Consider the following 110,429-nt stretch of genomic DNA (forward strand, 5'->3'; position numbering starts at 1 on the left):
TACCAGCCGCCCTCGGGGTGCGGAATCAAGCCGAGGTCTGCGATGATCTTGGCTGCGTCGTCCATAGGGCAACCTTCGCGAGCAAAGAAGCACTCCCCATGAAAAAGCTCGTGGTCTTCGATCTCGATGGTACTCTTGCGCAGAGCAAGTCCGCTCTCGATGACGAGATGGCAAAATTACTGGCCGCGCTGTCCAATGTCGCCAAAGTCTCGATCATCTCAGGCGGCGATTGGCCGCAGTTCGAAAAGCAAGTCCTCGGGCGTTTACCCTCCAGCGGCAAGCTGGATAATTTCTATTTACTCCCGACATGTGGGACGAAATTCTTTGAGTACAAGAGCGGGACGTGGGAGAAGCTATACTCGGAAGATCTTTCGCCGGATCAGAAAAAGAAAATCGTTTCCTCGCTCGAGCAAGCCATTTCGGAAACGGGCTTCCAACCTAAGGAAACGTGGGGCGAGCGGATCGAAGATCGCGGCAGTCAGATTACGTACTCTGCACTCGGGCAACAAGCCCCGCTGGACGCCAAGAAAACGTGGGATCCCGATTTCGAGAAGCGCAAGAAGATCAAGCTGCTCCTCGACAAGATGATTCCGGAATTTTCGGTTGCGCTCGGCGGATCGACGTCGATTGACGTGACCTTGCCGGGAATCGACAAAGCCTACGGGATGGGCAAGCTGCGTGACGTGTTGAGCATGCCCTTTAGCGAGATGCTCTACGTCGGCGACGCGCTCTTCCCGGGCGGCAACGATTATCCGGTGCGCTCGACCGGCACCGATTGCGTGCAAGTCCGAGATCCGGAAGAAACGAAGCGCGTGATCGAGACAGTCGTCGACTGCCTGCACTAGACTTCGCGGATCAAATCCTCACGCTTGAGGTTCGTTAGCAGCAGCTGAACGTCGTTCCACGCAAACGACTGGCCGTTGCTGTTCCATCCCAGACAATCGCCGGCGGTGAATTCGCGCTCGGCAAGTATTCGCTGCACGAACCCGACGGAGGGACCGTTCAGCTCGAGCTCGCCGTTCGCGCCGACCGTTAGAAACAAACGCGTGCCGCCATCGGCCAGCATCGCGTGGACGTTGTTAACGACGCGCAGGCGCTGCGTGGGTGAAACCGGCGTCGGCGAAACAGTTGGTGGCGCAACGACCATCGCGGCCGGAATTGCGGCGCGCACCATCGATTGCCAAATGCGCACGACGGCAGCGGAATCACCGCTGAGTGATTCGAGCGCTTTTGCCGCGCGCGCCAGCTGAGCGGAAAGCGCTGCGAGGCCTTGCGCATCGGGCTCGCCGGGAGTTTCGCCTTGCAAGAGCGGCATCGGGCTGCGCCACTCGGCGCTTGGCGTGAGCAAGAGATCGAGCACGCTGCTAATCAATGCGGTATGCGAAATCGGCGTGAATGCGAGATTGAGCGCGAGCGAACCACCGGTGCCGCCGCAGGCTTCGTGCCAAATGCCTGCGGGCAGAATCAAGAGATCGCCCGGTTCGAGCAGCACTTCGGTCGTGTCTTTCTCGTCGAACGGCTCGAGGCGTTCCCACGCTTGCGCGGTGACGTTGGGATCCGCGTATTGTGCGACGCCGTCGGCGCGAATGCTGCCGTTGGCGCGCGGCCACGGCATCGCCGGCCTGTTCGAGTAGCGCCACGTCTTCGTGCCTTCGATTTGCAGCGTGCTCGCAATGCGGCTATCGAAATGCCAATTGTAGCCGGAGCCCGGCGGTGAGAGATACGCATTGAACGAAACGCGGCACGGATAGCCGAGCTGACGTTTAATTGCCGCAACGAACGGCGCGAGCGAAACGGCGCGCGTTTCGATCTGCGAGACGCACAGGGTCGCACCCGCGTCGAAGAGCGCGACGGCTTGATCGAGATTTGCGCGAAAGGCGCTCGAGCGATGTTCGGTCGGCGTGTTCGGCATCGCGGATGTGCCGGCTTCGGTTTTGCGATCGAAGCTGGCTCGCAAGAAGTCGGGCGCAACGGCTCCCGGTGCGGTCAGCGCACGGCTGAACATCGCCGCATCAAAGAAGCCTTTGTATTTGTCTTTAGAGCCTTTGACGAACAGCGGCTTCTTGCCCCAATAGTCGTGCACGAATTCTTGCGGCGTCACGGGCGCAAGCAAAGCCCGCAGCTCGTTCCCGGCCGCTTGGACGAGTGGCACTCGTTCGCTAGAAATCATGGGTCATCGAGACTTGGCCTTGTGCGGGGGCCTCTCCCGTGGCCCGCGCTTCTTAGCCCTCGCGCAACCGTAAAGCTTGTGCGATAAGGCTAGCGATATAGCCGCCGAGTGCCCCGCAGGCAACATCGAGGATGTGCAATCGCCAACCTTCGGGCGAGCCGGTGTAGGATTGCCCGATTTCGATCAGCGCGCTATATGCAGCCATTCCAAGAATCAGGATCAGCGTGACGTGACGCCGGCCTGCGAGCCACCATGCCGCGGCGAGTCCGACAACCGCAAATGCGATTACGCTTTCGACCTTACGCAACGCGGTGTGCCAATCGAGATCGGGCGGTGATGCGAGCACGTACACAAAATCGCTGAGCGCCGCAAGATAAAACGCGACGGCGAGGATCAAGAAGATGATGAATCGTGCCGAACTCCTCAGTCGCTGAAGTCCTCGACGTAGATCGTTTCCCGCGGCGCGATGTTGACGGCGGCGACGCCGACCTTTCGCGCATCCTTGCTGAGGATGTTTGCGGCGTGTTCTGGACTGTTCATCAGACCGATATCGGCGGTAATGGCATCGCGATCGAGCGCAATATTCTCGGCCACAAAATGATATTTGTATTTTGCGTCGTGCACCCGGTCGAGCAGACCTCGGCCTTCAGGATCGACGTGTCCGAAAAAATGTTGATTCGCCATATGCAGCGCCCAGTCGAGGGCCATTGCACGTAATCGCTCGTCCGTGTGCAGCGGCGGGAGATGTTGACGCTCGCGGTCGGCATTGACGGCGCGCTCAAGGTCACGCGCTTCTTGCTCGGCGACGATCGGTGCGTGCTCGTCCGGAAATGCGAGCGGAATCGGCGATGCCGGCACAGGCCAGAGCGTCAGCAAAAAAATGGCAAGCATCAACGTTTGTCAGGCTCTAAAACGTGGTGGAGGTGAGGAGACTCGAACTCCTGACCTCTTACATGCGAAGCAAGCGCTCTACCAGCTGAGCTACACCCCCACGAGGCCGACGAGGAGGATACCGGTTCTTAGCCTCCCCGTCAATGCCTTTTTTATTTAACGGCTGAAAACGCCGTCGGTGTGAGGATCATGCTCTCGAGATAGGCGACGATCGGGCCGTTCTTCTCGGTCTCCGCACGCTTCGCGATCCAATCCGGGTCGCTCATGAATGCGTCCCATTTTTTCTGGCGCTCGGCAAGCGACTCCCATTGCAAGAGATAGTACAAGTCGTGATTCGACGGTCCGATGTAGGTCGTCCAAAAACCGGCTTGCTTGATGCCGTGCTTTTCCCAAAGCGGCAGCGTGTACGTTTCAAAGCGTTTGACGAGATCGGGAAGACGCATTGGTGCGCAGTGGTAGATGCGCAGCTCGTAGAGCACTTGAAACCTCCAATTGGTGTGCGTGTCCCGCGCCTTTGAGCACTCAGGCAGGAGATGCCTGCGATGCTTCGTGATACTGGTTTTCCCGGAGGAACGAACATGGCAGACGCGCGCAAAGTCATCATCACCTGTGCGGTAACAGGCTCGATTCACACGCCCACGATGACGCCGCATCTCCCCATCACGCCCGAGCAGATCGCAAGCGATGCGATTGCTGCATCAGAGGCGGGTGCTGCGATCCTCCACTTGCACGCGCGCGATCCGCGCGACGGCCGTCCGACTCCGGATCCGGAAGTCTTCAAGCAGTTCGTCCCCAAGATCATGGACGCGACCGACGCCGTCATTAACATTACGACCGGCGGCAGCCAAACGATGACGCTCGAGGATCGGCTTGCCGGACCGCTCGCGCTCAAGCCAGAGATGTGCTCGTGCAACATGGGCTCGATGAATTTCGGACTCTATCATCTGATCCCGAAATACAAGACCTGGAAGTACGAGTGGGAGCCGCAGTATCTCGAAGCCTCGCGCGCGGGAATTTTCAAGAATACGTTCGCCGATATCGAGCGGCTACTCAAGACGCTCGGCGACGAGCATGGCGTGCGCTTCGAATTTGAATGCTACGACGTCGGTCATCTCTACAATCTCGCGCACTTCGTCGAGCGCGGTCTCGTCAAGCCACCATTCTTCGTGCAAACGATCTTCGGAATTCTCGGCGGCATCGGCGCCGATCCTGAAAATCTCGTCCACATGCGCCGCATTGCGAACAAGCTTTTCGGCAACGATTATCAGTGGTCGATTCTTGCTGCGGGACGCCATCAGATGAACATGGCGACGATGGGCGCGGTAATGGGCGGCAACGTTCGCGTCGGACTCGAGGACTCGATTTGGCTCGGGCCCGGTCAACTCGCCGAAGGCAATGCCGATCAGGTTCGCAAGATTCGCCGAATTCTCGAAGAGCAATCGCTTGAAATCGCGACGCCGGATGAAGCACGCAAGATGCTCGGCTTGCGCGGGCGCACGCGCACCGCGGTCGGAGCGCGCTAACTACTTCAGCGCGTCGTAGGCTTGCTGCCCGAGCAGCGTGCCGATACCGGTGACCGCGTCGAAGCCGCGTTTGACCTCGCAACCGCGTGGTCCGATGCCGGGACATCCGTAGACGATCGGTTCCGGCGTCGGAATGATGCCCTTGTATTTGAGCGGCAACGGTTTGGGTGGATTGCGGAGATTGTTGTCTTTAAAGCCACGGTCGTTATCGCGCGTGATGTCGCGGAACGCCTGCGGGGCCTTCGCGGCAAGCAAGTAGAGATCGGCAGGTACGATCAACTGTTTCTGGCTGATGAGTTTTGCGTTGATGGCTGCGATCTGCGCGCCCGCGATCGCTACGCTCTCGCTCGTTCCACCGATGCCGCCGCTTCCGTATTTGTGCCAGAACACGCGGATGTGACCGGATGCATCTGCCGAAATGTCAGGGACGATACGGTTCTTGACTTCTTGCGGTCCAAGCTCGAATTCGCTTTGCGCGTTCTGCCAAGCAGGACGCGGCTCGGTTGAGACGCCGCCGCCGCTCGCATGGAGCCCGTCGTTCCAGGGACCCTCATCGATCGGACCGCCCGTGCGCCGTTCACCGATTTGCGTCCCGCCGACGCAAATGACGATCGATAGGACGCAGGGATAGGTAACCGCCGGTTGCGTCTGTCCCGGAAGCTTCGTTCCGAATTGACCGTCGTCGCCGGACGGCACGAGAATGGGTACGCCGATTGCGGCGGCTTCGAGATATGGGATCGGCGTAGGTCCAAAATCGGCAGCAACATTGTCCAACACCGGCGCAATCGCAAATGGGAAGACGATTTCATTCGTCGCCGGATCATCGAGCGCGCGCTGCAGTGCGAGTGAACCGTCGTTGCCGGGCGTGCAGAGGTCGTCGTAGCGCACTTCGATGTGAGCCAGCGGCGCGATCGTAAGAACCGAGTCAATGTCGAGCGTCGCTTCCTGTCCGCGATCGTCGCGCTCGCAGACCGTATTCTCGGGTCGCTTGTTGACGACAACCGTCGTGTGAATGTTGTCCATGCTGGCGCCTTTGGGTGCGCCGTGACTCTTCAGAAAAAGCTCAACGTCTGCGGGATCATACCGATCCGCCGCCTCCTCGATCAGTACGAGGTGCGCGCCCGCGCCGTCCAGCGTATTGTACGCGCCGGCGAAACGATCAGGCTCATACCAGGCTCCGCGGAAATCGCTCGCGGCACCCGTGTTTGCCTGAGCGAGGTGCGGCGAGAAGCCGGTTACGATGCCGCGCACCATACGGATTCCCCCGACCGGGAGCGTGATCGCCGTCGTCGGCGCGACGGCAATACGTGGGCCATTCTGGAAGGTTGCGTACGTCGTGTGGAAGGCGCGTTCTGCATTCGCGATGCTCAGCGTTCCGCCGACGACGAGGCGATTCGAGGAAACATAGACGTCCTCGGCGCCGTTGTCGTTCAAAAATTTCGCGAGCGCGTCAGTCTCCGCGCTCGAGCGGCCGAACCGCAGCGTGAACTCGTTGCGGCTGAGAAAACGATGAAATTCCGGTGCGGACGGATCGCCGACGGAGACCGCAAAGGTGTCGAGCGAAGAGTCCTTAGGCGTCAGCTCGATTTCGACGTGCAACTTTGCGGCAGCGTCGAGCGTGGGAAGACGGTGCATCCCGGCAAGGCGGGCGAGCGGAGGCGTATACTGCGTCGGCGCGGCGCCGCCGCGTTGCACGAGGGCAGCCGCCATGAGTACGACGATGCTCCAGCGAATGAGAGACGCCCGCGGGGAGAAGCGATGCAACGTTCAGCCTTTCTGGGATGCCTCACATGCGCTGTTGCAGCGTCGCAATTAACGACGGCGCGGCCGGCCGAGGCATTAGACGAAGCAGAAATCGGTCGAGAAGTTTATGAAGACCTGCGAGATTCGGGTGATCTCCTCTTCGACTCGCCTTACTACGAGCATTTAAACGAAATCGGCCAAATCATCGCGGCTACCGTTGGAAAGCGGTATGAGTACCCGCTGCGCTTTTATATCGTAAAAGGCGATTCGCCCAATGCGTTTTCCGTTCCGGGCGGCATGATCTACGTCAACGAACCACTGCTCCGCTTGGCTTCAAATCGCGATGAGCTCGGCGGCGTGATCGCGCACGAATCCGGGCACATGATCGAACACCATGTCGCCAAGAACATGGCCAAGCTTCAGACGATGAGCGTCATTGCGACGATTGGGACGATCTTGACGAGCATCATCGTTCCGGGCATCGGTGGAATTCTGGCTTCGGAAGGAGCCGACTACGCGGGCCAAATGGCCATCGCCGGCGTCGACGCAAACGTTACGCGTCACATTGAGTCGCAAGCCGACATGGTCGGCTCCGAAATCGAAGCGCAGAGCGGAGTGCTCAATCCGTGGGGTATGGTCTGGTTTTTCGAAAAGATGACCCGCGAGTTTGGGCCGGGACAAACGTCCTGGCTACAAAATCATCCGCTCGATGCGACGCGCATCGCCGGTCTCAAAGAGCACTTCAAACAGAATCCGGAACTCTTCGGCAAGTTCAAAGATACGGAAGCGATCGACGAAGTCTACTGGTAGCTTAGTGACCGACTCCGAGTAGCCACAGGATGATGATGATGCCGAGTGGCATGCCGAGCAGCCATAACAGAATGAGAATCATCTAGACCGGTCTCCGTTCAATCGAAGTGCGAGTGCGATAGTGCGTGAACGTCATCGGTTCGCCGCTTGCAAGCCAGCCGCCGATGACCGATCCGATGAGTCCGATCAGAATGCTGGTCAGCGCTGCGAGCGCGCTATTGCGTACGACGTCGGGCGCTGTCGTCGCCGACGTGGCAGCTGCAACCAGCGGCGATGCACCGATCAAACCGCCGTACCAACCACCGAACGCCTGACCCGCGCCGGCCGCAAGTGCGAGCAGCATTAGCGGCAGCGCGATCAGCCAGCCGATAGCGGCGTGCAAAATCGATGGTTCGGAATGACTATATCCCGCGATCTTTCCGGCGACCCAGCCGCCGGCGAGAAACGCGAAGAATCCCGCAACGACAACGGCGATCAAATCGATGAGCGCGACCTTATGAAACGACGTAAGCGGATGAGCTGCGCTTGCGCCTATAACCGTCGCGACAAGGCCGAGCACGACGGAAACGGCAAGAGATGTGAGTGCACCGACCCAAGCGGCACTCCAATTAACGGGCCATGAATTCACTAGCATTGACGACGCTTGTTCCAAGAATCGCCAATATCAAAACGTAGTCGGCGCCTTTACGGTCCAGGCGTCGTCGCCCGAATGCTCGAGATAACCCGCCACTTCGAGTGCTTGCAAGACCTCGACAGTCAGGGCGCGTTCGTGTTTGTTCGGCATGCCCGCCCAACGCATCGCGATCTCGCCGGCTTCGAGCTGCGCGCCCGGAACGAGCAGCTCGCGAACGAATTGTATGCGAAGACCTGAGCGCTCCATGCGGCGCGCATGTGGTTCGAGTGCCGACTCGAGTGGGTCGCTGTCCCTCGACTCCGCACCCTCGCTCGGCGAGGGTGCTACGCTCGGGATGACACTAGGGGGCGGGCTCGCTTGCGGAGCGTTCTGTGTGCCGACGAGATGTGCGGTGCGAGACAAGAATGCGTCCGTGACGCGCGGGAAATGCTCGCCGAGCGCGACTGCGGCAGTCTGCCACGGAACTGCGTTGAGCTCGCGCGGGCGTTTCGCGAGTGCGCTCCAAATCTTGCGCGCTACAACTTCGGGCGAGACGCGCATCGGTTTCGGTGCGCCGGCGAGACCTGCGCGTTCCATGAACGGGGTATCGACGACACCGGGATCGACGTACGTCACGGCGACGCCGAAGCGTTGCAATTCGCGGCGCAGGAGCGAGGTCGCTGAGCGCAGCGCGGCTTTCGCCGGAGAATACGCCCCAAGTCCATCGACGGGGACACGCGCGACACCAGAGCCGACCATTACGACGTGACCGCGCGCTGCTTGCAACGCGGGAAGCGCTTCACGCACCAGCGCTATTGGCCCCGTGACATGCGTTGCAAATTGGCGTCTCAGCGCCTCATCCGTTTGCTCGACGAGCGCTCCGGCCGATGCTTCTCCGGCATTGTTGACGAGCACATCGATTCGTCCGCATTTCTCGAGCGCAAAGGAGACGATCCGTTTGGCCGCGCCGGCCTCGCCGACGTCTGCAACCAGCGTAGCGACGCCGGTGAGCTCACCGAGCCGCGTAGCATCGCGACCGACGCCGACCACGCACAATCCGGCCCGTACCGCACGCAGCGCAAGGGCACGGCCGATTCCGGAAGATGCCCCTGTTATAAGGATCGTAGTCACGTCGCACCGACCAATCTCAAGTGATTTGCATAGGCCGCCTTCACGTCCATCGGCGGTGCGTAGTAATCCGATTCAATCAGCTCCGGTTGCGGCGCGGAGGCGACGTCGGATTCGGCGCGTGCAAAACGTGCGAGCGCTTCGACGACGGGCTTCGGCGAGCCGTCCGCACGCCACGCGCCGAAGCGAAATTCGTGCGGCGCTCGATCGAAGGGCGGCGTGTCCCGTAGCCTTTGGTCGTAATCGGTGTAGCACCACCAATATGCGCCCAGCGCTCCGCGCTTTTGAAGACGTTCGATAACGGCGGTCGCATATGCCGCCATTTCCGCCTCGTTCAAGCAAGGATGTCCTGAAAGATTCGGTCCCTCGGGACATTCCGGATTTCCGAACTCGCTGACCAACACGCGCTTGTTGCTGAACGACGCCATTAGCTCGTAGTAGAACGGCATGACTTCGGGATCGAGGCGGTCACGCGCAAACGTCGCATAGGCCGAGTAGCCGTGCATCGTCGCAAAATCCCATGGCGCGCACATCGCCGACGGACGAATATTACGATCTTGCTCGACGTCTTCGCCATGGAGTCCGCCGGTCACCGGAAGTGCGGAAGCGCGCCGCAGCTCGTGCGTCAGCATGTCACTCCAGCTCAAGCCGTCGGCGATCGTCGTAGGCGTCCGAAGGTTGCTGAACTCGTTGCCGAGATCCCAAGCCTCTATCGTTTCGTTTCCGCGAAAGTGCGCGCCGATTGTGCGAACGGCGAAACGTTGCGCATCCAGCAACGGTCCGCGAGCGTACATGTCGCCGATTCCCCACGGCTCGACTTTGCCGTTCGCAATTGTGCGAAAACGCACCGACGGGCTCCCACGGTCGAGCGTCCAGCGCGGTAGCCAATTGACGCCGCTCATGTGGCCGCAAAAGAGCGTGGGCATCCCACGCAGACGGTGCGCGGCCAGAAGCTCGAGGAGCCGCTCCATCTTGGCGAGCGAGTCGCGATCTATGCGATCTTCGTCGGGTTGGAAGGTCTCCCACATCAAGAAGAAGCGCACGCTCTGTAAACCGGCGGCCGAAATGCGCGAAAAATCCTCTTCGAGCGTATCCGGATCGAAATGCGTCCACATCGACATTGCGGTGCGAGCCGGCCAATAGTTGATTCCAAGACGAAACGGCGGCATACTCCTGGGGTATGGATTCCCATCGCGATGGTCCTCCGCGCGTCGGCATCATTATGGGGAGTCGATCCGATTTGGAGACGATGCGCGCTGCAGCGACCACGCTGCAAGAACTCGGCGTCAGCTTCGAAATGAAGGTCGTCTCCGCGCACAGGACGCCGGACCTCATGTTCGAGTATGCCTCGAGTGCCGCGACGCGCGGGCTGAAGGTCATCATCGCCGGTGCGGGCGGTGCAGCGCACCTTCCGGGGATGGTCGCAACCAAGACGATATTACCGGTAATCGGCGTTCCGGTCGAATCGCGCTCGCTCAAAGGACTCGACTCGCTGCTCTCGATCGCACAAATGCCCTCCGGAGTCCCGGTTGCGACGATGGCAATCGGTGGTGCGGCGAACGCAGCCTTGTACGCTGCCCGAATTCTTGCGCTCGATGATGCCGAGCTTGCGAAGCGTATCGCAGCGCGTATCGAATCGACAAAGCGCGAAGTCGAAAACACGACGCTGTGAGCTTCGGAACGATTGGAATTCTCGGTGGCGGCCAGCTCGGCCGCATGCTGACTCTCGAAGCCAAGCGGATGGGCTATCGCGTGATCACGCTCGAGCCGCTTCCGAATTCACCGTGCGGACAAGTCGCTGACGAGCAGATCGTCGCGGCGTACGACGACCTGCGCGCAATCGGCGAGCTCGGTGCGCGATCCGATGTCATCACGTACGAATTCGAGAATATCCCGCGCGAAGCGGTTGAAGCGCTCGAAAACGATCGCCGCCTCGTGCGTCCCGATGCAAGCGTATTGCGCGCGACGCAAGATCGTATTTTGGAAAAGACGTTCTTGCGCAAGAACGGTGTCTCGACCGCCGATTTCGCACCGGTCGCGAACGAGAGCGAGCTTGCCTTCGCCGAAAAGACGATTGGGTATCCGGCAGTTCTCAAGACAACGACCGGCGGCTACGACGGGAAAGGCCAATGGGTCGCGCGTTCGAGCGAACAAGGCCGCGCCGCGCTCGTTGCTAGCAAGGGCGCGCCGCTGATTTTCGAGCGCATGATTCCCTTCGATCGCGAGCTGGCGATCATCGCGGCCCGTAACATTCGCGATGAGATCGTCACCTTTCCGGTTACCGAAAACATCCACGATCACGGCGTGCTCTCGACGACGATCGTCCCGGCACGCGTACCGGCGCGCGATGCCCAGCGCGTCCGTGAGATCGCGATTACGATCGGCCGCGCGCTCGGCATTACCGGCGCCTTTGCCGTTGAATTCTTTTGGAGCGAGAGCGGTGAGCTGCTCGTCAACGAGATTGCACCGCGCGTGCACAACAGCGGGCACTACTCGCTCGATGCAACGCAAATCTCGCAGCACGAAGCCCACATCCGCGCGATCTGCGATCTGCCGCTGGTCGAGCCGCACATGTTGGCGCCGGCTGCGGTGATGGTAAATATACTCGGCGCGGGCAGCGGCGATCAGCTGGACGGAATCGACATCGTCCTGCGCGAACGCGATCTCAAGCTGCATCTTTATGGTAAGGCTCACGCGGCGTTGCGCCGCAAGATGGGCCACTTCACGGTCCTCTCTTCCGACGTAGCAGCAGCGCTCGCCGTCGCGGAACGAGCGCGCACGCACTTGCGATGGAGCGATCGCCGTCAAGGGATCGCCGTATGATCGACTGAGCTTCGAGGACGATTACGAACGTCCGGTAATTCGAGCCGCGGCCGGCGACGTACGCGGACTCGATGTGCTCGATCTCGGCCCGGCGGGCAGCGAACACGCGCAGTGGCTCGACGAACACGGCGCGCGCATTGTCTCGGTCGATCCGAACGAACACGATCTCCGCGAGCCGCTGCCGCAACAAAAAGAATCCGTCGATCTCGTATTCTCGTCGCTCACGCTGCACTACGTGCGCGAGTGGGAGCCGCTCTTCCGTGAATTCCGGCGGGTTACGCGTCCGGGCGGATCGCTCGTGTTCTCAACGCACCATCCGTGCCGCGGCTTGCACGACGGCCTCGGGGTCGACTACTTCTCAACCGGACTCGTCGTCGATGATTCTCGCCGTTACTGGCGCCGCCCATTGCAATCGATCGTCCACGCAATCGTCGAGACGGATTGGCGCATCGTCAAAATCGTCGAGCCACGCATCGCCGAAGCGGTCGATCCGTGGTTCGTCGTCGTGAAAGCGAGCCGCTGAAGCTTTAGGGCGGGCCGAAAATCGAGAGCAGGTGTCCGTCGGGATCCGTGAACGACGTCGTCCACTCTTCGCCGCCTTTGACTTCGTGTGGTTCGTCGACGAATTTGACGCCTTGCTTCTTGAGCTTGTCGTACTCGGTTTTAACGCCTTCGACCCCGAAGACGACCTCGGTTGCTCCGATCAGCGAGGAGCTGTGTTGCGCGTGCGCGCGACTCAGCGCGAGCGTCGTCCCGCCGGCATCGAAGAACGCGAAATCTGCATTTTGCGACGTGAGCTGTAAGCCCAACTGGTCTCGGTAGAACGTTATGGATCGGTCCATATCCGATGCGCCGAGCATCACGATCGAAATGCTTAGTAACATTGCGTCCGTGGCTTGGGCGGGATGTCGGTGAAGGCCTGCGGCCGGTCCCACCAGTCATGGCTGCGTGCCGCGAGCTGCTCCGCGGAGGGCTCCGGAGGAGTCCGAAGACGCAGCGCTTCCTCATAGTAGCCGCAGTAGCGCTCGACCATACGGTCGATCGTGAACATCTCTTCGACGCGCCGGCGGCACGCGTGCCGCGAGAGTCCCGCGAGCTCCGGGACACGTGTGACGGCTGCGGGTACGGAATCGCAGAGGTAGCCGGTGACGCCGTCGACGACGATTTCGCGGGTCGATCCCATTCGTGCGCCGAGGACCGGCGTGCCGCACGCCATCGCTTCAACCATCGTGAGACCGAAGCGTTCGGGTCGCGTCGTCATGTGCACGAGTGCGAGCGCGTCACGCAAAAGCTTGTCGCGCGCTTCGCGCAGCACCGGGCCGAGATCTTGAATTTGGTCGCCATCGATGTGTGGTGCGATCATTTCTTTGAAGTAGTGCTCGTCTTGTGGAATGGCTGCCATCTTGAGGCGAACGCCGGCTTTCTTTGCAATCTCGATCGCTAGATGCGCGCCCTTTTCAGGATGCCATCGACCGAGGAAGACGAGATAGTCGCCTGGCTGGGCGACGAACGTGAACTCCCCCGGATCGATGCCGTTGTAGGCTGTACCCAAATATCCTAAACCCGGATCGCGATCCGAATCACTGATCGAACAGAAAAAGCTGCGGTGCGCGCAGCGATAGTACGCGCCGAGAATCGGCGGCGACGAGAAGCCGTGAATCGTCGTGAGCATCGGCGGCGACGTCGTTGCAAGCGCGTATGTCAGCGGCTTCCAATCGAAGTTGTTGTGAATCAGATCGAACTCGCCGGCGCGCTCGAACAATGACGCGATGTGCAGCGAGCTGTAGACCTCACCGTTGAGCGCGGGATCTTCATTCAATCCAACCGGAACGGTCGAGACCAGCTTTGCACGCGTTTGCGAGTTGCCGGTCGCAAACAACGTGACGTCGAGTCCGCGCGCCAGCATTCCCTCGGCGATGTTATACGCGATCTGTTCCCACGGACCGTAGCCCGCCGGCGGCGATGGCCACGAGATCGACCCGAGTATTGCGAGTCGAAGACCCGCCAAGCTCACGCGCGGTGGAAGACGATGTTGCCCGCTTTGATGACGGCTAGCGGGCGTTTGAGTGGAAGAGCGGTGCGCTCCAAATCATCGTCGAGCAGCAAGAGATCAGCGGGAGCACCGGCTTTGAGGACGCCTTCGCTGATGCCGAGTAAATCGCCCGAGATCTGCGTCGCCGCATTCAGTGCTTCGCGCGGCGTCATCTCGAGCATCTGCGTCATCAGCTCGATTTCGCGTCCATAGTCCTCGTGCTTGTTGCACGGCGTTCCGGCATCCGATCCTCCGGCGATGCGCACGCCGCCTTTGCGTGCACGCAGGATGTTGGCTTGCAGCTGCTCGCCGACCATTTTGGCTTTGTCGATCGCGTACTTCGGTATGTCGAAATCGCTCGCGTTCTCGATGATGCCCATGAGGGCGTTCAACGTCGGGACGAGCGTCGTGCCGTGCTGTTTCATCAGCGCGACGCCTTCCTCGTCGATGTAGCTTCCGTGCTCGATCGACGTGACACCCGCGCGAATTGCGTTCTTGATGCCGTTCGCGCCGATCGCGTGCGCGGCGACGCGCATGCCGTGTGTTTTCGCTTCCAGAATTCCGGCGCGCATCTCTTCCTCGCTGAGCTGGTCGTTGCCGACGACCGCACCGGGCGTCAAGACACCGCCGGTCGCGATCATCTTGATGCAGTCGGCGCCCGATTTGAGTTGCTCGCGAACGGCCTTGCGCACGTCCCAGGGTCCGTCGGCTTGGCGCGAATCGAACCACCAACCATGGCCGCCCGTCATACAAATCGCTTTGCCGGCGGCGACGACGGTCGGACCTTCGATGAGTCCTGCGCGAATGGCGTTGCGCACTTCGACGTTGTTGCGCGCGCTCGAACCGAGATCGCGTAGCGCGGTCACGCCGGCGCGCAGCGCCTTCTGCGCGCTCGCGACGGCGGAGAGCAGGCGCTGCTCTTCGTTTTTCACGATGAAGACCGTCAGCGTTTGCGGCTCGCCGTTCATTTCCAAGTGCGCGTGGGCGTTGATCAGCCCCGGGACGATGGCTGCGGCTTCGCGATCGGCTTTCGCACCGTCGCCGGCAGGCTCGATACTTACAACCTTCGCCTGATCGATCGTAATGATGACGTTGGTTCTCGGCGCGTCCAATGTGCCATCATAGAATTTTCCAGCTTTTATGCGCATCGGCGCCAGCGTTCGCGCCTAGGGTAACATTCCCCGCGCGAGAGTGCGATCGTTACTGACGAGGAGCAGCTCGTTGCCGGCCGGTGGACGCTCGACGAACAACGAGGCGGAACCGTCGTGTGCGACGAGCTCGCCGAGATCTCGCGGTGGAGACGAACCGGCTGCGATATAGAGATGATAGCCCGGGCGGCCGTCATCGGCGATCGCGTACATCCACGAACGGTCGCGCGCGTAAATCACTTTGACGGCCGGAGCGCCGGTGACAAGCGACGCCAGCTGTATGTGCTCGAAATGTGCATGCGTCATCGCGACTTGCGCGCGCGCGTCTTGACTGCTCGTCCCCGGCTTGACCGTCAAGAACGGGATTGTCCCGGCTGCAACGAGCAGCCCGACGACAAATGCCGCAGCGATCGCCATGCGCGCGGCAGGCATCATCCAGAAATTCCCGAGGGTGGTTCGGCGCGGTGCACCGTAGGCCGGGAGCAAGCTCGTCATCTGCGCGAGCGTTTCTTCCGCGTTGGCGAGAGCGCGAATGCATTCATCGCACGTCGCCAAATGTTGTTCGACGTTCGCGCGTTCTTCCGGTGAGAGGTCGCCGAGCGCGTATAGCTCGAGCTCGTCGCCGAGATGCGTGCTCATGAGGTTGCTCCTTGCTTGGCGCCGAGTTCGCGGGCGAGCTTGCGCAATGCGAGCGCAAGCCGGCTTTTGATTGTGCCGAGCGGTTCGCCGAGGGCGTCCGCGATCTCGCGGTGCGTCAATCCACCGAAGTATGCGAGCTCGAGCGCTCGTCGTTGTTCCGAGGAAAGCGTGTCGAGCGCGCGGCGCACACGTGCGCGCTCGACATGATCCGCAACCTCGAACTCCGTCGTCGCCTCGCCGAGAGCTTCACGTGCGTCGATTGCACGGTGACGCGCGTCGGCTCGGCGCCGCGTCAGCGCTTCATTTCGCACGCAAGCGATGAGAAACGCGCGTAGCGACCCGCGCTCCGGCGAATAGGCGTCGCGATTCTGCCAGACGCGAACGAAGACGTCGTGCACGCAGTCCTGTGCGTCGTCCGGTGCGCGCAGCAGGTGCATAGCAACGGAGAAACACACGTCGGCGTGCGACCGGTAGATCTCGTCGAGGTCCACTAGCCAAGCATCTTGTCGCTGAGCGCGATCTTCCCCCCGTTGATCGTGACTTGCCGATATGCAAGCGTGGAAAGAAGTTTGTCCGCTGGAAGATCGGCAACCGGCCCTGGCGCTGCGGCCTTCCCCGGTGCGGGTTGGGGATACGCGGTTCCCGCCGCAGTACGGAACTGAATCTTCCCTTCGGTGTGCTCGAGGATCTGGTGAATGTGTCCATTGAGCACGGTGACGTTGTCGAAGCGTTGCAGCATCGAGACGACTTGCGCGCCGTCCTCGGTGAGCCAGCCCCACGGCTGATAGACCGTGTAGAGCGGGACGTGACCGAATACGACGATCGGGGTCGACGGCTTTTGCGCAGTCAGATCTTTGCGGACCCAATCGAGCTGGTCGTTACCGATCAATCCCATTTTCTCGAAGTTGAAGACGTTTACGAGTGCAACGTAGTGGGCGCCATCCAGGTCGAACGAATACCATCCGCTGGGTGCGTCTTTGCGCGCGAAGTTTTGGAAATACGTTTTCAGGCCGTCATCGCCGATGACGTCGTGCTCGCCGGGGATCACCATTAGCGGTGCGCGCAGCGTCCCGAGGATTTGCTTGGCGGAATCGTATTGCGCCGGCTTGGAGAGATGCGTGACGTCACCGGTATGGATGACGAACTTTGGCTGCACCGGTAGCGCGTTGATCGCGTCGACGGCTATCTTCAGCGTCGCTTCGGGATTCGTGTTCGGGGCTTGGTGAAAGCCGATGTGACTGTCGCTGATCTGCACGAAGGTCAGCATATCGGCGGCCGAGGCCGGAGCGGTGACGAGACCGGACGCGCCGATCGTGTAAGCCAGGCCGAGACCCGTCCAGCCGACATGCTCGAGAAAATCGGTGCGCTTCATTGAACGATGACCGTTCCTTTCATGTAAGGATGCAGTGCGCAGAAGTATGCAAACGAGCCGGCTTTGGAAAAAACGCGAGTGTACTGCTCGTGCGTATCGAGGCCACCTGAGTCGAATAGCTTATCGGCCGAGTCGACCGTGTGTGCGTCCGTGTCGTCGTTGACCCACTCGACGGCGTCACCGGATTTGACGTGGATCGTCGCCGGAACGAAGGCAAAGTTTTTCATGTGGACGACGATCGCGGGCTTGGGGATGGGCGTAGCGGAGCTGGCCTGCGCGATGAGCGCGGCGAGCAAGAATGGCATCATGTCCTTACTACGCGCGAGGGGGCGGTAGCGGATGACTTTCTGGGTAAGAGAGTCGCGGTGACGTTCTTACGCTCGCTTCTCGTCTGCTTGCTGGTCGTAGCGCCGATTCTTGGAAACGCAACCGCGAACGCGGTTGTCCCGGCGCCGACGCTTTCACCGGCCGCGAATCCGGCCGCTCCACTGGATCGCTATTTCGGAACGATGCAGATGAGCCCGATCGGAATTCGCAACGGCGTCGACGCGCTGGCGCGCTACTATACGTGGCGCACCGAAACCGACGCGGATCTCGTGCACGATGCGGAATGGATCGAGCAAGCACTCTTTGCGTGGCAGCAGCAATATCCGCGCGACAACTGGCTTCAGCCGACGGCATTTCACTTGATGGAGCTCTACGCGGAAATCCAGACGCAAGACGCGCGCAACCACGCGATCGACATGCTGCACCACATCGTCACGAATTGGCCGGATTCGAAATACGCGCATCTCGCGCGGCTGCGTATCGAGCAAGGCTTCCCGCCGTTCCACGAAGAGCCCACGATGCGTCCGACGATCACGCCGTCACCGACGCCGACCCCATTCGGTATGACGCCGTCGCCGAGTCCAACACCGGTTCCAACCGCAACGCCGACGGAAACTCCGTCACCTACACCGACGCCGTCTCCAACTCGCCGCCCACCCCATGGGCTCTTCGGGCGCTAGTTATCCCACTGTTATCCTGAGCGTAGGCGCGAAGCGCCGTAGTCGAAGGACAGCGACAGAGGTGAAGGACGAGGTTGTCGCTGCCCTTCGACTTCGCTCCCTTCGGTCGCTACGCTCAGGGTGACACGGAAGCGCCTACACTCAGGGTGACACGGAAGCGCCTACGCTCGGGATGACAAGGAGCATTAATCGGGTGGGGCAGTTTCCGTTTTTACCCAATCGCGCCAGCCGGTCGGCAATTCGGGGACAAGCATCTCGCTCAGGCGTTCATGATCGAAGAAGTAGATGCGCATCATTTCCCGCAGCGTGAGCTTGTGATCGGGCTTGTAGATGACTTCGACAGCGTCACCGGGGCCGACGTCGCCTTCCTGCACGATGCCGAGATAGGCGCCGGGACGTAACGCGTCTGCAAAGCGCTTGACAAAGCGTTGATCGTTCATGACGAAGCCAAGTTTGTAGCACGGCACGCGCGGCGACGTCACTTGCACGACGGCGTTGCCGATGTGCCAGCGCTCGCCGATCAGCGCGCCGCTGATGTCGACGCCGCTGAGCGTGAGGTTCTCGCCGAATTTTCCGTGCGGTATCGTTCGGCCGAGACGGTCTTGCCACCACAAATAGTCTTCGAGCGCGTACGCGTACGCTGCGCGTTCGGGACCGCCGTGCACGCGACGATCGGCTTGATCGTCGCCCCGCAAATTGACGCCTTCGAGCCGCAGACGCCCGTCGTACGGCGTTTTGAGAATCGCGGTTCGAATCGGTTTCCCGCGATATTCAATCGTCTTAACTTGCCCGATGTTGATCGAGACGACTTGAGGGCTATGCTCGGGAATCACCCAGCGGCTGCAGCTTCTAGCGCTTTGTATGTCTTCGAGGTCAGCTCGTGATCGAGTGCGCCGGCGAGCGTGCGCGACGCCAGCCGCACTTTGTCGAGATCGACGCCCGTTTCGATCCCCATGCCGTGCAGAAGATAGAGCACGTCTTCGGTCGCAACATTACCTGAAGCGCCCGGTGCGTACGGACATCCACCAAGGCCACCGCTCGATGCATCGAACGTGGCGATCTGCATCTCAAGCGCCGCGACGATATTTGCAAGCGCCGTACCGCGCGTGTCGTGGAAGTGCATCGCGAGCCGTTCTACCGGCAGGTGTGTCTGCAGCGCGGCGGACAGCTCGACAACTTGATTCGGTGTTGCTACACCGATCGTGTCGCCGATCGAGATCTCGTCGATTCCCATCTCGGCGAGCGACTCGGCGACGCGCACGACGTTCTCAACCGGCACTTTGCCTTCGTAAGGGCAACCGAAGCACGTCGAGATATAACCGCGCACCCACATCCCGGCTTCACGCGCACGCCGGGTGACGGCGCCGAACACGTCGAGAGATTCCTCGATCGACATGTTGATGTTGCGCTTCGTGAACGTTTCGCTTGCGGCGGTGAAGACCGCAATCGAGCGCACACCGGCATCGATCGCGCGGTTGAGCCCTTTTTCGTTCGGAACGAGCACGAGATACGTGACGCCGTCGCGCTTCTTGATCGTGCGATAGACTTCGTCGGCGTCCGAGAGCTGTGGAATTGCTTTCGGGCTCACGAACGATGTCGCTTCGATGACCGCCAGGCCCGAATCCGTGAGCAGATCGATGTAACGGATCTTGTCGGCCGTCGGAATGTGGGCTTTTTCGTTTTGCAATCCGTCGCGGGGGCCGACTTCAACGACCTTGACCCGCGGAGGAAGGTTAGTAAGACTGAGCGCGCTCATCGGCACCTACAACACCGAACGTCAGGTGATAGTGACGAGGCGTTCGCCGGCGGCGACGAGTGCGCCCGGGGCGACGGCGATCTCACGGACGGTCCCCGCGACCGGCGCCTCAATGCGATGCTCCATCTTCATTGCTTCGAGTACGACCAGCAGCGCGCGTTCCTCGACTTCTTCGCCCTCTTGCACCGCGACCGCGACGATCTTTCCCGGCATCGGCGCGACGACGGTCCCATCGCCGCCGCCGGTTGCGTGAACGTCGACATCCGAGCGGGGCGGTGCAGCCAGCGTGTAGCGTGCACTATTCGTATCGCCGAGCGCGACTTCGCCCGAAATGTCGCCCGAAATCTTCCAGCGATCGCCTTCAATCAAACTGGCGCGCAAACGAACGGTGCGGCCGCCGACGGAAAGATCGAGCGGAATACCCGTCGACCCGACGCGCCAGGATGCGCCGTCGCGAAGCGCCGCCGCTGCCGCGCCTAGAATATCGTCGTCATCGACGTCCTCGGACGCAGCATCGAAGCCTTCGGGCAAACGTTCGTTCAAGAAATTCGTGCTGGTCGCGCCTGCGTTGAACGCTTCGTCGCGCAAGATCCATTGCAGAAGCGGAAGATTCGTGCGAACGCCGCTGATCTCGAGCTCGTCGAGCGCGCACGAAAGCCGGCGAATCGCAGCCTCACGTGAACCACCCCACGCGATGATCTTCGCGAGCATCGGGTCATACCAAACGCCCACCTCGCTTCCCGGTGCGATGCCGGAGTCGACACGAATACCCGGACCTTCGGGAGCGATCCAACGCGTCACCGTTCCGCTCGACGGTAAGAACGTCGAAGGATCCTCGGCGTACAAACGCACCTCGATCGCCCAACCGCGCGGCGAGAGATCGCGCTTGAACTCGGGGCGCATGCCATCTCCGCTCGCAAGCTCGATCTGCGCGCGAATGAGATCGACGCCGTAGGCAAGCTCCGTGACCGGATGCTCGACTTGAATGCGCGTGTTCATTTCCAGGAAATAAAACTTGCCCTCATCGACGAGAAACTCGACGGTGCCGGCGTTTTCGTAGCCGACCGAACGGGCTGCCGCGATCGCTGCCTGTCCGAGACGCGTGCGTAACGCATCGTCGATCGCGACCGAGGGCGCCTCTTCCAAAATTTTCTGATGGCGCCGCTGAATCGAACATTCGCGCTCGCCCATGTGTACGGTCGCGCCGAATTTGTCCGCGAGGACTTGCACTTCGATGTGCCGCGGCTTGCGCAGATATTTTTCGAGCAGGACGCGATCGTCGCCGAACGCGCTCTTAGCTTCACGTCGCGCTGCGTCGAGCGCTTCATCGAATTGCGCGATGTCCTCGACGATACGCATGCCGCGCCCGCCCCCGCCCGCGCTGGCCTTGATCAAGACCGGCGGCCCAATGCGTTGCGCTTCGGTGCGCAAGCGCGCGCTCGATTGATCGTCGCCGTCGTAGCCGGGAATCGTCGGAACGCCGTTTTTGCGCACGAGGCGCTTCGACTCGATCTTACTGCCCATTGCAGCGATAGCTTCCGTGGGCGGCCCAACGAACACGAGTCCGGCGTCGCGCACCGCCGACGCAAATGTCGCGCTTTCGGCGAGAAAACCATATCCCGGATGGACCGAATCCGCGTCCATCGCACGCGCCGCATCCAGGATCGCGCCGATGTTGAGATACGACTCGAGCGCGGGTGGCGGCCCGATGCGCGCGCTTTCGTTCATGACGCGACGATGGAATGCGCGCTCGTCGGCATCCGAATAGACGCCGAGCGGTACAATTTCCATCTCGCGGGCCGCGCGCGCGACGCGAACCGCGATCTCGCCGCGATTCGCGATGAGGAGGCGTCGAATCATTCGGATATCCAGCGCGGCTTGCGGCGTTCCAAAAACGCTCGCAGGCCCTCTTGGCCTTCCTCGCTGACGCGTTGCGCCGCGATTGCGCGCGCCGAAATCGCGCGCGTGTCATCATACGATGCGTCGCAAATGGCTGCCAGCGCGCGCTTCGCCGCGGTTACTGCCGTCGGACTTGCGGTCATCAATTCATCGAGCACGCGCGCAATCGTGTCGTCGAGCTCCGATTCCGGAACGACATGATGCACGAGACCGATGCTCAAAGCACGTTTGGCGTCGAAGCGCTCGCCCGTCAAGAACAATGCACGAGCCTGCGATAGTCCGATCTTGGCCACCACGAACGGAGCGATCGTTGCGGGAATGATTCCGATCTTCGTCTCGGTGAAGCCGAAGATCGATCCCTCAGCGGCTACGACGACGTCGGAGACGGCACACAAACCGGATGCGCCGGCGATGGCAGCGCCGTGGACGCGCGTGATAACCATCTTGCTGCAACGGTCGATCGCGCGATACATATCCGACATTGCCTCGGCATCGCGGCGATTCGCGTCCTCGCTGAGCTCGAGCGATGCGCGCATCCAATTGATATCGGCGCCGGCGCTGAACATCTTGCCTTCGCCGGATAAGACGACGGCCCGCAACTCCGGCCGGCGGTCGATGTCGGCAAAGGTCCGGCTGAGCTCGGCGATCAGCTCGGCATTGAATGCGTTCCGCACGTCGGGCCGGTTGAGCGTGACGCGAGCGACCGTGCCATTCCGTTCCACCGAGAGGCGTGCGAGAGGCTCCATGGGGCTGCGGCTTCTGCGCGAAGGTAAGGCGGCCTACCGCGGGCCTACCGCGAATAGCCTATCGTTGGCACTTGATGGAAACGGTTAATAAGCCGGTTTATCGCCACTCGGTCGCCGCACGTGCAACGCACTGGCTGTGGTTTGTTGCAATTCTCGTCCTTGTGACGAGCGGCTTGCAGATTTTCAACGCCGCGCCGTACCTTGACGCCTCCGATAAGAGCAATCCGGCAAGGCGCGTCCTCTCGTTCGATGCGCAGCAAGGTCCGCACGGATCGATCGGGACGACGACGATCTTCGGCCACGAGTTTCAGACGACGGGCTTGTTCGGCTACACCGATGACGGCGCGGGCGCGCAAGAAGAACGCGCTTTCCCGGGCTGGATCACGCTGCCAAATTATCAAGATCTTGCGGACGGACGCCGCTGGCATATCTTCTTTGCATGGGTGCTCGTCGTTGCGTGGTCGTCATACGTGATCTCGGCGGCGATCCGCGGCGATCTCAAAGACTTGATAGCACGTCCGTCCGATTTCAAAAAAGCGTTACCGATGCAGCTCTACTATCTCAAGCTGCGTCGCGATCCGCCCGAGCACGGCAAATACAATCCTTTGCAAAAGATCACGTACACGCTCGTGCTCTTCGTGCTCGTTCCGCTCATCATCCTCACGGGGCTTGCGCTCTCGCCGGGCGTTGATGCGATCGCCCGACCGCTTACAGCCGTGTTCGGCGGGCGTCAATTCGCCCGATTGTGGCACTTCACGTTCATGGCGCTGCTGATCATGTATTTCGGCGTGCACATGTTCTTCGTGATCACGACGCGGCCGATCGAGAATCTCAAGTCGATGATCACGGGTTGGTATCGGCTCGGCAAACACGACGGAGTCGGACCGTGAAGCGCGGCTTCTTCCTCGCATCGCTTGGGCTAACGGGATGCGGCTATCATCTCGGCAACAAGCTCAACGAAACGACGTGGATTCACAACGCGCTCGGCGTCGTTCAGCCGCTCGATCACCGCATCATCGGGACGCGCGGAATGGCTCGTCTTTATACGGACGTGGCAGTCGACCGTGATTTTCGCACGAACGGTTTCGATCCGCCGATGACGACGGAATATACGCGCTGGGCGACGGACGATTTTCGCGGCTATAAGCTGATCGTCGACGGACTGGTCGATCGGCCGCAAGCGTTCACGCTTGCGGAACTGCGCGCGATGCCGCAGCTGACGCAAATCACACGCCACGATTGCGTCGAAGGATGGAGTGCGATCGGCAAATGGTCCGGCGTCCGACTCGGCGATGCAATCGCGATGGCGATGCCGCAGCACGGCGCGCGCTACGCGGTGTTCCATTGTATGGATACGACCTCCGACATGTCGCTCTACTACGAGAGCCTCGACTTGCACGAAGCAGCGCATCCGCAGACCGTGCTTGCTCTCAAACTGAACGACGCGTCCCTCGATCCCGCGCACGGCGCACCGGTGCGGTTACGCGTTCCCACGCAACTCGGCTACAAGAGCGCGAAATGGGTGCGGCGCATCGAGCTCGTTGCGTCATTCTCCGCGATCGGCGAAGGCAAAGGCGGCTATTGGGAAGATAACGGCTACGAGTGGTACGCTGGAATTTAGGCTCCTAGATTGTGCCGAACGATTGCGCGGCTCGGCGTGGGTCGAGCCACGATTTCGAATCCCGCACGCTTGAACGTCGATAGCAATCCGACGTACACGGGTTGTCTTGTTACGTAGGGGTATGCTTCGAGCGCGGGTGCTTTTGCGCGCTTAGCTTCCTTGACCGCGGCGGCGATCAATGCCGACACGATGCCTTTACGACGGTAGCCCTTCCGCACGTAAGAGCACGAGAGTGACCAAACGGGCAAATCGTCAACTCGTGGTGAGACGCGTCGTTGATCGAGAATTGGGAGGTCGGCGCGCGGCGTCACCTGGCACCAGCCAACCGCGAGCTCACCCTCAAAGGCGAGCAATCCCGGCGGCGGACCGTGCTTGACGATGCGCCCGAACGCGCGTTTGTTCTCAGAGCGTTCGCGCTTCTTGTACTCTTTGCCGATGCGCCAGTACATGCACCAGCAGCCGTCCGTTGCGCCACGCGGGCCGAAGAGATCCTCGAGCGCCGGCCAGAGATCGGGCGTCAGAGGACGAACCCTAAGCATGGGAGGCACTACGATACGTGATGACACTCTTCCGGGTCAGCATCGAGGTCGCCGGTATCGATGAAGCGACCGCGTTCTATTCAGAGCTGCTCGACATGCCGGGGAAACGCCATCCCGGCGCGCGCCATTATTTTGATATCGGTGAGGTAACACTGTCGGTCCTCGACGTCTCGGCGGGCGGCGAAAATCCACAACCGTGCCCGACTCTCTATTTCGCGGTCGACGACGTCCATGCCGCGCACAAGCGTGCAAAGGCGCTCGACGCTCTCGCGACGTTCATGGTGCACGACGAACCGGCAAGTGAAGTACTCGAGCGTCCGTGGGGCGAGCGCTCGTTCTACGTCATCGATCCTTGGGGAAACCAGCTTTGCTTCGTCGAGCAAGGCACGCTTTATACTTAGAGCAGCGCCGGATATCCGATGAGCTCGGCCTCGCGTTCGTACTCGAGCACGACCGCGTAGGCTGATTCGTCTGCGAGCTCGACGGCGCCGAGCATCAGTGGTTCGCAGATCTCGCGACCCTGCGGATCGTGAATCACGCTTGTCAGCGTTTGGCGTAGGATGCGAAAGATGCTCGCGTCGATCCGTGCGGAGGTTGCAAAGGGTGGCGCCGGCGACGCTGGCGTCTCAGCGATCACACGCGTTTCGGCAACAGCATCAGGTCGATAGCGCTGCAAGAGTGCGTACGTAACGCAATCGACGGCTGCTGCGTCCACCTGACCGGCCGCGACGAGCTCGATGCTCGCGGCGTGACTGCCACTTACGACTCGTTCTTCGAAGAAACGCCCGTCGCGATGATATGACGCGAAGAGGCGTCGCGGCAGATTCATACCTGAATTGGAATCAGGTTCGTTGATCGCGAATGTGCCGCCACGCAGAGATTCGATATCACGCGCGTTCGAGCTCGCCCGTACGACGATGAAACTGCGATGTAAGCGGCCGTCACATCCGGGCGCCGTGTAGCATGGGATTCCCAGCACGTGAAATTGCGTACGCGCGGTCGTGAAGATCGGATAGCCGCAGGTTTGCGTGAAAAGACACTTGCTGTTCCAATCGACGCCGTACGGTACGTCGCGGTCCAGCCGCTGCGGAAGGTCTTCGATCCCGCGTTCGGCGAGCTTGGTGCGGAGCGCAGTCCAAAACGCATCCGTCGCTTCGCGAATTTCCGGCAGATCGTACCACGGCATGCTTGCAAAGAGCTGTTGCGGTACCGACCATGTCTTTTCCGGAGCGAGCGTCATGGTCGCGTTTTCAGGCGTGACGATCGCCGCGTCCTGCAAAGTTATCGCGCTCCCTCGACTACGGCGCTACGCGCCTACGCTCGGGATGACAAAAGGGCAATCGCTTTGTCGACGTCGGCATCTTGCGAGTCGCCGACGACGGTCGTGTGCAGCCTGCCGTTGCGATCGAATATCATTTGCGTAGGCCAATACTGGACGCCGTACGTGTTCCATAACTTCGAGTTGTTGTCGATTGCAACGGGCCAGGTGATGCCGAGCCGCTTGAGGTTGGCGACGACGTTCGCACGGTCGCGCTCGTAGGGCGTCTCCGGCGTGTGTACGCCGATGATGACGAGATCGGAGCTGGGCTTCGTGCGATGAAGCGTGCGCAGATTCGGCGTGACGTTCTGACAATTCCAGCACGCAAACGTGAAGACGTCGACGAGCACGACGCGGCCCTGCAACGATTCTGCGGTCGGCCGCACGTCGAGCCAGTCGCCGTAGGCTAGAATCGGATCGAGCGTTCGCGCGGCCGCGTTCGCTCCTCGCGGCCGCGCAAATGTGAGCGCTCCGGTAAGGAGCGTTGCCGCTACTAAGGCATCGCGGCGCGTCACCCTAGTGCTTTTCATGGAGCAACGTGAAGATGCCATGATCGCTGTGCAGCCGTCCGTCGCGCGACAGGTTCGCAAGTTCGACAGTCACGGTCTCGCGTGTACTTCCGATCAGCGAAGCAATATCGGCGTGCGTGAGACGAACGTCGATGCGCGTTCCCTCGGCGGTTTCGACACCGTGCTCGGCTGCGAGACGCTCGAAGAGATTGATCAAACGGTCCGCAACCTTCGCATACGCGAGATCCTCGATCGTCGCCGACGCGTCGTCGAGCCGGTCGTGTACGATCTTGGCAACGTTCAGTGCAAGTTCGGGATCGCGCGACAGCAGTTCGAACAGATCGTCGGCGCGTGCCGTACACACCAGCGCTTCGCCGATCGTCGTTGCGACGGTCGTGCGTTGACCTTTTGCGAACAATGTCTCTTCGCCGAAGATGTCGCCTGCGCCGAGGATCGCGACCGTGATCTCTTTGCCGTCGGGTGTGATCCGCGAGATGCGGATGTTACCGCGCTTGACGAGGTACACGAGCCGTGTCGGGTCGCCTTGCTCGAAGATCGCGGTCTTGGCCGGATACAGAACGGTCGTGAAGATGTGCGCCGTGTCATCGACGCGATCACCAACGCCGGAGAACAGCCGGTTGTTCTTGAGGTAGAAGACTTTGTTCTCGCTCATTTTGAAGGCAATCACCCGCTCACTCTAAGGCAGGCGAGCGCGGCGCTTCCGTAAGCCGGCTTACGGCCCCGTTCTTCTCGAGCTCGGCGACCCGCGAGCGGAGCTGCTCGTTTTCGGTCCGCAGGTTGATGAGTTCTTCGAGATGCTGCGCAAGCTCGCGGGTTCGGAGGTTAGAAAATCCAATCGCAGCGCTCGCAGCCAAACGTTCGAGCGCTCGCGTCTCGTCGGGGTCGATATCGACGCCGCTCATCTCAAGTCCGTAGATCGCGACGAACGGCGAGCCGCCGTCGACGTCGATCGGAACCGCGACGCGCGGCGCAACGGCTTTGAGGTCCGGCGACCACGGCAGGTAGTCGCGCTCCGAGAGAAATTGCGCAATGCCTTGTTGGATGACGCGCTGCAGCGCCGGGTCGTCTTGCGGAATCGAGGTTGCGCTCGGAGGCCAATGCGTGTCGGCGACGACCGTGAAATGATCGCCGCGCTGTTCGAACAGCACGGCGCAACGGAGCCGCAGCGCCTGCTGTACGGCTGAGGTCAGCGCGTATTCGATGCGATCGCGATCCAGCGCGTGCGGGATCTCGCGCGCAAGCACGTCGAGACTGTCGTGCGCAAAGAGACGGTCACGGAAGAGCATGCGGTCGACGACGAACCGGACCGTGTCGCGAATCTTTCCGAAAAATGTTCCGAAGACGAGCGTGATGGCAATGATGATCGCGTACGCGAGGTTCGTGTTCATCACGAACCAGTAGCTGAAGCCCTCTTCGGCGAGGCCGACGATGCCGACGACGGCGGCCATCATCGCCGCATAAACGAGCGCGCGATTGACGAGGAAGTCGATCCCCATCATGTGATAACGCGTCGCCCCGTAGAAGACGATTAGCGCGGGCATGACCGGCAACGCTTCCAGCGCGACGTACTCCCAATACTTGAGTGGTCCGGGATAGAAATGCTCCGCAACCAGATAACCGATGATCGCGACCATGAAAGCGCTGACCACGGCCCCGACGCGAATTTGGTCCGACCCGCGCGAGCGGATCAACGTTACGATGAAGACGAACATCGCACCGATGTAGATCGTGCTTTGAACGCCGTTGTAGATTTGGGCTTCGGCGAGCGCGGGGCGCGCAAAGTACGTCGCACCGATATCCGCGGAGAGCAGCAGCGCCGCGCTCGCGAGCCACACGAGTGCGCCGATGATGTCGACCGGGATGCGCCAACGTACCGGAATGTCACGCGGGAAGCCGAGCGCAAACATGAGGAGGCCGACGGCCGCGCCGGCAACGAGCACGTCGTTTATCCCGTCGACGATCATGCGCCACGGGTAGTCGAGCCAGATGCTCGTCATCGCGTTCGGGTAGACTTCGCCGCCGATCACGAAGTGGAAGAATCCGAGCGAGGCTCGATTGGGACGCACGATCGCGAGCAGCATTCCGATCAGGATCGTGATGAATGCGACGAGCTCGCGCAGTAAGATGACACCGCGCGTCGGTACGCCTTCGGGGACACCGTTGATCTCGTACGACATGCGCACGCCATCGCGCACGATCGTCATGTGCCGCTGCGAATTGTAAGCGCTGTATGTTTTGCCGATCAGCCCTTCTTTGCGGTCGGCTTGTGCGAAATCACGTACGTCGACGCGATCGCCGGCGCGCAGACCCACCTTTGCTGCGGGAGAATTCTTGAGGACTGAGGTGATGACTCCGGCCGAATCGGTGTAGTAGCCAAAAACCGTCAGCGGCGTAAAGACGCGGATCGCGTCCGGCAGCGTTCGCGCGAGCGCGAAGGCCCCGAGCACGAATACGAAAACGATTCGCGCAATTTGCGTGCGTGAGAGAATCGCATGCCGTTCGGGCGCGTGAAACATTTACATCCGGAAGATGCCGAAGGTCGTATCGCCGCGCGGGCCGCGTGAGGCGGCGCGCAAGCCGATGCCGAGCACACGGCGCGTGTCGAGTGGATCGATGATGCCGTCATCCCACAACCGCGCGGTGGAATAATACGGATTGCCTTCCTGTTCGTATTTCGCGAGGATCGGCGCTTTGAATTGCTCTTGCTGCTGTGCGCTGTAGGTGTTGCCGTTTCGTTCGCGATCCGCATCCATACGCACCGTTAGAAGCGTCGAGGCAGCTTGTTCGCCTCCCATCACCGAGATGCGCGCGTTCGGCCACATCCACAGCTGGCGCGGCGAATACGCGCGACCGCTCATACCGTAATTTCCGGCGCCGAAGCTCCCGCCGATTATTACCGTGAATTTCGGAACCTCGGCGCACGACACCGCGGTCACGAGCTTAGCGCCGTCTTTGGCGATGCCGCCGTTTTCGTACGCTTTTCCGATCATAAAACCGCTGATATTCTGCAGGAAAACGAGCGGCGTCCCACGCTGCGCGCACAGTTCGATAAAGTGCGCACCTTTGAGCGCGCTCTCGCTGAACAAAATTCCGTTATTGGCGAGAATGCCGACCGGGTGGCCTTCGATGCGCGCGAAGCCGCAGACGAGCGTGTTTCCGTAACGCGCCTTGAATTCGTGAAAGGCGGAAGCATCGACGAGCCGCGCGATGATTTCGTGGACGTCGTATCCGATGCGCAGGTCGCGCGGAATGATGCCGTAGATCTCACGCGGATCGCGTAGCGGAGGAACCGATTCCGCGACGTCCCAGGCCGGAGAGCGCACGGGTCCGAGATGCGCAACGATATCGCGGACGATGCCGAGCGCATGTTCGTCGTTTTCGGCGAGATGATCCGCGACGCCCGAGATGCGCGTGTGCACGTCGGCGCCGCCCAGCTCTTCGGCCGAGACGATTTCGCCGGTCGCAGCTTTGACGAGCGGCGGTCCGCCCAAGAAGATCGTTCCAGTGCCGCTCACGATCACGGTTTCATCGGACATCGCAGGGACGTACGCACCGCCTGCGGTGCACGATCCCATCACCGCGGCGATCTGCGGAATCTTTTTCGCCGACATGCGGGCTTGGTTGTAAAATATGCGTCCGAAATGTTCGCGATCGGGAAAGACGTCGGCTTGTAACGGTAAGAACGCACCGCCCGAATCGACGAGGTAGATGCATGGCAGATGGTTCTGCTCCGCGATCTCTTGCGCGCGCAGATGCTTCTTGACCGTCATCGGATAGTACGTGCCGCCTTTGACGGTCGCGTCGTTGGATACGATGATGCAGTCGCGTCCGCTCACGGTGCCGACCCCCGTCACCATCCCGGCGCTGGGCGACGCATTTTCGTACATTCCGTACGCCGCAAGCGCGGAGAGTTCGAGGAACGCACTCCCAGGATCGATGAGGCGCGCAATGCGTTCGCGCGCGGTCAGCTTGTTGCGTGAGCGATGACGCTCGGTTGCCTCGGGACCGCCGCCGGCTTGTGCTTCGTCGAGGCGCTCGCGCAGCTCGCGCACGAGCGTCGCCATCGTCGTGGCGTTCTGATCGAAGGAAGGCTCCCTGGGGTCCACGTGGGTTTGCAGCAGAGTCATTCTCATCGCTTCTTCAAGCACGAAGGCGCGGCGACCGCTACGCTCCTAAGGACGATGCTCGCCACCACTTCGGGTAGCTTTCGCCCGGCCGGCGCGCTTGATGCGCCGACGGCCCTCCTCCCTTATCGCGGCTCTTGGAATGCGCGGGGGGCAGCGCACTTGCTGCGGCGCGCCGGCTTCGGCGGTTCCCCCGCCGAGGTGACTGCGTTTGCCGCGATGTCGCTAGACGCGGCGGTCGAGCGTCTGATCCATTTCCCGGATACCTCGCAGCTCGAAGCGACGCCGCAGCTCGCGGAGGACACACCGCGCAAAGAGCTGCGCGCAATGGGGCTGAGCGCCGACCAGATCAAGATGCTTGGCCGGGCGCATTTCGAGAACGCAGTTGCGCTCATGCAATGGTGGCTCGGCCGCATGATCGCGACGCCGGCGCCGCTGCAAGAGAAGATGACGCTGTTCTGGCACGGTCACTTCACGAGCGCCTACCAAGGCAAGGGTATCACTGCGCAAGAGGTCTTGACGCAGAACCAGCTTTACCGCAGCTATGCGCTCGGCAACATTCGCAGATTGGCGCTCGCGGTTTCGCATGATCCCGCGATGCTCAAATACCTCGACAATCGCGCCAACCGCGCGCAGCACCCGAACGAGAACTACGCACGCGAGCTGATGGAGCTTTTCACGCTCGGCATCGGAAACTATACCGAGCAAGACGTTCGCGAGTCGGCGCGCGCCTTTACCGGCTACACGCTCGACGCTGACGATCAATTCGTCTTCAATCCGCGTCAACACGATAACGACTCGAAAACATTTCTCGGCCAGAACGGCAACTTCACCGGCGACGACATCGTCAACATCATTTTCCAACAGCCGGCAACGGCGCAATTCTTTGCCAAGAAACTGCTCGAGTTCTACGTCTATAGCGATCCGGAACCGGAGCTCGTCGATGCGGTCGCATATCAGCTGAAAAAAAACTACTTCGACCTGGCGCCGGTGATGTCGGTGTTGCTGCGCAGCAACGTCTTCCACTCCGATCGCGCATATCGCGCGCTCGTCAAGAGCCCGACCGAATTCGTCGTCGGCAGTTACAAGCTGTTCTCGCTGCCGTCCGCGGCAATCGAGCAACCCGTTTTGGGCGCAATGACTCGCATGGGTCAGCGTCTCTTCTATCCGCCGAACGTCAAAGGTTGGGATGGTGGTGCAGCATGGATCAACAGTGGGACGCTCTTAACGCGGGAGAATCTCGCGAGCACGTTGTGCGCGAACCCGCAAATGATGCAGACGGCGACGTGGCTCACACAGGGCGCCTCGCTGGACCCGAAAGCACTCTCGACGCACATCGTGACGCAGGTACTGCAAGGCGACATCTCGCCCGCATCGCGCGCACAGCTCGACGCTTATCTCAGTGGAGCCGGGACATCGGCCCTGGCGATGCTTAGCGGCGAGAATTTCGACGAACGCATCCGCGGCGCGATCTATCTCGCGATGGCGACGCCTGCGTACCAGCTAGCATGATAATGTTCTTACGAGCCCCCTTGGGGAATGTAAACGTTATCGCAATAGCGCCGGGCTCGGCGGAGCCTGGGGCGGAGCGCCTTTAGAATGAAAATAATGCAGACTCGCGCCGGCTTCTTACTCGGCTCACTCTCCGGTTTGGGAATCGTCGCGAAAAACGCCGACTTCTTCGGCCGTGCGCTCGCGCAGGCGCCCCTTTCGGGCGTAACCGGTCCGAGTGACGATCGCGTCCTCGTGCTGATCAACTTGCAGGGCGGCAATGACGGCCTCAATTGCGTCGTGCCGTATTCGATGCCGCAGTATTACAAATACCGCCCGATGCTCGGCGTCGCACAAGGCGACGTGCTTCGCCTCAACGATCAGGTCGGACTCAATCCGAACATGAAATCGTTCAAGGCGATGTTCGACCGCGGAGAGGTCGCCGTGATTCAAGGCGTCGGGTATCCGAAGCCCGATCACTCGCACTTCCGCTCGCAAGAAATCTGGCAGACCGCGGATCCGGAGGGATATTCGGCTACCGGCTGGATCGGGCGCTATCTGGACGCGGCGAGTCTTCCGAAAGACAATCTCTTCAACGCCGTCGCGGTCTCGCCGGTGCTTCCCGAGCTGTTTGGGTCGCGCACGATCGACGTTCCGGCACTCGATGGGAATCTGCGCGGTTACGGACTCGCGAGCGATCGCAAAGCCGGCGGGGCCGCTGCGTTCCGCTCGATGCTAAGCGACACGACGCAGCCGTTCAGCTCACCATATCTCGGCAAGGTTGCCGAGATCGAAGTCAACGCGCAACGCGGTTCCGAAGAGCTGCCGAAATTGGTCGCCAACTACAAGACCGACGCCCAATATCCGGCGACGAACATCGGACGCAGTCTTGCACTTGCCGCGCAAATGATCGGAAGCCAAATTGGTACGCGCATCATTTACGTCACGCACGGCAGCTTTGATACGCACACGAATCAAAAGGCGACGCAGGATCGGTTGCTCGAGCAATTCTCGGATGCAGTCGCTGCTTTCTACGCGGATCTTGCCTCACACGGCAACGACAAGCGTGTGCTCGCGATGACGTTCTCCGAATTCGGACGCCGCGTCGCCGAGAATGCGAGCCGCGGTACGGATCACGGCGAAGCTGCGCCCGTGTTCATGATCGGCGGCTCGATCAAGGGCGGCGTGTACGCGAATCATCCGTCGCTCGACGATCTTGATAACGGCGACGTCAAGTACACGACTGACTTCCGCAGCGTCTACGCGACGGTCATTGAGAAGTGGCTCGGCCGTTCGTCGCAAGGGATCATCGTGGGGGATTTTCCGAGGCTGCCCATCATAGCCTAGCTCCATGGAGAACGATACGAAGACGCCGCCTGACGGCCTGGATATCGACGAAGGGCTCGATGACTATGACAAAGAGGTAGCCGAGACGTTTCCCGCCTCCGATCCCCCGGCTAGCACCGAGCCGTAGCTACGCACGGCTTTCCGTGCTGCCTCGAGCGGGTGACATTGGGCATATAGTTGGGAAATGCCGAGGAGTCAAACCCGGTGGAAGGAACGCTCTTTGGTAATGGATTTCACGGAAGGCCAAAGTGCCTCGCTGACCCGGGCGGTCACGGCTGCGGACGTCGAGGGGTTTGCCGCAGTTACCGGCGATACGAACCCCGTCCATCTTGATGAAGAGTACGCGGCCGGCACGCGCTTCGGGCGGCGGATCGCACACGGTATGCTCGCCGTCTCCTATATCTCGGCGATTCTGGGAACGAAATTCCCGGGTCCCGGGACAATCTATTTGAGCCAGAGTGTCAATTTTCTGGCGCCCGTCTACCTCGGGGATACGATTACCGCGACCGTGATCGTCTCGAAATTTCGAGCCGAGAAGGGCGTCCTCACCCTGGTCACCCAGTGCACGAACCAGGACGGCGTCAAAGTCGTCGACGGCCAGGCCGTGGTGCTCGTTACCGATGTCCGCTCAGCTGCTCCGGAGCAGGACGCAAGCGCCGAAACCGCCGCCTAAAGCTCTTGACCCGGTATTGCATATAGGTGTAAAATGCCACTATCCCAAACTCAGAGATGAAGAACGATACCGACCCCGCCCGGAGTAAGGAAGCCGGGCTCCCTCCGCGAGGGACTCCCAAGAACTACCTGATGGCGTGGCTGCTGGTGATGCTCAAGGGCTATCAACTACACGGCTACGAGATCATGAAAGCTCTCAAGGAAAACTTCGCGGTCGTCTCCGATCCGGGGACGGTTTACAGGGCGCTCCGGCAACTCGAACGCGACGGCTACATCACGTCATGGTGGGACCCCAAAGAGCAGGGTCCGGCGCGACGTGTCTATACGCTCACGGACGCAGGTGCAGCGGCACTCGATATCTGGCGCTCGTCGCTCGAACAGTACCGGTCGAACTTGGACGCGTTCTTCAGTCTCTACACCGGAAAGTGGAGTAAAAAGAACGATGAGTAACGATAAAACCAAGAGCTATCTGGACCTCATGAGCGGCACGTACGGTCTCCTAATGGAAGCCGCTGCGAATGCGAACCACCGTTTCCTCGAGCACATGAAGTCGTCGTATGAGATCATGTCGCGTCCGTACACCTCGACCGCGTTCGAGGCAGCGTATCGAGAGAATCTCGAGCGCGCCGGACAGCTCGTCGAGCTGAACGTCGCAGCTGCGCAAAAGACCGGATCCGAGTCCGCTGCGCTTGCCGAGAAGCTTGCGAAGCAGGGTTCGGAGTGGCAAGAAACGGCCGTCGAAACGACGCGTGGGCTCTTTCGCACCGGAATCAGCAACATCAACTACGTCAAAGACGCCGCCGATCAAACCTACGAAGGCTTTGCCAAGCGCGTCGAAGAGATCCAGCGCCCAACGGTCTCGTCAAACTAAGCCGAAGCGCAAGAAAAAGTAGACCGGCTATCTCGGAGCGGCCCCGTAAAGGGGCCGCTTTCTTTTTAGCGCAAGAGCCGCCGCGATGAGCGCGCCGGGTCAACGTTTGCGTGATGCCTCGAACGTCACGATCGAACCGCTCGACCGGAAAGACGAATCGGAGGTCGCCGCACTGCTTCGCGCGCTTCCCGAGCGCGATCTGCTTTTCGTCGGATTCGATATCAACGATGATGCTGTAATTCAGCGCTGGACCGATCCGGCGAACAAGAGCAATGCTGTGGGCGCGGTCGCGCGCCGTAACGGTAAGATCATCGGATTCACCGTTCTGCAGCGCGATGCGGCAAAGTGGAAGCGCCATCTCGGCAGCATCCTCGTCGTCGTTTCGAACGAAGCGCGTGGATTGGGTTTGGGCACGCTGCTCGTCGATCGAACGATCCTGCTTGCGGGCGAGCTGGGGCTCGAGCGGATCGTCGCGCGCATGTTGGTGGAAGATCGTGACACCGTGCGCGTCTTTGAAAAACTCGGCTTCCGTCACGAAGGCTTGTTGATCGATCACGCCAAGGCGTCGGACGGAACGCTGTACGACATCGCATATATGGGGCTCTCGCTACGAAAAGCATCCTCTTCTTAGGAACAGGCGGCGCGCGTTTCGTTGTAGCGCGTCAGATTCGCGCCTCGGGTGGGATGTGGTGGCGTTTCGGCAACACGCAAATTCACGTCGATCCCGGTCCCGGTGCACTCGTGCGCGCGCTTTCGCACGTTCCGCCGTGCGAGCCACAGAAGCTCGACGCAATCATCCTCTCGCACAAGCATCTCGATCATTCCGCCGACGTCAACGTGATGATCGAAGCCATGTCGCAAGGCGGATGGCGGCCGCGCGGAATGGTGCTCGCTCCGCAGGATGCAGTCGAAGGCGATCCCGTGATCTTTCCGTACTTGCGGCGCTTCGTGCCGCGTTGGGACCAACTGCGCGAGCACGGCGGACCATATCAAATCGGCGAAGTCGAGATTACGGGCTCGATTCAGCACAAGCATCCGGTCGAGACGTACGGCTTACACTTACGCTATCCCAATAACGGCAGCGAGGTGCGCGTCTCATATCTTCCATGCACCCGGTTTTTCGACGGGTTGATCACCGACTACACGGCGTACAAGCCCGACGCGCTCATCGTCAACGTTCTGCGTTACGAAGACAAACTCGACGTCGACCATATGACGTTCGAGCAAGCAAAGTCGATCATCGCCGCGGTGCGTCCGCGCGTTGCAGTTCTCACGCACTTTGGGACGCGCATGCTCGAAGCCGACCCGCGCAAGCTTGCCCAATCGCTCGAAGACGAGCTTGGACTACGCGTCTATGCCGCGCGCGACGGTTGGACGCTCGATCTCGAAACCGAGCTAGTCTAAACTTTTCCGAACGTCAGGAACGCCGGCACCGTCGTACGGCGTAGGATTCCAAATGCACCCGATAAGACGCTGTCGGAGTCCGGACCACGCGTCAGGCCGGCGATGAATAGGTCGGGTTTCTGCCGGTCGATCAGCGCAACGATCTCAGTCACAGGATCGCCTTCGAGATACTCGGTCGTGACGTTGCCGACGCTTGCGAACAATTCTTTTAAACGGCTGAATTCCTTCGATGCAACTTCGGCCATCGCACGGTGCAGGTCGTCGAAGATCGGATGCTTGTCGAAGGCTTTGTCCCAGATCGGCGATTTGCGCGGAGGCCATCCAACCACCGATGCAACGATCTCGTGCTTGTTACCCGCGGCTTTCAACATGTCGACTGCGCGCTGGAGCCCCGCAAGGCCATCGTCCGAGCCATCGAAGATGACGAGAACGTTCATGCAAGCGTCGCTTTTAGCGAAATCGGTACGGCGCGCAAGGCCTTGCTCAACGGACAGTTCTCCTTGGCTTGCACTGCGAGTTTCTGAAAGTCTGCATCGGACAAGCCATCCGCACTCACGTTCGTCGTGAGTTCGATCGATGGAATTTCGTAACCGTCTCCGGCCTTCTCGAGATGGACGAGCGCGGCCGTGTTGATTGATTTCGGCGCATGTCCGGCGCGCGTCAACTCAGCGCTTAGCGCCATCGTGAAGCATGCGGCGTGCGACGCGCCGAGCAGCTCCTCCGGGTTCGTTCCTGGCTCTCCGCTGAATCGAGTTCCGAACGAATACTCAGCCGCTACCTTGCCGCTCTCGGTAGAAATCTTCCCGCGTCCGTGGGCGATGTCGCCTTCCCAATGAATGTTGGCTTTTCGCACGATCTGCGTATCGGTGGCCATAGCGCGCTCCTTTCCCAGCGAGTCGCACGACCCTGTCATCTTTCAGGAGGTTTCGGCGGACCTTGTGCCCCTATCCGTACCCATGGACAGACTCAGCTTCGCCAAAGATATCCGGCCCATGTTCACCGACATCGACGTCGCGCACATGAAACGCGCCGGCATGGATCTCTCGGATAAAGACACCGTGACGAAAAGCGCCGACGCGATCTACAAAACGGTCAGCGAAGGCACGATGCCGCCTCCGAGTACCGGCGAGCGATGGACGCCCGATATGTGCGCCAAATTCAAAGAATGGCAGAATCAAGGTTGCGCGCCCTAGATTAATCCTTGTCGGGCGAGGTCCAGACTTGTTCGGCGATCAGCCAAGAGCCGTCTTCGTAACGATAAACGGTCATATACGAGCCGCTTGATTTCTTGATCTTACCGGTTGCGCGCAGCGTCAACGTTTCGGTCCAGCGTCCGCTATCGTAAGCAAGATCGCCGTCCGCGTGCGATGCGACGCTGTGAAAGTGCAGATCGCTAACGTACGTCTTCATCGCGCCGGTGTAGAGCATTCGGATCGCCTTGCGGCCTGTGAAACGCGTGCCATCCGCGAGCACGAACGTGCCATCGGGCGCGTAGAGCGCAACACATTCATCGAGGTGCCGTGCATGGATCGTATTCTCCCAGGCGTCCCGCAATGCCGCAAAATCCGGGGGTGGAAATGCGAGCATGGCCGCGAGAAGAAGCGCCGTCATTTACGGCGGTCTTCGATAAACCGGTGGGCCGACTTCGTGTTGTTGGCGCGCGCGTTCAAGTGGTGCGCGCACTTGTCCCCAATGCGCGGGAAGCTGACGGCGCGTCATGAGCGAGCCGTCGTAGAGATAGACACGCCCCTGCCGTGTGACGACGTTGACGAGCGGGCCGCCGCCGCCGACGCGCGCGTTGGCCTCACCGTTGCGATCGTTGAATTGCGAGGGATGATCGAAGTTCTGATAGATCTGGCCGGGTTGCCCTTTGACGGCAATGTTGGCGCCGCCGTTAACGCCGAGCGCGACGTGGCCCGTGACCGTTTCGAAACGCGCGAGTCCGGGTTGAAACGAGCCGTTGTTATAGACGATCGAGCCGCGCTCGCTCGTCGCTTCGATTTGTTTGACGTCGCAACGCTGGAAGATCATGTTGTTCAATGCGGTGCGCGTGCGCAGACGATCGAACTGCGAATCGACGACGAAAATCTGGCCGCGCAGATTTTGGATGAACGCATCGCCGCTGACGTTGTGCAGCACGAGGGGTCCGGCTCGTTGCTGCGCGATCAGCTGTCCGTGATAGTTCTCGATGCGCGTGCCGCTCGTGCCGTTGATCGAGAGCACCGACGTGTCCGCGGGGACGTAAACCGTCGACTGATAGGGCGGAACTTGAATACGCAGCGTATCGTGCGAACCCGGCGGGATTTGCACCGGAAACTCTTCGGGTCCGAGTGTGACGGGCTGACCGCCGGCTGGATCCGCTATTGAGACGGCCGGGATAGGGACCGAGTAGGGGACATTCGGGGAGACTCCCGGTGCCCGGCCGCCCGGACGGCGCTGGACGATCGGGGGCTCGGCGCCCCCGTCGTCGACGCTGACTTGCGGGCGGTCCCAGGTCCGGATCGTGATCGGTGCGCTGTGCTGGATCAGGACGACGGGCTGGTTCGCGGCATCAATCAGCAGCGAGTCCGCGCTCGCTGCGCGGCCCGTCCCGAAAAGAAACAAGGCGAACAAAGCTGCTGCCGCAGCCCCTCGCGCCACGAGTCTCGGACCCACGAAGCGAGCGTACACCCCGCGATTAAGGCCGGTCATTGGGATTCGTTTAGCGTTCGCGGGGGAGGCGGACGGTGAAAATCGAGCCGCCTTCCGGGCGCCTGGCTGCCTGGACGCTCCCGGAGTGGACTCGGGCGATGCTGCGTACGATTGCAAGGCCGAGCCCTGTGCCCTCGACTGCGCGGGTCCGGGACTTGTCGGTCCGGTAGAATCGGTCGAAAACGCGGTCGATCGACTCCTCGTCGATCCCGCTTCCCGAATCGATCACCTGACCGACGACCTCATCACGGTTCGCGCTCAGACGGACGCGCACGCCGCCCTGATCCGTGAATTTGATCGCGTTGTCGATCAGGTTTCCGAAGAGCTGGCGCAAGAGCGATTCCGAGCCGTAGACGATTGCGCCGTTCGTACTCGGCTCGAAGTCGAGCGCGAGATTTTTCCCGTCGGCTTTGGCGTGCGCCGATTCGACGGTGTCGCGCAGGACGGCGTTCAAGTCGAGCGGTTCTTTCGGAATCTGTTCGCCCGAATCGGCCTTGGCCAGAAGCAACATGCCATTAACCATCCCGGCGAGTCCGGCGCTTTCGTCGATGATCGCGGTCAAGCTCTCGGCTCGGATCCGGTCGTCACGGTCCGCCCAGCGCTGCAGCATCTGCGCGTTCGCGTTGATGACGGTGAGCGGCGTCTTGAGCTCGTGCGAAGCATCCGAAATGAACTGACGCTCGCGCGCAAACGCGGCTTGCAAGCGATCGAGCATACGGTCGAAGGCTGCCGCCAAACGTCCAAGCTCGTCTTTGCGTCCGCTCCACCCGATGCGCCGTCCGAGTTGCTCGGATCCGATCTCTTCCATTGCGTCCGTCAATCGTTTGACGGGATCGAGCACCAGCGTCGCAATCGCAATCGAGGCCAGAACCACCAGAAAAAACGCCGCGATCGTTACGATCACGAGAATGTTGCGCGCGTTGGCCAGCACCTCGCGCATCGCGTCGAGGCGTTCGCCGATGTGCGCGATCGCGATGACGTGATTATTCTCGACCAGTGCCTCGTCGTGGACGAGCAGATCGCCGAGAATATACGTTTTGGTGTGGTCCTTGACGCTCAGTGTTCTGTCCGGCGGGAAGATGAACGAGCCGGTGTTGCTGCTCTTGCCGATCGGCTGGCCTTGCGGGTTGTCGATCTGTACGAGCGTCGTTGCCGACGACCAGGATTCTAAATTGCTTTGCGTCGCGACGAAAGCCGCAATAGCCTGATCCGAGCCGCTCGTCACAAGTCCGAAAGGCTCGATCGTGCGGCGAATCTGCGTGGCGACGAGCTGCGTGCGGACCTCAGCTTGATTGAGAAGAATCGTGCGGAACGCGATATTGATCGCGATGGCCGCAAGCGCGAGCGCGAGGACGAATAGCCCGGCGTATGCGAGCGCGATTCGCCACTTGAGCGAATTCACGCCGCCGGCGTTCTAGACTTTAAGCGCGTACCCCACTCCGCGCACGGTCTGGATCAGCTTGGGCTCGTAGTCCTCGTCGATCTTGCCGCGCAGATAGCGGATGTAGACGTCGATCAAGTTGGAATCGCCGAGAAAATCGCTGCCCCACACGCCGTTGAAGAGCTCGTCGCGCGTGTGCACCTTATTGCGGTGCAGCAGAAGATACTCCAGCAGTGCGTATTCTTTTGCCGTCAGCTGAATCGACTTGCCGCTGCGCGTCACTTCATGCCGGTCGCGGTCCATGACGAGATCGGCCGCTTCAAGCACGTTGGACGTCGGGTGCTTTTCGCGAAGGCGCGCACGGATGCGCGCCAGCAGTTCATCGATCGAAAACGGCTTGGTCAGATAGTCGTCGGCGCCGGTATCCAAGCCCGCGACCCGATCCGGGATGCGGTCCTTGGCCGTCAGCATGATGATCGGCACCGCACTCTTGGAACGGACGCGCGAGCAGACTTCCAGCCCGTCCATCTTCGGGAGCATCAAATCGAGAATGACGAGATCGGGCTCCTTGAGCGCTTTTTCCAGACCCGCGAGTCCGTCACGCGCGACCTCGACCTCGTAGCCTTCGTGCTCCAGCTCTAATTGCAGGACGCGCAAAATCGCCGCATCGTCCTCGACGACTAGGATCTTGAATTTGCGTTCGGTCGCAATCTCACTCACCATAGCTACCTTTCGACGGCAGTTCTACCCAGCCCGCGTAGCCATCCCAGCGGGGCGCTCTAACTTTAATGCGGTCCACATTCCAGAGCAAGTGGCAAAAAAAGATCAGAGGTGCCTTAGCACCTCTGAGATCTTTAAAGACGAATAAGAGCTTTAAATGAAGACGGCTATTTGCAAGTTACGAGCGCCATCGCCCATCCGGATTGTGTTCTCGTGCGAACGAGATAGCCCTCAGGCGTCCGGTCATAAACCTGATAGCCCGCTCTGAGCGCGTCGGCTAGGGTTTTGAAGACCACCAGACCAGCCATTCCGGGATCCTCCTTTCCGCGGGTTCCCTACCCTTATCAACGTGAGTGTACCGAAAGCGTTTCGCTTAGCGGTAGTGGGTTGGTTAGAAGATGGAGTAAAGATTGTGACAGGGGGGTGGCACTAAGGTCGGAAGAAGAGAGTTTCTTGTGACGCCAGACACGGCGCCCGTTCCTCGCGTTCACGACACAATTGTCGCGGAACGCCGGGAGCCACATCCTGGAATCGTTATCCTCAGCTTGTACGCTCCGGCACTTAGCGCGGTAGTGCGACCAGGGCAATTCGTAATGGCCATTCCGCCGCGCGGTGCACTGCCTGCAACGGCCCTTGGAATCTATGAGGCCCATGACCAACGTACCAGTGTGATGATCGTTGTCGCAGGCCCACGTACCGAAGAATTGGCATCGCTCGCCGCCGGCGATCAGCTCGATCTGCTCGGACCGCTCGGCAACGGATTCTTCCTCGATCGCGTACCGCGCAGCGTGGGAATCGTCGCCGGTGGTGTCGGGCTTGCGTCGGTACTGCTCGCGGCCGAGCGGTGTGTCGCGCAATCGGCGAAAACGACCCTATACTATGGCGCGCGCACCGCGCAAGCGCTCGTTGACGTCGAGCTTTTCGAGAGTGCAGGCTGTGAGGTGGTCGTCGCGACCGATGACGGAAGTCTTGGGCATCACGGTTTTGTTACCGACCTCGTGCGCGACGCAGCGCCCGAACTGTTGCTCGCGTGCGGTCCCGCGCCGATGTTGCGCGCGGTCGCTGCGCTCGCCGTAGACCGCAACATCCCAGCGCAGCTCTCGCTCGAAGAAACATTCGGCTGCGGCGTCGGCGCATGCTGGGGCTGCGTCGTACCGTTGGATCGCAAAAGCGCGCAAGCGCCACATTTTCCGGAAGCGAGCGTCCACGAGCCGCGTCCGTATGTCAACGCACGTGTGTGTAAGGAAGGCCCCGTGTTTTGGGCATCGGAGCTACGATGGTCGTAGAACGCGCGAAGCCGCGGATCGGGGTGAAGATCGGCACGCTCGAACTCGCCTATCCGACGCTGATGGGCAGCGGTTGCTACGGTTCGGGTGAAGAGTACTCGCCCTTCATCGACCTTGCGCGCGTCGGCGCAGTCGTGCTCAAGAGTGTGACGCGTCAACCGCGACTCGGTAACGTCGGGCCGCGCCTTGTTCCGACGCCCAGCGGCATGCTCAACGCGATCGGCTTGCAAAATCCGGGGATCGACTACTATCTCGAGCACGAAGTTCGCAAATTTTCCGATCGTCCGTGCGCCGTGATCGGGAGCGTGGCGGGATTTTCGGTCGAGGACTACGTCGAGGTCGCAGAGCGTCTCACCGCCCGCGACGAAATCGATGCGCTCGAGGTCAACATCTCGTGTCCGAACGTTGCCTCCGAAGGTGAGACGTTTGCCTGCAATCCGAATCTGACCGGGCAAGTCGTCAAAGCCGTCCGAAAAGTCGTCCGTAAACCGCTGATAGTCAAGCTCTCGCCGAACGTCACCGATATCGGATCGATCGCGCGCGAAGCCGAAGCCGCCGGCGCCGACGCGCTCGCCGTCATCAACACGGTGCGCGGGATGGCAATCGACGTCGAGCGCTGGAAGCCACGGCTCGGGAATGTGACCGGCGGGCTTTCAGGGCCGGCGATCCGTCCGATCGCAGTCCTCGCCGTCTACGAAGTCGCTCGAGCGGTACGCGTTCCGATCGTGGGACAAGGCGGGATCGAGACGACGAGCGACGCACTCGAATTCCTTCTGGCCGGCGCATCGGCGATCTCGATCGGAACTGCGAACTTCACGGATCCGCGGATTCCGTCGCGAATCGTCGCCGAGCTCGAAGATTATCTACGGGAACGCGATCTCGCCGCGCTAAGCGATATCGTCGGAAAAGCCAACGTCGGCTTCCGCAATGCTGACGAATACGAAGGAGATGCAGGATGAGCGCGCCCGAACTGATTGTCGCGCTCGACACGCCGACCTTCGCCGACGCAACAGCGGTCTTGGATAGGCTTGACGGATTGCCGTTGATGTACAAGGTCGGTATGGAAGCCTTCTTCGCGTATGGCGACGAGATTCGCGCCGAGCTGCTCCGTCGCAGCGCGACGTATTTCTTGGACTTGAAGCTGAACGATATCCCGCGAACGGTCGCGGCCGCGATTCGGCAGCTCGTACAACCGGGCGCGCGCATCATCGACGTGCATGCACTCGGGGGAAGCGAGATGATGATGGCTGCAGTTGAAGCCGCAGAGCAGCGCGCGCTCGAGCTTGGGATCGATCCGCCCGAGATCTTCGCCGTCACGGTGCTGACCAGCATCGCGCCCGAAGATCTGCGCGAGCTCGGACTCCAGGGCGGACCGGGCGAGAACGCGACGCGTCTCGCCGCGCTTGCACGCGATGCGCGTTGCGCGGGCGTGATCTGCAGTCCTCAGGAGGTTCGCGATCTCAAGAGCTTCTTCGGAACGGAATTCAAGGCGCTAACGCCGGGAATACGTCCGGCAGGCACGTCGCTTGGCGATCAAAGGCGCGTGATGACGCCGGGCGATGCGCGCGCCGCCGGCAGCGATTACATCGTGGTCGGGCGTCCGATTCTGGAAGCGAAGGACATGCGGGAAGCTGCGCAGGCGATTCTCGCGGAGCTCGTGCCGGCGTGACCGCGACCTTCGATCTGCCGCGCGCGCTCGAAGAAAACGGTGCGCTGCTGAGCGGCCATTTCAAGCTCTCGTCCGGACGGCACAGCGCGCAGTTCATCCAAAAATTCCGGATTCTCGAGCATCCTAAGCTCGTCGAGCGTATCGCCGGGGAGATGATCGCGCGTTTGCCGCAATCTCCGCGTCCAAACGTCGTCGTGAGCGCAGCGGTCGGCGGCATCGTACTCGGCTACGAAGTTGCGCGACAGCTGGGCGTGCGCGCGATTTTCGTCGAGAAAGAAGGCGGCGTGCCGACGCTGCGCCGCGGCTTTACGCTGGGTCCGCAAGACGGTGCGTTCGTGGTTGAAGATGTCGTGACCACGGGTCTTTCCGTTAAAGAAGTCCTCGACATCGTGCGCAAATCGAGCGCAAAAGCAGTCGCTCTGGGCGTGATCGTCCGGCGCGAACCGGTCGAATTCGGTTTGCCGACGATCGCGCTCGTCGATCTGCCGATCGCCTCGTTTGCACCGGAAGAATGCCCGAAATGCAAAGCCGGCGAGCCGATCACCGAACCCGGCTCGCGTTTTCTCGCATCATGAAAGAGCAGGTAGCTTCGCCTGCCGCAGGGATCGTGCGCCGCGCCGTGCGCGACGGACAATCGTATCGGCCAGGGACGACGCTCGAGCAAGCGCGCCGCGAATACGGCATCGAGCGGCTGATCAAGCTCTCGTCAAATGAGAATCCGCTGGGCTCGTCGCCCCGCGCGCTCGAGGCGCTCAAGACTCTGGGCGATCTCAACATCTACGTCGATAACCAATATCAGGAGCTGCGCGAAAAACTGGCGCGAAAACTCGGTGTTGGCCCCGAGAACGTGACGGTCGGACACGGCAGCAACGAACTCTTGGAGCTGATGTTCGAAACCTTCGTCGATCGCGGCGAGCGCGTCGTTATGGCGGCGCCCACGTTCTCGCTCTTTCCGCAGAACGCGCAGCTGCGCGAGGCCGAATCGATCCAAGTTCCGCTCAAAGACGGCGTGCACGATCTCGACGCGATGGCCGATGCGATCGACGCGAACACGAAACTCGTGCTGATCTGCGATCCGAACAATCCGACGGCGACGTCGATCGAGCCCGCGGCAATGGAGCGATTTCTGGCGCGTCTCCCGGCCGGCGTATTGCTCTCGTTCGATCAAGCCTACCGTGAATTTATGCCGAACGGCGTGGACGGTGTCGCGCTTGCAATGCGCCGGCCGAATACGCTCGTCTATCGCACGATGTCGAAAGCCTACGGTCTCGCGGCGCTGCGCATCGGCTACGTGATCGGCCAGGCAGACGCGATCGGCTACATGCAGCAGGTTCGCCTGCCGTTCAATGTGACGCGCGCATCGCTTGTCGCTGCGCTCGCGGCACTCGACGACGACGCGTTCGTGGCGCGGAGCGTCAAGATCAACGCGGAACAGCGCGAACGTCTGGAGCGCGAGTTCAAACGGCTCGGCCTTTTCGTCTATCCAAGCGCTGCGAACTTTATCGCCGTCCAGGTTCCGACTGAGGCGAACCGCGCATATGTCGATCTGCTCAAGCTCGGGATAGCCGTGCGCTCCGGCGACGCGCTGGGGTTGCCGGGTTTCCTGCGCATCACGGTCGGAACGCCCGAAGAGAACGACGCTGTACTGACCGCGTTCGAAAAATTGCTTCCCACTTGGAAGTCGTCCTGAGCGTCCGCATCCGGCCAGGTGACGAATCGGATCGCGAGTACGTGCGCGATCTGGGGATTCGCGTTGCGATGACGAGCGTGTCACCGTTCCGCCAGGTCATGGAGCCGCTTGTCGCGCTCTCGTATGAGAAGCTGCTCGAGTTTACGTTCGCGCAGTCGCATTCGATCGTGATCGCGGAGGCCGAGGGGCGGCCTCTCGGATTTCTGATCCTTCTGGACTCGCTTCCCGACGAAGTCTCGATGGCGCCGCAAGCGTTCGTCGCATACATGGCGGTCGAACCCGACGTCCAGCGCCGGGGAATCGGCCGGGCGCTCTTGAACGCAGCCGAAGCCCTCGCGCGCGAGCGCGGGTTACCTACGATTGCGATGATGGTGACGGAGAATAACGTCCCCGCTCTCGATCTTTATACAGCGAGCGGATATCGCACGGAACGAAGGCTCTTGTGCAAACCACTGGTTTGAATCCGCGGACGCTGCGCCGCATCATCGGAACGGTCTGGGGCTTGCTGCTGATCGTGCTTGCGGTCGTGCTGGCGATGCGGATTCCCAAAACCGTTGAGATCTTCGTAACGGCCGCGGTGATTGCGCTGGGCGTCCACCCGGTGACGCAATTTCTCGAACGTTGGATGAAGCGCGGCCTTGCGATAACGAGCGTCTACCTCGTCATCATGATGTTTGTGGCGCTGATCGGGCTTCTCGTCATTCCGACCGGCCTTTCCCAAACACAGGCCGTTTTGGGAGCGCTGCCCGATCAGATGACGTCGGCGGAACAGTCGCTGGTGAGCTTCCAAACGAATTTGGAGCACCACGTCGGCAAAGGGATGCTGCCGCCAAGTCTCATCGACATTCGCAGCGTGATCGATTCCAAGATATCCGAGTGGGGAACTGCTGCCGTTGCAGGACTCTATCCCGCGCTGGTCAGCACGATCGGCGTCATGTTCGTGCTGCTCTCGGCGATCATTCTTTCGATTTTCTTCTTGGCAAGCGGCGAGCGAATTCGCCAGCAACTGCTTTCGATCGTGCCGCATTCGCGCGAGCACGAGGTCGCGCAGGTGCTGGATGAGATCGTGCACATCTTCGGCGGCTTCGTCGCGGGACAATCGATCTTGTGCGCGATCGTCGGTGTTTCGACGTGGCTGATTCTGTGGGCGTTCGGATATAAGTTCGCGCTGTTGGTGGGCGTGTTGTGCGGGATCGCGTACGCCGTGCCGTTCGTCGGGATGATCGTTGCGCAAGTCATTGCGGCGGTTCTTGCCGCGCCGCAGGGCCTCGCGATGGTCTGGGAAGTGACGATCGTCGTCTTCGTGATCTCGCGCATCGCTGACAATGTGCTGGTACCGAAGATCATGGCGCCGCACGTCGGTGTCTCGCCGATCGCCGTCATGTTCGGCGTCTTCGCCGGGGGTGAGCTGCTCGGTTTGCCAGGCCTAATCCTGGGCATTCCTGCGGCGGCGATGGGCAAGGTTCTCTGGCGCATCTTCGTGCGGCCGTGGCTTTCGCGCCACGATTTCGGTCCCCGATCGGCCGAACACGAGCACGAACATCAGTTGCACAAAGGCGAGCGCGAGATCGATATCGAGATTCACGAAACGATCCGGGAACGCACATGAAGCTGCTGCGCGCAATCGCGATTTGCGCGTTGCTCTCGATGTCGGCAACGCTTGCAACATCGAGCCAGCAACTCTCGGGCGTAACCGTTTTTCGCTTCACGAAGCGTATTCCGGTCGGCGTATTCGACGGCGTTCAGTACATCCGCACGTATGGGATGCTATCGGGCGTCATCGCGCCGGGTGAAAAGATCGATGGGCTCGGCAAGAATCCGTTTGCGTACACGGCTGAATACGAGATCATCGAGCCCGCCAAGGCCGGCGTGAGCGATACCGTCGTCGTCGAGCCCGAGAATCGTGGGAACCCTCTCGTGCTCGGCCGTCTCAACAGTTTTCCGGCTTCCGGGAGTCCGTCGAAGGCCGATTATCCGATTGGTCTCGGCAACGGATGGATGTTCAAGCATCACATCGCGTACGCGCGCGTGCAGTGGCAATATCCGCTCGCGGTCGGTGTTCCGAAAACTGCGCAAGGTGTCGGCGAAGCGATCGTGCGCGATTTCGGCGCTGCGCTCGCTGCCCGGTATCACACGCGCTTGCTGGTCGGCATCTCGCAGAGCGGCTGGTTCGTCGAGACCTTCGTCGCCGAGGGCTTCAATGAGTTCCCACAAAACCACGAGGCCGTTTACGCGGGCGCGATCGCAATGGACGGCACCGGCAATTGGCTCGCGCTCAATCAGCTTGCGAAGGCGAATCACACGCCGCAGCAGCCGTACGTCGATCCGGTTAATCCGACCGTGCTCAGCGCGAAAGAACTGTTACGCAATCCTAAAACAGATCCGTTTTTCATCGACGTCGCGAACTACACGGATTTCTACCGCGTGCACGCGAGCGTCACCGACACCACCGATCTTCCGGAAAACATGCGGCGCTACGACTGGCCGAGTCCACACGCAACCGGCAACCGCGCAAGCTCGACCAACGCATTCACGAAAATGGAATGTAACGGCGGCAAACCCGTTTGGCTCAATCCGATCGCATACGATGCGTACATGCGCGCGATCGTGCTCGAGCTTGCGCACCGTTTAGGCGGCGGAGTTGGTCCGGCTCCCGAGCTGCCGCCGACTACGCTCTTCAAGCTCGGCCCGGCGCCAACGGAGACCGAGCACTTCAATCCGCTCAGGGGCTCGACGCTCGAAGTCCCGGTGGTTGATGCCGATGCGCAGCCGGAAGGTGGCGTGCGTTTTCCCGAAGTCGAGAATCCGATCGGCAAGCCGGTTCCGGTTTCGCTCAATCCGGTGATCACGACGACGATCAACAACACGTGCGGCAATCTCGGAGAGTGGCAGCCGATCTGGGGCGACGATCTCGCCAAACGCTACGGTTCGAGCGCCGGATTTCTCACACGCTACGGCGCGTCGCTGGATCGCTTGATCAAAGAAGGCTACGTGCTCGAAGAAGACCGTAAGCCGATGCTGGCGCGCGCCGCGAAGCTGTACGAAAACCCCGGCGGTTACTAGCGGACGCACGTACGGGTCCTTCGACTACGCTCGCTACGCTCAGGATGACAACGATAGTGTCGTGCGCTTACTCTTCGGTCTTTCGTCGCTCCATAAAATCGGGGGCGCTCACGCCGCAAATTGCAAGCGCGTTCGCAAGAACGGACTGCGCGGCCATCGAGAGCGCAAGACGCGCCGTGCTGGTTTCGACATCGCCGACGTTGACGATCTTACACGCCGAATAAAACTGATGGAAGTCGCTCGCAACCTCGCGCGCGTAGGCGGTGAGCAGATGCGGCGCGCGCGAACGCGCTGCGTGTGCGATCAGTCGAGGCCATTCGGCGAGACGTCGCGCTAGCGCAAGCTCCGTCGGGTCGACGAGCCGGTCGAGGTGCTTGGCACGCGAGGCTTCATCCACAAAGCGCGCCGTTTCGGGGTTCGAGCGCGCGTGCGCGATCAACGATGCGATCCGCGCATGCCCATACTGGACGTAGTAGACCGGATTCTCGTTGCTCTGCTTGACCGCGAGGTCGAGATCGAACGTGAGCGGCGATTCCGGTGCAAGCATGATGAAGAAGAAACGCGCGGCATCGACGCCGACTTCATCGAGGACCTCGTCGAGCTCGATGATATTGCCGGCCCGTTTGCTCATCGAGGCAGCCTCGCCGCCGCGCATCAGACTTACCTGTTGCGCAATGAGCACGTCAATCGAGACCTCCGCGCCCGCCCAATGCGTCGGGCCTTCGAGCTTGAGCGCGTCGATGCGATGCAAGAGTTCCATGAACTTCGGCTTGCCGTAAAGACGGCGCCAAATCTCCGCCATGGCACGCACCCGCGCGATATAGCCGTGATGATCCGGCCCCAGAATGTCGAGCACTTCGGATGCGTGCCGAAATTTCGAGAAATGATAGACGATGTCGGCGCAAAAATATGTCGGCCGCCCGTCGGTGCGCAGCAAAATGCGCGCTTTCGTCTCATCCGGATCGAGCTCCGGTGAAAGTGCGATCGCCTGGTCCTCGCGGACGGTCAATCCCTCGCCTTGAAGAAGCGTGACGATTGCGCTCGGCACGAGCCCGGCATCGTGAAATACCTTCTCGCTCTGGAAAATGAAATCGACGCCGAATCGCCGCGCAGTCGCGCGTTGTGCATCCACCATCCTGTCGTGCGCGAATTTTTCGAGGAAGCCGTTGTCTTCCGGATTTGCTCCCGGCACGGCATCGAGATCTTTGGCAAGCTCGATGACGTAATCACTGGGATATCCATCCTCCGGAAATGGAAAGTCCGGCTCGCGCAGTTGGCGCCAGCGCGCATAAAGCGAGCGAATCAGCGTGTCGAGCTGGTTGCCCGCATCGTTGATGATCCAATCGTTCGTAACTTCATTGCCGAGGAATCGCATTGCGTTGGCAAGCGTCGAGCCGATCGCGAGGCTGCGGCCTTGCACGACGACGAGTGGTCCCGTTGGGTTTGCGCTGCCGAATTCGAGCGACAACCGCGTCCCGGTCGAAGCGCCGCGGCCATAGTCGGCGCCGCGCTCGAGAATTTCGTGCACGACCTGCTGCCAAAATGCCGGCTGCATCCGCAAATTGACGAAGCCCGCAACCGGCTTGATCTCGAGCAGCGTCGTCGCCATGCTTTCATCGCTCAGGACTTTGTCGGCGATCTCCGTTGCGATTGCTTGTGGCGCTTTGCGTGCCGACTTCGCCAATTTGAACGCGATGTTCGTTGCGAAGTCGCCGAAGTCGACGTTGCGTGGCGTCTCGAACGTGACGTCGATTGAGACATCGTCACCATAGAGGGCGCGCGCCGTGCGATCGAAAGCGGTCGCGACGCCGTCCAGATCGAGAAGCTTCATGCCGGCGAACGCGCTGCGCGCCGGCGTCCGAGCTCGGCGCGATACTCGGCTTCGAGCTGATCGGGCCGTTCGCGATACTTCGCCCACAGCGCCGGCATGTGCGCGATATCGGAGAGCACGCGCGCAAAGACGGCATTGACCGGCGTCGGAATGCCGAGTCGATGGCCGGCGTCTGCGACGGCGCCGTTGAGGACGCTGACCTCGGTCTGATTCTTACCCGCGCGCAGATCGAGCAACAACGAAGGCGGCTTGCGTCCGCGTGCGCCGGCGATCCGGTTTGCGAGCACGAGCCGCGAGATCGGAGAAGGCAGCGTCGCGATGCCTTGGAGCGCACGCAGGGGATAGCGCGGAAGATCGATCGGTGTGATGTTTTGCGCAAGCATCACGGCGCGCACTTCGCGGATCGCCCGAATCTCGAGCGTGAAAGCCTCATCGAAATGGACGAGCCGTTCAGGCAAGACGTTGAGAATTGCACACGACGCGTTGGCGACGATGTTGAGCGCGAGCTTCGACCATTTGAGCGCGCGATAGTCCTCGACGGCTTTGGTCGGCAAACCGGTTTGCCCGAACGTCGCAAGAACCCAGTTGTGCGCCTCGCTTCCAACCGGCGAGAACGCAATGCCGCCGGAGTTCGTCGCGTGACCCGTGCCGTTACGATCGCGTTCAACCGGGATCGTCAGCGCGCACGCTACGACGGGATCGGGGCCGAATGCACTCGCAAGCTTCTCTTCGTTTCCGACCCCGTTCTGCGGACACAAGATCGTAGTCTCTGCGGGATTCGTAAGCGCGCGTTTGAGCGTTTCGATCGCGCCGTCGGTGTCGTACGCCTTTACTGCAACGATCGCCAGCTCCGCGGCAACCGGCTCGACGCGTTCCAGGTCACGCGGCGCGTAGACGATCTCGTTGCCGATTTTGGCAAGCAAATCGCCAAAGAACGTCCCGATCGCGCCTTTGCCGACGATGTAGACTTTCAGTGATCCTACTCCCGCACGCCCGTGCTGCCGAAGCCCGCTTCTCCGCGCTCGCTTGGCGCTAGCGTTGCGGCATCCTCGAAGATACCGGTCACGACCGGCGCGAGGACAAGCTGCGCGATGCGATCGCCGCGCTTCACCAGCACGTCTTGATTGCCGTGGTTCACCAAAATGATCTTGATCTCGCCGCGATAGTCGGCATCGATCGTGCCCGGAGAATTGAGCAAACCGATTCCATCACGTAATGCGAGTCCGCTGCGGGGTCGCACTTGCATCTCGTAACCCTGCGGAAACTCGACGCAAAGCCCTGTGGGTACGGCAGCTCGCGCGCCCGGCCGCAGAACGAGGTCGGCCTCAAGCGCCGCGCAGACGTCCGCGCCGGCCGCATCCTTGCTCGCATATTTCGGAAGTGGAAGACCGGCTGCATGCGCAAGCCGCGTTACGCGGACGCGCATGTCCTCAGGTCGCAAGCTCAGTTAGGACAGTCCGAAAACCTTCAACGTCCGTGAACGAGCGATAGACGCTTGCGAAGCGGACATATGCGACCTTATCGACGGCGTGCAACGCTTCCATGACCTTCTCACCGATGAGCGTCGTCTGTACTTCGTTGTCGCCGCGTGAAAAGAGCTCGCGTTCGAGCTTCGCGACGATCTCGTCGAGCTGCGCTTCGGAAACCGGCCGCTTCTCGCACGCGCGCTGCAAGCCGGCCAGGATCTTCTCGCGATTGTATTGCTCGCGCCGCCCGTCTTTTTTCACGACGAACAAACGAGGCGCTTCCATACGCTCGTAGGTCGTGAAACGGTGTTTGCAAGTGAGGCACTCGCGACGGCGGCGTACGACGGATTCATCGTCACGCGAGTCGACGACGCGTGTCTCGCTCTTGCGGCATGCTGGGCAGAGCAGGGTGCGTGCGGCCTCGTAGGGAGAGGACCCCCAATATCTTGGGGTTCAGACGAGTATAAGGCACGACCCACAGGCCGGGCAAATTCTAGGCTATTTTGCTGCCCCGATTTTGAACATCTTCGTTCCACAGACCGGACACTTGCCTTCGGTTGCCGGTCGACCGTTCTTCATTGTGATCTGGACCGCGTCTTTAATTTCACGCTTTGTCTTGCATTTCACGCAGTACGCTTCAGCTGCCATGGTTGCTCCCATATTCCCCAGCTCCATGTTCCTCCTCGTCTTTCCCCCGAACGAGGCCGCGTGAAGGAGGGGGGTGGAGCGACCGGTCCTCGTCCTGCCGGCCGAATCGGCCGGTCTTTTCTTGCGAGCTGGACGCCCCGGGGTGGACGTCCCGCTCTGGGTCTGCGGGTCGCTTGAGGGCCTGGCCGCGCCTTCGGTCGCGATCGTCGGGACGCGGGCGCCGAGCGGCGGCGGACGTAGACTCGCCTTCGAAACCGCCCGGGCGCTGGCCGGCTCCGGCGTTTGCGTGATCAGCGGCCTCGCGCTGGGAATCGACGCGGCCGCGCACGAGGGCGCTCTGGCGGCCGGGGCGCCGACGATCGGCGTCCTCGGCGGCGGGCACGATAATTTTTTCCCGCTGGGAAATCGCGAGCTCGCCGAGCGGATCATCGGCTGCGGCGGCGCCGTCATCTCGCCCTACGCTCCCAAGTGGCCGGCGCGGCCCTGGCAGTTTCTGGAGCGCAACGCGATCGTCGCGGGTCTCGCCGATGGAGTCATCGTGGTCGAAGCTGCGGCACGAAGCGGTGCGCTGAACACCGCGTCGCACGCAGCAGATCTCGGGATTCCCGTCATGGCGTTTCCAGGCGACGTCGATCGCGTCAAAGTCGCCGGCTGCTTGGCGCTCTTACGCGACGGTGCGACGCTCGTCCGTGACGCGGCGGATATTCTCGAAGCGATCGGCATCGAGCCGGAGCGTACCAGCGAACATGGCGCGAGCGGGGCGCTCGAAGAACGCTCGCGAGCGATCGTTGAACTGCTCGGCGGGGGCGAGATGGATTTCGATGCGCTGCTGGTCCGCTCCGGGATCGATGCGGGCGAGCTCGCCGGACGCTTGATCGAGCTGGAGCTGCGTGGGATCGTCGAGTCGAGGACCGGCGCGCGCTACGCGCTAACATGAGCAACGTGCGTAATCCTAACGTCCCCGAGTCGCTTGACGGCTGGAGCATCCTGCACCGGATGTACAGCTTCAATCGCCGGCGCTACGCAGCGCTCGATGCAGCAAATCGCACGCGCGTCACCGCAGATGCGATTGAATTCTTGCGTCCGTTGCATGACGATCCGGAAAGTGACGTCAGCCTCGCGCAACTGCTGGGCCACAAAGCCGACCTGATGTTGACGTTTTATGCGAAGAGCTTCGATGCGCTCGGTGACGCTGAGATCGCGTTCGATCGCCTAGCCTTGCGCGATTATCTCGAACCGCACGGTTCATACGTCTCGATCCTGGAGCTTGGTTTATACGAAGCCACGCGCCGAATTCACGAGACGTTGCGCGAGCGTGCGCTCAAGCCGCATTCAGCCGAGTGGAACGACATGTTCGATGCACTCTTGCGCGAAGAAGCCGAAGAGCCGCGCAGCGCGGCGCGACTTTTTGCAAAGATCCCTCCGAGGCGCTACGTTTGCTTCTATCCGATGGACAAGAAGCGCGGCGAGCAGACCAACTGGTACTCCTTGCCGTATAAAGAGCGCGCCGAGCTGATGCTGGATCATGGTAAGATCGGCCGCACGTTCCACGGACTCGTCACGCAAGTGATCTCTGGATCGATCGGCTTCGACGATTGGGAGTGGGGCGTCGACCTTTACGCCGACGATCCGCTCGTCTTCAAGAAATTGATTTACGAGATGCGTTTCGACGAAGCCAGCGCACGCTACGCCGCATTCGGTCCGTTTTATACGGGAATGCAATTCTCCGTCGACGCCCTGCCGTCGTTTCTCGAGGGTAACGAGCGCGCCGCGCTTTTAACAGCCTTCGAAGTCTGAGAGCCTTCCAAGGTCTCGCACGTTTGCTTGCCCTCCCGCTTGGGGTAGAGATGTTCGCAGAATGACGACAACGCGGACCGCTCTTTTCGCATGCGCGCTTGCCCTTACGGTGGCCGCGACCGCATGCGCCAAGAAACCCGAGCGGCCCGCGGTAGCTCCGCCGCAAGTCGCGACTGCGATTACCGCAGACGGTACCGTGCACCCGACGTTGACGCTAGCCGGATTCATTGCGCCGGCGCAGAGCGTTGCGCTCTCGAGCAGCCTCCAAGAGCCGACGCTCAAGGTCAACGTCCAAGAAGGCGATCACGTTCGCGCGGGACAGGTGCTCGCGGTCCTATCGACTGCCGATTTGCGAGCGTCGCTCGCGTACGATTTGCACAATGCGCAAGCCAACGACGCGCTCACGAAGCAGAACCAGTTACAGGGTCAGCTCAATATTTCGCAAGGGAATGACGCTGTCAACCAGGCCCGCGCGAACCTGCGTTCGGCGCAGGCAACGCTTACGAACGCCGAGCGCGACTTGCAACGCTACAAACAGCTCTACAGTCAGGGCTACGTGACGGAGCAGCAGTACGTCACGCAACAAACGACGGTCGAAAACGACACGCAGGCGGTGCGCAACGCACAGGCCGCGCTGTCAAGCGCGATCTCGAATGTCGCGACGAACGGTACCATGCAAGCGGGCCTACAAGCCGCAAAGGTGGAGCAATCGGCCGCGCAAGCCCGCGCCTCGCGCGACCAGGCCGCGCAGGAACAGGTCAGCATCAACACCGCGAGCATCTCGTCGCCGGTGAACGGGATCATCGTCAATCGCAATTTGAATCCCGGCGAATATCCCGGAAGCCGCCAGATCTTCACCATTCAGGAAGAAGACTACGTCTTCGCAATCTTGAGCGCGTCCTCAGCGCGGATTTTTCAGATTCCAGTCGGCGCAAGCGTCAACGTCACGGTGAACGGCAACGGCATGCGCGGCAAATTCCCGGGCAACGTCGTCGCGGTGCTCGACCAACTGACGCCCGGCTCCACGAATTTCGCGATCAAGGTTCGCGTTCCGAATCCGCGAGGGACGCTGCGTTCAGGTCTCACCGTCTCAAGCGTCATCTCGCTTGACGCCGTTTCCGGAGTCGAAGTGCCGGTCAGTGCATTCCTCGATGACAATCACGTCACGGTGATGACGGTCGACGCGAACGATACAACGCACGTCGTTGACGTCGCGCAGCTCGCGACCGACGGCACGAATGCAATCGTCACGGGCTTGGCGACCGGCGTCCGCCTCGTCACGAACGGTCAACTGGGGTTAAGCGCCGGACAAAAGGTAGCCGTCCGCTAGAATGTGGCTGACGCGCGTCTTCATTCAGCGTCCTACGCTGGTGCTGGTCTTGATTGCGCTCTTCTTTCTGGCGGGAATCATCTCGCTTCAGAACCTCGTCGCGCAACAATATCCCAACGTCGAGAAGCCGGTCATTTCGATCCGCGTTTCCTACTCGGGCGCATCGACGACCGAGATGCGCGACAGTATCGTCGTCCCGATCGAGAATCAGATTGCCGGTACGCCTGATCTGCAGACGATCGATTCGACCGTACAGAACGGTTCGGCGTCGATCTCATCGACGTTCGACTTAACGTCGGATCCGTACACGGATCTCGTCTATATCCAGAAAGCGCTGACGCAAGCTTCGAAGTATCTGCCGACCAATTTGGTCCCGCCGACGATCAATATTTCAAATCCGTCCGAAACGGTCGTCGTGACGCTCGGAGTGACGTCGAAATCGCTGAGCCCATCCGCGCTTTCCCTCATCATCACCGGCGTGCTCATCCCGGATCTCGAGCAAATCCCGGATGTCGCGAACGTCAACGCCAACGGAACCGTGACGCCCGCGTACGAGGTGACGGTCAATCCGCAGATCCTCGCCGGCGACAATCTGACGATCACCGACATCGTCGATACGATCGAAGCGAATAACCTGCATCTCCCCGGCGGGACGCTTTATGCGCCGAACCGGTCGACGAGCTTGGACGTGCGGGCCGACATCACAAGCTCGCAATCAATAGCCGACCTCTTGATTCAAGCGACGCCGGGAACGTCGGGAGCCACGGCGGCTGCATCGCAGCCGCTTTCACCCACGGCAACCAATCCATGGACGACTGTGGCGTCTGCGCATCGCATTTCGGATGTCGCGACTGTCGTCACCGGGCAGGAGCCGCAAACCAGTTTTGCGGCCGTCAATGGGCAGACTAGTTTCTTCCTTCAGGTGCAGAAGAGCGCGGATGCCAGCGAAGTTACAGCTTCCAACAACGTCTTAGCCGCATTGCCCGGCTACGAGCAGCGTTTCCCGCAGCTTGCATTTACCGTCGTCAACGTGCAATCCAAGTACACGCAGCAGCAGCTCAACGCGGTGGTACGCACGCTGGCCGAAGGCATCATCTTCATAGCGGTCGTGATGCTGTTCTTCTTGCGTTCGTGGCGCAACGCCGTCGTCGTGGTCATCGCGATCCCGACGTCGCTCGCCGTGACGCTGTTCGTGATGAAGATGTTCGGTTTCACGATAGACACCGTCTCGCTGCTCGGCATGACGCTCGCGATCGGCATTTTGATCGACGACTCGACCGTCGTGCTTGAGAATATCGAGCGACATCGCGACGAGCTCGGGCAAACGCCGATTCGTGCGGCGATCAGTGGCCGAACCGAGATTGGCCAGGCGGCAATGGTGCTGACCTTGGTCGACGTCGTCGTTTTCTTGCCGATCGCGTTTCTCCAAGATGAGGTCGGCCGCCAGCTTGCCGAGTTCGGCGTCGTCGTCACGGTCGCGACGCTCACGTCACTGTTCATCTCGTTTACGGTCACGCCCGCGCTGGCCGGTCTGTGGGCGCTGCACTCGACGTGGAAGCCGCCGAAGTTCATCGATGCCTTCGATAATTTCTTCACGCGGCTGCGCGGCTGGTATCACGAACGTGCGCTGACGTGGGCGCTCGCGAAGCCCTGGACCGTCGTCGCATTCGCAGGCATAACGTTTGTACTCGCAATTCTCGCCGTGAGCTTCGGCTTCGTCGGCAAAGAGTACATCCCGGCGCAAGACACCGGCCAGTTCTTCGTGCAATTCACGTTCCCGGTTGGAACGCCGGTAGTGCAGACCGCGCAAGAAGTAGTGAAGGTCGAGCAGGCGATCCTCAAGATACCGGATCTCGGCGCGATGACGCGTGTTGCGGGTGCGGAATCAGCGAGCTTCGGCGGATTCGTCTCGCAAACGAACGTCGGGCAGATTCAGGTCTTTCTGAAAGACAACCGCCGGCATCCGACCACCTACTGGGTGAGCGAGGTTCGCCGCCAAGCGGCGCAACTCGCACCGGATGGAAAAGTGGTCGTGATTCCCTCGACCGGGACGAAGGGCGGGAACGCGCAGCCGATCGACGAGCTCGTCAGCGATCTCTCCGGTGGTGATCCGACGAATGCGGCGCAGCAAGTACTGCAGGCACTGCAACAAACCCCGGGCGCGCAAAACGTCAACAGCTCGGCCAGCGCGCTTTCACCTCAAGTGAACGTACTGTTCAATCGTGAAGCAGCGCGCTCGCTCGACGTCGCAATCAGCGACGCGGCGAGTGCCGTGAACGCTGCATTCGCCGGCGCGCTTCCGACGCAGGTGATTACCTCGCAAGGGATCGAGCAGGTGCAGGTCATCTATCCCCTGGCGAATCAGCAAGATCTCTCGGAAGTCGAGGCGATCCCGATGCGCGCGCTCAACGGCAACATTGTGACCGTCGGGGACGTTGCGCAGCTGCAACTGCAACCGACTCTGCCGCTGATCACACGCGAGAATCGCCTTACCGTCATTCACGTTGACGCAAACGTGGCGGCAAACTCGTCGCTCGCGAACGTCCAGGCCGCATTCCAAAAGAAGCTTGCGGCTCTGAATCTTCCCCGAACGATTCGCGTCGCGCCCTCCGCTCAAGGCCAGCAATCCGAGATGGCTCAGACGCTGTCGGACGTTGGGCACACGATGATCTTGTCGCTCGTCCTCGTGTTCTTCTTGATGGTCGCGCTCTACAACAGCTATAGCTCGCCGTTCATCATCATGTTTTCGGTCCCGGTAGCGGCAGTGGGTGCGGTTGGGTCGCTGATGCTGACGCACTCGACGCTGAATTTGTTCTCGTTGATCGGCTCGATGCTGCTGATCGGTCTTGTCGCCAAAAACGGCATCCTGTTGGTCGACTATGCGAACACGTTACGACGTCGAGGCTATTCGAAGGTCGAAGCTATCAAAGAAAGCGCGAAGACGCGATTCCGTCCGATCATGATGACGACACTCGCCATGGTCTCGGGAATGCTTCCGCTCGCGCTCGCCTTTGAGCCTGGTTCTCAGGAACGTCAAAGCCTCGGGGTCGTCGTCATCGGCGGTTTGCTTAGCTCGCTCGTGCTAACGCTTGTGCTCGTTCCGGTGATGTATGAATGGATCGCGCCCAAAGAGATGTCGACGCGCGAACAGGACGTCGAGAACGAGCTCAACGTTCCGACCGCGCACGAACAGCTTGGCGGGCAACCCGCACCGACGAGCTAGCGCGAGAAGAGTCCGACCAGCTCGCCTTCTGCCAGAATGTGACCGCGCATCATGAACATCAACGTCGCGCCGGTCGTGCCTTTTTCGAGCGGCAGTTTGTCGACGTCGAGTGCGAACACGCGATGACGGTAGTGGTGCGGTGAATCGCCGGGCGGCGGTGCGGGACCACCGTAAGCGCTCATCCCGTAATCCGTATAGCCCTGCACGGCGCCCGCAGGGACTTTACCCTCTTCCAATTCCGTCACGTTGGCCGGAATGTTGAAGACGAGCCAGTGCCAATAACCGACCGTCGTCGGCGCGTCCGGATCCCAAATCGTAACGACGAAACTTTTCGTACCGGACGGTGCGCCGCTCCACTTGAGGTTCGGCGAGATATTTTCGCCGCCGACGTCCCAGCCGTTGAAGCCGTACTTTTTCGGGATCGTCTGATTATTTCCGAACGAACTGCTGGTTATGTTGAGTTTGTCTGCCACTCGAATCTCCTCGCGGGGCTGGTTTGCTGCCGTGCCTCGTCGGAAGCTGCTGTTCGGCAACGCAACAACACAGCCCGCGAGGCGACTTTTATCTCAATTGGCAGTCCAACTTACGTAGGTTGGATGGTGTGATTTTATCGTTGGATGGTGAAATGGGCTCATTGGATGGCGACAGCCTCAGCCCATACCTCGATGATAGTGTCCCGCACGCACGCCCCCCGGAAGAATGCTGATGACGCTGACCGTTCCGAACGCCGTTGATCCGGATCCCCAAGAAACTCGCGAATGGCTCGATGCCTTTGATGGAGTCCTGACGCACGAGGGACCACCACGTGCGGCGCAGCTGCTCGAGCGGCTCGTCGAGCGCGCGCAAACCGGCGGGACGCAAGTCGACGTCGGTTTGCAGACACCGTACATCAATACGATTCCGCTTTCGCAGCAGCCGCCGTATCCCGGCAACGACGATCTGGAGACGCGCCTGCGTCACTACATTCGCTGGAACGCGATGGCGATGGTCGTGCGCGCCAATCACATCTCGTCCGAGCTTGGCGGACACGTCGCAAGCTTCGCATCCTCGGCGACGCTGTACGACGTCGGTCACAATCATTTTTTCCGCGCGCCGAGCGAGAACTTCGGCGGCGATCTCGTGTTTTTCCAAGGCCATTCGTCGCCGGGTGTTTATTCGCGAGCGTTTCTGGAAGGCCGCATCTCGCAAGAGCAACTCGAGAATTTCCGGCAAGAAGTCGATGGAAAAGGTCTCTCGTCGTATCCGCATCCGTGGCTGATGCCGGACTTCTGGCAATTCGCGACCGTCTCTATGGGGCTCGGCCCGATTCAAGCGATCTATCAAGCGCGCTTCCTCAAGTATTTACACAATCGCGGGATCGCAAATACGGAAGGCCGCAAGGTTTGGTGTTTCATTGGTGACGGCGAAAGCGACGAGCCCGAATCACTCGGTGCAATCAACGTCGCGTCGCGCGAAGGTCTCGACAACCTGATCTTCGTCATCAACTGCAACTTGCAGCGTCTCGACGGTCCGGTGCGTGGCAACGGCAAGATTATCCAAGAGCTCGAGCGCGAATTTCGCGGCAACGGCTGGAACGTAGTGAAAGTCGTCTGGGGCAGCAATTGGGACCCGCTGCTCGAGAAAGACAAGAGCGGCAAGCTCGTGCAGCTGATGACTGAAACGGTCGACGGCGAGTATCAAGCGCTCAAAGCCAACGACGGCAAATTCGTGCGGGATCACTTCTTCGGCAAGTATCCCGAAACGGCGGCGCTCGTCGCAGATTGGACGGACGCTGAAGTGTGGGATCTGCAGCGCGGCGGTCACGATCCGCGCAAGGTGTACGCAGCCTACGACAACGCAACGAAGACGATCGGCAAACCGAGCGTCATCTTAGCGATGACGATCAAGGGTTACGGCATGGGCTCCTCGGGCGAAGCGCAAAACATCGCGCACCAGCAGAAGCACATGGACATCGAAGCGATGCGTCAGTTCCGCGATCGCTTCGCCATTCCGATCAAAGATTCGGAGCTCGGCGACATTCCGTTCTACAAGCCCGCCGACGACAGCGCCGAAATGAAATATCTCAAAGAGCGGGTGCGCACGCTCGGCGAGGTTCCGCAGCGGCGCCGTAAGTCGACTGCATCTATCGTCGTCCCTGCGCTTGCAGCCTTCGACCAGCAGTTAAAAGGGACGGGAGATCGCGCGATCTCGACGACGATGGCATTCACGCGCGTCCTCTCGACGATGATGCGCGACAAGGGCATCGGTCCGCGCATGGTTCCGATCGTTGCGGACGAGACGCGCACGTTCGGCATGGAAGGCCTGTTCCGCCAAATCGGCATCTATTCGCCCGTCGGTCAGCTCTACAAGCCGCAAGACGCCGCGCAATTGATGTACTATCGCGAAGCCAAAGACGGACAGATTCTCCAAGAGGGCATCAGCGAAGCCGGTTCGCTGTGCTCGTGGATCGCGGCCGCGACGTCGTACTCGACCAGCAACGTCCCGATGATCCCGATCTTCATTTTTTACTCGATGTTCGGATTCCAACGTGTGGGCGACTTGATCTGGGCGTCGGGTGACATGCGCAGCCGCGGGTTTCTGATCGGAGGAACGTCCGGGCGTACGACGCTCAACGGTGAGGGCTTACAACACGAAGATGGGCAAAGCCAGATCATGGCCTCGTTCATCCCGAACTGCGTGTCGTACGATCCAACATTCTCCTACGAGCTCGCGGTCATCATGCAGGACGGTTTGCGCCGCATGGTCGCGGAGCAAGAGGACGTCTTCTACTACATCACGGTGATGAATGAGAACTACATTCACCCCGATATGCCGAGTGGCGCGGAAGAAGGTATTCTCCGCGGGATGTACCTCTTGCGCGACGCGGGGGACACCAAGAGTCCGCGCGTGCAGCTCATGGGTTCGGGAACGATTTTACGCGAAGCGATCGAAGCGGCAACGCTGCTCGAAAACGATTTCGGCGTCGCGGCCGACGTCTGGAGCGCGACGAGCTTCAATCAACTGCGGCGCGACGGCCTGGATGCGCAGCGTTGGAACCTGCTGCACCCCGACAAGAAGCCACGCCAATCGTTTGTCGAGCAATCACTCGGTTCGCGACAGGGTCCCGTTGTTGCCGCTACCGACTACATGAAGACGTTCACCGAGGGCATCCAACCGTTCGTCGGCAACCGGCGCTTTCACGCACTTGGAACCGATGGGTACGGCCGCAGCGATTTCCGTAAGAAGTTGCGGGCATTCTTCGAAGTCGACCGGCGTTGGATTGCGCTCGCGGCGCTAAAGAATCTCGCGGATGATGGGACGATCCCGGCAACGGACGTTGCGAAAGCGATCAAAAAGCTCGAAATCGATCCGAACAAACCGAATCCGGTGACCGTGTAGTATGGCGAGCGCCCTCGATATCAAAGTTCCGAACATCGGTGACTTCAAGGACGTCCCGATCATCGAGGTGCTGGTGAAAGCCGGCGACAAAATCGAGGTCGACAGCCCGCTCGTCACCGTTGAATCCGAAAAGGCATCGATGGATATTCCGTCGCCGTCTGCCGGCGTCGTTGAGTCCGTCATCGTGAAAATCGGCGACAAAATCTCCGAAGGAACACCGATCGTGCGACTCGCCGGCAACGGCGCCGCCGCAAAAGAGGAAGCACCAGCCGCGCAAGTAGCGCCTCAGGCGGCACCCGCAGTTGCCGCGGCGCCCGTACAACAGAGCACGCTAAAGGTCGCGGTGCCGAATATCGGCGACTTCAAAGAGGTTCCGATCATCGAAGTCCTGGTCAAGCCCGGCGATACGATCGCAGTCGACAGTCCGCTCGTCACGATCGAATCGGAAAAGGCGTCGATGGACGTGCCGTCGCCGGTTTCCGGTACGATCGCATCGGTCGACGTCAAAGTCGGCGACAAAGTTTCCGAAGGTTCACCACTGCTTACGCTAACGGCCAGCAACGGTGCAGCCGCCGCTCCCGCTGTAGCGCCCGCGCCCGCAGCAGCGCCCGTGCAAGAAGCAGCGGTTGTGGCCGACGGCGCAAGCGTGCACGCGAGCCCTTCGATTCGGCGTTTCGCGCGCGAGCTCGGAGTCGATCTGCGCAAGGTGCAAGGGACGGCGCCGCACGGTCGCGTCACCAAAGACGACGTCCAAAACTTCGTCAAGAAAACGTTGGCCTCGCCTGCAGTCGCGGTGGGTGGCGGCGCGATGCCGTTTGCGCTGCCCGCATGGCCGAAGATCGACTTCGCGCAATTCGGGCCGATCGAGCGTCAGCCACTCTCGCGCATCAAGAAGATCTCGGGCCCGTACCTTCATCGCAATTGGGTTTCGATTCCGCACGTCACGAACAACGACGAAGCCGATATCACCGATCTCGAAGCGTTCCGTAAGCACGTCAATGCCGAAGACCCGAATGCTAAGCTGACGATTCTCGCGTTCGTGATGAAAGCGCTCGTCTCAGTACTCAAGCGCTACCCCGATTTCAATTCATCGCTCGACGGCGACGCGTTGATCGTCAAGAAGTACTACAACATCGGCTTTGCGGCCGACACGCCGGCCGGTCTGATCGTGCCCGTTCTCAAAGACGCGGATAAGAAAGGCGTGATCCAGATCGCCAACGAGACGCGCGAGCTCGCCGCGCGCGGACGCGACGGAAAGCTCAAGCTCTCCGAAATGGAGGGGAGCACGTTCACGATTTCAAGCCTGGGCGGAATCGGCGGAACGGATTTCACGCCGATCGTCAATGCGCCCGAAGTTGCGATCCTGGGTCTCAGCCGGTCGACGATGAAGCCGGTTTGGAACGGAAAAGAGTTCGTACCGCGCTTGATGCTACCGCTGTCGCTTTCGTACGATCATCGCGTCATCGACGGTGCCGCGGGCGCGCGCTTCAATGCATATCTGGCCGAAGTGTTGGCCGATATGCGCCGGACGATGCTCTAGACGGGAGCTACCAGCGGCCGCCCGCTGAGGGCTTCGTTCGAAAGAAACAGATGAGCGATTCCCGTGCGATGCGCGGCGTGCGCGAGCACGTCGACTTCCTCGCCGGCGAAGTGAGTACGTTCTTTTTTCGGCCCGCAAACTAAGATCCCGAAAAGAGTACCGTGGACCATCATCGGAATGATCAGCGCCTCGCTGAATGCGTGGGAACTGCGCTCAAATTCGTAGGGCTCGTTCCAACGGCGAAGTTTGACGACCGCGGGATCGTCTTCATCAATTCCTTGCGGCACGTCATTCTTGGAGGCGTGCGTCAGAACAAACGTGCTACCATCACGCAGATAAATTGCGGCATAGGTCGCCTCAGTGTTGGCGATAACCGTTTCAAAGAACAGCTTCAAGAGCGCCGACCCTTTGACTACGACATCGGTTTCATGTGAGAACCGCCGCAAATTGGCGAGCGAACGCGCGCGTTTCGCAAAAAAGATGCCATTCAATCGGCGATCGACCTGCGAGTGGATTCGCTGCGCGGATAGTCCGATCGCGAGTGCTAGCACGACCAGTAAACCTTGACCGGTAATGTATTGTCCGGTATTCGGCACGAAGCGCTGCGCCAGATTCCCGATTATCCACTCGCCGATGATGAATGCGGAGACTACGATCAACGAGACGCTGGCGAAAATCGCGGCACGGCTGACCGCGATGCTCAGATCGAGAAGTCGATGCCGAAGGATTACATAGGGTAGGATAATGAGCACGGGGATATTCGGAAGATCGAGGTTTTGTACCAACCCAAAGACCGGTATATCCCAGTTCGGTGCGATGATCTGCGCGAGCGAGAGAAAGAGCCAAGGCGTTTGGTTCATGACGATCGCGGTTGCAACCCAATTCATCTGCGCGCGGTGATCGACATCGACGTGAGCTAGGCCGTCGAGACATGCAATGATGCAGATGATCGCGACACAGACGTTCGAGATGAGTTGCAGAAAAAAGTACGCGATCGACATGTGATTGATCGCGACGTCCGCCAGCGGTACGTACGGAGTGAAACTCCTCGCGTCGTACCAAGCGTAAATTAGTGCGCTGACGATTGCGAGCGGCAGCGCCGTATGACGCAGGGCATTGCGCAACCGTGTCGGCACCGACGGGAACGATGTCGACAACACGATGATGGCGTAATTTATGAACGTGTATCCGAGATAAGCAGAGGTTGAACCCCAGGCCCAGGCACTGAATCCCGTTGGTGCTGTAAGGTACATCCAGCCGGCCACCGTGAGGAACGCCATATCGATCAGCACGAGCGAGAGAAGCCGGCCCTCGGGGCGATCAGCGCTACGCAAACCGACGAGCAGTCCGGTCGCGAGTGCCAAAATGACCAAAATCAAACCCAACCAGCCGCGCTCGACCGGATTCTGTGCGGGGGTGTCCTCTACGTAGGAGATGGTTTGGCGCTCTCCGTTCCGCAGTACATGGAGCGTCCTTAGCTGGTTGACACGCGTGGAGCGCTGTGCGAAGTAGTCCGCTGCCGAAAGGTGCGTGGAGTCGATGACGTCGCCGACTGCCAATCCGGCTTTCGCCGCGTTGGATTTTGGCTCAACGAAGATGATGCGGGATCGGGCGACGCCGGCCGGCTCCGTGCGAAGCTCTGGTGACACCTGGCGAATCTGTCCGGTCAGTCCAGCACCTGACAGTATCGCGATCACCACAACGAGGGCAACGAGGACAAACCGGAAAAGCGGCGCCATGAAAACTAAGGATTTCGCGTCGGGTCTTAACATCTTGCTATGACCGTGAAGCCCCAGTTTCCCGACGAACAGCTCGATGGAGAGTTCGTCCGCCAAGACGACGCATTTCGCGGAAAACCTCTGCCCGAGGCGGGACGCTATCATCTCTACGTGTCGCTCGCGTGTCCGTGGGCGCACCGCACGATCATCATGCGCAAGCTCAAGGGACTTGAGGATGCGATCGGGATGACGATCGTCGACCCGGTGCGCGACGAGCGCGGGTGGCGTTTCACGTTCGAGCCGGATCCGGTCAACGGCTTCGCGTTTCTCAGCGAGGCATATTTCAAAACGGATCCCGGCTATCGCGGCCGCGTCACCGTCCCGGTGCTCTGGGACAAGCAGACCGGCACGATCGCGAACAATTCCGACGACGACATCCTGCGCATGTTTGAGACCGAGTTCGATGCGCTCGCCAAGCACAACGACGTCGATTACTATCCCGCACGTTATCGCGCCGAGATAGACGCGCTCAATGCCGAGATCTACGAGAACGTCAACAACGGCGTCTATCGCGCCGGCTTTGCAACGTCGCAGGACGCGTACGAGCGCGCAGCGCGCGAAGTCTTTGCCGCGCTCGATGGCCTCGACAGGCGCTTGGCGTCACGGCGCTATCTCTTTGGCTCGATGCCGGTCGAAACTGATTGGCGTCTCTTCGTAACACTCATACGCTTTGATGCCGTCTACTACGGGCATTTCAAATGCAATCTGCGCCGCATCGTCGACTATCAGAATCTCGGTCCGTACGTTTGTGACCTGTATCAATTTCGCGGCGCCGGAACGACCGTCGATTTGGATCAAATTAAAACGCACTACTATTTTACGCACGACGACATCAACCCGACGCGCATTATTCCAATCGGTCCCCTCTTGAACTTCAACGCGCCGCACGGTCGCGAGCGTCTCGGCTAAGCGAGCGATGCGCTGCGTCGCACGCAACCCTTAACCGTCGCACGGGTACGTACGGTATGTTATGTTTCGAGTATTAAGTGCATTTCTTGGGTTCGGGCTCTTGATTCTCCAAACCAGCGCAGCCCAAAGCGCTACTCTGCAAAATGCGCAGAGCGTTATGACGAATGTTGCCAAGAGCACACGCGCACCGCGTTCGTTCGAGGCTGCTACACAGCTGCAGCTCAAACAACGCAGTTTCCCATTCACAAAAGTTGCGCTGAGCGGAATGTCCTACTTTCAAGCCCCGAACCGGTTGGCGGTGCGTTTCGCCAAAGTTCCGGGCTACATGAGGGGCTTACCGAAAGCTTATGCGACGCTGCTCAACGTCGGAGCTTGGCCGCAAGAATATAACGCCAGTATGATGTCGCCGCAGAGCGTGAACGGACACACAGACCTTGCGCTGAAGTTGACGCCGAAGTCGGCGCAGTCGACGGATCGCGGCGTCGTGCTCGTCAACCCAACGAACTGGACGGTCGAGCAAGTTAATTGGAATCTCTCCGGCGGCGTCACGCTGACGATGACGGAAGCGTACACCGTCGTCGGCTCGTATCGCGTGCCAGCTAGTCAATTGCTTTCCGTGCACACGCCGTACGCGACCGCGGATGGAAACGCGACGCTGCAGAACTACGCGCTGAACGTTCCGATCGACAACGGAATTTTCGCGCACGAGTAAGACTCGACGACTGACGGCGCGAAGGCACTACCATGAACGCCTTCACGCCGTCAAAAGTCGTACAGCGCATCGATGCGGGCTCGCAGCGTCCGAGAACTCGCCCCGGATCGGGAGTCGTCTCCCTAGCGGTCGGCGAGCCGGATTTCGACACCCCGACGCAGATCACTGACGCCGCAATCGCAGCGCTGCGCGCGGGATACACGCACTACATCGATCCGGCGGGCGATCCCGAGCTTCGCGAGGCGTTAGCTGCGACGGTCTCGTCGGTCGCCGGCGAGAAATACAACGCCGATCAGGTGTTCTTGACGCACGGCGGAACGGCCGCGATTGCATCGGCGATCTTGGCGATCGCGAATCCTGGCGACCGAATCGTCATCCCGGATCCGAACTTTTCGCTCTACGCCGACGCTGCGTACATGGCCGGCGCCATTCCGGTGCCGGTGCCGGTGCTCGCCGACTATCATCTCGATCTCGACCGGCTGGAAAAAGAGCTGCGTGGCGCTCGGATGCTCGTCATCTGCAGCCCGTGCAATCCGACCGGCGCCGTCTTTACGCCTGAAGAGCTCCAGCGCGTTGCCGAGATGATCGAGAAGAGCGATACGATCGTCATTAGCGATGAGGCTTATTGCGAGATCGTCTACGACGGACGCCCCTTCAAGTCGATGACGCAGTTCCCGGCGATTCGCGGACAAGTGCTCTATTGTCAGACGTTCTCAAAGACGTTTGCGATGACGGGCTGGCGTTGCGGATATCTTGCGGGGCCTGCGGAGATCATCAAAGCTATCGGGTTCGTGAACCGCACGTTCAACGGTGCGCCAAACGCTTCCGTCTGTCGCGCGGCGCTCGAGGCGACGCGAATCGGTCCGAGCCTCGCAAAGCCGATGCTGGCCGAGTACATCAAGCGGCGCGATCTGATCGTCGAACACGCACGAGCAGTCCCGGGGCTCGAGGTTCGCCCGCCGGAGGGGACGTTCTATCTGTTCACGCGCTACGACATCGACATTCCGGCCAGCGAGATGACTGCGAAGCTCATGGAAGGTGGCATCGCCGTCCGTTCCGGAACGGAATTCGGTCCGGCCGGCCAGCACCACATTCGCTTCTCGTTCGCGACGAGTCCCGAGAAGATCATTGAAGGTTTGAGCCGCGTGAAAGCCGTTTTCGAAAAACTTGCGCGTCCGGCCGCGGTGTAGTGTCGCAGCGCGTTAGACTCTTCACTCAGCCGGGTTGAAGCAGCTGTCTTCGCGCGAAAGAGTTTCTTTCGTCTCGTAGCGTCACGTTCGAAATCGCGGACATCGCGAACGATCCGCAAGCACTTCCCGACTTACGCGCGCTCGGTGCGCTGACCGTGCCGGTCGTTGCCGTCGGTGAACGCTGGGTCTCGGCTGCGAGTCTCGATCATGTCGCTGACCTGCTCGGCATCGACCGGAGCGGGCACCGGATGCTCGCGCCGATCGAGCTGGTCGAGAAATACGACGCGATCTTCGCAGCCGTCCAACGTTATTTGCGCGCCTTTCCGCCGGAAAAGATCGGAATGACCGTCCCGCGCCGCGATAAACGCGACATGCGCGAGCTCGGCTATCATGTGTTCGCGATTGCCGACGATCTGGTCAGGGTGCGCGACGGCGACGTCTACCGGCAAGGCAACGCGCCAACTCCGGATGACGTCCAAACCTTCGATCAAATCGTCGCGTACGGCGACGGCGTGCGAAATCGTTTACGCGATTGGTACGCCGAACAGCCGCCCGAGCTGTGGCGCGAAATCCGCAGCACGAGCTACGGCGCATTTCCGATGCACCTTTATCTCGAACGGGCGACATGGCATTCCGGTCAGCATTCGCGTCAGATCGTCGAGATGTTGCGCCTGGCGGGTGTTGACGCGCCGAACCCGCTTCCGCAAACATTTTTCGCCGGCTTGCCGCTGCCCGCGGGCATTTGGGAGTGACTACTAAATGATCGACTCTTTCTTGTCCGCGAGCTTGCCGAGCGCATTGATGACGGTGATCGCCAGCGCCGTCACGATAAGGGCGTAAAACAGCTCGTAAACCACGCCGGTTCCTTTCGGAAAGAACGTCTTGAGCAGATCGCCGATGGCCGTGTTCCATGCGCCCGCAGCCAGAAGACCAAACCCTGCAGTTGCCAGAGCCGTCATCGTTGCGAGATATGTTTGACGAAAAGATTGCACCGGAGAACCTCCTGAAAAAGCGGTTCTCCGTGCTCCGTTACTCGGTTGGAGGCTCCTCCTCGCCACCGCTGCTGCGCTGATTGAAGTCGACGGGAATCACATTCCCTTTTGAACCTTGACCCGAGTCGCATTCGTTTTCGTCGTCGGTGTGCGAGCGGCCGCAATAGACGCACGACTCGATGGCGCGCTGTGTTTTCTGCTCCAGTTCGATGCGTGCATCGAGGAGACGGTCGCGATCCGATCCTTTGGGCTTTTCGCCGACCTTGGCTTCGATCCGCGCATGGGCTTCTGCGGCTTCGCGCAGTTCGTAAATTGCCGCTACCTTGTCTTCCATGCGGGCTTTCTTCCCTGGCGAGCGCTCCCAGTAACGCCTAGGTGGCGGCTTTGACTTCCTCCCGGATGTAGGAATCCGTCTTATCTATCCAATCCTGACGCGGCGGCGAGAAAACGTCGATTGCGATGCAGTCTTCGAGCGTTTCCGCCGAGTGCGGCAAGTTTGATGGTATCACCAAGACCTCACCGCCGCGGACGATGACCTCGTCCTTGCCGCCGAGCACGAACTTGAGCGCGCCCGAGACGATGTACGATAGCTGCTCGTTGTGGTGCGAGTGCTCGGGGACGATCTCGCCCTTGGCTAAATCGAAGCGAGCAATCATCGCGGATTCGCCGTGAATGAATTTGCGGCGGACCCCCTTCTTGAGGGTCTCTTCCTCGACGTCATCCCACTTATAAACGTTTGCCTTACTCATGGACGAGGCTTGAACGAAGCCGCCGGAGGCTCCTCGCAAGCCGGGACGTAATCCTCGGTATGAATGTTTCTTCAGTTACCGACTCGCTCGAAACCGCACGCGCGTACGTCAAAGAGGTTGAAAACGCATTCGGCAGCGGCGATGTCGATCAAATGATCAAAGGTTTCACCGACGACGTTGTGGTGCGTTTTGCGGATCGCCCCGAGATGCACGGAGTCGCCGAAGTCGAGGCATTCTTACGCCTGCGAATGGCGCGCCAGAAAAACTATCGCTTGAAAAAGTATCTGCGCATGCTAACCGGTGACATGATCGGCAACATGTGGGAAGGCGAATGGACGGACGCGCAAACCGGAAAGAAGATGCGAGGCCGCGGGACGGAGTTTTGGACCATGCGCGGCCAGAAAATCGCTGTCTGGGAAGCGACTTTTAACGTATGGGAAGACGGTGCAACCCAGTACCTGTTCTAGGTAGTGTATGAGTCAAATTCGTATCGTCCCCGCCCAGCAGTTCACCGAGGGCGGCGGTTTCATCGTCCACCGGCCTTTTCCGGTGAATGGTCTCTCGTATTTCGATCCGTTTCTCTTGATCGATGAGATGGGGCCGGTCAATTACGCTCCCGGGGAGGCAATCGGCGCGCCCGACCATCCCCATCGTGGCTTTGAGACGGTGACCTATATGATGGACGGCGCGATGCAGCATGCGGATTCGCACGGACATCGCGGCGAGATTCGCAGTGGCGACGTGCAGTGGATGACGGCCGGCAAAGGCGTAATCCATTCCGAGATGCCGGCGTCCGACATCTTGAAAAGCGGCGGGAAGATGCACGGTTTTCAGATTTGGGTGAACCTGCCGCGCGACAAGAAGATGTCGCAACCGCGCTATCAGGAGTATTCGAACACGACATTGCCGTCGTATGAAAAAGATGGACGCTGGGTTCGCGTGATCGCCGGTGACGCCGACGGTTACCGCTCGCCGATCGAGACGACCGTTCCGACAACGATGCTGCACGTCAAGCTCGAGGCTGACAAGGATGCGACATTTACGATCGCGCCCGGCTCGAACGCCATCGTCCATACGATCTCGGGATCAGGTAGCGTCGAGGGCAAAGCGCTGAAACAATACGATGTCGCGTTGCTTGAGGATGCGCCGACCGAGCTGCATCTGCAAGGCGGAGAGAGCGGTATCGAAGCGCTGATACTTGCGGGCATCCCGCTGCACGAGCCCGTTGCACGCTACGGGCCGTTCGTGATGAACACAACCGACGAGCTGCAGCGCGCGTTCGATGATTTCCGCGCGGGGCATTTCGGAGAGATCGCGCGCGTTAGTTAGCTGCCCGGCAGCTCCTTTGCACCCAAGAGATTCCACGACGTCGCAAGCGCGTACGCGAACAGCCCGAAAATGACGCCGAGAAGGCCATCGATGTTTCGTCCTGACGTCATTGCCTGCAAGATGATGACGATCTCGAAGATGTAAATCAGAAGCGAGATCAATCCGAACGAGCGCAGGACCTGAGGCAGCGGGTGGTGTCGCGTGCTGCGCACCGCCTCGCGAGCGAGCTGTCCAATCGATAGAACCGAGACCAGGAGCATAATCTCGAGCCCCGCGTGCGGGATCAGCGCAGCCAGCGAGATCAAGAAGATGTTCCCGAGCGCGACGAACGCGCGCGTCGCGTCGGCGCGCCGCTTCGGGTGCGCCTCGGGGCCGAAGATACGCTCCGGCGCGAGAGTCACGGCGACGAACAGCAAGCCGACGAGGGCGGCTGCCGCACCGACGCTGGCGACAAAAAAGTCGTGAGACTCGGTCATAAAGGAATACGTTTCTCGCTGTTCGGAGGACGCTGCCGTGGGACTCTTCGCATCACTTCTTGCGGCCATGTTGCTCGGGCTGCGTCACGGCGCCGACCCGGACCATTTGGCTGCGATCGATAACCTGACCCGCAACGCGGCGCGCTCGCACCCGTCCGCCAGCAGATTCGTCGGCACGCTGTTCGCCAGCGGACACACGATCATGATTCTGGTGATTGCGATGTTGCTCGGCGTCGTTGGTCAACACGCCATTTTCGGCCCAGGGCTCGAGCGTGCCGGTACCTGGCTCAGCGTTCTCATTCTGTTTTTGATGACCGCACTCAATGTGCACCGCCTGCTCACGTCTCGCAATCCCTCACCTATCGGATTGCGGGCGCGAATGCTTTCACCGTTTATCGGAAAGCGGGGAGTTCTCGCGGCACTTCCCCTCGGGTTTCTTTTTGGACTTGGTTTCGAGACATCCAGTCAAATTGCGGCCTATGTCGTCATCGCGTCCGGCGGAATCGTTCCGGCGCTCGCGATCGGAGCGGCGTTTTGCGCGGGCATGATTCTCACCGACACCTTCGATAGCGTTCTCGTGTCGAGATTCGTGCGTACGGGGCATGGTCTTGCCGCAGCGCGCGCATGGCTCTGGACGGTAACGCTCATAGCGCTCGGTGTTGCAATCTATGAAACACTGCAGCTCGCAGGCTGGAAGATGCCGCTTTCAGAGCTTGCAGTCAGCGGCGTGCTGGTGGCAACGTGCGTCATTGTCTTCGCGTACGTCGCGCTACGTTTGCGAGTTGCTCCGCCGCTGCCGGAGACGGTGTCGCGATGAATTACAAACAGCTCTTCGATTTGAGCGGGAAAAACGCGGTGGTGTTGGGCGCGGCGTCCGGTATCGGAAAAGCCTCGGCCGAGGCGATTGCCGGTCTCGGCGCGCGCGTGATCTGCGCCGACATCGATAAAGCCGGCGCCCTTGAAACGGCCCGCGCGATCAACGGTGAGGCGATCGCCTGCGACGCCGCGAGCGCCGACGATATCGCACGGCTCGCCGATTTTGCGGCTAAGAAGTTCCCGCGTTTGCACGCAGCCGTCACGACGCCGGGCATCAACGTGCGCCGTCTCGTCAGTGACTATGGTGAGGACGACTTCGATCGCGTGATCGCGACCAACCTCAAAGGGACGTTCTTGTTCCTGCGCACGTTCAGCCGGATGCTGATCGAAGGCGGGGGCGGAAGCATCGTCGCGTCCTCGTCGATTCGCGCCGTTACGCTCGAGCCCGGCCTCGCAGTCTATGCCGCAACGAAGGCGGCAATCGGCCAACTCGTGACCGGCACGGCATCAGAGGTCGGACGATATGGCGTACGCGTGAATGCGATCGCACCGAGCGTCGTCGAGACGGCGCTCACAGCGCCGATCAAAGAGAAGCCCGAGATCTACGAGACGTATGCGAAACACACGATGCTCGGGAGGTGGGCGAAGCCGGAGGAGATCGGAAGTGTCGTAGCATTTCTGGTTTCCGACGCCGCGAGCTACATCACGGGCTCGACTCTTTTTATCGACGGCGGCTGGACGGCGATCGACGGTCCGCCGACGGGACTTACACAAACAAGAGCCAACAGGTCGGCACGCTAATCGCTCGGAGGGGTTAATGGAGCGCAGAACTTTCATTCGGTCAACCGCGACGGCCGGTGCCGCAGCGACATTCGGGTTCCCATACGTCTCACGCGCAGCCGGCATGATGACGCTGCGCTTCGCGCACTTTGCTGCGATCGACCATCCGGCGAACATTGCCGCCAAGCAATTCGCGGAACGTGTCGAAACGCGCACGCAAGGTGCGATCAAAGTCGCGATCTTCCCGAACAACCAACTTGGCGACCCGCCGCAACAAGCGGCACAAATTCGCGAAGGCGCGATCGACATCGGCCTTCCCACGCAAGGTCAGCTCGACAAATACGAAAAGGCCTTCGCTGCAGTTGAGCTTCCGTTCGCCTTTCGCAATCGTCCGGAGGCGTTTCGAGTATTGGACGCTGCATTAAGCGACTGGCTCGAGCCGCTCGCGCTGAATCAAGGATTCGTTACGCTGCGCAATTGGGACTACGGGTTTCGCAACATCACGAATACCGTACGTCCGATCAACACGCCCGACGACGTCAAGGGCCTCAAGCTACGCACACCACCCGAGATTCAAATCGCATCCTCGATGGAAGCGCTCGGCGCGATCGTAACGCCGATCTCGTTTGCGGAGCTCTATCTTGCGCTCTCACAACATGTCGTTGACGGTGAAGAAAATCCGATTGCAGTTATTTTCTTCAACAAATACTACGAAGTGCAAAAATACCTCGCGCTAACGCGCCACATCTATAACAACATGATCCTGACGTTCAGCGCCATTACCTGGAAGAAGCTGACGCCGGCGCAGCAGAAGATCATGCACGAAGAAGGTCGCAGCGCCGGTGACCTGATGCGCAACATGATGGGCGATCAGGAAGAACAGCAGATCACCAAGCTTGCAACCCTCGGAATGCAGATCACGCGTCCGGATACGACGCCGTTTCGTGCCAAGATGGGCCCCGCGATTGCGAAGATCTCGGGCTATGCGGGTGCGGGCAACGTCGAGAAGTTCCAGGCCATCTTGAAGAAGATGGTCAGTGGATAAGGCCGACCGCGCGCGGTAAGAGCAGCGTAAACCACGGAACGAAAGCAACGATAAGAAGTCCCGCGACGAGAACGCCGAGATACGGCAACATCGCTCGCGAGGCTTCTTCCACATGTGTGCGCTGAATCGCGCAGCAGACGTAAAAGCCCACGCCCGCCGGAGGCATGAACGCCCCGATTCCCATTGCTATCACGAGCACGATGCCGTAATGCAGCTCGTTGATGCCGATTTCTCCGGCGATCGGCAAGAGCAACGGAGCGAGCACGTTGAGAGCCGGCAAACCTTCGAGCAGCGACCCGGTCAAAATCAACAAGATGACGGAGCCAACCATGAAGATCGCGCTGCTGTCGTTGAAACCGTGCAGCAGCGAAACCAAACGTTGCGGAAGTGACGCGACGGTCAGCATCCACGAAAAAGCGGAGGCCGTCGCCAAGATAAAGAGCACCATGCCCGAGAGCGTCGCGCTATCGATAAGGGTGCGAAGGAGCTCACGCGGCGGCAGCTCCCTGTAAACCACGACGGCAAGTACGAGACCGTAGATAACGGCGAACGTCGAGACTTCCGTCGGCGTCGCGATGCCGTAGATGATGCCGCCAAAAAGAATAACCGGCATCAAGAGGGCCGGGATCGCTGCAAGCCCGCTTTGGGCCATCGTTTGAAGCGATGCGCGCGGCGTGGTCGGTAGTTTCGCCGAGCGCGCTCGAAAGTAGATCAGAATCATCAAGCAGATTCCGATTACCGCGGCCGGGATCAAACCGCCGCTGAAGAGAGCGGCGATCGACAGGCTCGTGATCGAACCGAGGATCAACATCGCGATGCTCGGGGGGACCGTTTCGCCCATCGCGGCGGAAGCAGCCAGTACGGCTGCGCCTTCACCGCGACTGTAGTTCTGACGGTCGAGCATGTCTCGCATGACGGATCCGACTGCGGCAACGTCGGCCGCTTTTGATCCGGACAAGCCGGAGACGAGGTACATGCTGACGACGACGACTTGCAGCAATCCGCCGCGGAAATGACCGACCAGCGCGTGCACGAAGCGCACGAGACGCAAACTTATCCCACCTCGCTCCATGATCAATCCGGCGAGAATGAAGAACGGAACCGCGAGTAGGACGTAATTGCTCGTCCCGTTCACCATGTTCTGCGTGAGCGTGACCATCGGCGCCGCGTCTGCGATCCACAAATACGCTGCGGCAGCGAGCAGCAGCGCGAACCCAACCGGCAGTCCGCTCAAAATTCCAAGCGCGAACAGAATCAAAACCGTGAACACCGACGCATCACCGGCGAAGAGCGGTTGCCACAAGCTCTGTGTGGCGTATGCAACACCGAGCACGACGGCGACACCGACGCCCGTTTTCAGCGCGAGCATCGGCGCGTTCTCGTAGAGACGTACGAGCGCGAAGATCACAAGCAAGATCATGCCGAGCGCGAGCGGTAATCCGATCGTTGAAACCGGAATGCCGAGAATCGGTGTGCGCTCGGCCCAACCGGCTTCGACGAGCCAATAGGATGTGATCGCTGCAAGCAGTGCGCCGGCAAAGATCAGCACGTCAGCCAGCGTGTAACAGAAGCGCGCGCCGCGCTCCGGCAAGAGATTCAGGACGGCCCGAACGGGAGCGTGCTGCGAGCGGCGGTATGCAACCACGCCGCCGATGAACGTCATCGTCGAAAGCGCGATTTGCGAGATCTCAGGCGTCCAAAGGAATCCTGTTTGTCCGAAGCTGCGCCCGAGGACGTTGACGACGACGATGACGATCTCACCAACGAGCGCGACGACGAGAATTGCCTCGGCGACGCGGTCAAGGGTTTTGATCGTCACCGAGCGGCGCTTCACCGAGGGGAAAAGCTTCCCCGCTCGCGCGTGCGCCAAATGAGCGCGAACGCCTGCGCGACAAACAGTCCGACGATCGTAAAGAAGACCGCAAACGAGATCATCCCCGTTTCGAGGCCGCGCATTACATCAACCGCTGCAGCGCCGCCGCTTTCGCGGTGCGCGAAGATCGCCAGAATCGTCCCATAGACCGGAAATGGACTGAGCAATCCGGTCCAGCGTGGACCGATGATTCCGGACAGCTCGGTCAAGCCGATCACGAGCGCAGTTGCGACGAACATGCGCGCCGGCAAATCCCAGAGGGACGGACGTTCCTCGCGTGTTCGTGCAGCATGAACACGCGGCATCAGCAGCAAGACGACGGCGATATGAAATGTGCGCCGCGAACACGTTGCCATCCGCTAACGACCGGACCAAATCGTCCTCCGACGAGCGTAGCTGCCGCAATCAGGGCGGGAGTAATCGTCAGCTTGAGCAGCAGAGTGTCCATCAGATCGCCCGCACAGCACGCAAGCGTGTTTCTTCGCACCCGTATGCTGGGTAAGCCCTGCGCATGAGCTTTGAGCGAGATATGGATAAGGCCGCAAAAAACGTTCGCGACACGGTCAGTGAAGCGAAGCACCGGACAGCGGCGGAACTCGAGAAGCTGGATCGCGACTCGGATCCGACGATGTCGAAGGGAGAACAGATGCGGTCAGCCGTGAATGAAACAAAGCACAACATTCAGGCCGACATCGATAAGGGCAATCGAGAGATTCGTAACAAGACATAACGGATAGCACGCGACTCACCCCGCCCGGCAAGCATGACCCGCCTGCCGGGCTTTTCTTTTGCATCGATTCCGGCACAGCTCGTGTTACAGCGGCGAAATGAAGACGCGCGATTGGGGATTGCTGCTAGTTCTGTTGGTGCTTTGGGGCGGGACATTTTACTTCTATAAAGTCCTCGACGAAGCGGGGCTTCCTGCGCTCACGCTCGTTCTCGGGCGTGTAGGAATTGCGGCGCTCGCGCTCCTCCCACTGGTCTGGTGGCGCAGACTTTCATTACCGCGCCGGCCCGCGGATTGGACGCCCTACATCTTCATCGCCCTCACGAACAACGTGATCCCGTATCTCGTGTTCGCACTCTGCGAGACACAGATCTCGAGTGGCTTGGCGTCAATCGTGAACGCCACGACGCCGATCTTTACCGCGATTGTTGCGCACTTGTCCACGAAAGACGAGCGCTTCTCGATAAATTCGGTGATCGGAATCTCGCTTGGGTTCGTAGGCATCGTCGTGCTCGTGGGCCGAGATGTCGTGCACGGTCTCAATCTCGCAAGCATCGCGCAGATCGCGTGCTTCATCGCTCCGGTGTGCTATGGCTTTGCGGCCGTCAACGGACGCAGCTTCCGCGGCACCTCGCCGATCGTCGTCTCGACGTGCCAACTGATCGTGAGCTCGATAATCTTGCTGCCGTTCGAACTCGTCATCGACAAGCCGTGGTCGCTTCCGATGCCGTCGGCCGCAACGTGGGCGGCGTTGCTCGGGATGGCACTGCTTGCAACGTCCGCGGCATACGTCGTCTACTTCGCGTTGATTCTCTATGCAGGTGCCGTGAACGCATCGCTCGTCACGCTGCTCGTTCCACCTGTCGCATTGCTCCTGGGAGGACTGTTCCTGCACGAACGTCTCGGTTGGGGCGCCGTCGCGGGCATGGTGCTCATTCTCGTCGGTCTGGTCGCGCTTGACGGGCGCTTAACGAAAATCATACGCCGCTCGCGATTGTTAGAAATTATTAATGCAAGCTGAAGTCTGATCAGCGTAGAGTGGTTCCACGGGACTCGTCTTCTCGAAAGGAATCGCTGCGTCATGAAATTGGCGTATTTGGTGATTGCCCTCGCTTTGTTCGTTCCATCGCGGTTGATGGCGGATGAAGCACCTTCGCGTCAGCTTCACTATGCCGGCGATACGCGCATCGGCAGTACGACCTCGCCTATGACGATCGACCTCGACATCGGTGCGGTTCGGCCTGATTACACGACGCCGATTGAGATCGACGAACATGTTCGCGGCGTCGACTTGGGCGTGCACGATCTTGTGCTCGATAAGTCGGGCGTGATTCCCGACGAAGCGCAGACGCTGACATTTGAGGAAGAAACGATCCTCGATATGCTCGCGCTCCAGTTCGAAAACGCGACCGGGCTCGGCGTGGGCGACGAATGGGATCGGGCCGGCGAGATGATGGGCGGTACGCACGAGACGCACTACCGCGTCCGGCAGGTCGCAAACCTGGTCGTCGACATGGACGTGACGCGCACGATTGATTTCGCCAACGGCAACACCGGGACGTGGAGCGGCATGATGCGCTACAACGCGGATACCGTTGTTCCAATGGCGGTACTACTGAATGGCGATTTCGTGAACAACCGCGATCAGTCGCATCACGCGCTGGCGCTTTCGGCCCGTCTCGTAAGCGATTCGTTCGCGCAACAGCAACAGCAGCAGCAACAGCAGCCGTAATAGCGAAGTTCCCCGCATGCCGGGACCTTCGAAGATCATGCTCATCCGCCACGGCGAGAAATCGCTGGGGCCGCCGCCTTTTGGTGTCAAGGAAGATGGGACGGAATGTCCCCATTCACTGACGCCGCAGGGTTGGCAACGAGCCGGGGCGCTGGTCGGATTTTTCCAGAGCCCAACTCTGGACGGTATTCTGACGCCGGTCCACATTTATGCCTCGCCTCCCGCGAAGGACGCCGATTCTCCCACTGCAGTCGACATCGACAAGAGCCATCGGCCCGTTCAGACGGTCACGCCGCTTTCGCGGAAGCTTGGGCTACCGCTCGATGAGCGCTTTACCGTCGGCGAAGAATCCGCACTCGCTACCGACATAAAAACGCGAGCGGGCACCGTCCTCGTATCGTGGGAGCACAAGCACATCCCGCTCATTGCCGGCGTTTTCAATGCCAGCGTTCCGAATAAGTGGCCGGACCGCTTCGATCTCGTTTGGGTACTCGATGCGCAACCGGACGGCATGTACAGTTTTACAGTGTTCCCACAGATGCTGCTCGGAACGGATCAACCCGTTTAGGCAACTCTCCGCGTTCCGATTCGCTCCAGCGAGCGATAACCGATCGCCTCAGCCACGTGCTCACGCTGAATTGCACTGCTCCCCGCCAGATCGGCAATCGTCCGAGCGACGCGGACAATGCGATCGAACGCGCGTGCCGAGAATTGCCTCTTCGTGCTGGCCTCTTTGAGGAGCACGGAGGCTGTCTCATCGAGCCGGCAATATTCGCGCAATTGCGCGGATGCAAGCTCCGCGTTGCTTTCGAGTCCGATGCTCGCGTAGCGTCCGCGCTGCAACTCGCGCGCCGCGACGACCCGTGCTCGAATGGCAGCCGATGATTCCATCGGCAGCCCTTCGCTGATCTCGGCGAAGGACACGCGACCGACCTCGACCTGCAGGTCGATGCGATCGAGGAGCGGTCCCGAGAGCTTCGCAACGTACTTCGCGACGATCGCATCGTCACAACGGCAATCAGCGTCGCGCGTCCCGCGCATTCCGCACGGACACGGATTCATCGATGCGACGAGCATGAAGCGAGCCGGATAGTTGAACGTCCCGGCGGCGCGGGCAATCGTCACATTCCCGTCTTCGATCGGTTGTCGCATCACTTCGAGCGCGCTGCGGCGAAATTCGGGAAGCTCGTCGAGAAACAACACGCCGTGATGTGCAAGTGAAATCTCGCCCGGTTTTGGAACGGCGCCCCCACCGACGAGCGCGACTTCGCTGATCGTGTGATGCGGCGAACGGAAAGGACGCTCGGAAACGAGCCGCGGCTTGGGCCCGAGTAAGCCGGCGATCGAATAGATCTTCGTAACGTCGAGTGCTTCGTTTGACGACATCGGCGGGAGAATCGACGGCAGCCGCTGCGCCAGCATCGTCTTACCGCAACCAGGCGGGCCGACGAGCAGGAGATTGTGCCCGCCTGCAGCCGCAATTTCGAGCGCGCGCTTTGCGCCCAGCTGTCCGCGGACGTCCGCATAGTCGCCGCGGTGAGCGCGCTTCGGCGCGACGCTCTCGGACGGCTTTCCGCGGACGCGATGCTTTGCGCCGTGTCCTTGAATAACCGCAACGGCCTCACCGAGCGACGCGACCGCGTAAAGCTCGAACCCGTCGACGAGCGTCGCTTCCTCGAGACTCGGAACCGGAATGATGACGTTTGCGAAGCGCGCGCGTCGTGCACCGAGTAGCATCGGTAGCAGACCCGCGGTGGGATTCAGTGTTCCGTCGAGTGCGAGCTCACCCAGCGCGACGAAATTCTGCAACGCCAGCCGGTCGATTTGTTCATCGATCGCAAGCAGCGCGAGCCCGATTGCGAGATCGAACGCTGGACCCTCTTTACGAATGTCGGCCGGGCTGAGATGCACGAGCAATCGTCCCGCCGGAAACATATAGCCTGAATTGAAGATCGCGGCACGCACACGATCGCGTGCTTCGCGGAGCGCGCGGTCCGGGAGCCCGGTGATGGCGAAACCAGGCGTCCCGGGCGCGCTATCGGCCTCGACGCGCACGACATAGCCGTCGATGCCGAGCATCGCCGCGGAATGGGCAAGAGCGATCACGCACGGCTCTATCGCGACAAATGGTGCTCGGGCAAGGTATAAGGGGTAGATGTTTGCGGGTCGGCGTTTTCCGGAGGCGTTTGCGCTCGTCGTACTGCTGGCGAATGCGGTACTGATACTGGTTTCGTATCATTCGTTACCCGCCATGGTGCCCACGCACTTCGGCGCAAGAGGCGATCCGGGGCGCTATGGGGCCAGATGGACGGTCTGGATGACCTTCGCGTTCAGCGCGGTTATGTATCTCGTTCTGAGCGCAACTGCGCGCATCCCGATCCAGTACACGAATCTTCCGGTGAAACTTACCGACGAGAATCGGGGGCGGATTGCGGTTCTCGTTCGCGAGATGATTAGCTGGGTCAAAGCATGGGTGCAAGTCATAGCTTACACGTTGACCGCAATGGTGATCCGCGCTGCGGAGACGTCGCGCCCCCAATTTGCACTCACGATGATAGAGTACGCGGTTACCTTTGCGCTCCTCGCAACCTGTGGGATTTACGCCATTCGTATGCGGCGCGCGGCTTAGTTTTCGATTAGCTCGATGCGGTTCCCGAACGGGTCGAGAACGTAGCAGTGGCGTTTGCCTTCAAACGGTTGCTCGTCATGTACGACGGCGACGGAACGTGATTCAAACCGCTTGAGCAGACCGTCATAGTTGGAGCAGCGGAACGCCGGATGTGCCTTGGTCGCCGGCTGAAAATCTTTGTCGACGCCAAGGTGAACCTTGATCTCGCTGCTCTTCAGCCAAAGGCCACCGCGTTGCTTGAGCTCCTCGGGTTTCGGAATCTCTTCGAGCCCGATGATGTCGACGTAAAATGTGCGCGCGCGACCTTCGCCGCCCGCGGGCATCGCGAGCTGCAAGTGATCGAGTCGCACGAACGGTCCGGTCATTCTCTCTGTCCCTCGACTACGCGCCTTCGGCGCTACGCTCGGGATGACAAGGTGTCGACTACCCTCGGGATGACACCTCTCGAATTGCCATGTGTGATTCGTTGTTGAAGCCAAGACTTTCGTAAATCGAGCGTCCCACTTCCGTCGGACTCAAGGTGATTTTGCGAACCCCGCGCGCACGCGCGTTGGCAACGGCTTCCCGCACGAGCTCCGTCGCATAGCCGCGACGGCGCAGTGACGGAACGACGTAGACGCCGGCAATCTCAGCGTGCAGCGAGCTCGACGGATAGGGTAGACGGTTCCAGAAAAGCGCGCACGCACAGCCCGTCGGAACACCGTCTTCGATCAGGATCCATGCGGCCATGCGGTCTTGTGAGAGCAGCTCGAAGAGCTCGCTGGCGGCACGCGGCAGAAATCGTTCGCGCTCCGACGGAGTGCATAGGCCCATCTCGACGAGGCTTGCAAACCGCAAGCCCGCCAGATCCCAAGCATCAGCGGCCTGGGCGGCCCGTAAAACGATGTTCGATTGCATGTCGATCACGATTTCTCTCCGGAAAAAAGAAGAGCGCGCCGTTTCCGGCGCGCCCATGCTTCTCAATCTTCGCTTCGTCGCTCAGCCAAAAGCGTCGAAGCCCAGTGCGAGATGCATGGGCAAGACGAACGGTCGGCGCGGGAGCGGTTGATGGGAAAACATCGCGCGCACACTTCTGAGCACAGCCAGCTGCAGTCCTTTTTTAGCTGGGCAAGACGAATGTCGCCGGGTCCCGAACTCGTATCTGCTACTCAATGAGACTCCAAAAAGCGGCTGAAATCCACGAATTTCGCCTTCTCCACAGCGCCCACAGGCCTTTCCGGCAGCGCTGTGGATAACGAACATGTCGATACCGCCGCGGTACACGCCGGGCGCTTTACAAATCCGACAAATCCAGGATCATCGCCGCCTTTATATGCTGCCTCATCGTACGTCTTTCGCGACTTGGATGAGATGGAAGCGATCTACGCGGGCGAGGAAAAAGGCGCGATATATGGACGCTATGGTGGTCCAAATGCTGCTCAATTTGCAGAAGCCATCGCCGAATTGGAGGGTGCGGAGGCCGCGGTTGCTACCGCTTCAGGAATGGCGGCGATCGACGCAGCCTGGGGACCGCTGGTCCGCGCGGGCGACCGGATCGTGGCAAGCACAGAACTTTACGGTGGCACCTACGATTTACTTGAGAAAGACTATCGACAACGGGGCGTTGAGGTCGATTTTGTTCCACAGGGCGACCTCGAAGGGCTGAAAAGCGCTCTGGATGGCCGTCCGGCCAAAATCGTCCACGTCGAGACCCTGACCAATCCCCTCATTAAAGTCACCGAGCTCGAAGCAGTCGCCCGGCTCGCGCATGCGGCGGGTGCGATTTGCACGGTCGACGCGACCTTCACCACACCGATTCTGGGACGCCCGGTCGGGCTCGGCGCGGACCTGGTTGTCCACAGCGTCGGTAAGTACATCGGCGGTCACGCGGACGTCGGCTGCGGCGTTCTTTCCGGCCGTAGGGAGATGATCGCGCCGGCTGGCGCCTGGGTGATCCGCAAGGGTACGCCGATCTCGCATTTCGACGCGTGGCTTGCGCTGCGCGGCCTGCGTACGCTTGCGCTGCGAATGGTGCGCCACAGCGAAAATGCGCAAGTGATTGCTGGCTTTTTGGCACAGCACGACGCGATCGCCGCCGTCTACCATCCGTCACTGCCCGCACATCCGCAGCATGCGCTTGCAAAGCGACTCTACCCGCGCGGTACCGGCGGAATGTTGACGTTTGACGTGCGCGGCGGCAAGCAAATGGTAGATGGCTTTTTGCGCGCGCTCAGGCGCGTTCAGATCGTCCACAGCCTCGGCGAAGTCGCAACGACGATCTCGTACAGCTGCCGTTCCTCGCACCGCATGCTGTCCGAACAGCAGCGCAACGAGCTTGGCGTCAGTGAATCGACATTGCGCCTCTCCTGCGGTATCGAAGATGCGCGCGACATCACAAGTGATTTGGAAAAAGCGCTCGCCGAGGCAGGCAGCGCAGCCCGCGTATAGCGAAGCGCTCAATCAATGAAAACAGCCGTACTCGCCGCCTTTATGGTCGGAGCGGTTCTCGCCACGGGTTGCAACAAACCCGCAGCGACCAGCTCAACGTCCGGTTCGAAAACGATCGGCGTATCGATTCAAAATCGCGAAGCCCAGTTCTACCAGGATATGCAGAACGGGATGCAGGCCGAGGCCTCCAAGTACGGTTACACGCTCAAAGTAGTCGACGCCAGCCGCGACAATTCAAAGCAGCAATCGCAAGTCGAAGACTTTATTTCGCAGCACGTAGATGCAATCGTGCTCACGCCGTACGACTCGCAAGCCATCGGTAGCGCGATCGTGGAGGCCAACAACGCCAAGATCCCGGTGTTCACCGCTGACATTGCGAGCACATCGAACGTCGGCGACGTCGTCTCGCACATTGCAAGCGACAACGTGCAGGGTGGCGAACAGGCCGGCAAATTAATTTGCGCCGGAATGGGGAGCGATCCGGGCCCCGTTGCGATCATCGACGAGCCCGAAGTGACGAGCGTGCAAGATCGCGTCAGAGGCTTTAAAGAAGCGATCGCCTCAGGCTGCCCGAGCGCCAAGATCGTCGCGGACATTAGCGGCGGGGGCCAACGCGATAAGGCTAGCTCTGTTATGGAAGATCTCTTACAGTCGCACAAAGATCTGCGCGCCGTTTTCGGCATCAACGATGACTCGGCGCTGGGCGCGGCCAAAGCCGTTCAAGCTGCGAACCTCACCGGCAAGATCATCATCGTTGGGTTCGATGCTACGCCGGAAGCGCGCACCGCAATTCAACAGGGTGCAATGTACGGCGATGCCGTTCAACATCCGGAAGACATCGGCAAGCTGACGATCGATGCGATCCATGATTATTTCGGCGGGAAGACGCCGGAAAAACGCATCGCCGTCAACGTCGGTCAGTTCACGAAAGCGGACATCAAGTAAGTTATGGATAGCCCGCTGCTTCGAATGCGCGGGATCGTCAAGACGTTTCCCGGCGTCAAGGCGTTAAGCGGTGTCGACCTCGACGTCAGCGCCGGCGAAGTCCATGCGCTCGTTGGTGAAAACGGCGCCGGCAAATCGACCCTGATGAAGATTCTCGCCGGCGCGCAACCCGCGGATTCGGGAACGATCGAAGTCGACGGTAGGGTCGTGACGATCAACGGGCCTCGCGACGCCGAGAATCTCGGCATCGGGATGATTTATCAAGAATTCAATCTCGTCCCTGATCTCAATGCGATTCAAAACATCATGCTCGGACACGAGCCGGTCCGAGGAATCTTCCTCGACACGAAAGCTGCGATTCAAATCGGTACCGAAGCGCTCGCGAAGCTCGGTGTAACGCTTCCGCTCGATCAGCCGACCCGTTTCCTTTCGGTTGCGCAGCAGCAGATGATCGAGATTTGCAAGGCGATTGCGCGCAAAGCGCGCGTCCTGGTTCTCGACGAGCCGACCGCCGCGCTGACCGAGCGCGAGATAGACAATCTCTTCAAGCTAATCCGTTCGCTCAAAGCCGGGGGCGTTTCGTTCATCTACATCTCCCACCGGCTCGAGGAGCTACCGCAGATCGTCGATCGAATCACAATCTTGCGCGACGGTCATTCCATTGAAACGGCGCCGCTTGCCGACATGCCTCGGGACAAGATGGTCAATCTGATGGTCGGCCGTACGCTCGACACGCACTTTCCGGAGCTGCCGGCTGTCCCGAGCGACGCGCCGGTCGTTCTCGAGGTCAAGGACTTGCGGAGCGGCATCGTCGCCGGTGTGAGCTTCGACGTTCATGCCGGAGAGATTATTGGTCTTGCGGGCCTGGTCGGCGCGGGACGTACGTCAATCGTGCGCGCCATCGCCGGCGCCGATGTTCCGGAGAGCGGTAGCGTGCGTGTTGACGGACAGCAGAAACGCATAGTCTCGCCCTCGAGCGGAATCCGAGCCGGTATTGCGCTCATTACCGAAGACCGAAAAGGTCAAGGGCTCGTACTCGGAATGTCCGTTCGCGAGAATACGACGCTCGCGCATCTTGAGGACTTCGTCGCACGCGATCTTCTGATCGATCGGCCGAAAGAAATCGACGTCACCACTCGGGAGGTCACGGAGCTGCGCATTCGCACGCCTTCCACCGAGCAAATCGTTCGCAATCTCTCCGGCGGAACGCAGCAAAAAGTCGTGCTCGCAAAGTGGCTGATCGGCAAAGCCCGCGTCTTTCTCTTCGATGAACCGACGCGCGGCATCGACGTGGGCGCGAAAACAGAGATTTATGGCCTGATGATTGAATTGATGAAGCACGGGGCGGCGATCGTCATGGTCTCGAGCGAATTGCCCGAGGTTCTCGGTATGTCGCACCGCGTGTTTGTCGTTCGCGAGGGAAGATTGCAAGCCGAATTTTCGCATGACACCGCTAGCCCGGATAAGGTGATCGCGGTCGCGACCGGAGCCGCGGCCTAATGGCGCAAGCAGATCTCGAAAACAAACTCGCCGCCCAAGCCGATGAGGTTCTCGCGACCCGTCGGCGCAAGACCACCCTTCGCACGATCGTGGCGCTTATCGCACTGGCGGTCGTTATCGTTATCGTCGACATCGCATCGCACGGAGATTTCCTCACCGCCGGCAACATCACAAACGTCCTGCGACAGATCACGTACAACACTATTCTCGCCGTCGGACAAACCTTTGTCATAATCACCGCCGGCATCGATCTTTCCGTCGGTTCGCTTGTCGGTCTGGGCGGCGTCGTGTGCGCACTCTTCGCAAACGCCGTGCCGTTACCGGGACCTCTCTTGTTGATCGGGACGGTGATCGTCGCCATTGTGCTCGGCGGGTTCTGTGGTCTCGTGAGCGCGACGCCGGTCGTGCGGCTTGGTTTGCCGCCGTTTATCACAACGCTCTCGATGATGCTCATCGCGCGCGGCTTTGCGTACATTCTCTCGAACGGACGACCGGTGGCGCTTAGTGCGCACGCCTATCAGACGTTTGAAAATACCGGAATTGGCTACATTCTGAGCGGCCCGCTCTCGCTCGTGCGTCTTCCCGGAATCCCGATCGCGGTGATCTGGATGGCCGTGATCGTCATCGTCTTCGCGATCATACTTGGGCGTACGCGTTTCGGCCGTTACGTCTACGCCATTGGCGGCAATGAAGAAGCGGCGCGGCTGGCTGGCATCAAGGTTGGGACCGTCAAGACGATGGTCTACGTCATCTCGGGCGCCCTGGCTGCAATCGGGGGCCTTTTGCTGATGGCCCGCTTCAGTTCGGGCTCCCCGCAGACGGGCGTGGGCTTCGAGCTCAACGCGATCGCGGCCGTTGTCGTAGGCGGTACCAGCTTGTTCGGCGGCCGTGGTATGATTATCAATACCTTTTTCGGCGCGCTCTTCATCGGTGTCCTCAACAATGTCATGGACCTCATCGGAATCGAGTCCTACACGCAGCAGGTCGTCCTCGGCGTCGTCATCGTGAGTGCCCTCATCATCGAGGAGCTGCGCAAACGGCTCTCGGCACGGATATGAAATTGCGCACCGGCGTCATGGCCCTGCTGTTATGCCTCGCCGTGGTAGGTTCCGCGAGCGCGCAAAGTGGGCTGATGGCGCCCGGAACGCAATCGATCGTCGGCAAGTGGGGTTCGACGCTCAAAGGCTTCGATAAGGATATGCAGCCGCCGTACTACTACGAAGAGAACGTCTTACTGACGATCTCCGAAAACGGCAACATTCAACTCGAACGCACGCGGCGCGAGCTCAAGACCAAAGCCAGCGAAACGTGGATCGGTAACGGCGTCTACACCAATCCCGTACCCGGCATTATCAAGCTGACGTTCAGCGATAACCTCGGCCAAGACGGTGCGATCTGGCACTATTTCATTTCCGGCGACACGATGATCGTCGTCGACGACGCAACCGGCATTCAGCGGAAATACTCCCGCATCCAAACTGCGATCTACTAGCGCTAGGCGCTAGAAGTCGCCGTCTTTGAGCCCGGTGTTGGTTTTCAGATTGATGAAATCTTCTTGTTTGACGAGGACATTGCCCTCGTAACGCACGCGCCGCACGGGTAAGTGATTGACGCGCGAGATGAAGAGCACGTCTTTGCTCACGTCTTTGTTAGCGGACGGATTCGCAACGAGCATTGTCACCGTATCGATCGGCACGCCGAGAACCGTGTCGGTCGTCGTTTCGCTGAGCGTCCCTTTGCCGCTCTGGTACCAGGCAAGAATCGCAGCGAACGAGGTCGATTCGAGCGTGTCGCCGCGGAGGCCCATCACACGGTTCCCCTCGCCATTCCATACGAGCTTCGCGCCCTTCCCAGGACCGACGGTGATCTCGCTTTTCGCCGAGTGTGGTTTCTTGAACGCGTACCCGTAAGTGCGATCTTGGACCGCTGCACCGATCGTTTCGTGCGTCGTAATTTGGCACGTGTAGTCGTTGACGTTCGACCAAGCTGCCGCGAATTGGCTCAAGGCCGACGCACTGGCAGGCGCCGTACAGATAGCAGTTAGCAGCACGAGCGCAAAAACGCGCTTCATTCGGATGCGTCCTTTCCGTTCAGGCTTTCGGTTCGTAGCAGCGAGCCATATTGACCTTCGACGCCGATCAGGACGTCGCACTTTGCACCGTTCGCGATTTGTTCGATCGCGCGACCAAGTGGGGCGCCCATGTACTTCGCTTCCCGATACGAGCCCATCACGATGAGATTGGCCTTCTCACGTTTGGCGAGATCGAGCACAGCTTGGCTGGTCTGCCGTCCGTGAATGGTTTGGGCTCGAATGGAAACACCGTGCTTTTGCGCGATCGCTTCCGCGGCTGCCAATGTGTCGAGGGCCGCACGATCCTCGGTTTCCATCGTTGCAGTCGCCGGTAGCGTAAAGGGAACTTCGACGACGTAGGCAGCTAGAAGATCTGCGCGCTCACGACGCGCAAGGCGCGCTGCGAGCACCATCATGTGTTCGGAACGAATCTCTTGCGAGAAGACGACGATGATGCTGCCGACCATCTGGCGCAAGACTCGTTCCGCGACACGCGCAACCTGTTCGGCGCGGCTACGCGGCGCGTGCGTCATCCACCACAGCGTACCCATGATCATCAGCACGACGGAGACGGCGCAAACCGCGCCGACGGCGGTCACATGCAGGCTGGAGTCAATCATCGTGTTCTCAGGCCGCTCACGATGCGAACGACCCCAAGACCCAACATGGCACCGGCGAGCGCGTACGCACTGATCGCCTGCCACTCGATTCCGGCCGAATGCACGGATTTTACGAGAACAAAAATGCCGAGTGCGATGAAGATGAAGCCATTGATGAACTTCATGCGCGCGAACGTCGAGACGCTGATTCGAGGACTCACTGCGGACCCTCGTCTTGTATCCGCTTCTCTCGCGCTTTCAATTTCCCGACGTACTCGTCCATAAGCTCGAGCTCGCCCGCCTCGCGCAGAATTGCTATCTGCGAGGCCTGCCAGTCCCTCGGCAGGGAACCGAAGAGACTGAAACCCTTGCGTTTGCGGTAGATGAAATAGAAGATGATTCCGATGATAATCCACGCCGGCCCGGCGATGCGGCCGATGTGGTGCGTGATCAGCACGAAGACGAGGATCGAAAGGATACCGACAAGCCCCAGTGCTCCGATCAGCGGGAAATCGACCGCCTCGCCCTTGTACTTGAACGGGATGTTGAACGGAATCTTAAATGCGCGCGGCGTTAATGGATCGTTGATGCGCAATGCCATCAGCGCGATAAAGACCAGCGTGTAACTCGCGGCAGCGCCGAACGCGTACAAATCGCCGAGGAACTCGAAGCCTCCGCTCCCTTGCAGCGCGGCGAAGATGAGTTCGACGATTGCAACGCCCGAGAAGGCGACGATCGAGACCACGGGTGTTCGGTAGCGCGGATGGACGCGCTCGAAGAGCGTCGGCAGCAAGCGGCTCTGGCTCATCGAGTATGCGATACGCGAGCTTCCGAATACGCCGGAGTTGCTCGAGATCAAGAGCAAGATCGCGCCAAGCAAAGGAACGTATACCGCCGCGAGCACGCCGAAAAGCGGAATGTTTGCCGACATGATGGCGACGGCTTTATCGGCATTTTCCGGCGTCCCTAGGAAATGCCAGAACGGCTGCCCTTCTGCACCGACGGGCGTATGCCACGGCTGCATGCCGAGCGCCAAGTTCGAGTAAGAGAGTGCGAAGATGAGGATCGTCAGGATTAGCGAGATCGACGTTCGTGGGATGATCGAGGCGGGCCGCTGCGTTTCTTCGGCGGCGTGTGAGATCGATTCCAGTCCGACGAACGATATGATCGCTAGCGAGATGCCGTTCATGAGTTGAAACGACGTCGGCCATCCGATTTGCATCGAGTGAATCAAGAGCTCCGGCCGGAAGGCGAACAAAAAGCCGAAAAAGAGGATCGACGTTTCGCTGAGCATGTCGAGGGCACTGACGACGCCTTGAAATGCCGTGCTTTCGCGCACGCCGACGATGTTGAGCACGGCGAGTGCGGCGACGACGAAGAGTACGGTTACAAAATGCGAGATCGGATGCGAGGTGGAGCTCAGCTGCGGGATCAGCGTGCTCATATAACCGATCGACCCCCACGCGAAGAGCGCAATGTCGATCGTGAAGTCCAGCAGAACGGCCCAGCCGGCGATGAACCCGAGAAAATCTCCCAGGCCACGCATGACAAAATATTGGCCCCCGCCCGCGACGGGATAGGCTGCAGCGAGCTCCGTGTACGCGAGTCCGACGCACACGTAGACGAGACCGGCGAACAGGAAGGCGATGTTCGAGGCTCCGCCTGCGACACCGAACACCAAGCCGAGCGCAACGAAGATGTCGGCGCCGACGTCGGCATAGCCCCATGAATAAGAGCCCCACGGCGTTACCGAGCGCCGGAGCGAGGGCTGCGCGGGTTTCATATCAGCGTCCCGTTCCCACCCTAATGCGACGCAACGCGTAAAGCGTGCGTTCGCCCTGTTCGAGCTCGCTAAACAAACGTTTGCCGCGCAGAACGGGTAGTGCATCCGAGAGCGCCTTGATCGCGCTATCGACTTTGTCGTCGTCGACCTTTTCCTCGCGCGTGCACTGTTCGACGACCATTGCCGCGTAGCGGACGGCCGTGCGTCCGAATTCGAGCTCGTTATTGACGGCTTTGAATCCGTCGAGGGCAGCGGTATAGGCTTTCGTTCCCTCGACATAGTCGTGTTTGCGCGCGGCGAGCATCGCCGTCAGTACGTGGCGCTGCGCGTCGCGCAGCATTTCGGCCGGGCGAAATGCATGCGTAAGCATCTGCTTGACCGCTTCCGGATTTCCACTGCGGTGCGCTTCGATTGCGGTTCCGAGTACGGCCTTGAGATCACGCGGCGGCGGCGTCGGCGGCGATCCGGGAGTCGCGGGCGCCGGCGGCGGAGGTGCCGGAGCGCCGGCCGACGTCATCGATGGCATCCGCGAGAGACTTTCCAAATCGGTGATGACGTCGGAGGCGTCGGCGTAACGATCGGTGGGATCTTTTGCGAGCAGCTTCATGATGATGCGCTCGAGGGCCGGCGAGAGATTCGGATTCTTGTCGCGTACCGATGCCGGCGTGTCGTTCACGTGTGCGAAGATCACGGAAACCAAATCATCGGACGGGCTCTTGAACGGCACGTCGCCGGTGAAAATCTCATACATCACGCAGCCGACCGAATAGAGATCGCTGCGATGGTCGGTGACTTTGCCGAGGAATCGTTCGGGTGAAAGATAGGCGATCGTACCGACGATCTCGCCGGCTTGCGTTACGCTGCTGGCATCGCTTACGCGGCGTGAAAGCCCGAAGTCCATCACCTTGACCTCGCCGTTGTCGAGAATCATGATGTTGGCCGGCTTGATGTCGCGGTGGATCACCGACTGTTTGTGTGCGTAGTCGAGCGCTTGCAGCAGCTCGATGAAGATCTTGATCGAGGCGTCGTACGAGATGCCCTCGGCGGAAGCTTGCTTCAGCGTGCGGCCGCGGATGAGCTCCATGATGATGTAGAGCTGATCCTGATCTTCACCCGCGTCGTAGACACCGACGATGTTGCGATGATTGAGATGCGCCATCGATTGCGCTTCGCGCAGAAATCGCTTGCGAACGATCTCGGAGCGATCGGTCAGGATCTTCACAGCGATCTCGCGTTGCAAAACCGAGTCGGTTCCGTGATAAACATCGGCCATGCCGCCGCGCCCGATCAGCTTGTCGACTTTGTAGCGCTGCGCGATGATCGAACCGATCCGTTCGGTCATCGGAATGCGTCCCGATAATGCGCAAGACGCGTGCCGTCGGCGGCGACCACATCGAATCGCGCGTAAGCGCGCGGCGCGAAAAGCTGCATCCACTCCGCGGCGAGCTTGCGCAGCGTGCGGCGCTTGCGTGCGTCGACGGCGCCGACTGCCGAACCATAGCGGTGTGAACGGCGTGCCTTCACCTCGACGAAAACGATCGTCGCGCCGTCGCGCGCAACGACATCGATCTCGCCGCCGGGCATGCGAACGTTGCGTCCCACGATCTCGTAGCCGCGCTCGACCAATAACGCAATCGCTGCGTCTTCACCGCTGCGAGCCAGCTCCTGGGAGTTCATTCTGCGAATTCGATTCCGGGCAACGTCAGCGCAGCCTGCACGCGCCACCAATTCCTTCGATGCATCGAACAAGGACCGTGAGACTTCAGCGCCTCGATATGATAAGGCGTCGCATATCCCTTATTCTCGGCGAACCCGTATTCCGGAAAGAGCGGGTCGAGCTGCGCCAGAAGTGCGTCCCGATACACTTTCGCAATCACGGACGCCGCCGCAACGCTCGCGCATGTCGCATCGGCTTTGATCATCGGCTCTTGCTTGCCCGTCCACGAACGAATTCGTACCGCGTCCGTTATCAGGTATTCGGGAACGATCGCCAGAGCAGCAAGCGCTCGCTCCATCGCCAAGACCGATGCCCAGTAGATGTTGATCCTATCGATCTCCGCAACCGAAGCTTCCCCGATCGCCCACGCGACCACTTTGGCTTTGATCTCGTCGGCGAGATCGGCGCGGAATTCAGCCGGCACCTGTTTGGAATCGTTGAGGTGTCGCAGGCGCAGCGGCCCGTCGGTGACCACGCACGCAGCGACGACCGGACCCGCAAGCGGTCCGCGTCCGACCTCGTCGATGCCCCCAATTAAACGAAAGCCCTGTTCGCGCAGGGTCTCTTCATAACGATGAAGCCGGTCGAGCCGACGGCGGACGCGGCTTCGAACCGCGTCGGGCTTCCGGCTCTTCACGTACCGTCGGTAGGCGGCACGTCAAAACTCGTGCGGCCGAACTTACCTTCGTTGAAATCCTTGATGTACGCGAGCGCTGCGTTGTGAAGCTCGAGCTCGCCGCCCGTGCGCAACATCCGACGAACGTTCGCAAAGCTTTCGAGATCCGGAACTTGCCGCGAACGGTTGTTGGTCATCCAGTCGACGAAACTGTGCACGACATTTTCCGGCGAGAATTTGTCGCGCGGAATCGCGCCGCACATCGCGAGCATCCACTGGGCTTGCATCGACTCGATCTTCGGAACGAGAATTCCAGGTGTGTCCATCATCTCGACGTTTGGTCCGACGCGAAACCATTGTGGTGCGCGCGTTACGCCGGCTTTGTCTTCGACGCGAGCGACATCGCGTCGCAGCAATCCGTTGATGACTTTCGATTTCCCTGAGTTGGGAATGCCGATGACCATCGTGCGCGCAACGCCTTTGACGCGCGCCGAGCCGAGCATCTGCGTCAAGATGAACGAAGCTTGCGTGTAGCTGTTGGGTTCACGCGCGTTGACCGAGACGGCGCGGAAGCGCTTCGTGGGATAGTAATCCAGCCACGCTTTCGTAGTCGGCGGATCGGCGAGATCGTCGCGGGTCAGGACGATTAGCCGCGGCTTACGTCCGATGATGTTTGAAAGATCTGAGTTGGAGCCGGTCACCGCAAGCCGTGCGTCGATGACCTCAATGAAAATGTCGATCAGGCTGGAGCGGCGCTCCATCTCGCGCATCGCAGCAGCCATATGGCCGGGGTACCATTGAATGACGGTCTCGCGGTCGATCACAGCGTCCCCGCCTTGCTCGGCGGCCAGAGGCCGAGCCAAGCTTTTCCGATGATCGTCGACACCGGGACAAAGCCCCAGTCGCGCGAGTCGTCTGAATTGCTCCGGTTGTCGCCCAGGACGTAGTACGCGGCCGGGGGGACGGTCTCGGCCGGTTGGCTGCGATCGTCGCGATAGCGAACGTAGTTCTCGGCAAGCGGCTGCCCGTTGATCTGCACGAAGCCGTGCGCAATCGCGACGCGCTCACCCGGCAGTGCGATGACGCGTTTGAGATATGCCTCGGAACCGGCATGCCGGAACGCGACGATGTCGCCACGCCGAACGGGTCCGAATCGATACGTCAGCGTGTCGATCAGAACGAATTCTCCGGCGCCGACCTGCGGCTCCATCGAAAGACCCGAAACTTGGGGGAGGCGGAAGAAGAAGGCCACCCCGAGGAGTGCCAGCAGAGCAACTTCACACGCAACTACGACCCCGCGACGCAGTCTCGCCAATCGAACGGACGGTTGGGAGAGCACCATTTGTTGTTCGCCGCCGCCGTCCGCTTTCCTTAAGCTTGCCTTAGGCCTAGTGCAGTATGCGGATGCGGTTGAACGGCCAAAACAAGAGGAATGCGTGTCCAGTGAAATGCGCCGGTTTTCCTTTCAGCGGCCCAGATGCGAAATTGCCGCTGGTTTGTGCGAAGCCCCAAATGTGCGAGTCCTCTGAATTATCTCGGTTATCACCGAACATCAGATAATAGCCATCCGGGATACGGTCGGGTGCGGACCACGCGCTCTTCGGCGGAATGTTTGCGAAAGATGGATCGAGCGGTTGTCCGTCTACGTAGATTCCGTAGTTGCGCACTTCTAAATTGTAGTTCGGCTTCTGCGCCTCATACGGTTCGTTCAGTGCTTTGCCGTTGCGGTACACGATGCCGTTCTTGACGGAGAGCGTGTCGCCCGGAGCACCGACGAGTCGTTTGATGAAATCGTTGGTCGAATCGATAGGCGGTTCGAACACGACGATGTCGCTATGATGCGGTGGGAAGAAACGATATTCGAATTCGTTGACGAGCAGCACGTCGTGGATCTGCAACGTCGGTTCCATCGAGCCTGATGGAATGTAGAACGTGCGCACGACGAACGTGATCAGGAATAGCGCGACCAAACCCGCGACGATGAACGCGTCGAGATATTCGCGCAGAACCGCGCGGACCGAGCTGCCGGACGTCGTGGTTGCGCCCACGGCGACTCCGGGACGAATGCTAATCGCGACGCGGACGACTGCGAAAATGCAGATCAGCCCGAAGAGCTGCAGCGGGGTCACGCCGCGCTACTCAGCCGGAGCTTCTGACGCCTTGGCCGTCTTTCTCTCGCGGATACGCGCTGCGCGGCCAACCTTCTCCGAGAGATAATACAGCTTGCTGCGACGCACGGCGCCACGCTTGCTGACTTCAATCTTTTCGGTCCGCGGGCTGTGCAGCAAAAACGACTTCTCGACACCAACGCCGTGTGAAACGCGGCGGACCGTGAGCGATGCGTTCGAACTGCGGCCATTACGCCCAATGACGACGCCCTCGAACATCTGGGTCCGCTCTTTGCCGCCCTCAATGACCTTCGAGTACACCTTGACGGTGTCGCCCGGACGGAAGACCGGGATCGATGGTTTTTCCTGTTCTTTTTCGAGAAGACCGATGACGTTCATGACGCTCTCTGCTGGCTACTGCGCAACCGCGGTATTGTAACAGAGGCGCTATATCCCGTCTACTCCGAATCCCCCCGCCGCTGGGCCGCCCGCCGCCGGGACTCCTCGCGCCGCCAGGCAGCGATTTTGGCGTGGTCGCCTGAGAGCAGGACCTCGGGTACTTCGACCCCCCGGAAGCGCGGCGGCCGGGTGAAGGATGGGAAGTCGAGCTCATCGCCGGTCGTAAACGATTCGCTGGCCAGGGATTCCGGGCGAATCGCCCCCTCAACCAGGCGGACGGTCGCATCGACCACGGCCAGGGCCGGGATTTCGCCGCCAGTTAAAATGAAGTCGCCGAGAGATATCTCCTCGAGCGGATAGAGGGCACGCAGCCGGTCGTCAACGCCTTCGTAGTGGCCGCAGACGACGACCAGGCGGTCGAGGCCCGCGAACCGGGCCGCATCGGCTTGCGAGAACTGCTTGCCGGATGGGGTCGTGAGGACGAGCGCGCGACGCTCCTCGGGCGGGCTCGCCGCCAGAATGGCATCCAGGGCCCGGGCGAGCGGTTCGAGGCGCAAAACCATACCGGCACCGCCGCCGTACGGTGAGTCGTCGGCCCGCTCCGTTTCGCAGAATTCGAGCACCTGGTGGGTCCGAACCGAGACGAGACCACGCTCGACTGCACGTCCGACGATCGAAAGCCCGATGGCCGGCGCGAAGATTTCCGGGAAGAGCGTGACGACGTCGATGTTCAACATCTTCGTTTCATGTTCGCTTTGCGCCGAATGCTAGCCCACTTCCAACCGCCAAGGGATCCCTTCGAACGCGCGATTCTGGAGCTCGAAAAGGGCGATCCCTCGGCTGCTGTGACCGGCTTCACAGCAATGCTGCATTCGGCGCGCGACAACGATGAGTGCGCGCGGCTCTACAACAAGCGCGGTGTCGCGCACGTACGCTTGGGCGAACGCGAGCACGCATTGCGCGATTTCTCGGAAGCACTCGCGGTTGTGCCGCGATTCGCGCCGGCGCTAGCCAATATCGGTAATTTGCTAGTCGAGGAGGGCGCGTTCGAGGACGCGATCGCGCATTACGAGGCGGCGATTCGCGCCGATGAGAGCTATGCGATCGCGCACCTCAATCTTTCGGTCGCTTACCGGAAAACCGGCCGCCGCGCTGCCGCCGTCCGTGAGCTTCGCCTGGCGCACCGCTTGGAGGGACGCGGAATCTTCCGGCGCAGATAAGAGATCAATGCCCGTCAACCAGATGGTGCTTTCGCGCGAACTCATGGCAGTTATGCGGAAGGCGGTTATGTATGCCGTAACGGCTGAAAGTGAATTCGTTCAGCCGCCGCACATCTTGTTGGCGCTGCTTGATGACGATACGATCGGCGCTCGTTTAGGGCAATTGATCGATCGCGAAAAAGCGCAAGCCGCGCCGCCGCGCAAACGTCCGCCGGAACAGCTGCGCGATCCGGATTCGCAGCGCGCACCGTTCCCGATTTATCGGTCGCTCGTGATCCGCACGCCGGACGGTAAAGACGGCAAGTGGCTCGACCAAGATTCATACGAGATATTCTTGGAGGGCGCGCGCCGCGTGCAAGCCGGTGCGTATCTGCCGAAACATCTCGCCAAAGCGTACGTGTCCGAATCGAACCGCGATCGCGGTTTGCTTTCGATTCTCGGACACCAGCCCGCAGTCGTCGCCGAAAAAGTCTTCGCGCTCTAGCGCGAAACAAATTCGCCGTTTCCGCGTACTCGCGGAATGATGGCGCTTTCGCCACAATTCTACGCGCGGGCAGGGCTTTCGCCGGCGAGATATTGACGTATGTCTGTTACGCAACGATCGCGGCTCTGTTTTATGGCCTCCTTCGCCCCGTCAACCCGATACTCGCATTGCTGTCGGCGTTCCTCATGCTTGCCCATGCCGCAATCGGCGCAGCCAGCGCCCTCGGACGATTCGCGGCGATGCTGTTAGTGAGCGGATCCGGATTTACGGCGTTCGATCCTCAAGCGCTCCGCGCGGCGGCAACATTTGCGCTCCGGCTACACAACGACGGTCACGAGGTAGGGCTGATCTTTTTCGCTTTTCACTGCGCTGTGCTCGGCTATCTGATCTACCAATCGGCATATCTTCCCAAAGCCTTCGGAGTGCTCTTTGCGCTGGCATCGCTGTGCCTCTTGACGAGCACCGTAACGGCTTTAGTGCTGCCGGCGGTCAACGCGGCGATCTTTCCTGCGATCGTCTTGCCCTTCTTCCTAGTCCAATTGTCTTTCGCGTTATGGCTAACGATCATGGGCGTTAACAGTCGAAAATGGCCGGAAACTGTTAACTAAGGCGTCTTTCCTATCGCGTCGACGTGCGTGATCTCTTCGAGATATTCGAAGAGTTGCGGCAACGTGATGCGCTCGAGCGCGCTGTCGCTCTGGATCTCGTTGCCCTCGTCGCCTTCGTCGCGCAGATAGCACCGTGATTCGATTCCGCCCGGCGCCTCGCTGAGGAACGAGACTGCGAAACCCTTGCCGAGCGTATCATCGTAAATGCGCATTGCGGCGGGATTCAAGATCTCGATCGAGTGCGTCGAGTTGTGCGCATCGAAGATCGTGATCGTCAGATAATCGCGATTGACGATCTCGATCGTGCCCACGACGAAGGTATTTTTCGCAGAAAAGAACTCGTGGCCGCGCTTGTTGCGGCTCGAGACTTCGTAGAACACACGGTGAGCGATGAACCGGTTCAGTATCTTACGGAGCGTAGCGATCGACGCTAACGTTTCCGTTCGGTTCCCGCGCGTGTAGATAATTTTCACTGCGCTAGATCCGCCTAATCCCTCGTATGCGGACGGGTGCCGTTCGCCATCGGGCAGAAAGGGGACCTTCCAAAAATGCTCTCGGCACCTGATATTGCAATCCTCGGGGCGGTCGCGCTCCTTGTGTTCGGACCGGACCAACTGCCCAAGGTCGCGCGCAAATTCGGCTCCGTCATGCGCGACGTGCAGAATACGTCGTCGCAATTCATTCGCGAAATGGAGCGGGCTGCCGACGAGCACGATACCGCCGCCGAGCGGCCTCACCTAGAGGCCGTACCCTCGCCATACGATCATGCGGAAACGGCCGAGGACGCGAAGGAAAGCGACGAGCCGATGCTCCCCGGGATTGAGCCCGAGGTCGTAGCCGCCCCGAAAAGAACGGCCGAACCCGCCGAGTTTTAGATGTTCAGGTCTTGGCGAATCTGATTGAGGCGGGTCTCGATGATGCCTCGGACCTGAACCTGAATGCGCCGCTTCTGCTCGTCGGGCAGGCGCTGATAGACGAGATAACCGGCGGCGGAGACGAGTCCACCCAGTAGTCCAACGAGGACCGCCTTACCGGCGTCCGCGCTCGATTGGTCAGCCTCATCGGCCTTGCCGTTGAATTGCTTCATAGTATCGCTGGTCACGCCGCCCTCCTTTGGTGTTTTGTTCTACCCGTTTGGACGGGCTACCGTTTCGTTTTAAGCTTCCGCGGCCGTCGTCACCCGAACGTGCTCGGGGTATTGGCGCGCGAGCTGCTCGAGCGAGACCTGGGCGGTTGCGACGATGGCAGCGACGTCGGCGCGTTCGCGCGCTGATTCCGGAATGTCAATCTCAAGCTCTCCGGAGAGACGCTTCCCGTCGAATTGCAATTTCGCGACATCTTGGAGTCCCGCATATGCGGCCTGCAGAATTGCCGAGACCGCAGCGCACACGACGTCGTTTGGAAAGGCGCCGAATTCGGCGTGCCCCGTCGCAAAAACAGAAGACAGCCGTCCTCGGCTGTCTCGCGTGAATCTGACGTCGACCATCGCTTATGGAAGCGAGATCTTCTCGATCTTCACCTCGGCAAAACGCTGCCGGTGACCGATGAGCTTACGTACGCGCTTCTTCGGTTTGTAGCGGAAGACCAGAATTTTCTCGCCCTTGCCTTGCCGAACGACCGAGCCGGTGACCTTCGCGCCCTTGATGAGCGGGGTCCCGACCACGATGGCATCACCGCCGGCCAGAACGACGCGGTCGAAGGTAACTCTCGAGCCCGGCTCAGCGTCGACCTGGTCGGTGCGAATGACATCGCCTTCCGCCACTTTGATCTGCTTGCCGCCGGTTTCGATGATGGCGTACATAACCGACGTACGATACCACCTCCCCGGGAGCAGCGTCAACCAGTCTGGTCAGCCCGATTTTGGCCGGCGGCTATTCTTCTTGTCGAGTTGAACGCGGGCCGCGCGCTTTCGCTCGTACAGCGAGCCTACGTGCTGGAGAGCCGCGAGATGGTGATTTATGGCGCGAGCGGAGAGTTTGCGAACGACGGGCAGGTGCAAGCGGTGTACCTCGGGATTTAGGCGGCGGCTCCGGCCGTAGCCGGTCCGTCGTCAAGACGAAGAGTGAGACGTTTCGCGCCGGCTCCATTCCGAACGAAGCCCAAGAGATCGGTCGAGAACACGCGGTAGCCTGCATCGACAAGCTGGTCGCGCAAGGCGCGCGACGCGTCGTGCATGATGAGCGCGTCGCCGACCTCGACGGTATTGCAGGCAAGGCCGAACGCGTCAGCCGTTGAGAGCTCGATCAAGTATTCCGGATCGACGATGCGGCGCAACAAGCGCTGTGCATGCTGCGTCAGCGCGGGCATGTACGCCAGAACGTGTCCGCTGCCCAGTGGGCACAGCGCCAAATCGAGATGCGGGAACTGCGGATCCGCGAGCCCGAGCGCAACGACGCGCGCATCAAGAAGATCGCTGAGCTGCAGCGTCACCATACGGTCGGAGAGCGAACCGTAACCGACGTACACGATCGGGCGCACGCGATCGAACAACGCGTCGGCGCTTCCGGCAAACGAGGTCTCTTGCAGAAATGTCGTTGCAAAACCGAGTCGGGCAAGCGTTCCGCGATAGACCTGACGTGAGAGACGCTTCGTATCGTTGCGCATCGTCGAGACGATTGCGAGCTCGCCGCTCACGAGCGCTGCATTTGCGGTGAAAACAAGATCCGGCGCTTGCGGCGCCGGATCGACCAGTTCGATCTGGACGTCCGCGGCGACTTGCAGCACCTCTACGAAGCGCTCCCATTGGCGCCAAGCGCCAAGAGCATTGTAGTGATGCGGCGGGCACATGAGCAATCGTGCCATGAGAATACTTTAACGCCTCCGCTATGTGCGCGACATTCGACAAAGGTAACGACTGTGGATAACTTTGTCGGCCTCTTAGGCGAAATCAGCATACGCCGTGCGCCTTATGAATGCATAAAAGAATTGCTATGTTGACAATATGGGCAATTGCCCATATAATCACGTGGCGATGAAAACGGACCCCGAGTTGTGCAATTGTCTAGCTCTCCGGCAAGCGACCCGATTAGTTACGAAGATCTACGACGCCGCTCTCGCTTCCGTTGAGCTCGGAGCGAATCAGTATTCGATTCTCTCGCGATTGCAGCGCGGTGGTCCGAGCACGCTTGGCGATCTGGCGGATTCGCTCGTCATGGACCGCTCGACACTTGGGCATTTGGTGCGTCCGCTTGAGAAGCGCAGCCTCATTCGGCTCGCAGTCGGAGAACATGACCGGCGTGCTCGTTTGCTGACGCTAACGCGTTCGGGCGAATCGCTTTTGCAGAAAGCTCGACCGCTCTGGTCGTCGGCGCAACGCAAGTTCGAGGGGGCGTTTGGCGCGGATTCAGCGCAGCGTTTGCGGACGCTCTTGAGCGACGTCGTCGCGAGCGACTTCGCGTGAACGTCAGTAAGCCGCTCGTCCTTATCTGTTCGGCTGCAACGTGTTCGCTGATCATGCTCGACACGAACATCGTCGCCGTTGCGTTGCCAACCATCGGCCGCGAGCTGCACGCCGGTTTCGTGAGCATGCAGTGGGTGATCAGCGCATACTTGATCACGTTCGCGTCGCTGCTGTTGCCCTCCGGGACCCTCGCCGACCTTTACGGGCGCCGGCGGATGGTCATGATCGGCATCGCGCTTTTCCTTGTATCGTCGGCGACCTGCGGTCTTGCACAATCAGCGCTCGTCCTCGAGCTTTCGCGCGCGATTCAAGGCGTTGGCGCGAGTATGTTGCTGACATCGGCGCTCGCAATCATCTCCGCGACGTTTCGGGGGGCCGAGCGTGCGCGTGCATATGCATTTTGGGGAACGTCGATCGGTGCTGCGATGACGTGTGGCCCGATTCTGGGCGGCGTCATCACGGGCTTATTCGGATGGCGCTGGGCGTTCTTAATCAATATCCCGCTTTGCGTCGTCTTTCTCGTCGCAATGCGCGCGTTCGTGCCCGAATCGCGCGATCCGGAGAAACGACGGCTCGATTTTGCCGGGGTCTTCACGCTTAGTACGAGTCTGTTCTTGTTGGTGTGGGCGCTCATCGACGGAAATCGTGAGGGCTGGGTCTCGACACAGATTCTCGGGCGTCTTTTCGCCGCGGTGCTGCTACTGATTGCCTTTGTAATACTCGAGCGTCTCCAAGCGCAGCCGATGCTCGATTTCGAACTGCTTTCCAGTCCGCGCTATGTTGGCGCCGCGTCGGCAATGTTCGGTTACGGAGCCGCGGCGCAAGTGATGATTTTCTTTCTGCCCCTGTATCTCCAGAGTTGGATGAAGTTGGCGCCGATGGCTGCGGGATTCGCAATGCTGCCATTCGCCCTTCCGCTTGTGATCGCGCCACCGCTCGCCGCTCACTTTCTCGAACGGCTCACGCACCGCAGCCGTTTAGCCATCGGACTCGGCATCGCTGCCGCGGGAGATTTCTCGATCGGCCTCGCCGCCCACGCCGGCGCACCCTATCCCATTATGACGGTCGCGATGCTCGTCGCTGGTTTTGGAACGGGACTTTTGAATCCGGAAACGGCGCGCGCTATGCAAGCCCAAGCCTCGCCCGAGCGCGCGGGGATGGCCTCCGGTATCGGTGCCACGATTCGGTTCGTCAGTCTGGTAATCGGCGTCGCCGTGCTGGGAGCTGTTTTCCACGCCGGCTTCGCAGTCTCGGCATTTGTGGCGGTCGGGATTGCCTTGCTCGCGCTGGTGGGGACCCTTATTCTTCTTAGGCAAGAGGGATGGGTACAAGCAGAGCGTTCGAGAGAGGAATCACATGGAACGCGAAGAGCGTGGGCGCCCGCTGCACACCGAAGCTGACGAAGAAGATCCGCTGAGCAGCGACGAAGCCGCTGTCATGGGCGCGCAGGCTGACCGTCATTTGCGCGATATTCCGAAAGAACGCCAAACGGTCTACGGCGATGTCGACGAAGGCTACGACAACGAAGATCAGGCCGATGCCAATCAGGCCGGCCCGGGCGAACACGTTTAGAGCTACGTCGTCGTAAACGAGCCGATCGGCCCGTTTGCGCTGCAGTCCGGTCCTGAGCCTCCACCCAAATACGCATAGTACGTCGTGTGAGGTTGCAGCGCTGAAACTGCTTGCTGAGCTGGAGTAGCGGCGATGTAAATGGTGTTTGCGAGCGTGATTGCAGCCGATGGCGTTGGGACCTGCGACTGCGTTATCTGCTGGAAGTTCGAGAAGTTGTCCGACGTGGAATTGTTCGCAGCCTGCGCAACGTGGTTCTTCGTTGAAAATTCTAGGAGATAGCCCCCGGAGTTGTATGTCCCGACATTGATGTCGGCGAGCACGAAGATTTGCAAATTGTCCGGGACGCCCGTCGCGTTCGGCTCCGGATAAATCATTTGCGGCGTTATACCGTTCGGATATGTGCATAGCGGTGTTAGGGGAGTGTACGAACCGCTGTCGTCGTCTGGCGCACCGCATCCGGCAAGCGCGATGGCAATCGAACAAAGTGACGCTATTGCGGCGATGCGAACGGCAATCCAATATCTGCCCACGGTAGCTTCCTCTGCGCCCGGATGTCTCCGACTGCTAGGATGCTAACCGAGAAAGCTTGCGTGTGCCTTGGCACAAGCTGCGAAGAAGCTGGATTAGAGCTCGACGAAGATGTCGTCGCCGGCGGTGCGGACCTTATAGGTCTGCACCGGCACGATTGCGGGCAGCGTGAGCGCTGCGCCGCTCTTCACATCGAAGAACGCGCCGTGACGCGGACACATGATCCGGTCGCCCATCAGCTCCCCTTCATCCAGCGGTCCGCCGTCATGCGTGCAGACATCTTCGATCGCGAATATCTCACCCGCGACGTTGCACAGCAGCACGCTCTGCGCATCGACGGTGACGCGCTTGGTCGTGCCGTCTGCGATTTCGCTCTTGCGAGCTACGGGCTGCGCCATCCCGGCGGTTAGCCTACGGCGCCTTCCATCTCGAGCTTAATCAAGCGATTCAACTCAACTGCGTATTCCATGGGCAGTTCCTTAACGAAGAAATCGAAGAAACCGTTGACGATCAACGCTGTAGCGTCGGCTTCCGAGAGCCCGCGGCTCATCGCGTAGAAGAGCTGCTCTTCGCCGATCTTCGAGACGCTGGCCTCGTGCTCGACCGTCGATTGCTGCTCGTGAATCTTCATCGTCGGCTTCGTATCGCTCGACGACTTGTCGTCCATGATCAGAGCGTCGCATTTCACACGCGTCTTCGCACCCGTCGCGCCCTCATGAATCTCGACGAGGCCGCGATAGGTCGTCTTGCCGCCGTGTGCCGAGACGGACTTGTTCGTGACGACCGACGTTGTGTTCGGGGCGGCATGGATGACTTTCGCGCCGGCATCTTGATGCTGGCCTTCGCCCGCAAACGCTGCCGAGAGAATCTCGCCGCGCGCACCTTCACCCATGAGATAGATTGCCGGATACTTCATCGTCAGGCGCGAGCCGATGTTGCCGTCGACCCATTCGACCGTTGCATTCTTGTGCGCGACCGCGCGCTTCGTGACGAGGTTGAATATGTTGCGATACCAGTTCTGAATCGTCGTGTAGCGAATGCGCGAGCCCGGCATTGCGATCAATTCAACGACGGCCGAATGCAGCGACGACGTTGAAAACTGCGGCGCCGTGCAGCCCTCGATGTAGTGTACCTTCGAGCCTTCGTCCGCGATGATCAGCGTGCGCTCGAATTGGCCCATATTCTCGGTGTTGATCCGGAAATAGGCTTGCAGCGGCATCTTGACTTCGACGCCCGGCGGAACGTAGACGAACGAACCGCCCGACCACACCGCGCTGTTCAGCGCTGCGAACTTATTGTCGCCCGGCGGAATCACGGTCGCCATGTACTTGCGCACGATATCGGGATGCTCGCGCAGCGCCGTGTCCATGTCGCAGAAGATGACGCCGCTTTTCTCGAGATCCTCGCGGACCGAGTGGTAGACGACTTCCGACTCGTATTGTGCCGAAACGCCGGAAAGAAACTTTCGCTCAGCTTCAGGAATGCCCAAGCGATCGAAAGTGCGCTTGATGTCGTCCGGCACGTCATCCCACGACTGCTCCGTTTTCTCAGTCGACTTCACGAAGTAGTGAATGTTGCTGAGGTCGATCTCGGAGAGTGCCTCGGTGTCCGCCCAAGCGGGCATCGGCTTAGCATGGAACAGCTCGAGCGCCTTTAAACGGAAGGCGCGCATCCAGTCCGGCTCGCCCTTCATTTCGGAGATCTTGAGAACGATCTCGGCGTTCAGGCCTTTAGCCGACTTGAAGACGTAGTTTTCCGGGTCGTGAAACCCGTACCGGTAGTCCTCGACCAGCGCTTGTGCGGTTAGCGGACTAACCTGCTCTTTAAGTTCCGTTGCCATCATGCTCCACTCTATCAGACCCACTATAGATAGTGAAGGGTTTTCTGGAATTTCCCTCCCTTACGGAACGCTTGCCTTGCTACTGTGAGCAAAACACTTTACAGGGGGGGCACCAGGGGGTACACTACGGCTATTGGCGGGGCCGTATTTCGCTATGCGATTTCGGATCCGGCAATCTCGTAGAGGGAGGGCGCGCCCTACGCGCCATCGCGGCGAGACGCGGCAGCACGAGAAAAAGCTGCCGGCTATAGAGTTCGTCGTTAGGTCGGGGACGTGACCGTGCAGCGCACGCGCCAGCCGACGCATCTGGAGGTGGGATTTCCCCCAACCGGGATCCGAGGAGACAGGCGGTAATTGGAAGCACTCGGGACGCACATTCTGTGCGAGCTATCGGGATGTGATCCGAACATCCTTACGGACGTGGAAGGCATACAAGAGATTTTGAAGGCAGCCGCGCTCAAGGCGAACGCGACGGTCTTAACAACAGCTTTCCATCGTTTTGAACCCCACGGCGTCTCAGGCGTCGTCGTCATCGCAGAATCGCACTTGTCGATTCATACCTGGCCGGAAACCGGGTACGCAGCGATGGACTTTTACACATGCGGGGCTCACACGAACCCGGCGGCCGCGTGCGAGTACGCAGCAGAGATGCTGCGGGCGCGTTCGATGCGTACGACCGAGGTCAAGCGTGGGATCCAGGCCCGTAAGAACGAGTACACGCACGTCGTCACGACCGACCACGAAGAACGTCGGCTGACGCGTAAGAGGCGCACCGCCTAGAACGGAAAATTCCGCGGATTCCGCTCCAAATAAATGTAGGCGCTTGGGAAACCAGGCGCCTACATTATTTATGAAGACTTTCTGAACTGTCGGCACTAGTAAACTCGCACCAAAAGTCGCTTACTCGCTAGGAAGCTCGCCGAACGGCGGCCAAACCAGCCGTCCACCTTGGCGTGTAGCTGAGGCGTTCGTACTGGAGGTTTCATGGTGCGCTGGCCGCGTCTATCGTGGGTCTTTGTCGGCATTGTCGTAACGGCAATGCTCTCCGCGTGCGGAGGCGGCGGAACGAGTAGCGTTGGCGGCGGTGCCGTCGGAACCCAGAGTTCGACTTCATCGGGCTCCACGTCGACAACCGGGTCAACGACGCTAACGTTCTCGGCGATCTCTGGCGTGAGCTCGTCGTCGATAACGATCCCCGCGGCAAGCGGTGCGACGACGCTCAACGCAACGCTCGACACGAAGATTCCGGCCGGCGTCGCAGCGCCGTCGGCGTTGACGCTGAAACGCTCCACGCAGTCGATCGGAGGCAGCGATCTCACGGTGTACGCGGTCGTCGCGCTCACCGTGTCGGGAGCCGTTACGCTTTCCGAGTCGCCCTCGTTCTCATTCACGCTCTCGAAGGTTCCGTCCGGAACTCCGTACATCGCGTTCTTCGATGAGAACAACGCCGCTTCGGGTTGGAGCGTTCTGCTTGGACCGGGCGAGATCACGAACCGCACGGTCACCTTTGCATCGCAGGCGCTTGTTCCGCCGCTCAGCTTCGTCTCGAACGACGTCTACTTATTTGCGCTGATTACAACGGCGAGCGCGCCGACGCCGGGCCTTGCGTATTCCGGTACGAAATCAACGAACTACACGTACAACTTCAGCTTTAACTGTGTCGACCCCGGGTGCCCCGGCAATACGCCCGCGCCTCTTCCGGCACCGACGACGCTCAGCTACAACGTAACGACCACGGTCGGCGCCGGGAGCAACGCGTACCCCGGGACTGCACCTGCATCAGGGTTAGTCGATGAAAGCGTCTCGGAATCCGACGTTTCGACGTTGGTGACGACCAGTTACACGACCGATTCGTGGGTCGGCTTGTCGACGGCCAGCGCGCCGTACAGCGTGAATCTGTACGGAACGAAGCAGACGGAACCGTCTTCGGACAACTTGCCGGTCACGACGACGATCTACGGCACGCCGCAGACAGTCGATCAGTTCCCGCAGTCGAGCAGCATCACGTGGACGAACGCGCCGGCTGCAAACATTGCGTACAGTTATTCCGACGGTAGCACCGGAACGCGCGTAATCGCCGCCGACGGTACGTACGTCGATACCGAAAATCTTATCGTCGGTGGTGCCGGCGGGACGATCACGACGACGGAAAACAGCGACGCGTCGGGTTCGATCGCGGGCCCGCTGTTCTCGGGCCTCGTTTCGTCGCTCGTGTTTTCTGCGCCGTCGAGTGGCCAGATCAACTTCACGGTAAACTTCACTGCGGCCGGACAGTCGGAGTTCGGTGAGCCACCTTCGATACCGTTCGGAGGGGACGCGCAGTGGTTCAATACGCCGCCGGTCTTCTACACGGAGACGGACGGCATGACGCTGAGTGCGTCGCTTCCGGCCGGCTGCACGCCGAACTCGTTTGGTTCATCGGCCACCGATGTGAACCGTACGATCAATACCCTCGATACAACGCTCGGCTTCGAGGAGACGACAATCCTCGACAGCTACGAAGTCAACGGCGTACCGATCTGCATGACCACATCTGACACGCAGAATTACGCGTACGATCAACAAGACAATCAGCCGTTTACGTTCATCTTAGGTGGCCCGCTTGGGCTTGAGGTGATCGCGACGACTGAAGCGCTCGTATTGCAAGGCTCAGCCTCGACTCAGTCCGCTGCACGAACGACCGCGTCGCTCGGGAGCGTGAGCTCGGATCGCGCAGCCGTCGCTGCAATCCAGGCGCACCAGCTGAGCTACCTCGCGCACGCACGTGCAGTGCGAAGGCACACGTATCTAACGACACTGCGCAAACAGAGCGCCCAATCACTGCGTAGCATCAAGGGAGTTCGGTGATGATTCGCACCACGTCACGCGCGCTCGGCGCGATCCTTACCGCAGCGCTGCTCTTCGCCGGTTGCGGCGGAGGCGGCAGTCACTCATCGCTACCGGCCGGCACCGGAAATCCGAACAGCGGCAACAACGGGTCGACCGGCAACAACAATTCGACCGGCCCAACGTCGCTCGTTTACGGACAAGCATTCATCTCCAAGCTCTCCTACGTCGGACCTGTGACGAAGGCCGCCGGTATGACAATACCGGTGCTCGTGCGTCAGCAGAACGCGGCAGGGCTTATTCAATACGCAAAGAGCGCGAGCGATCCGACCTCCGGAAATTACCGGCATTGGTTGACGCCCGCGCAGATCGGCGCGCAATACGGCGCAACGGCAAACGACTATGCGAACGCAGCAACCTACCTAAAGTCGTTCGGTTTGAAAGTCGGTGGTTGGTCGCAGCGCCAAGTGCTAAGCGTCACCGGCACAACCACGCAGCTCGCCAAAGCCTTCGGAACGACGTTCGGCGTGTATAACTACGCCGGCCGGCAATACATCGCGGCGAGCTCGGCACCACATCTTCCGAGCACCGTCGCAATCGCCGCAGCTCCGCTCGTTCAGACTCCGGGCTGCGCGCGCAATGCGAAGACGACGGGATTCCAAGGGCCGTGCGCCACCGGTGCGATCCGAAGCCCATACATCATTCAACCGAACCTCGCGAACTTCTACGGCTACGGGCCGCAGCAGATGGCGACGGGCTTCGATTACTCGGGCGCATATTCGGCCGGCTTCAAAGGCAGCGGCATCACGGTCGGCATCATCGGGACCGGCCCGATTCTCGCCGCCAACGGTAAGTCCGACGATGCGGCTGCGCTCGGGCTCTACTGGAATGCGCCGATGGCAACTATCACGCAGGTAGCGACCGTCCCGCAAGCCGCAACTGCAGCCAACGGCGGCACGGGCACCGGCGCCTCAGACAACAATCCGACGAATTTCAGTAACCCGCCGCCTGTGACGAATCCGAACTGCAATCCGGGCACGAACGTTGGTGGAACTTTTGTTCCCAACTACGCGGCGTGCAATCCTGAAGACGGCGAAGCGCAACTCGATACGCAATCGATCGCATCGCTTGCGCCGGGCTCGAATCTCTACTTCTACATGGCGTATAACTCGAACGAGTTTTGCATCGTCAACAGCGACGGTTCGACCGATCCGACGCTGCCCGTCGGTCCCACGTGTCCAACCGGTGAAACGCCATATCCACTCGAGGGTATCGATCTCAGCGACGATGAGATTCAGCAAGCAATAGCCGACAACAAAGCGGACGCCGTTTCGATGAGCTTCGGCGGTCCGGAAAATCTCAACGAGGAGTTCGGCTACATTCAACCCAGCGGCAGCCCGCCGGGACTCGGTCAAATCGAGATGGCATCAATGGCCGCCGAAGGCGTTGCCGTCTTCGTGTCGTCCGGTGATGACGGCGCATGGGAATGCTTCGATGATTTGGGCAATCCGCTTGGAACAGCGTGCGCGTCGTATCCGGCGTCGGATCCCAACGTCGTAGCGGTCGGCGGCGTAAACATCCCACTCGACCAAGCCGGCAATCTCACCGGTACGATCACCGCATGGGCCGACAACACGACGACCGGGGGCAACGGAACGTTCGGAAACAACGTCGGCTCCGGCGGCGGTGTTTCGGCGGTGTTCACTGCACCGTCGTGGCAGGCCTCAGCGCTCAGTGCGTCCATGCGTCTGATCCCCGATTGGTCGCTTGACGCTGATCCGCTGACAGGTCCGGCGATCTTCATCAACGTTGATTACGGTGGCGGTCCCGAGGCAATCGGCGGCACCAGCGCGTCCGCGCCGGCGTCGGCCGCACTGTGGGCGCTCGTCCTGCAGGCTTGCAAAGCCAGCGCGACGTGCAACACGGGCGGCACAACCGGTTACCGTCTCGGGAATCCGGCGCCGCTGATCTACGCGATCTACGCGAACAACAACTCGCTCAGCGGTGCGTACACGGCCAGCGGCTTTACGCCGAAGCTCGATTACGCGCACGTCTTCTACGACGTAACCTACGGCGACAATCAGGCGGCCCCGGTACCGGGCCCCGCGCAAACGCCAAT

129 protein-coding genes, 1 tRNA gene and 1 pseudogene (2 of these 131 only partly in view) are annotated in these 110,429 nt (G+C 60.4%); 63 read left to right on the forward strand and 68 right to left on the reverse strand.

The window, feature by feature from the left end:
• Positions 1 to 65, reverse strand: partial view of a cupin domain-containing protein gene (locus VGG22_11175; protein ID HEY1728927.1) — the 5' end (the start) only. 409 nt of this gene lie to the left of the window's left edge; only the first 65 of its 474 coding nucleotides appear in the window; the start codon lies at positions 63 to 65; its stop codon lies off the left edge, out of view.
• Positions 66 to 98: 33 nt separating this feature from the next.
• On the opposite strand from VGG22_11175, the gene VGG22_11180 reads away from it, so the two are divergent.
• On the forward strand, positions 99 to 845 hold the full coding sequence (locus VGG22_11180; GenBank protein ID HEY1728928.1) for an HAD-IIB family hydrolase: 747 nt from the start codon (positions 99 to 101) through the stop codon (positions 843 to 845).
• Here VGG22_11180 and VGG22_11185 read toward each other — a convergent pair.
• The 5 genes from VGG22_11185 to VGG22_11205 form a co-directional block, all read right to left on the reverse strand.
• Positions 842 to 2,152 (reverse strand): cupin domain-containing protein, encoded by a 1,311-nt coding sequence (locus tag VGG22_11185; GenBank protein HEY1728929.1) that lies wholly within the window; start codon positions 2,150 to 2,152, stop codon positions 842 to 844. The two genes, VGG22_11180 and VGG22_11185, sit on opposite strands and share 4 nt — an antisense overlap.
• A 70-nt stretch (positions 2,153 to 2,222) precedes the next feature.
• Complete coding sequence (locus VGG22_11190) at positions 2,223 to 2,567, reverse strand: hypothetical protein (protein ID HEY1728930.1); 345 nt, start codon at positions 2,565 to 2,567, stop codon at positions 2,223 to 2,225.
• A 26-nt stretch (positions 2,568 to 2,593) separates the two neighbouring features.
• Entirely contained in the window at positions 2,594 to 3,061 is a 468-nt protein-coding gene (locus VGG22_11195) for a CAP domain-containing protein (protein HEY1728931.1), read from the reverse strand.
• 24 nt (positions 3,062 to 3,085) lie between these two features.
• Positions 3,086 to 3,161: transfer RNA gene (locus VGG22_11200), tRNA-Ala, on the reverse strand.
• Positions 3,162 to 3,213: 52 nt separating this feature from the next.
• Positions 3,214 to 3,540, reverse strand: a complete 327-nt coding sequence (locus VGG22_11205) for an NIPSNAP family protein (protein HEY1728932.1) — start codon at positions 3,538 to 3,540, stop codon at positions 3,214 to 3,216.
• Between the two features lie 99 nt (positions 3,541 to 3,639).
• Between VGG22_11205 and VGG22_11210 the strand changes: the two genes are divergently transcribed.
• Positions 3,640 to 4,584, forward strand: coding sequence for a 3-keto-5-aminohexanoate cleavage protein (locus tag VGG22_11210; protein ID HEY1728933.1), 945 nt, complete (start codon positions 3,640 to 3,642; stop codon positions 4,582 to 4,584).
• On the opposite strand, the gene VGG22_11215 is transcribed toward VGG22_11210, so the two are convergent.
• A complete protein-coding gene (locus VGG22_11215; GenBank protein HEY1728934.1) occupies positions 4,585 to 6,294 on the reverse strand; it encodes a protease pro-enzyme activation domain-containing protein in 1,710 nt (569 codons plus the stop codon).
• Positions 6,295 to 6,342: 48 nt separating this feature from the next.
• Here VGG22_11215 and VGG22_11220 point away from each other — a divergent pair, with 48 nt between their 5' ends.
• Complete coding sequence (locus VGG22_11220) at positions 6,343 to 7,137, forward strand: M48 family metalloprotease (protein HEY1728935.1); 795 nt, start codon at positions 6,343 to 6,345, stop codon at positions 7,135 to 7,137.
• 82 nt (positions 7,138 to 7,219) lie between these two features.
• Here the strand turns inward: VGG22_11220 and VGG22_11225 are convergent, their stop codons facing one another.
• Genes VGG22_11225 through VGG22_11235 form a run of 3 tightly spaced genes read right to left on the reverse strand, consistent with a single transcriptional unit; the run spans position 7,220 to position 10,047 of the window.
• Positions 7,220 to 7,765, reverse strand: coding sequence for a hypothetical protein (locus VGG22_11225; protein HEY1728936.1), 546 nt, complete (start codon positions 7,763 to 7,765; stop codon positions 7,220 to 7,222).
• A 36-nt stretch (positions 7,766 to 7,801) separates the two neighbouring features.
• On the reverse strand, positions 7,802 to 8,881 hold the full coding sequence (locus VGG22_11230; GenBank protein ID HEY1728937.1) for an SDR family NAD(P)-dependent oxidoreductase: 1,080 nt from the start codon (positions 8,879 to 8,881) through the stop codon (positions 7,802 to 7,804).
• Positions 8,878 to 10,047 carry a hypothetical protein gene (locus VGG22_11235; GenBank protein ID HEY1728938.1) on the reverse strand — a complete coding sequence of 390 codons (1,170 nt, stop codon included), beginning with the start codon at positions 10,045 to 10,047 and terminating at the stop codon, positions 8,878 to 8,880. Before VGG22_11235 ends, VGG22_11230 begins: the two co-directional genes overlap by 4 nt.
• A gap of 11 nt (positions 10,048 to 10,058) precedes the next feature.
• On the opposite strand from VGG22_11235, the gene purE reads away from it, so the two are divergent.
• From purE to VGG22_11250, 3 genes are read left to right on the forward strand one after another with little or no spacing between them, the layout of a single operon-like run.
• Complete coding sequence (gene purE / locus VGG22_11240) at positions 10,059 to 10,550, forward strand: 5-(carboxyamino)imidazole ribonucleotide mutase (GenBank protein HEY1728939.1); 492 nt, start codon at positions 10,059 to 10,061, stop codon at positions 10,548 to 10,550.
• On the forward strand, positions 10,547 to 11,701 hold the full coding sequence (purK, locus tag VGG22_11245) for a 5-(carboxyamino)imidazole ribonucleotide synthase (GenBank protein HEY1728940.1): 1,155 nt from the start codon (positions 10,547 to 10,549) through the stop codon (positions 11,699 to 11,701). The genes purE and purK overlap by 4 nt, the downstream gene beginning before the upstream one ends.
• 4 nt (positions 11,702 to 11,705) lie before the next feature.
• On the forward strand, positions 11,706 to 12,224 hold the full coding sequence (locus VGG22_11250; protein ID HEY1728941.1) for a class I SAM-dependent methyltransferase: 519 nt from the start codon (positions 11,706 to 11,708) through the stop codon (positions 12,222 to 12,224).
• 4 nt (positions 12,225 to 12,228) lie between these two features.
• Here the strand turns inward: VGG22_11250 and VGG22_11255 are convergent, their stop codons facing one another.
• Genes VGG22_11255 through VGG22_11285 form a run of 7 tightly spaced genes read right to left on the reverse strand, consistent with a single transcriptional unit; the run spans position 12,229 to position 17,200 of the window.
• Positions 12,229 to 12,585, reverse strand: a complete 357-nt coding sequence (locus VGG22_11255) for a VOC family protein (GenBank protein HEY1728942.1) — start codon at positions 12,583 to 12,585, stop codon at positions 12,229 to 12,231.
• Positions 12,576 to 13,709 (reverse strand): glycosyltransferase family 4 protein, encoded by a 1,134-nt coding sequence (locus tag VGG22_11260; GenBank protein HEY1728943.1) that lies wholly within the window; start codon positions 13,707 to 13,709, stop codon positions 12,576 to 12,578. Before VGG22_11260 ends, VGG22_11255 begins: the two co-directional genes overlap by 10 nt.
• Before the next feature lie 2 nt (positions 13,710 to 13,711).
• A complete protein-coding gene (locus tag VGG22_11265) occupies positions 13,712 to 14,881 on the reverse strand; it encodes an amidohydrolase family protein (protein HEY1728944.1) in 1,170 nt (389 codons plus the stop codon).
• Positions 14,882 to 14,899: 18 nt separating this feature from the next.
• The gene (locus VGG22_11270) at positions 14,900 to 15,520 is read right to left on the reverse strand and encodes a zf-HC2 domain-containing protein (protein HEY1728945.1); all 621 of its coding nucleotides are present in this window, start codon (positions 15,518 to 15,520) and stop codon (positions 14,900 to 14,902) included.
• Positions 15,517 to 16,011, reverse strand: a complete 495-nt coding sequence (locus VGG22_11275; protein ID HEY1728946.1) for a sigma-70 family RNA polymerase sigma factor — start codon at positions 16,009 to 16,011, stop codon at positions 15,517 to 15,519. The genes VGG22_11270 and VGG22_11275 overlap by 4 nt, the downstream gene beginning before the upstream one ends.
• Entirely contained in the window at positions 16,011 to 16,892 is an 882-nt protein-coding gene (locus VGG22_11280; GenBank protein ID HEY1728947.1) for a metallophosphoesterase, read from the reverse strand. Before VGG22_11280 ends, VGG22_11275 begins: the two co-directional genes overlap by 1 nt.
• Entirely contained in the window at positions 16,889 to 17,200 is a 312-nt protein-coding gene (locus tag VGG22_11285; GenBank protein HEY1728948.1) for a cupredoxin family copper-binding protein, read from the reverse strand. Before VGG22_11285 ends, VGG22_11280 begins: the two co-directional genes overlap by 4 nt.
• A 57-nt stretch (positions 17,201 to 17,257) precedes the next feature.
• Between VGG22_11285 and VGG22_11290 the strand changes: the two genes are divergently transcribed.
• Entirely contained in the window at positions 17,258 to 17,899 is a 642-nt protein-coding gene (locus tag VGG22_11290; GenBank protein HEY1728949.1) for a hypothetical protein, read from the forward strand.
• 185 nt (positions 17,900 to 18,084) lie between these two features.
• On the opposite strand, the gene VGG22_11295 is transcribed toward VGG22_11290, so the two are convergent.
• The 4 genes from VGG22_11295 to VGG22_11310 are packed head-to-tail and all read right to left on the reverse strand — an operon-like array spanning position 18,085 to position 22,300.
• Complete coding sequence (locus VGG22_11295; protein ID HEY1728950.1) at positions 18,085 to 18,732, reverse strand: MOSC domain-containing protein; 648 nt, start codon at positions 18,730 to 18,732, stop codon at positions 18,085 to 18,087.
• Positions 18,729 to 19,655 (reverse strand): hydroxymethylglutaryl-CoA lyase, encoded by a 927-nt coding sequence (locus tag VGG22_11300; GenBank protein ID HEY1728951.1) that lies wholly within the window; start codon positions 19,653 to 19,655, stop codon positions 18,729 to 18,731. Before VGG22_11300 ends, VGG22_11295 begins: the two co-directional genes overlap by 4 nt.
• 21 nt (positions 19,656 to 19,676) lie before the next feature.
• A complete protein-coding gene (locus VGG22_11305; GenBank protein ID HEY1728952.1) occupies positions 19,677 to 21,515 on the reverse strand; it encodes a biotin carboxylase N-terminal domain-containing protein in 1,839 nt (612 codons plus the stop codon).
• Positions 21,512 to 22,300: an enoyl-CoA hydratase-related protein gene (locus tag VGG22_11310; protein HEY1728953.1), complete on the reverse strand. Its 789-nt coding sequence runs from the start codon at positions 22,298 to 22,300 to the stop codon at positions 21,512 to 21,514. Before VGG22_11310 ends, VGG22_11305 begins: the two co-directional genes overlap by 4 nt.
• Before the next feature lie 74 nt (positions 22,301 to 22,374).
• Here VGG22_11310 and VGG22_11315 point away from each other — a divergent pair, with 74 nt between their 5' ends.
• Together VGG22_11315 and VGG22_11320 are read left to right on the forward strand one after the other, a co-directional pair.
• The gene (locus VGG22_11315; GenBank protein ID HEY1728954.1) at positions 22,375 to 23,190 is read left to right on the forward strand and encodes a cytochrome b/b6 domain-containing protein; all 816 of its coding nucleotides are present in this window, start codon (positions 22,375 to 22,377) and stop codon (positions 23,188 to 23,190) included.
• Positions 23,187 to 23,921 (forward strand): molybdopterin-dependent oxidoreductase, encoded by a 735-nt coding sequence (locus VGG22_11320; protein HEY1728955.1) that lies wholly within the window; start codon positions 23,187 to 23,189, stop codon positions 23,919 to 23,921. The genes VGG22_11315 and VGG22_11320 overlap by 4 nt, the downstream gene beginning before the upstream one ends.
• Here VGG22_11320 and VGG22_11325 read toward each other — a convergent pair.
• A complete protein-coding gene (locus tag VGG22_11325) occupies positions 23,918 to 24,460 on the reverse strand; it encodes a GNAT family N-acetyltransferase (protein ID HEY1728956.1) in 543 nt (180 codons plus the stop codon). The genes VGG22_11320 and VGG22_11325 overlap by 4 nt on opposite strands.
• Before the next feature lie 20 nt (positions 24,461 to 24,480).
• Here VGG22_11325 and VGG22_11330 point away from each other — a divergent pair, with 20 nt between their 5' ends.
• Complete coding sequence (locus VGG22_11330; GenBank protein HEY1728957.1) at positions 24,481 to 24,861, forward strand: VOC family protein; 381 nt, start codon at positions 24,481 to 24,483, stop codon at positions 24,859 to 24,861.
• Here VGG22_11330 and VGG22_11335 read toward each other — a convergent pair.
• The 5 genes from VGG22_11335 to VGG22_11355 are packed head-to-tail and all read right to left on the reverse strand — an operon-like array spanning position 24,858 to position 30,435.
• Positions 24,858 to 25,739, reverse strand: a complete 882-nt coding sequence (locus tag VGG22_11335) for a PhnD/SsuA/transferrin family substrate-binding protein (GenBank protein ID HEY1728958.1) — start codon at positions 25,737 to 25,739, stop codon at positions 24,858 to 24,860. The genes VGG22_11330 and VGG22_11335 overlap by 4 nt on opposite strands.
• A gap of 35 nt (positions 25,740 to 25,774) precedes the next feature.
• Entirely contained in the window at positions 25,775 to 26,293 is a 519-nt protein-coding gene (locus VGG22_11340) for a thioredoxin-like domain-containing protein (protein HEY1728959.1), read from the reverse strand.
• 1 nt (position 26,294) lies between these two features.
• On the reverse strand, positions 26,295 to 26,960 hold the full coding sequence (locus tag VGG22_11345; protein ID HEY1728960.1) for a Crp/Fnr family transcriptional regulator: 666 nt from the start codon (positions 26,958 to 26,960) through the stop codon (positions 26,295 to 26,297).
• Positions 26,961 to 26,979: 19 nt separating this feature from the next.
• Positions 26,980 to 28,824 carry a hypothetical protein gene (locus VGG22_11350; protein ID HEY1728961.1) on the reverse strand — a complete coding sequence of 615 codons (1,845 nt, stop codon included), beginning with the start codon at positions 28,822 to 28,824 and terminating at the stop codon, positions 26,980 to 26,982.
• Positions 28,825 to 30,435, reverse strand: coding sequence for a carboxyl transferase domain-containing protein (locus VGG22_11355; protein ID HEY1728962.1), 1,611 nt, complete (start codon positions 30,433 to 30,435; stop codon positions 28,825 to 28,827).
• Positions 30,436 to 30,594: 159 nt separating this feature from the next.
• Here VGG22_11355 and VGG22_11360 point away from each other — a divergent pair, with 159 nt between their 5' ends.
• The 8 genes from VGG22_11360 (at position 30,595) to VGG22_11395 (ending at position 36,217) form a co-directional block, all read left to right on the forward strand.
• Entirely contained in the window at positions 30,595 to 31,944 is a 1,350-nt protein-coding gene (locus VGG22_11360; GenBank protein HEY1728963.1) for a DUF1800 domain-containing protein, read from the forward strand.
• Between the two features lie 96 nt (positions 31,945 to 32,040).
• Positions 32,041 to 33,270, forward strand: a complete 1,230-nt coding sequence (locus tag VGG22_11365) for a DUF1501 domain-containing protein (GenBank protein HEY1728964.1) — start codon at positions 32,041 to 32,043, stop codon at positions 33,268 to 33,270.
• Between the two features lie 4 nt (positions 33,271 to 33,274).
• The gene (locus tag VGG22_11370; protein ID HEY1728965.1) at positions 33,275 to 33,397 is read left to right on the forward strand and encodes a hypothetical protein; all 123 of its coding nucleotides are present in this window, start codon (positions 33,275 to 33,277) and stop codon (positions 33,395 to 33,397) included.
• A 99-nt stretch (positions 33,398 to 33,496) separates the two neighbouring features.
• A complete protein-coding gene (locus VGG22_11375) occupies positions 33,497 to 33,943 on the forward strand; it encodes a MaoC family dehydratase (protein ID HEY1728966.1) in 447 nt (148 codons plus the stop codon).
• Between the two features lie 131 nt (positions 33,944 to 34,074).
• Complete coding sequence (locus tag VGG22_11380) at positions 34,075 to 34,392, forward strand: helix-turn-helix transcriptional regulator (protein HEY1728967.1); 318 nt, start codon at positions 34,075 to 34,077, stop codon at positions 34,390 to 34,392.
• Positions 34,385 to 34,813 (forward strand): hypothetical protein, encoded by a 429-nt coding sequence (locus VGG22_11385; protein HEY1728968.1) that lies wholly within the window; start codon positions 34,385 to 34,387, stop codon positions 34,811 to 34,813. Before VGG22_11380 ends, VGG22_11385 begins: the two co-directional genes overlap by 8 nt.
• 85 nt (positions 34,814 to 34,898) lie before the next feature.
• Positions 34,899 to 35,444 (forward strand): GNAT family protein, encoded by a 546-nt coding sequence (locus VGG22_11390; protein HEY1728969.1) that lies wholly within the window; start codon positions 34,899 to 34,901, stop codon positions 35,442 to 35,444.
• A 53-nt stretch (positions 35,445 to 35,497) separates the two neighbouring features.
• A complete protein-coding gene (locus VGG22_11395; protein ID HEY1728970.1) occupies positions 35,498 to 36,217 on the forward strand; it encodes an MBL fold metallo-hydrolase in 720 nt (239 codons plus the stop codon).
• Here VGG22_11395 and VGG22_11400 read toward each other — a convergent pair.
• Both VGG22_11400 and VGG22_11405 read right to left on the reverse strand, forming a co-directional pair.
• Positions 36,214 to 36,654 (reverse strand): universal stress protein, encoded by a 441-nt coding sequence (locus tag VGG22_11400; protein ID HEY1728971.1) that lies wholly within the window; start codon positions 36,652 to 36,654, stop codon positions 36,214 to 36,216. The two genes, VGG22_11395 and VGG22_11400, sit on opposite strands and share 4 nt — an antisense overlap.
• Entirely contained in the window at positions 36,651 to 37,091 is a 441-nt protein-coding gene (locus VGG22_11405; protein HEY1728972.1) for an OsmC family protein, read from the reverse strand. The genes VGG22_11400 and VGG22_11405 overlap by 4 nt, the downstream gene beginning before the upstream one ends.
• Positions 37,092 to 37,173: 82 nt before the next feature.
• Here VGG22_11405 and VGG22_11410 point away from each other — a divergent pair, with 82 nt between their 5' ends.
• The gene (locus tag VGG22_11410; protein ID HEY1728973.1) at positions 37,174 to 37,410 is read left to right on the forward strand and encodes a hypothetical protein; all 237 of its coding nucleotides are present in this window, start codon (positions 37,174 to 37,176) and stop codon (positions 37,408 to 37,410) included.
• Position 37,411: 1 nt separating this feature from the next.
• Here VGG22_11410 and VGG22_11415 read toward each other — a convergent pair whose 3' ends face one another.
• From VGG22_11415 to VGG22_11430, 4 genes are read right to left on the reverse strand one after another with little or no spacing between them, the layout of a single operon-like run.
• Positions 37,412 to 37,828 carry a nuclear transport factor 2 family protein gene (locus VGG22_11415; GenBank protein ID HEY1728974.1) on the reverse strand — a complete coding sequence of 139 codons (417 nt, stop codon included), beginning with the start codon at positions 37,826 to 37,828 and terminating at the stop codon, positions 37,412 to 37,414.
• The gene (locus VGG22_11420) at positions 37,829 to 38,872 is read right to left on the reverse strand and encodes a hypothetical protein (GenBank protein HEY1728975.1); all 1,044 of its coding nucleotides are present in this window, start codon (positions 38,870 to 38,872) and stop codon (positions 37,829 to 37,831) included.
• A gap of 46 nt (positions 38,873 to 38,918) precedes the next feature.
• Positions 38,919 to 40,310, reverse strand: coding sequence for a HAMP domain-containing sensor histidine kinase (locus VGG22_11425; GenBank protein HEY1728976.1), 1,392 nt, complete (start codon positions 40,308 to 40,310; stop codon positions 38,919 to 38,921).
• A gap of 12 nt (positions 40,311 to 40,322) precedes the next feature.
• Complete coding sequence (locus VGG22_11430; protein HEY1728977.1) at positions 40,323 to 41,009, reverse strand: response regulator transcription factor; 687 nt, start codon at positions 41,007 to 41,009, stop codon at positions 40,323 to 40,325.
• 671 nt (positions 41,010 to 41,680) lie between these two features.
• Here VGG22_11430 and VGG22_11435 point away from each other — a divergent pair.
• Genes VGG22_11435 through VGG22_11470 form a run of 8 tightly spaced genes read left to right on the forward strand, consistent with a single transcriptional unit; the run spans position 41,681 to position 48,717 of the window.
• Positions 41,681 to 42,295: a hypothetical protein gene (locus tag VGG22_11435; GenBank protein ID HEY1728978.1), complete on the forward strand. Its 615-nt coding sequence runs from the start codon at positions 41,681 to 41,683 to the stop codon at positions 42,293 to 42,295.
• Positions 42,286 to 43,254: a dihydroorotate dehydrogenase gene (locus VGG22_11440; protein ID HEY1728979.1), complete on the forward strand. Its 969-nt coding sequence runs from the start codon at positions 42,286 to 42,288 to the stop codon at positions 43,252 to 43,254. Before VGG22_11435 ends, VGG22_11440 begins: the two co-directional genes overlap by 10 nt.
• The gene (pyrF, locus tag VGG22_11445) at positions 43,251 to 43,964 is read left to right on the forward strand and encodes an orotidine-5'-phosphate decarboxylase (protein ID HEY1728980.1); all 714 of its coding nucleotides are present in this window, start codon (positions 43,251 to 43,253) and stop codon (positions 43,962 to 43,964) included. The genes VGG22_11440 and pyrF overlap by 4 nt, the downstream gene beginning before the upstream one ends.
• A complete protein-coding gene (gene pyrE / locus VGG22_11450; GenBank protein ID HEY1728981.1) occupies positions 43,961 to 44,539 on the forward strand; it encodes an orotate phosphoribosyltransferase in 579 nt (192 codons plus the stop codon). The genes pyrF and pyrE overlap by 4 nt, the downstream gene beginning before the upstream one ends.
• Entirely contained in the window at positions 44,536 to 45,654 is a 1,119-nt protein-coding gene (gene hisC / locus VGG22_11455) for a histidinol-phosphate transaminase (protein ID HEY1728982.1), read from the forward strand. Before pyrE ends, hisC begins: the two co-directional genes overlap by 4 nt.
• Positions 45,639 to 46,115 carry a GNAT family N-acetyltransferase gene (locus VGG22_11460; GenBank protein ID HEY1728983.1) on the forward strand — a complete coding sequence of 159 codons (477 nt, stop codon included), beginning with the start codon at positions 45,639 to 45,641 and terminating at the stop codon, positions 46,113 to 46,115. Before hisC ends, VGG22_11460 begins: the two co-directional genes overlap by 16 nt.
• Positions 46,097 to 47,263 (forward strand): AI-2E family transporter, encoded by a 1,167-nt coding sequence (locus VGG22_11465; GenBank protein ID HEY1728984.1) that lies wholly within the window; start codon positions 46,097 to 46,099, stop codon positions 47,261 to 47,263. The genes VGG22_11460 and VGG22_11465 overlap by 19 nt, the downstream gene beginning before the upstream one ends.
• On the forward strand, positions 47,260 to 48,717 hold the full coding sequence (locus VGG22_11470) for an alpha/beta hydrolase domain-containing protein (GenBank protein ID HEY1728985.1): 1,458 nt from the start codon (positions 47,260 to 47,262) through the stop codon (positions 48,715 to 48,717). Before VGG22_11465 ends, VGG22_11470 begins: the two co-directional genes overlap by 4 nt.
• A 67-nt stretch (positions 48,718 to 48,784) precedes the next feature.
• Here VGG22_11470 and argS read toward each other — a convergent pair whose 3' ends face one another.
• Genes argS through nrdR form a run of 4 tightly spaced genes read right to left on the reverse strand, consistent with a single transcriptional unit; the run spans position 48,785 to position 52,422 of the window.
• Positions 48,785 to 50,548 carry an arginine--tRNA ligase gene (gene argS / locus VGG22_11475; GenBank protein HEY1728986.1) on the reverse strand — a complete coding sequence of 588 codons (1,764 nt, stop codon included), beginning with the start codon at positions 50,546 to 50,548 and terminating at the stop codon, positions 48,785 to 48,787.
• Positions 50,545 to 51,471 (reverse strand): ketopantoate reductase C-terminal domain-containing protein, encoded by a 927-nt coding sequence (locus tag VGG22_11480; GenBank protein ID HEY1728987.1) that lies wholly within the window; start codon positions 51,469 to 51,471, stop codon positions 50,545 to 50,547. The genes argS and VGG22_11480 overlap by 4 nt, the downstream gene beginning before the upstream one ends.
• A gap of 56 nt (positions 51,472 to 51,527) precedes the next feature.
• Positions 51,528 to 51,974 (reverse strand): dUTP diphosphatase, encoded by a 447-nt coding sequence (gene dut, locus VGG22_11485; protein ID HEY1728988.1) that lies wholly within the window; start codon positions 51,972 to 51,974, stop codon positions 51,528 to 51,530.
• Between the two features lie 4 nt (positions 51,975 to 51,978).
• Positions 51,979 to 52,422, reverse strand: coding sequence for a transcriptional regulator NrdR (nrdR, locus tag VGG22_11490; protein HEY1728989.1), 444 nt, complete (start codon positions 52,420 to 52,422; stop codon positions 51,979 to 51,981).
• Positions 52,423 to 52,735: 313 nt separating this feature from the next.
• On the opposite strand from nrdR, the gene VGG22_11495 reads away from it, so the two are divergent.
• From VGG22_11495 to VGG22_11510, 4 genes are all read left to right on the forward strand, one after another.
• Positions 52,736 to 53,599, forward strand: a complete 864-nt coding sequence (locus VGG22_11495; protein HEY1728990.1) for a DNA-processing protein DprA — start codon at positions 52,736 to 52,738, stop codon at positions 53,597 to 53,599.
• Positions 53,596 to 54,459, forward strand: coding sequence for a hydrogen peroxide-dependent heme synthase (gene hemQ, locus VGG22_11500; protein ID HEY1728991.1), 864 nt, complete (start codon positions 53,596 to 53,598; stop codon positions 54,457 to 54,459). Before VGG22_11495 ends, hemQ begins: the two co-directional genes overlap by 4 nt.
• Before the next feature lie 61 nt (positions 54,460 to 54,520).
• Entirely contained in the window at positions 54,521 to 55,789 is a 1,269-nt protein-coding gene (locus VGG22_11505; protein HEY1728992.1) for an efflux RND transporter periplasmic adaptor subunit, read from the forward strand.
• Between the two features lies 1 nt (position 55,790).
• Complete coding sequence (locus VGG22_11510) at positions 55,791 to 59,012, forward strand: efflux RND transporter permease subunit (GenBank protein ID HEY1728993.1); 3,222 nt, start codon at positions 55,791 to 55,793, stop codon at positions 59,010 to 59,012.
• On the opposite strand, the gene VGG22_11515 is transcribed toward VGG22_11510, so the two are convergent.
• On the reverse strand, positions 59,009 to 59,485 hold the full coding sequence (locus VGG22_11515) for a YbhB/YbcL family Raf kinase inhibitor-like protein (protein HEY1728994.1): 477 nt from the start codon (positions 59,483 to 59,485) through the stop codon (positions 59,009 to 59,011). The two genes, VGG22_11510 and VGG22_11515, sit on opposite strands and share 4 nt — an antisense overlap.
• A gap of 232 nt (positions 59,486 to 59,717) precedes the next feature.
• On the opposite strand from VGG22_11515, the gene aceE reads away from it, so the two are divergent.
• Both aceE and VGG22_11525 read left to right on the forward strand, forming a co-directional pair.
• Positions 59,718 to 62,390 carry a pyruvate dehydrogenase (acetyl-transferring), homodimeric type gene (aceE, locus tag VGG22_11520; GenBank protein HEY1728995.1) on the forward strand — a complete coding sequence of 891 codons (2,673 nt, stop codon included), beginning with the start codon at positions 59,718 to 59,720 and terminating at the stop codon, positions 62,388 to 62,390.
• A 1-nt stretch (position 62,391) separates the two neighbouring features.
• Entirely contained in the window at positions 62,392 to 63,930 is a 1,539-nt protein-coding gene (locus tag VGG22_11525) for a dihydrolipoyllysine-residue acetyltransferase (protein HEY1728996.1), read from the forward strand.
• Here VGG22_11525 and VGG22_11530 read toward each other — a convergent pair.
• Entirely contained in the window at positions 63,927 to 65,669 is a 1,743-nt protein-coding gene (locus VGG22_11530; GenBank protein HEY1728997.1) for a GAF domain-containing protein, read from the reverse strand. The two genes, VGG22_11525 and VGG22_11530, sit on opposite strands and share 4 nt — an antisense overlap.
• A 39-nt stretch (positions 65,670 to 65,708) precedes the next feature.
• Between VGG22_11530 and VGG22_11535 the strand changes: the two genes are divergently transcribed.
• From VGG22_11535 to VGG22_11555, 5 genes and pseudogenes are all read left to right on the forward strand, one after another.
• On the forward strand, positions 65,709 to 66,617 hold the full coding sequence (locus VGG22_11535) for a glutathione S-transferase family protein (protein HEY1728998.1): 909 nt from the start codon (positions 65,709 to 65,711) through the stop codon (positions 66,615 to 66,617).
• 61 nt (positions 66,618 to 66,678) lie between these two features.
• Entirely contained in the window at positions 66,679 to 67,329 is a 651-nt protein-coding gene (locus tag VGG22_11540; protein ID HEY1728999.1) for a hypothetical protein, read from the forward strand.
• A gap of 32 nt (positions 67,330 to 67,361) precedes the next feature.
• On the forward strand, positions 67,362 to 68,519 hold the full coding sequence (locus VGG22_11545) for an aminotransferase class I/II-fold pyridoxal phosphate-dependent enzyme (GenBank protein ID HEY1729000.1): 1,158 nt from the start codon (positions 67,362 to 67,364) through the stop codon (positions 68,517 to 68,519).
• 56 nt (positions 68,520 to 68,575) lie between these two features.
• A pseudogene (locus tag VGG22_11550) lies at positions 68,576 to 68,692 on the forward strand (glutaredoxin domain-containing protein).
• 75 nt (positions 68,693 to 68,767) lie between these two features.
• Positions 68,768 to 69,271 (forward strand): DinB family protein, encoded by a 504-nt coding sequence (locus VGG22_11555; GenBank protein HEY1729001.1) that lies wholly within the window; start codon positions 68,768 to 68,770, stop codon positions 69,269 to 69,271.
• 3 nt (positions 69,272 to 69,274) lie between these two features.
• On the opposite strand, the gene VGG22_11560 is transcribed toward VGG22_11555, so the two are convergent.
• Genes VGG22_11560 through VGG22_11570 form a run of 3 tightly spaced genes read right to left on the reverse strand, consistent with a single transcriptional unit; the run spans position 69,275 to position 70,260 of the window.
• On the reverse strand, positions 69,275 to 69,511 hold the full coding sequence (locus VGG22_11560; protein ID HEY1729002.1) for a DUF5654 family protein: 237 nt from the start codon (positions 69,509 to 69,511) through the stop codon (positions 69,275 to 69,277).
• A 37-nt stretch (positions 69,512 to 69,548) separates the two neighbouring features.
• Entirely contained in the window at positions 69,549 to 69,845 is a 297-nt protein-coding gene (locus VGG22_11565; GenBank protein HEY1729003.1) for a hypothetical protein, read from the reverse strand.
• A gap of 37 nt (positions 69,846 to 69,882) precedes the next feature.
• Positions 69,883 to 70,260, reverse strand: coding sequence for a cupin domain-containing protein (locus VGG22_11570; GenBank protein HEY1729004.1), 378 nt, complete (start codon positions 70,258 to 70,260; stop codon positions 69,883 to 69,885).
• A gap of 59 nt (positions 70,261 to 70,319) precedes the next feature.
• Here VGG22_11570 and VGG22_11575 point away from each other — a divergent pair, with 59 nt between their 5' ends.
• On the forward strand, positions 70,320 to 70,727 hold the full coding sequence (locus tag VGG22_11575) for a DUF1348 family protein (protein HEY1729005.1): 408 nt from the start codon (positions 70,320 to 70,322) through the stop codon (positions 70,725 to 70,727).
• Between the two features lie 7 nt (positions 70,728 to 70,734).
• Complete coding sequence (locus tag VGG22_11580; GenBank protein ID HEY1729006.1) at positions 70,735 to 71,589, forward strand: pirin family protein; 855 nt, start codon at positions 70,735 to 70,737, stop codon at positions 71,587 to 71,589.
• Here the strand turns inward: VGG22_11580 and VGG22_11585 are convergent.
• Positions 71,586 to 72,065: a hypothetical protein gene (locus VGG22_11585; protein HEY1729007.1), complete on the reverse strand. Its 480-nt coding sequence runs from the start codon at positions 72,063 to 72,065 to the stop codon at positions 71,586 to 71,588. The genes VGG22_11580 and VGG22_11585 overlap by 4 nt on opposite strands.
• Positions 72,066 to 72,102: 37 nt before the next feature.
• On the opposite strand from VGG22_11585, the gene VGG22_11590 reads away from it, so the two are divergent.
• From VGG22_11590 to VGG22_11600, 3 genes are read left to right on the forward strand one after another with little or no spacing between them, the layout of a single operon-like run.
• Complete coding sequence (locus VGG22_11590; GenBank protein ID HEY1729008.1) at positions 72,103 to 72,882, forward strand: hypothetical protein; 780 nt, start codon at positions 72,103 to 72,105, stop codon at positions 72,880 to 72,882.
• Complete coding sequence (locus VGG22_11595) at positions 72,879 to 73,682, forward strand: SDR family oxidoreductase (GenBank protein HEY1729009.1); 804 nt, start codon at positions 72,879 to 72,881, stop codon at positions 73,680 to 73,682. The genes VGG22_11590 and VGG22_11595 overlap by 4 nt, the downstream gene beginning before the upstream one ends.
• 16 nt (positions 73,683 to 73,698) lie before the next feature.
• The gene (locus tag VGG22_11600) at positions 73,699 to 74,706 is read left to right on the forward strand and encodes a TRAP transporter substrate-binding protein (protein HEY1729010.1); all 1,008 of its coding nucleotides are present in this window, start codon (positions 73,699 to 73,701) and stop codon (positions 74,704 to 74,706) included.
• On the opposite strand, the gene VGG22_11605 is transcribed toward VGG22_11600, so the two are convergent.
• Both VGG22_11605 and VGG22_11610 read right to left on the reverse strand, forming a co-directional pair.
• A complete protein-coding gene (locus tag VGG22_11605) occupies positions 74,696 to 76,525 on the reverse strand; it encodes a TRAP transporter large permease subunit (GenBank protein HEY1729011.1) in 1,830 nt (609 codons plus the stop codon). The genes VGG22_11600 and VGG22_11605 overlap by 11 nt on opposite strands.
• 11 nt (positions 76,526 to 76,536) lie before the next feature.
• The gene (locus VGG22_11610) at positions 76,537 to 76,935 is read right to left on the reverse strand and encodes a hypothetical protein (protein HEY1729012.1); all 399 of its coding nucleotides are present in this window, start codon (positions 76,933 to 76,935) and stop codon (positions 76,537 to 76,539) included.
• A gap of 155 nt (positions 76,936 to 77,090) precedes the next feature.
• Between VGG22_11610 and VGG22_11615 the strand changes: the two genes are divergently transcribed.
• From VGG22_11615 to VGG22_11630, 4 genes are all read left to right on the forward strand, one after another.
• Positions 77,091 to 77,309: a hypothetical protein gene (locus VGG22_11615; GenBank protein HEY1729013.1), complete on the forward strand. Its 219-nt coding sequence runs from the start codon at positions 77,091 to 77,093 to the stop codon at positions 77,307 to 77,309.
• A 97-nt stretch (positions 77,310 to 77,406) separates the two neighbouring features.
• Entirely contained in the window at positions 77,407 to 78,327 is a 921-nt protein-coding gene (locus VGG22_11620; protein HEY1729014.1) for a DMT family transporter, read from the forward strand.
• A 60-nt stretch (positions 78,328 to 78,387) separates the two neighbouring features.
• Positions 78,388 to 79,038 carry a hypothetical protein gene (locus VGG22_11625; protein HEY1729015.1) on the forward strand — a complete coding sequence of 217 codons (651 nt, stop codon included), beginning with the start codon at positions 78,388 to 78,390 and terminating at the stop codon, positions 79,036 to 79,038.
• A 16-nt stretch (positions 79,039 to 79,054) separates the two neighbouring features.
• The gene (locus VGG22_11630) at positions 79,055 to 79,606 is read left to right on the forward strand and encodes a hypothetical protein (protein HEY1729016.1); all 552 of its coding nucleotides are present in this window, start codon (positions 79,055 to 79,057) and stop codon (positions 79,604 to 79,606) included.
• Here VGG22_11630 and VGG22_11635 read toward each other — a convergent pair.
• Positions 79,603 to 81,144, reverse strand: coding sequence for a YifB family Mg chelatase-like AAA ATPase (locus VGG22_11635; protein ID HEY1729017.1), 1,542 nt, complete (start codon positions 81,142 to 81,144; stop codon positions 79,603 to 79,605). The genes VGG22_11630 and VGG22_11635 overlap by 4 nt on opposite strands.
• Before the next feature lie 49 nt (positions 81,145 to 81,193).
• Here VGG22_11635 and VGG22_11640 point away from each other — a divergent pair, with 49 nt between their 5' ends.
• Positions 81,194 to 81,667 (forward strand): DUF1648 domain-containing protein, encoded by a 474-nt coding sequence (locus VGG22_11640; GenBank protein HEY1729018.1) that lies wholly within the window; start codon positions 81,194 to 81,196, stop codon positions 81,665 to 81,667.
• Here the strand turns inward: VGG22_11640 and VGG22_11645 are convergent.
• Positions 81,664 to 82,032, reverse strand: coding sequence for a hypothetical protein (locus tag VGG22_11645; GenBank protein ID HEY1729019.1), 369 nt, complete (start codon positions 82,030 to 82,032; stop codon positions 81,664 to 81,666). The genes VGG22_11640 and VGG22_11645 overlap by 4 nt on opposite strands.
• A 58-nt stretch (positions 82,033 to 82,090) precedes the next feature.
• Positions 82,091 to 82,621 carry a GNAT family N-acetyltransferase gene (locus VGG22_11650; protein HEY1729020.1) on the reverse strand — a complete coding sequence of 177 codons (531 nt, stop codon included), beginning with the start codon at positions 82,619 to 82,621 and terminating at the stop codon, positions 82,091 to 82,093.
• 273 nt (positions 82,622 to 82,894) lie between these two features.
• Here VGG22_11650 and VGG22_11655 point away from each other — a divergent pair, with 273 nt between their 5' ends.
• From VGG22_11655 to VGG22_11675, 5 genes are read left to right on the forward strand one after another with little or no spacing between them, the layout of a single operon-like run.
• Positions 82,895 to 84,094 carry a PLP-dependent aspartate aminotransferase family protein gene (locus tag VGG22_11655; GenBank protein ID HEY1729021.1) on the forward strand — a complete coding sequence of 400 codons (1,200 nt, stop codon included), beginning with the start codon at positions 82,895 to 82,897 and terminating at the stop codon, positions 84,092 to 84,094.
• 15 nt (positions 84,095 to 84,109) lie between these two features.
• Complete coding sequence (locus tag VGG22_11660) at positions 84,110 to 85,039, forward strand: substrate-binding domain-containing protein (GenBank protein HEY1729022.1); 930 nt, start codon at positions 84,110 to 84,112, stop codon at positions 85,037 to 85,039.
• A gap of 3 nt (positions 85,040 to 85,042) precedes the next feature.
• Entirely contained in the window at positions 85,043 to 86,539 is a 1,497-nt protein-coding gene (locus VGG22_11665; GenBank protein HEY1729023.1) for a sugar ABC transporter ATP-binding protein, read from the forward strand.
• On the forward strand, positions 86,539 to 87,597 hold the full coding sequence (locus VGG22_11670) for an ABC transporter permease (GenBank protein ID HEY1729024.1): 1,059 nt from the start codon (positions 86,539 to 86,541) through the stop codon (positions 87,595 to 87,597). Before VGG22_11665 ends, VGG22_11670 begins: the two co-directional genes overlap by 1 nt.
• Positions 87,594 to 88,031 (forward strand): hypothetical protein, encoded by a 438-nt coding sequence (locus tag VGG22_11675; protein ID HEY1729025.1) that lies wholly within the window; start codon positions 87,594 to 87,596, stop codon positions 88,029 to 88,031. Before VGG22_11670 ends, VGG22_11675 begins: the two co-directional genes overlap by 4 nt.
• 9 nt (positions 88,032 to 88,040) lie before the next feature.
• Here the strand turns inward: VGG22_11675 and VGG22_11680 are convergent, their stop codons facing one another.
• Genes VGG22_11680 through trmD form a run of 12 tightly spaced genes read right to left on the reverse strand, consistent with a single transcriptional unit; the run spans position 88,041 to position 96,569 of the window.
• Positions 88,041 to 88,610 carry a hypothetical protein gene (locus tag VGG22_11680; protein HEY1729026.1) on the reverse strand — a complete coding sequence of 190 codons (570 nt, stop codon included), beginning with the start codon at positions 88,608 to 88,610 and terminating at the stop codon, positions 88,041 to 88,043.
• Complete coding sequence (locus VGG22_11685) at positions 88,607 to 89,230, reverse strand: universal stress protein (protein HEY1729027.1); 624 nt, start codon at positions 89,228 to 89,230, stop codon at positions 88,607 to 88,609. The genes VGG22_11680 and VGG22_11685 overlap by 4 nt, the downstream gene beginning before the upstream one ends.
• The gene (locus VGG22_11690; GenBank protein ID HEY1729028.1) at positions 89,227 to 89,430 is read right to left on the reverse strand and encodes a hypothetical protein; all 204 of its coding nucleotides are present in this window, start codon (positions 89,428 to 89,430) and stop codon (positions 89,227 to 89,229) included. The genes VGG22_11685 and VGG22_11690 overlap by 4 nt, the downstream gene beginning before the upstream one ends.
• On the reverse strand, positions 89,427 to 90,992 hold the full coding sequence (locus tag VGG22_11695; protein ID HEY1729029.1) for an APC family permease: 1,566 nt from the start codon (positions 90,990 to 90,992) through the stop codon (positions 89,427 to 89,429). The genes VGG22_11690 and VGG22_11695 overlap by 4 nt, the downstream gene beginning before the upstream one ends.
• Before the next feature lies 1 nt (position 90,993).
• Positions 90,994 to 92,334: a protein kinase gene (locus tag VGG22_11700; protein HEY1729030.1), complete on the reverse strand. Its 1,341-nt coding sequence runs from the start codon at positions 92,332 to 92,334 to the stop codon at positions 90,994 to 90,996.
• Complete coding sequence (locus VGG22_11705) at positions 92,331 to 92,669, reverse strand: YraN family protein (protein HEY1729031.1); 339 nt, start codon at positions 92,667 to 92,669, stop codon at positions 92,331 to 92,333. Before VGG22_11705 ends, VGG22_11700 begins: the two co-directional genes overlap by 4 nt.
• Positions 92,666 to 93,346: a ribonuclease HII gene (locus VGG22_11710; protein HEY1729032.1), complete on the reverse strand. Its 681-nt coding sequence runs from the start codon at positions 93,344 to 93,346 to the stop codon at positions 92,666 to 92,668. Before VGG22_11710 ends, VGG22_11705 begins: the two co-directional genes overlap by 4 nt.
• The gene (gene ylqF / locus VGG22_11715; protein HEY1729033.1) at positions 93,343 to 94,149 is read right to left on the reverse strand and encodes a ribosome biogenesis GTPase YlqF; all 807 of its coding nucleotides are present in this window, start codon (positions 94,147 to 94,149) and stop codon (positions 93,343 to 93,345) included. The genes VGG22_11710 and ylqF overlap by 4 nt, the downstream gene beginning before the upstream one ends.
• Positions 94,146 to 94,667: a signal peptidase I gene (gene lepB / locus VGG22_11720; protein HEY1729034.1), complete on the reverse strand. Its 522-nt coding sequence runs from the start codon at positions 94,665 to 94,667 to the stop codon at positions 94,146 to 94,148. The genes ylqF and lepB (VGG22_11720) overlap by 4 nt, the downstream gene beginning before the upstream one ends.
• Before the next feature lie 46 nt (positions 94,668 to 94,713).
• Complete coding sequence (gene lepB, locus VGG22_11725) at positions 94,714 to 95,454, reverse strand: signal peptidase I (GenBank protein ID HEY1729035.1); 741 nt, start codon at positions 95,452 to 95,454, stop codon at positions 94,714 to 94,716.
• A gap of 6 nt (positions 95,455 to 95,460) precedes the next feature.
• The gene (gene rplS, locus VGG22_11730; protein ID HEY1729036.1) at positions 95,461 to 95,832 is read right to left on the reverse strand and encodes a 50S ribosomal protein L19; all 372 of its coding nucleotides are present in this window, start codon (positions 95,830 to 95,832) and stop codon (positions 95,461 to 95,463) included.
• A 59-nt stretch (positions 95,833 to 95,891) separates the two neighbouring features.
• Positions 95,892 to 96,569, reverse strand: a complete 678-nt coding sequence (trmD, locus tag VGG22_11735) for a tRNA (guanosine(37)-N1)-methyltransferase TrmD (protein ID HEY1729037.1) — start codon at positions 96,567 to 96,569, stop codon at positions 95,892 to 95,894.
• 27 nt (positions 96,570 to 96,596) lie between these two features.
• On the opposite strand from trmD, the gene VGG22_11740 reads away from it, so the two are divergent.
• Genes VGG22_11740 through VGG22_11750 form a run of 3 tightly spaced genes read left to right on the forward strand, consistent with a single transcriptional unit; the run spans position 96,597 to position 98,144 of the window.
• The gene (locus VGG22_11740) at positions 96,597 to 97,052 is read left to right on the forward strand and encodes a tetratricopeptide repeat protein (GenBank protein HEY1729038.1); all 456 of its coding nucleotides are present in this window, start codon (positions 96,597 to 96,599) and stop codon (positions 97,050 to 97,052) included.
• A gap of 7 nt (positions 97,053 to 97,059) precedes the next feature.
• On the forward strand, positions 97,060 to 97,536 hold the full coding sequence (locus VGG22_11745) for a Clp protease N-terminal domain-containing protein (protein ID HEY1729039.1): 477 nt from the start codon (positions 97,060 to 97,062) through the stop codon (positions 97,534 to 97,536).
• A gap of 56 nt (positions 97,537 to 97,592) precedes the next feature.
• On the forward strand, positions 97,593 to 98,144 hold the full coding sequence (locus VGG22_11750; protein HEY1729040.1) for a DUF4386 domain-containing protein: 552 nt from the start codon (positions 97,593 to 97,595) through the stop codon (positions 98,142 to 98,144).
• Here the strand turns inward: VGG22_11750 and VGG22_11755 are convergent.
• Positions 98,141 to 98,617, reverse strand: a complete 477-nt coding sequence (locus VGG22_11755; protein ID HEY1729041.1) for a hypothetical protein — start codon at positions 98,615 to 98,617, stop codon at positions 98,141 to 98,143. The genes VGG22_11750 and VGG22_11755 overlap by 4 nt on opposite strands.
• A gap of 75 nt (positions 98,618 to 98,692) precedes the next feature.
• On the opposite strand from VGG22_11755, the gene VGG22_11760 reads away from it, so the two are divergent.
• Positions 98,693 to 99,019: a twin-arginine translocase TatA/TatE family subunit gene (locus tag VGG22_11760; protein HEY1729042.1), complete on the forward strand. Its 327-nt coding sequence runs from the start codon at positions 98,693 to 98,695 to the stop codon at positions 99,017 to 99,019.
• Here the strand turns inward: VGG22_11760 and VGG22_11765 are convergent.
• From VGG22_11765 to VGG22_11780, 4 genes are all read right to left on the reverse strand, one after another.
• Entirely contained in the window at positions 99,016 to 99,246 is a 231-nt protein-coding gene (locus VGG22_11765; GenBank protein HEY1729043.1) for a hypothetical protein, read from the reverse strand. The genes VGG22_11760 and VGG22_11765 overlap by 4 nt on opposite strands.
• A gap of 54 nt (positions 99,247 to 99,300) precedes the next feature.
• Positions 99,301 to 99,630, reverse strand: a complete 330-nt coding sequence (locus VGG22_11770; GenBank protein HEY1729044.1) for a ribosomal-processing cysteine protease Prp — start codon at positions 99,628 to 99,630, stop codon at positions 99,301 to 99,303.
• A gap of 3 nt (positions 99,631 to 99,633) precedes the next feature.
• Positions 99,634 to 99,945: a 50S ribosomal protein L21 gene (rplU, locus tag VGG22_11775; protein HEY1729045.1), complete on the reverse strand. Its 312-nt coding sequence runs from the start codon at positions 99,943 to 99,945 to the stop codon at positions 99,634 to 99,636.
• 215 nt (positions 99,946 to 100,160) lie between these two features.
• Positions 100,161 to 100,946 carry an arginine deiminase-related protein gene (locus VGG22_11780; GenBank protein ID HEY1729046.1) on the reverse strand — a complete coding sequence of 262 codons (786 nt, stop codon included), beginning with the start codon at positions 100,944 to 100,946 and terminating at the stop codon, positions 100,161 to 100,163.
• A gap of 169 nt (positions 100,947 to 101,115) precedes the next feature.
• Here VGG22_11780 and VGG22_11785 point away from each other — a divergent pair, with 169 nt between their 5' ends.
• The 3 genes from VGG22_11785 to VGG22_11795 are packed head-to-tail and all read left to right on the forward strand — an operon-like array spanning position 101,116 to position 103,116.
• Positions 101,116 to 101,544: a MarR family winged helix-turn-helix transcriptional regulator gene (locus VGG22_11785; protein ID HEY1729047.1), complete on the forward strand. Its 429-nt coding sequence runs from the start codon at positions 101,116 to 101,118 to the stop codon at positions 101,542 to 101,544.
• Positions 101,541 to 102,944, forward strand: a complete 1,404-nt coding sequence (locus VGG22_11790; protein ID HEY1729048.1) for an MFS transporter — start codon at positions 101,541 to 101,543, stop codon at positions 102,942 to 102,944. The genes VGG22_11785 and VGG22_11790 overlap by 4 nt, the downstream gene beginning before the upstream one ends.
• On the forward strand, positions 102,901 to 103,116 hold the full coding sequence (locus VGG22_11795; protein HEY1729049.1) for a hypothetical protein: 216 nt from the start codon (positions 102,901 to 102,903) through the stop codon (positions 103,114 to 103,116). Before VGG22_11790 ends, VGG22_11795 begins: the two co-directional genes overlap by 44 nt.
• A gap of 2 nt (positions 103,117 to 103,118) precedes the next feature.
• Here the strand turns inward: VGG22_11795 and VGG22_11800 are convergent, their stop codons facing one another.
• The 3 genes from VGG22_11800 to sufB all read right to left on the reverse strand — a co-directional run bounded on the left by VGG22_11800 (position 103,119) and on the right by sufB (position 105,487).
• Positions 103,119 to 103,646 (reverse strand): hypothetical protein, encoded by a 528-nt coding sequence (locus tag VGG22_11800; GenBank protein ID HEY1729050.1) that lies wholly within the window; start codon positions 103,644 to 103,646, stop codon positions 103,119 to 103,121.
• A gap of 93 nt (positions 103,647 to 103,739) precedes the next feature.
• Positions 103,740 to 104,042, reverse strand: coding sequence for a non-heme iron oxygenase ferredoxin subunit (locus VGG22_11805; GenBank protein ID HEY1729051.1), 303 nt, complete (start codon positions 104,040 to 104,042; stop codon positions 103,740 to 103,742).
• A gap of 8 nt (positions 104,043 to 104,050) precedes the next feature.
• Positions 104,051 to 105,487, reverse strand: coding sequence for a Fe-S cluster assembly protein SufB (gene sufB, locus VGG22_11810; GenBank protein ID HEY1729052.1), 1,437 nt, complete (start codon positions 105,485 to 105,487; stop codon positions 104,051 to 104,053).
• A 351-nt stretch (positions 105,488 to 105,838) separates the two neighbouring features.
• Here sufB and speD point away from each other — a divergent pair, with 351 nt between their 5' ends.
• From speD to VGG22_11825, 3 genes are all read left to right on the forward strand, one after another.
• Complete coding sequence (gene speD, locus VGG22_11815; GenBank protein HEY1729053.1) at positions 105,839 to 106,264, forward strand: adenosylmethionine decarboxylase; 426 nt, start codon at positions 105,839 to 105,841, stop codon at positions 106,262 to 106,264.
• Between the two features lie 204 nt (positions 106,265 to 106,468).
• On the forward strand, positions 106,469 to 108,331 hold the full coding sequence (locus VGG22_11820) for a hypothetical protein (protein HEY1729054.1): 1,863 nt from the start codon (positions 106,469 to 106,471) through the stop codon (positions 108,329 to 108,331).
• Positions 108,331 to 110,429 carry the 5' portion of a protease pro-enzyme activation domain-containing protein gene (locus tag VGG22_11825; protein ID HEY1729055.1) on the forward strand. The gene runs 100 nt beyond the window's last position, so the window shows 2,099 of its 2,199 coding nt (coding positions 1-2,099); its start codon is at positions 108,331 to 108,333; its stop codon lies off the right edge, out of view. Before VGG22_11820 ends, VGG22_11825 begins: the two co-directional genes overlap by 1 nt.

Source organism: Candidatus Baltobacteraceae bacterium (genome assembly GCA_036489885.1).
GTDB lineage: Bacteria > Vulcanimicrobiota > Vulcanimicrobiia > Vulcanimicrobiales > Vulcanimicrobiaceae > JAFAMS01.

Coding starts and splice junctions, on each gene's coding strand:
- VGG22_11585 (HEY1729007.1), bottom strand. CDS start 72,065: ATGACCGAGTCTCACGACTTTTTTGTCGCCAGCGTCGGTGCGGCAGCC.
- VGG22_11575 (HEY1729005.1), top strand. CDS start 70,320: ATGAATGTTTCTTCAGTTACCGACTCGCTCGAAACCGCACGCGCGTAC.
- hisC (HEY1728982.1), top strand. CDS start 44,536: ATGAAAGAGCAGGTAGCTTCGCCTGCCGCAGGGATCGTGCGCCGCGCC.
- VGG22_11705 (HEY1729031.1), bottom strand. CDS start 92,669: ATGAACTCCCAGGAGCTGGCTCGCAGCGGTGAAGACGCAGCGATTGCG.
- VGG22_11375 (HEY1728966.1), top strand. CDS start 33,497: ATGGATTTCACGGAAGGCCAAAGTGCCTCGCTGACCCGGGCGGTCACG.
- VGG22_11390 (HEY1728969.1), top strand. CDS start 34,899: ATGAGCGCGCCGGGTCAACGTTTGCGTGATGCCTCGAACGTCACGATC.
- VGG22_11210 (HEY1728933.1), top strand. CDS start 3,640: ATGGCAGACGCGCGCAAAGTCATCATCACCTGTGCGGTAACAGGCTCG.
- VGG22_11545 (HEY1729000.1), top strand. CDS start 67,362: ATGAACGCCTTCACGCCGTCAAAAGTCGTACAGCGCATCGATGCGGGC.
- VGG22_11180 (HEY1728928.1), top strand. CDS start 99: ATGAAAAAGCTCGTGGTCTTCGATCTCGATGGTACTCTTGCGCAGAGC.
- VGG22_11270 (HEY1728945.1), bottom strand. CDS start 15,520: ATGAGCACGCATCTCGGCGACGAGCTCGAGCTATACGCGCTCGGCGAC.
- VGG22_11685 (HEY1729027.1), bottom strand. CDS start 89,230: ATGATTGACTCCAGCCTGCATGTGACCGCCGTCGGCGCGGTTTGCGCC.
- purE (HEY1728939.1), top strand. CDS start 10,059: ATGGATTCCCATCGCGATGGTCCTCCGCGCGTCGGCATCATTATGGGG.
- argS (HEY1728986.1), bottom strand. CDS start 50,548: ATGAAGCTTCTCGATCTGGACGGCGTCGCGACCGCTTTCGATCGCACG.
- VGG22_11195 (HEY1728931.1), bottom strand. CDS start 3,061: ATGCTTGCCATTTTTTTGCTGACGCTCTGGCCTGTGCCGGCATCGCCG.
- VGG22_11470 (HEY1728985.1), top strand. CDS start 47,260: ATGAAGCTGCTGCGCGCAATCGCGATTTGCGCGTTGCTCTCGATGTCG.
- VGG22_11505 (HEY1728992.1), top strand. CDS start 54,521: ATGACGACAACGCGGACCGCTCTTTTCGCATGCGCGCTTGCCCTTACG.
- VGG22_11675 (HEY1729025.1), top strand. CDS start 87,594: ATGAAATTGCGCACCGGCGTCATGGCCCTGCTGTTATGCCTCGCCGTG.
- VGG22_11255 (HEY1728942.1), bottom strand. CDS start 12,585: ATGTTACTAAGCATTTCGATCGTGATGCTCGGCGCATCGGATATGGAC.
- VGG22_11265 (HEY1728944.1), bottom strand. CDS start 14,881: ATGCGCATAAAAGCTGGAAAATTCTATGATGGCACATTGGACGCGCCG.
- VGG22_11760 (HEY1729042.1), top strand. CDS start 98,693: ATGCTCTCGGCACCTGATATTGCAATCCTCGGGGCGGTCGCGCTCCTT.
- VGG22_11380 (HEY1728967.1), top strand. CDS start 34,075: ATGGCGTGGCTGCTGGTGATGCTCAAGGGCTATCAACTACACGGCTAC.
- VGG22_11305 (HEY1728952.1), bottom strand. CDS start 21,515: ATGATTCGACGCCTCCTCATCGCGAATCGCGGCGAGATCGCGGTTCGC.
- VGG22_11330 (HEY1728957.1), top strand. CDS start 24,481: ATGACACTCTTCCGGGTCAGCATCGAGGTCGCCGGTATCGATGAAGCG.
- VGG22_11300 (HEY1728951.1), bottom strand. CDS start 19,655: ATGAGCGCGCTCAGTCTTACTAACCTTCCTCCGCGGGTCAAGGTCGTT.
- aceE (HEY1728995.1), top strand. CDS start 59,718: ATGACGCTGACCGTTCCGAACGCCGTTGATCCGGATCCCCAAGAAACT.
- VGG22_11350 (HEY1728961.1), bottom strand. CDS start 28,824: ATGTTTCACGCGCCCGAACGGCATGCGATTCTCTCACGCACGCAAATT.
- VGG22_11600 (HEY1729010.1), top strand. CDS start 73,699: ATGGAGCGCAGAACTTTCATTCGGTCAACCGCGACGGCCGGTGCCGCA.
- VGG22_11510 (HEY1728993.1), top strand. CDS start 55,791: ATGTGGCTGACGCGCGTCTTCATTCAGCGTCCTACGCTGGTGCTGGTC.
- VGG22_11695 (HEY1729029.1), bottom strand. CDS start 90,992: ATGAAACCCGCGCAGCCCTCGCTCCGGCGCTCGGTAACGCCGTGGGGC.
- VGG22_11625 (HEY1729015.1), top strand. CDS start 78,388: ATGAAATTGGCGTATTTGGTGATTGCCCTCGCTTTGTTCGTTCCATCG.
- VGG22_11670 (HEY1729024.1), top strand. CDS start 86,539: ATGGCGCAAGCAGATCTCGAAAACAAACTCGCCGCCCAAGCCGATGAG.
- VGG22_11700 (HEY1729030.1), bottom strand. CDS start 92,334: ATGACCGAACGGATCGGTTCGATCATCGCGCAGCGCTACAAAGTCGAC.
- VGG22_11415 (HEY1728974.1), bottom strand. CDS start 37,828: ATGACGGCGCTTCTTCTCGCGGCCATGCTCGCATTTCCACCCCCGGAT.
- VGG22_11805 (HEY1729051.1), bottom strand. CDS start 104,042: ATGGCGCAGCCCGTAGCTCGCAAGAGCGAAATCGCAGACGGCACGACC.
- VGG22_11345 (HEY1728960.1), bottom strand. CDS start 26,960: ATGAGCGAGAACAAAGTCTTCTACCTCAAGAACAACCGGCTGTTCTCC.
- VGG22_11400 (HEY1728971.1), bottom strand. CDS start 36,654: ATGAACGTTCTCGTCATCTTCGATGGCTCGGACGATGGCCTTGCGGGG.
- VGG22_11740 (HEY1729038.1), top strand. CDS start 96,597: ATGCTAGCCCACTTCCAACCGCCAAGGGATCCCTTCGAACGCGCGATT.
- VGG22_11235 (HEY1728938.1), bottom strand. CDS start 10,047: ATGCCGCCGTTTCGTCTTGGAATCAACTATTGGCCGGCTCGCACCGCA.
- VGG22_11355 (HEY1728962.1), bottom strand. CDS start 30,435: ATGACTCTGCTGCAAACCCACGTGGACCCCAGGGAGCCTTCCTTCGAT.
- VGG22_11370 (HEY1728965.1), top strand. CDS start 33,275: ATGGAGAACGATACGAAGACGCCGCCTGACGGCCTGGATATCGACGAA.
- hemQ (HEY1728991.1), top strand. CDS start 53,596: ATGAGCAACGTGCGTAATCCTAACGTCCCCGAGTCGCTTGACGGCTGG.
- pyrF (HEY1728980.1), top strand. CDS start 43,251: ATGAGCGCGCCCGAACTGATTGTCGCGCTCGACACGCCGACCTTCGCC.
- dut (HEY1728988.1), bottom strand. CDS start 51,974: ATGCGCGTCCGCGTAACGCGGCTTGCGCATGCAGCCGGTCTTCCACTT.
- VGG22_11595 (HEY1729009.1), top strand. CDS start 72,879: ATGAATTACAAACAGCTCTTCGATTTGAGCGGGAAAAACGCGGTGGTG.
- VGG22_11650 (HEY1729020.1), bottom strand. CDS start 82,621: ATGGGCGCGCCGGAAACGGCGCGCTCTTCTTTTTTCCGGAGAGAAATC.
- rplS (HEY1729036.1), bottom strand. CDS start 95,832: ATGAACGTCATCGGTCTTCTCGAAAAAGAACAGGAAAAACCATCGATC.
- VGG22_11630 (HEY1729016.1), top strand. CDS start 79,055: ATGCCGGGACCTTCGAAGATCATGCTCATCCGCCACGGCGAGAAATCG.
- VGG22_11315 (HEY1728954.1), top strand. CDS start 22,375: ATGGAAACGGTTAATAAGCCGGTTTATCGCCACTCGGTCGCCGCACGT.
- VGG22_11645 (HEY1729019.1), bottom strand. CDS start 82,032: ATGACCGGACCGTTCGTGCGACTCGATCACTTGCAGCTCGCGATGCCC.
- VGG22_11615 (HEY1729013.1), top strand. CDS start 77,091: ATGAGCTTTGAGCGAGATATGGATAAGGCCGCAAAAAACGTTCGCGAC.
- VGG22_11285 (HEY1728948.1), bottom strand. CDS start 17,200: ATGATGCCATTCTTGCTCGCCGCGCTCATCGCGCAGGCCAGCTCCGCT.
- VGG22_11535 (HEY1728998.1), top strand. CDS start 65,709: ATGACCGTGAAGCCCCAGTTTCCCGACGAACAGCTCGATGGAGAGTTC.
- VGG22_11365 (HEY1728964.1), top strand. CDS start 32,041: ATGCAGACTCGCGCCGGCTTCTTACTCGGCTCACTCTCCGGTTTGGGA.
- VGG22_11530 (HEY1728997.1), bottom strand. CDS start 65,669: ATGGCGCCGCTTTTCCGGTTTGTCCTCGTTGCCCTCGTTGTGGTGATC.
- VGG22_11770 (HEY1729044.1), bottom strand. CDS start 99,630: ATGGTCGACGTCAGATTCACGCGAGACAGCCGAGGACGGCTGTCTTCT.
- VGG22_11555 (HEY1729001.1), top strand. CDS start 68,768: ATGCTCGCGCCGATCGAGCTGGTCGAGAAATACGACGCGATCTTCGCA.
- rplU (HEY1729045.1), bottom strand. CDS start 99,945: ATGTACGCCATCATCGAAACCGGCGGCAAGCAGATCAAAGTGGCGGAA.
- VGG22_11395 (HEY1728970.1), top strand. CDS start 35,498: ATGTGGTGGCGTTTCGGCAACACGCAAATTCACGTCGATCCCGGTCCC.
- VGG22_11660 (HEY1729022.1), top strand. CDS start 84,110: ATGAAAACAGCCGTACTCGCCGCCTTTATGGTCGGAGCGGTTCTCGCC.
- VGG22_11785 (HEY1729047.1), top strand. CDS start 101,116: ATGAAAACGGACCCCGAGTTGTGCAATTGTCTAGCTCTCCGGCAAGCG.
- VGG22_11780 (HEY1729046.1), bottom strand. CDS start 100,946: ATGGCACGATTGCTCATGTGCCCGCCGCATCACTACAATGCTCTTGGC.
- VGG22_11435 (HEY1728978.1), top strand. CDS start 41,681: ATGATCGTTGTCGCAGGCCCACGTACCGAAGAATTGGCATCGCTCGCC.
- VGG22_11680 (HEY1729026.1), bottom strand. CDS start 88,610: ATGAAGCGCGTTTTTGCGCTCGTGCTGCTAACTGCTATCTGTACGGCG.
- VGG22_11640 (HEY1729018.1), top strand. CDS start 81,194: ATGTTTGCGGGTCGGCGTTTTCCGGAGGCGTTTGCGCTCGTCGTACTG.
- VGG22_11215 (HEY1728934.1), bottom strand. CDS start 6,294: ATGGCGGCTGCCCTCGTGCAACGCGGCGGCGCCGCGCCGACGCAGTAT.
- VGG22_11310 (HEY1728953.1), bottom strand. CDS start 22,300: ATGGAGCCTCTCGCACGCCTCTCGGTGGAACGGAATGGCACGGTCGCT.
- VGG22_11410 (HEY1728973.1), top strand. CDS start 37,174: ATGGACAGACTCAGCTTCGCCAAAGATATCCGGCCCATGTTCACCGAC.
- VGG22_11795 (HEY1729049.1), top strand. CDS start 102,901: ATGGAACGCGAAGAGCGTGGGCGCCCGCTGCACACCGAAGCTGACGAA.
- VGG22_11610 (HEY1729012.1), bottom strand. CDS start 76,935: ATGGCAACGTGTTCGCGGCGCACATTTCATATCGCCGTCGTCTTGCTG.
- VGG22_11820 (HEY1729054.1), top strand. CDS start 106,469: ATGGTGCGCTGGCCGCGTCTATCGTGGGTCTTTGTCGGCATTGTCGTA.
- VGG22_11385 (HEY1728968.1), top strand. CDS start 34,385: ATGAGTAACGATAAAACCAAGAGCTATCTGGACCTCATGAGCGGCACG.
- lepB (HEY1729034.1), bottom strand. CDS start 94,667: ATGGTGCTCTCCCAACCGTCCGTTCGATTGGCGAGACTGCGTCGCGGG.
- VGG22_11565 (HEY1729003.1), bottom strand. CDS start 69,845: ATGGAAGACAAGGTAGCGGCAATTTACGAACTGCGCGAAGCCGCAGAA.
- VGG22_11280 (HEY1728947.1), bottom strand. CDS start 16,892: ATGAAGCGCACCGATTTTCTCGAGCATGTCGGCTGGACGGGTCTCGGC.
- VGG22_11525 (HEY1728996.1), top strand. CDS start 62,392: ATGGCGAGCGCCCTCGATATCAAAGTTCCGAACATCGGTGACTTCAAG.
- sufB (HEY1729052.1), bottom strand. CDS start 105,487: ATGATGGCAACGGAACTTAAAGAGCAGGTTAGTCCGCTAACCGCACAA.
- VGG22_11620 (HEY1729014.1), top strand. CDS start 77,407: ATGAAGACGCGCGATTGGGGATTGCTGCTAGTTCTGTTGGTGCTTTGG.
- VGG22_11745 (HEY1729039.1), top strand. CDS start 97,060: ATGCCCGTCAACCAGATGGTGCTTTCGCGCGAACTCATGGCAGTTATG.
- VGG22_11580 (HEY1729006.1), top strand. CDS start 70,735: ATGAGTCAAATTCGTATCGTCCCCGCCCAGCAGTTCACCGAGGGCGGC.
- VGG22_11325 (HEY1728956.1), bottom strand. CDS start 24,460: ATGCTTAGGGTTCGTCCTCTGACGCCCGATCTCTGGCCGGCGCTCGAG.
- VGG22_11540 (HEY1728999.1), top strand. CDS start 66,679: ATGTTTCGAGTATTAAGTGCATTTCTTGGGTTCGGGCTCTTGATTCTC.
- VGG22_11220 (HEY1728935.1), top strand. CDS start 6,343: ATGCAACGTTCAGCCTTTCTGGGATGCCTCACATGCGCTGTTGCAGCG.
- VGG22_11570 (HEY1729004.1), bottom strand. CDS start 70,260: ATGAGTAAGGCAAACGTTTATAAGTGGGATGACGTCGAGGAAGAGACC.
- VGG22_11405 (HEY1728972.1), bottom strand. CDS start 37,091: ATGGCCACCGATACGCAGATCGTGCGAAAAGCCAACATTCATTGGGAA.
- VGG22_11440 (HEY1728979.1), top strand. CDS start 42,286: ATGGTCGTAGAACGCGCGAAGCCGCGGATCGGGGTGAAGATCGGCACG.
- VGG22_11665 (HEY1729023.1), top strand. CDS start 85,043: ATGGATAGCCCGCTGCTTCGAATGCGCGGGATCGTCAAGACGTTTCCC.
- trmD (HEY1729037.1), bottom strand. CDS start 96,569: ATGTTGAACATCGACGTCGTCACGCTCTTCCCGGAAATCTTCGCGCCG.